This window comes from Modestobacter sp. VKM Ac-2982, assembly GCF_026967935.1.
In the GTDB taxonomy this organism is placed as follows: Bacteria; Actinomycetota; Actinomycetes; order Mycobacteriales; family Geodermatophilaceae; genus Modestobacter.
This window is the reverse complement of record NZ_JAPVBL010000005.1, coordinates 196,994-312,336: the sequence shown is the minus strand read 5'-3', so window position 1 is coordinate 312,336 and position 115,343 is coordinate 196,994. Positions and strand designations below refer to the sequence as shown.

Sequence of the window (115,343 nt, the reverse complement as noted above, 5' to 3'; positions counted from 1 at the left end):
GGCCTGCTCGAGCACGTAGCCGGCGACCTCCAGGTCGTTGTCGACGGCCGCGGCGATCGAGTCGCCCTGGCTGGAGACGACGTCGTACACGCCGTCGGCGGTCTGTTCGATGCTGTGCTGGACCATCTCGCGGACGTCGGCCTTGGCGTCGTCGGCGAACTCGCCGCTCTGCCAGGCACTCACCCCCAGCATGGCCGCCGCGGTCACGGTGACGCTGGCCACAGCCAGTGCCACCACCTTCGTCCTGATGCCCCTGCGCACGTGTGCTCCCTGGCCCGCTTCCCCGGGCGGGAGAGATCCCCGCCTCGAACGGGGTCATCGGCAGCCGAGTGGATCTTCGGTACCGGCCGGCGTCCGGGTGCGTCCCACCTACCGGACAGGAGTTCTCGAAGGGGGCGCGGCGCGCCGTACGCTCAGGGGGTGAGTCTCCCTGAACCCGCCGAGCTCCTGCCGGACCTGGACCGGTGGCGGGGACTGCCCGCCGCCCAGCAGCCGGAGTGGCCCGACCGGGCCGCCGTCGACGCCGTGCTGTCGACCCTGTCGAGCGTGCCGCCCATCGTGGCGCCGGCCGAGGTCGACACCCTGCGCCAGCAGCTGGCCGACGTCGCCCAGGGCAAGGCGTTCCTGCTGCAGGGCGGCGACTGCGCCGAGACCTTCGACCTGAACACCGAGCCGCACCTGCAGGCGACCACCCGCACGCTGCTGCAGATGGCCGTCGTCCTCACCTACGGGGCGAGCGTGCCGGTGGTCAAGGTGGGCCGGGTTGCCGGGCAGTACGCCAAGCCGCGCTCGTCCAACACCGACGCGCTCGGGCTGCCGTCCTACCGCGGCGACATGGTGAACTCGCTGAACCCGGTGCTGGCGGAGCGGATCCCCGACCCGAACCGGCTGGTGCGCGCGTACGCCAACTCGGCCGCGGCGATGAACATGATCCGCGCCTACGCCCGGGGCGGGCTGGCCGACCTGCACGCCGTGCACGACTGGAACAAGGACTTCGTCGCCAGCTCGCCGGCCGGTGTCCGCTACGAGGTCATCGCCCAGGAGATCGACCGGGCGCTGGCCTTCATGAAGGCCTGCGGCATCGACGATGCGGCGTTGCGCGGGGTGGAGCTGTACAGCAGCCACGAGGCGCTGATCCTGGACTACGAGCGCGCGCTGACCCGGATGTACGAGGGCCGCCCGTACGCGCTGAGCGCGCACTTCGTCTGGGTGGGGGAGCGCACCCGGCAGATGGACGGCGCGCACATCGAGTTCGTCTCCAAGCTGGCCAACCCGATCGGGGTGAAGATCGGCCCGGGCACCACGCCGGAGCAGGCCACCGAGCTGGTCGAGCGGCTGGACCCCGACGGCGTCCCCGGCCGGCTCACGCTGATCAGCCGGATGGGCAACGGCAAGATCCGCGACGTCCTGCCCGGGATCGTGGAGAAGGTCACCGCCAGCGGCCACCAGGTGGTGTGGCAGTGCGACCCGATGCACGGGAACACGCACGAGTCGCCCAGCGGGTACAAGACCCGGCACTTCGACCGGGTGGTCGACGAGGTGCTGGGCTTCTTCGACGTGCACCGCGGGCTGGGCACCTGGCCCGGCGGCATCCACGTCGAGCTCACCGGTGAGGACGTCACCGAGTGCCTGGGCGGCGCCATGGAGATCAGCGACGCGGACCTGAACAGCCGGTACGAGACGGCCTGCGACCCGCGACTGAACACCGGGCAGTCGCTGGAACTGGCGTTCCTGGTCACCGAGATGCTGCGCAGCTGATGTACGGCATCGACACCGACGGCCCGGCCACCCGCGGGGACGTCGTGGACCTGCGCTCGGACACGCTCACCCGGCCGACCCCGGCGATGCGCCGGGCGATGGCCGAGGCGGAGGTGGGCGACGACGTCTACCGCGAGGACCCGACGGTCAACGCGCTGGAGGCGCGGGTCGCCGAGCTGTTCGGTCACGAGGCCGCGCTGTTCGTGCCGTCCGGGACGATGGGCAACCAGATCGGCCTGCGGCTGGTCTGCGAGCCCGGCCAGGAGGTGCTCGGGGACGCCGACGCACACGTCCTCACCTACGAGATGGGTGCCGCGGCGGCGCTGTTCGGGCTCTCGTCCCGCACCGTCGTCTCCGAGGGGGGCCGGCTGTCGGCCGACCAGCTGATCGCCCAGGTGCGCCCACACGGCGACTGGCACCTCACCGCGACGGCCGCGATCGCCGTGGAGAACACCCACAACCGCGGCGGCGGGCTGGTGCAGCCCCTCGCCGAGCTGGAGCGGCTGTTCGCCTGGTCCCGCACCGCCGGGGTCAACGTGCACCTGGACGGCGCCCGGGTCTTCAACGCGGCCGTGGCCTCCGGCGTCCCGCTGGCCACCTACGGGCGGCTGGCCGACACCGCGTCGGTGTGCCTGTCCAAGGGCCTGGGTGCCCCGGTCGGGTCGGTGCTGGTCGCCAGCGCCGAGCGCATCGCCGCGGCCCGGCTGTGGCGCAAGCGGCTCGGTGGCGGCATGCGCCAGGTCGGGGTGCTCGCCGCGGCTGCCTCCTACGCGCTGGACCACCACCTCGACCGGTTGGCCACCGACCACGAGCACGCCCGCCTGCTCGCCGAGCGCCTCGGCGTCGACCCGGCGACGGTGGAGACGAACATGGTGGTCGTCGACGACGTCCCGGCCCCGGCCGTGGCCGAGGCGGCCAAGGCCCAGGGGGTGCTGGTCGGTCAGGTCAGCGCCCGGCGGGTCCGGCTGGTGACCCACCTGGACGTCGACCGGGACGGCGTGGAGCGGGCGGCCAAGGTGCTCACCCAGGTGATCGGCGACCTCGCCGGCTGAGTCGGCGACGAGGTCAGCCGCGCCTCCGTCGGCGCTCCTGGCGGCGGAGGAGCTCGCGGCGCAGCGCGCTGGTGCACCACCACCCGGAGAGGCCGGTCGAGGCCGGGTTCACCGCCCGGCGCAGCCGTCGCCCGGCTCGGGACATCGCACACCTCTCCGGGTCGCGGCCCCACCGGCCGCCGGGCCGATGATGCCGCGGCCGGACCCGCCCGACACCCGGGGAGCACTCGCGCAAAGGTGATCACCGCTGTCACAGTGGTCCCCTCGTCCGCGCCCGCGGTCGAGTCCGCGTCGCCGTCGACTCGAAGAGGTCCCCCGTGCCAGAAGTCGAACCCGCCCTGGGCACCGCACCGCTGTTGCTGATCGCCGTGGGTGCCGTTGCCGTGCTGCTCGTCCTGATCATGAAGTTCAAGGTGCACGCCTTCGTGGCGTTGGTCCTGGTCAGCCTGCTGACCGCGCTGGCGACCGGCATCCCCATCGGGGACGTCATCGACACGCTGCTGGCCGGGTTCGGCTCGACCCTGGCGGCGGTCGCGCTGCTGGTCGGGCTGGGCGCGATGATCGGCAAGCTGCTCGAGGTCACCGGTGGTGCCACCGTGCTGGCGGACTCGCTGATCAACCGGTTCGGTGAGAAGCGCGCGCCGCTGGCGCTGGGCGTCGCCTCGCTGCTCTTCGGTTTCCCGATCTTCTTCGACGCCGGCTTCGTCGTCTTCCTGCCGATCATCTTCAGCGTCGCCCGCAGGTTCGGTGGGTCGGTGCTGCTCTACGCGCTGCCCTCGGCGGGTGCCTTCGCGGTCATGCACGCCTTCGTCCCGCCGCACCCGGGCCCGGTCGGCGCCGGCGACATCCTCGGCGCCGACATCGGGCTCCTGGTCGTCGTCGGCCTGGTCATCGGCCTGCCCACCTGGTTCATCTCCTGCTACCTGTTCAGCCGGTGGATCGGCGGGCGGGTCATGGTCCCGATCCCGTCCACCCTGGCCGGTCGCAAGTCCGAGGCCGACGACCCCCGGGTCGACACCGACGTCGACGACGCGGCCGGCCCGGACGGTGGCGCCACGGGCGGCACGGGCGGCGGCGCCACCGGCGGCACGGGCGGCGGCGCCACCGTGGCCGCCGGGACGGCGACGGAGACGGCCACCCGGACCGCGCCGCCGAAGTTCAGCACCGTGCTGGCCCTGCTGCTCCTCCCGCTGGTGCTGATCCTGCTCAACACCGGCTTCAACACCCTGGCCACGGCCGGGGCGGTCGACGGCGAGGCCGGCTGGCTGGACTGGGTGACCCTGCTCGGCCAGACGCCGGTGGCGCTGCTGATCACGCTGCTGGTCGCCGCCACGGTGCTCAGCCGCGAACGGTTCTCCCGCGCGGAGACCGAGGACCTGCTCAACTCCTCGATCGGTCCGGTCGCGGCGATCATCCTGATCACCGGTGCCGGCGGCATGTTCGGTGGAGTGCTCCGCGCCAGCGGCATCGGCACCGCGCTGGCCGACAGCCTGGAGACGATCGGCCTGCCGGTGATCGTCGCGGCCTTCGTCATCGCGACCTGCCTGCGGGTCGCCCAGGGCTCGGCGACGGTGGCGCTGCTGACCACCGCCGCGCTGATCGCCCCGGCGGTCGCGGAGAACGACCTGTCCCGGCTGGACACCGCGCTGGTGGTCATCGCGATCGCCTGTGGCGCCACCGTGCTCTCGCACGTCAACGACTCCGGGTTCTGGCTGGTCGGCCGGTTCCTGGAGATGGACGTGAAGACGACCCTGCGCACCTGGACGGTGATGGAGACGCTGATCGGGGTGGTCGGCTTCGCCATCGCCTGGGCGCTGAGCCTGGTCGTCTAGCGCCCGATCGTGGCCGGCCGGGTCGCCCGTGCGAGCGGGCGACCCGGCCGACCGCAGGTCACCAGGTGCTGGACAACAGGTCGTTGTCCTCGGTGCGCGTCGTCGCCACCCGGTCCTTGGTGGTCGCCGCGGCGATCGCGCCGGCCACCGTGGCCGGGGAGGCGGCGGGGTCGCCCTGCAGGTAGAGCGCCGCGACGCCGGCCACGTGCGGGGTGGCCATCGACGTCCCGCTGATCGTGGTGGTGGCCGTGTTCGAGGTGTGCCACGCGCTGGTGATGCCCACGCCCGGTGCGAAGAGGTCGACACAGGCGCCGTAGTTGCTGAACGAGGCCGGTGCGTCGGAACGGTCGGTGGCGCCGACGGTGAGAGCGGCGTCCACCCGGGACGGCGAGCCGGCGCAGGCGTCCTGCGGGACCCCGGCGGCATCACCGTTCCCGGCCGCGACGGCGTAGCTGACCCCGTCGGCGATGGACCGCTCCACGGCCTGGTCCAGCGCGCTGCTGGCGCCGCCGCCCAGGCTCATGTTGGCCACTGCCGGGGCGCCCGCCCGGTGGTGGGCGGTGACCCAGTCGATCCCGGCGATGACGCCGGCGGTGGTGCCGCTGCCGGCGCAGTCCAGGACCCGGACGGCGACCAGCCGAACTCCCTTGGCCACCCCGTACTGCGAGCCGCCGACGGTGCCTGCGACGTGCGTGCCGTGCCCGTTGCAGTCGTCGGCCCGCCCGCCGTCCACCGCGTCGTAGCCGGAGACCGCACGGCCACCGAGATCGCGGTGGCCGAGCCGGATGCCGGTGTCGATGACGTAGGCGGTGACGCCCGCGCCGGTGGCGTCCCAGCTGTAGGACCCGCTGAGCGGCAGGTCCCGCTGGTCGGTGCGGTCCAGGCCCCAGGTGGCGTTGGACTGGGTGGCCTGGAGCTGCACCGGGGCGTCCCGCTCGACGGCGGCGACCCCGGGGAGCGTGGCGAGCCGGGCGGCGACCTCGGGGCGCAGCGTGACCGCGAAGCCCTCCAGCGCCGCGGTGTAGACGTGCTCGACGTGGCCGCCCAGCCGGGAGGTGGCCAGGGCGGCGACGGAGGTCGGCACCGAACCCGGGGTGAGGCTGACGATGTAGGTGGCCGCATCGCCCGGGGTGGCAGCGGCGGTCCCGGTGGTGAGGCCGACGCCGGTGAGGCTGAGGGCGGCCACGGCGGTGGTGGCCAGGGTCCTGCGGATGTGCACGGCGGTTCTCCTCGGTCCAGGTCATCGCAATCAGCTGCGACTCCGACACGGAGAGTGAAACCGCTGGGTCGTACCAGCGGAAGGTGCCCGGCCGTGGAATCGGTTCCGTCCGGCGTTTCCTGCCACTCGGCGAGTCGCGGCAGAGGCGGGTCAGCCGGGGACGAGGGCGCCGTCGCGCAGGGCGCAGAGCAGCGCGATGTCCTTGGCGTGGCCGTCGTCTGCGCTGGGCGTCTCCACGACCACGGGCACCCCGGCCATCGCCGGGTGGGTGAGCAGCTCGGCGAACGGTGCGGCACCGATCGAGCCGGCCCCGATGGTGGTGTGCCGGTCGCGGGTGGAGCCGCAGCCGTCGAGGGAGTCGTTGGCGTGCACGAGCCCCAGCCGGCCCGGCCCGACGCTGGCCTCCAGCGCGTCCAGGGTGGCCGCCATCCCGCCCGGGGTGGCCAGGTCGTGCCCGGCGGCCCAGGCGTGACAGGTGTCGAAGCAGACGCCGACGGACGGGTGGTGGTCCAGAGCGGCCAGGTAGGGGCCCAGGTCCCCGACGGTGGCCGCCAGAGACCTGCCCCCGCCAGCGGTCGGCTCGATCAGCAGGCGGGGTGCGCCCTCTCCGAGCTCGTCGAGCACCGGCAGCAGCCGCTCGTGCAGCTGGGCCAGCGCCGCCTCGTAGCGGTCGGCGTCGACCGCCGAACCGGCGTGCACCACGACCCCGGCGCACCCGAGCTGGGCACCCCGGGCCAGGTTGTGCCGGATGGTGGCGACCGACTGCTCGACGGTGGCCTCGTTCGGCGACCCGACGTTCACCAGGAACGGCGTGTGGATGAACGACGGGACCCCGCGCTCGGTGCACCCGGCGGTGAAGGCGGCGTCCTGGGCCGGGTCGCCGGCACTGGGTCGCCACCCACGAGGGTTGCCGACGAACACCTGGACGGCGCGGGCGCCCACGGCGTCGGTGTAGGCCAGCCCGCCCTTGGCCAGGCCGCCCTTGATCTGGATGTGTGCCCCGATGGCGGGCAGCACGGCGGGAGCTGAGGTCACGGGGTACAGGTCACCCGAACGTCACCAGGATGGTGACCGACGAGCCCAGATCGACGACCTCGCCGGCCCCGGGGGTCTGCCGCAGCACCTGGTTGCCGAAGAACTGGGTGACCTCGGCCTCCAGGCCGGCCTCCTCGAGGGTGGCGATCGCCTCCTCGCGGCTCTTGCCGGTGACGTCGGGGACGGCCACCTGGGGCAGGCCCTCGGACACCGTGATCGTGACCGGGCTGCCGTAGGGCTGCGCGCCCGCACCGGGCCCGGGGCTGACCGCCATGACCGCGCCGGTGGCGACGTCGGCGCTGCGACCGGTGGCCCGCTCGACGGTGAAGCCGAGCTGCTCCAGGTTGCTCTCGGCGGCGTCCGGGCTCTGGCCGACGACGTTGGGCACCGCGACCGGCGCACGGCCGGAGGAGACCACGACGGTGACGGTGTCCCCGCGCTTGAGCTCCGTCCCCGGCACGGGGTCGAAGCGGATCACGTCGCCCTCGCCCACCTCGTCGCTGTAGTCCTCCTCGGTGCTGAAGGCCAGGTCGGGGAACTGGGTCTGCAGCTGGGCGAGGACGGCGTCGGCGGGCTGGCCGGCCAGCGCCGGGTCGACCGCGAACCGCTCCGGTCCCTTGGAGACGACGAGCTCCACGTCCGAGCCGCGGATCGCCTCGCCCGCGGCGGGCTCGGCGGTGATCACCGCACCGGGCGGGACGGTCTCGCTGAACTGCTCCTCGGTCAGCACCGGGTCCAGGCCGGCCTCCTGCAGCAGGCCGACCGCGGTGTCCTGGTCCTTGTTGAGCAGGTCGGGGACCTCCGTCCAGCGCCCCACGCCCAGCCACCAGCCGATCGCGCCGATGGTCACCGCGAGCAGCAGCACCACCGCGATGCCCAGCTGGGCACGGCGACGGCGGATGTGCGGGGGCACCCCGGGGCGGACGACGGGCGGGCGCGGGCCGATGCCGGGGCGCGCGCTGCCCACGGCGGTGGTCGGGCCGGGGCCCATGCCCGGCAGCACCGTGGTGCCCCGGCCGCGGTCCACCGGGCCGCCGATGACCTCGGTGTGCGGGTCGCCGGCCCGCCCGCCCGGTGCGCTGGGCTGCCGGGGGCGGGGTGCGGTCGGGCGGTTGGTCGGGCGGAGCGTGGCCGGGTTGTCGGCCGGCAGGCCGGTGGGCACCGGGACGCGGGCCAGGCCCAGGTCGGCGCGCAGGTCGGTCAGCTCGGCCAGGAAGGCGCCGGCGTCCAGCGGCCGGGCGGCCGGGTCGCGCCGGGTGGTCCGGGTGACCAGCTCGTCGACCTGCCACGGCACCGTCGGCACCTCGCCCGAGGGCACCGGCACGTCGTGGTGCACGTGCTGGTAGGCGACCGCCAGCGGGGTGTCGCCGGCGTAGGGCGGATGGCCGGTGAGCAGCTCGTAGAGCATCACCCCGGCGGCGTAGACGTCGCTGCGGGCGTCGCTGCGGCCGCGTTCGAGCTGCTCGGGGGAGAGGTAGGCGACCGTGCCGATGAGCACGCCGCCGGTGTGGCTGGTCTGCCCGGTGCCGGCCACCGCGCGGGCGAGGCCGAAGTCGGCGACCTTGACCTGGCCGTCGGTGGAGATGAGCACGTTCTCCGGCTTGACGTCGCGGTGCGCGATCCCGGCCCGGTGGGCCGCAGTCAGCCCGGACAGCACCGGCTCCAGGACGGCGAACGCCTCGCCCACGGTGAGCCGGCCGCGCGCCTGCAGCAGGTCGCGCAGCGTGCGGCCGCGGACCAGCTCCATGACCAGGTACACCAGCCCCTGGTCACTGCCCTGGTCGCTGACGGAGACCACGTTGACGTGGCTGAGCATCGCGGTGGCCCGGGCCTCCCGGGTGAACCGGTCGACGAAGGCGGGGTCGTGCGCCAGGTGCTCGGCCATCACCTTGACCGCCACGGTGCGGTGCAGGCGGAGGTCGGTCGCGGCGTAGACGGTGGACATGCCGCCACGCGCCAGACGCTCCTCGAGGCGGTAACGCCCCTCGAGGACGAGGCCGACCACGGGGTCGGTCACGACGGTCTCCACGCCGGCGAGTCTAAGAGCGGATCGGGGTGCGTGGCCCGAACGACGCGAGCTGCCAGGTCACGGTCTGGACTCCAGGGACCTGGAGTGACCAGGTGGACGCGTGGGGTCGCCCGAGGTGGTCGCTCCGGGGCGCCGGTGGCCAGTGGGGCGGCTGTGCCCGGACGGCGCGCCGACCCGCTGTTCAGCGGCCGGGCCACGGCCGGGTGACGGTGTCGCGCGGCACCGCGCGCACGTCGTCGACTCCACACAGGGCCATGGTGTGGGCCAGCTCCTCGCTCAGCCCGCTGAGCACCCGGGCCACGCCGTCGGCGCCCCCGGTGGCCAGCCCCCACACCGTGGGCCGGCCGAGGAAGACCGCCCGGGCGCCCAGCGCCAGGGCGGTGAGGACGTCGGACCCGGTGCGGATCCCCCCGTCGACGTAGACCTCGGCCTCGTCCGCGACCGCCTCGACCACCTCCGGCAGCGCCTCGGCGCTGGCGACCGCCGGGTCGGCCTGCCGCCCGCCGTGCGTGGAGACCCACACCGCCGCGGCCCCGGCGGCCACGCAGCGGGCCGCGTCGTCTCCGCGCAGCACCCCCTTGACCACCACCGGGAGCCCGGAGACGTCGGCGAACCGGCCGATGTCGGCGAAGGTCCAGGTCGGCGTCTCGGCGGCCGCCAGTGGCGGCTGGGTCCCGGTCACGGGCGGGTGGTTGGCCAGCCGGAGGCCGGCGGGCAGCGCGAAGTCGTGCCGCAGGTCGCGGTGCCGGCGGCCGAGCACCGGCAGGTCGACGGTGAGGACGAGCGCGCCGTAGCCCGCCTGCCCGGCGCGGCGGGCCAGGTCGTCGGTGTGGGCGGGGGAGTGCAGCCGGTACAGCTGGAACCAGCGCGGCCCGGCCGGGCGGGCCGCGGCGACCTCCTCCAGCGAGGTCGTCGCGCTGGTCGACACGGTCATCAGCGCACCGGTCGTGGCCGCGCCGCGGGCGGTGGCCAGCTCGCCGTCCGGGTGCGCCATCGCCTGGTAGGCCCACGGGGCGACCCCGATCGGGGTGGCCACCTCCGCGCCCAGCAGCGTGGTGCCCAGCTGCGCGCTCGCGACCCCGCGCAGCACCCGGGGGCGCAGCCGCCACGCCCGCCAGGCGGCCGGCGCCTCGGCCAGGGTGGTCTCGGCGCCGGCGCCGCCGGCGTAGTAGTCGGCGACGTCGGCCGGCAACAGCTCCCTGGCCCGCTCGGCGAGCGCGTCGAGGTCGAGGTACGGCGGCTCGCGGCCGGGATCGTCCGGGGTGGCCGGGGCATCGCTGCCCCGCTGGGGCTGGCTGAGCCGGGGACCGTTCGCCGGGGCTGCACTGTGCGCCATAGGCTGGCAGCCTATGGACACGTACACCCCCGCGGAGGTCGCCGAGCAGCTCGGCGTCTCGACGAACAAGGTCCGTCAGCTGATCGCCGAGCGGAAGCTCATGGCCGTGCCCGGCAGCGGCAACAGCAAGATCCCGGTGGACTTCGTGCAGGACGGGGTCATCCTCAAGCACCTGCCCGGCCTGCTCACGGTGCTCTACGACGGCCGCTTCACCGACGAGGAGGCCTTCGAGTGGCTGTTCCGCGAGGACGACTCGCTGCCGGGCACCCCGGTGCAGGCCCTGCGGGACGACCGGCACACCGAGGTCACCCGCCGGGCCCAGGCCCTGGCGCTGTAGCCACCCGCTGACGGGGCACCTGACCTACCTCGCGTTGTTCGGCCTCGCCCTGGTGCTGCTCACCCTCGCCAGCTGGGCGGCGGTCAACCGGCGGGCGAACACGGCCAGACGGCGCGGCTTGGACACCCGCACCCGGCGGTCCAGCACCCGGTGGTCGGCGCGCTCGATCTCGGTGAGGATCCCGCCGTAGAGGGCGGTGGCCGCGCGCACGCAGTCCCGGGACTCGCGGGCCAGCATCGGCGTGCCCGGTGCCGCGTCGTCGTAGCGGCGCCGGGTGACCGCGACCATCTCCCGCATCAGCTCGGCGAAGCCGGGGGAGTGCCGCTTGGCGGCCAGCTGCTCCCGGGTGACCCCGTGCTCGGCCATCAGGTCCGCCGGCAGGTACACCCGGCCGCGGTCGACGTCCTCGGCGACGTCGCGCAGGAAGTTGGTCAGCTGGAACGCCTCGCCCAGCGCGATCGCGTGCGGTGCGGCCTCCTCCCGGGCGACCCCGGGGGCGGTGCCCAGCACCGGGAGCACCTGCAGGCCGATGACCGACGCCGAGCCCCACATGTACCGGTCCAGGGCGGCCAGGTCGGCGTAGCCGCTGACGTCGAGGTCGCTGGTCATCGCGGCCAGGAAGTCGACCAGGTGCTCGATCGGGATGTCGTAGCGGCGGTAGGTGTGCACCAGCGCCAGCCGCACCGGGTCGTCGGACCAGCCGGCTTCGACCTCCTCCAGCGCCGCCTTCGACCAGGCCAGCAACTCGCTCTCGGGGTCCCGGCCGGGCAGGTCGGCGCCGACGTCGACGATGTCGTCGGCCACCCGGGCGGCGGCGTACAGCGCGTGAATCGCGGCCCGGCGGTCCGGGGTGAGCAGACGGGTGGCCAGGAAGTAGGACTTGCCGTGCTCGGCGGCGATCCCGCGGCACACGGCATAGGCGGCGTCCAGCTGGGCCTGTTGCTGTACCCGGGTGGGAGGCGGTGCGGTGGTCATCCCTGCGCCCCCGTGATCCGCTCGGCGGCCAGCCGGCCGCTGATCACCACCATCGGCACCCCGACGCCGGGCTGGACCGACGAACCGGCCAGGACGACGTTCTCCGGCCCGCTGCGGGGCAGCGTGGACGGGCGGAACGGCCCGGTCTGCCCGAAGGTGTGCGCCAGCGCGAACGGGGTGCCCGCGGCCATGCCCTGGGCGGCCCAGTCGACCGGGGTGAGCAGCTCCTCGACCTCGATCGACCCGCCGATCCCGGTCCAGCCACGTGCCTCGAGGGTGGCCAGCAGCTCCTCGCGGTAGCGGGGGGCCAGTGCCGGCCAGTCCAGGTCCGGGTTGCCGCCGCTGCGCCGGTCCAGGTTCGGGGTCGGGGCGACGACGCTGAGCACCTGGCCACCCTCGGGGGCGAGCGAGCGGTCGGTCACCGACGGCATGCTGATCAGCAGGCTCGGGTCGCTCATCGGGCGGCCGTCGCGGGTCAGCTCGGCGAAGACCTGCTCCCAGGCCGCGCCGAAGCTGATCGTGTGGTGCGCCTGGCCGGGCAGCTCGGCGCGCACGCCCAGGTGCAGCGCCACGCAGGACGGCGAGTAGACCGGGCGTCGCGGCCCGCGCAGCCCGGGCACCAGCCGGTGCGGGGCGTCGGCGGTGACCACGACGGCGTCGGCGGGCAGCAGGTCCCCGCCCTCGAGCGCCACCCCGGTGACCCGGCCGCCGGCCAGCTCCAGCTCGGCCACCTCCGTGCCGTAGCGGAACTGCACCCCGGCGTCCGCGGCGGCGGCGGCCATCGCCCGGGGGACGGCGCCGATCCCGCCCTGCGGGTGCCAGACCCCGGCCCCGATGTCCAGCTGGGCGATGACCGCGTAGGCGGCGATCGCCCGGAACGGGGAGACCCCGGCGTAGAGCGCCTGGAAGCTGAACAGCCGGCGCAGCCGGTCGTCGGTGAACGCCGCCTCGACGTGCTTGGACAGCCGGCGGAACCCACCGCGGCGGACCAGGGACAGCAGCTCGGGGCCCAGCAGGTCCAGCGGGGAGTCCAGGTTGCGGTCGATGAACGTGCGCAGCTGCAGCTCGTAGAGCTCGGCGAGGTCGTCGAGGTAGTGGAGCAGGGCCGCGGCCTCACCGGCGCCGCACAGCCGCTCGACCTCGGCGGCGAAGGCGGTCCGGTCGGCGTGCACGTCCAGGTGCGACCCGTCGGCGAACTGGGCCCGGTAGGTGGTGTCCAGCGCGGTGAGGGTCAGCCGGTCGGACATCGTCTCGCCGACCGCGGCGAAGGCGTCGGCGACCAGCTCGGGGGCGGTGAACACCGAGGGACCGGTGTCCAGGGCGTACCCGGAGCGCTCGACCCGGCCGGCCCGCCCCCCGGGGCCGGGGCAGCGGTCGACGACGGTGACCTCCCGTCCGGCGCCGCGCAGCCGCAGCGCCGCGGAGAGGCCGGCCAGGCCGGCCCCGATCACGACGATCCGGTCGGTGCGCCCGGGGACGGTGCGCAGGGTCCTGCTCACGCGGTGCGGATGGTGGCGGCCACGGCGAGGGCGTCCAGCGCGGCGCGCGCCTCGTCCCTGATGGGTGCCGCGGCGATCGCCGCGCGGGCCACGGCGGTCCGGTCGGCGATCCGCTCCTCCACCCGGCTGCGGGCGCCGGTCTCCTCGAGCAGGGTGCGCAGCGCGGCCAGCTGCTCCGGGCCGGCGTCCGGGTCGCCGAGCGCCCGGGTCAACAGCCGCCGGCCGGCCTCGCCGGCCCGCTCCTCGGCCAGCGCGATCAGCAGCGTCTGCTTGCCCTCGCGCAGGTCGTCGTCCACGGACTTGCCGGTGACGGCGGGGTCGCCGAAGACGCCCAGCACGTCGTCGCGGAGCTGGAATGCCTCGCCCAGCGGCAGGCCGATGGCGGTGTAGGCCTCGCTGACGTCGGGGCCGGCCCCGGCGATCGCGGCGCCGAGCTGCAGCGGCCGCTGCACCGTGTAACCGGCGCTCTTGTACCGGGCCACGGTCAGGGCGCCCCCGGGCCCGGGCAGCCCACCGGCGGCGCGCAGCAGGTCCAGGTACTGCCCGGCGGTGACCTCGGTGCGCATGGTGTCCCAGACCCCCCGGGCCCGGGACAGCGCGGCCGCGGAGATGCCCGACCGGCGCAGCAGCTCGTCGGACCAGACCAGGGCCAGGTCACCGACGAGGATCGCGGCCCCGACCCCGAAACCGGTGGCGTCGCCGTGCAGACCGGCGTCGACGTGCCGGGTCGCGAAGCCGATGTGGGTGGCCGGGCGGGCGCGGCGGGTCAGGGCGCCGTCCATCACGTCGTCGTGGACCAGCGCACTGGCGTGTACGAACTCCACCGCGGCGACGGCGCGCAGCACGTCGGCGTCGGCTTCGGCGACGCCGGCCGCACCGGCCGCGGCCCCGCGCCAGCCCCAGTAGGCGAACAGCGGCCGCAGCCGCTTCCCGCCCTCGGCCAGGGCACAGACCTCGTCGACGACCGGGACGAGGGAGTCGTCCATCGCAGCCAGGGTCTGCCGCTGCTCGGCCAGGAACCCGGCCAGCGCGGCGGCGACCGCCGCGCGGACCCGCTCCTCGTCGGCGGCCCCCGGCTGGACCGGGACCCGGACGGGCGGCTGGCGGCGTTGGGTCCCGGCGGTCACCGGGCCAGTATCGCCCGCCGTGATCGGACGCTGCCCGTTCACCCTTGCTGGTGCGGCCGTCATCTCCACTGGGTCTCCTCCTCCGCCCGGCCCCGCCGGTCCGCCGTGTCGCGGGCCGTCCGTGGGCCGTCCGGGGTTGCTTCTGCCGCGACCCCGCCGGTGGATGCACCCGGCCGGGTCGCCACCTGCAGCGGTCGGTGCGTGGCCGGCGGCCCGCGCGCCCGTAGGCTCGCCTGCCATGACCGGCACCGTGCGCGAGCTGCTCCAGACCGAGCGGCCCACCTGGTCCTTCGAGTTCTTCCCCCCGCGCGACGCGGCGGCGGAGACGCAGCTGTGGACGGCGCTGCGCCAGCTGGAGCAGCTGCGGCCCTCGTTCGTGTCGGTGACCTACGGCGCGGGCGGGTCGACCCGCGAGGGCACCGTGTCGGTGACCGAGCGCATCGCCACCGACACCACGATGCTCCCGATGGCCCACCTGACCGCGGTCGACCACAGCGTCGCCGAGCTCCGGCACGTGGTGAGCCGGCTCGCGGCTGCGGGGGTGCGGAACCTGCTCGCGTTGCGCGGTGACCCGCCGGGCGCGGACCCGCAGGGGGAGTGGGTGGCCCACCCGCAGGGCCTGCGGTACGCCGCCGAGCTGGTCGAGCTGATCAAGGGCATCGGCGACTTCTCCGTCGGCGTGGCCGCCTTCCCCGAGCGGCACCCCCGCTCGGCGGACTTCGACACCGACACCGACATGTTCGTCGCGAAGTGCCGGGCCGGAGCCGACTTCGCCATCACCCAGATGTTCTTCCGGGTCGAGGACTACCTCCGGCTGCGGGACCGGGTCGCGGCCCGTGGCTGCGACGTGCCGGTCCTCGCCGGGGTGATGCCGGTGACCAACGCCCGGCAGATCACCAGGATCGTGCAGCTGTCCGGGCAGGCGTTCCCGGCGGACCTGGCCGAGCGGTTCGCCGCGCTGGACGGCGACCGCCCCGAGGACAAGCGCGCGGTGCGGGCGCTCGGTGTCGAGGTGGCCACCCAGATGTGCCGGCAGCTGCTGGACGAGGGCGTCCCCGGCATCCACTTCATCACCATGAACCGGTCGACGGCGACGCGGGAGGTCTACACCAACCTGGCCGGCGCGGACCTGGTCAGCTGAGCAGCTCCTCGGCCTCCAGCGCGGCCCGCCGCAGCCCCTGCCGTTCGGCCGCGTAGCCACCGGCGACCCCGACGACCGGGAACTGGGCCAGCGCCCGGTGCCGGAGCTTCCCCTTCGGCCGGGCGTCCAGGGCGTCGTCGATCCGGCTGAGCAGCCGGGCGGCCCGCCACAGGCTGCGCGCGACGCCCCGCGCCCCGGAGCGGTCCTCGCCCAGCGCCTCGTCGACGTAGACCCCGCGGCTGCGGTCCAGCAGCGGCTGGACCCGGTCGGCGGGCAGGTCGCGGTCCAGCAGCACCCGGGCCAGCAGCGACACCCGGTCCGCGGGGCGGTCGAGGCCGTGTTCCCCGGCCACCCCGAGGACGACGAGGGCCTGCACCGCCGAGCCGACCGTGTTCTGCAACGGCAGCAGGTCGGCCAGCTTGCCGGCGAAGCGCGGCGCGGCCGAGACGCCGGCGGCCACCCGGCTGACCTGGTCGGCCCACCAGGCGGCCCGCTCGGCCGGGGACAGCCGCGGAGGGCGCCCCAGCCGCTGGGCGAGCGGGTTCAGCCCACGGTCGACACGGCGGAGGACGTCGACGACGACGGCGTCACTGATCGGGGCGGCCATGATCGCGACCCTAGGTGGCCACCGGCCGGACGGCGGGTCGGGCACTCACGGGCACGCACCGCGGGGGGCGACCTGCCCCGGCCGAGCGGGCCGGGGCATCGTCGGCCCGGCCCGGCGTCCTCACCAGGTGAAGCGGCTGATGCCGGTACGCAGGTGGGCGGCCATCCGGGCGAGGTCGTCCACGGCGAGCCGGGTCTGGCCGAGCGCCTCGGTCGTCGACCGGGCGGCGGCGGAGACGCCGGTGGTGTTCCCGGCGATCTCGGTGGTCCCGCCGGCGGCCTCCTGGACCGACCGCGACATCTCGTTCGTCGTCGCGGTCTGCTCCTCCACCGCGCTGGCGATGGTGAGCTGGAAGTCGTTGATCGACGTGATCACCTGGCTGATCCGGCCGATCGCGGCCACCGCCCCCGCGGTGTCGCCCTGGATCGTCGCCACCCGCCGGGCGATGTCCTCGGTGGCGCGGGCGGTCTCCTGGGCGAGCTCCTTGACCTCGGTGGCCACCACGGCGAAGCCGGCGCCCGCTGCACCGGCCCGGGCGGCCTCGATGGTGGCGTTGAGGGCGAGCAGGTTGGTCTGCTCGGCGATCGAGGTGATGGTCGTGACCACCGCGCCGATCTCCTGGCTGGAGGCACCCAGCGCCTCGATCGTCCCGGTGGTGGTCTGCGCCTCGGCCACGGCGGCCGCAGCCATCCGGGCTGCCGCACTGGCGTTGTGGCTGATCTCCCGGATGGAGGCGCCCATCTGCTCGGCGCCGGCCGCGACGGTGGCGACGTTGCGTGACACCTCCTCCGCCGCAGTGGAGACGGCGCCGGACTGGGCGGCGGTCTCCTCGGCGGCGGCCGAGATCTGCGCCGCGGAGGCGCTGAGCTCCTCCGAGGAGGCGGCGACCGCGTCGGCCGACCCGGCCACGGACCCCATCACGGTCCGCAGCTGGGCGAGAGCGCCGTCCAGGGCGGCCGCCGTCTGGCCCACCTCGTCGCGGGAGGAGACGTCCGCCGTGCGGGTGAGGTCGCCGGCGGCGAGGGCCTGCGCGGTCGCCTGCACCCGGCGCAGGCCGCGGGTGATCGCCCGGGCGACGAGGACCCCGCCGGTGAGCGCGGCGAGCGACCCGAGGACGACGACGACCGCCAGGAGGGTCCGGGTGTGCTCGTACTCCTCGGTCGCGGACGCCGCGGTGGCGGCGGCGTTGACGGCACGCTGCTCGGCCAGCTCGTCGATGTGGCCGATGATCTCCGTGGCGATCGGGGTGATCGTCGCCTCCCGGGCTGCCGACCAGCCGGCGAGGTCGCCACGGTCGGCCAGTGCGTCGAGTCCGACCATCGCCTGCTGGTAGTCGGTGATCCCGTCCAGCACGCTCTCGATCAGGGCGCGGCCCTCCGTCGACGGGTTGGTGTCCAGGTACCGGTCGGCGGCGGCGGCGAGCTCGGCGTAGGCGTCCTGCCGGGCCTGCAGGTAGCCCGCCCGGTCGGCTGCGGTGGTCGCCACCGCGTAGTTCGTGCCGGCCAGGCGGATCGCGAAGAAGTCCGAGCGCACCTCCTCGACCTGGGCGGTGCCCACGAGCTCCTTGCCGTACATGGACGTCGTCGCGTCGGCGGTGACCCCCAGGCTGCGCAGGCCGAGGAGGCCGACGAGCACCGCGACGAGCACCGCTGTGCCCACTGCGGTGACGATCTTGGCGGTGATGCCCCAGCGGCGGGACGGGACGGGGGTGGTGGGCACGAGAGCCTCCGAGGCTGCGGGGTCGAGAGCGGCGCCGTCCTGGCGCCTTGCACTCGGTAATGACCGCAGCACTGTCGGTATTGCCCATTCTCGTCGTTCTTCACCCAATGTGGGTGCACGGCGCAACTAACACACCGCGGGGCGCCTCGCCGGGACCGGTCAGCTCTGGCGGAGCCGGCTGCAGTCAGCCGCGGCCAGCTCCACCGGGGGCCCGGCGGCCAGCTGGGCGAGCACGATCGCCTGGACCAGCGCGTCGGCGGGCAGCTGGCCGTGCGACACCTCGGCGTCGGCACACACCGACTGCACCGGCAGGTTCAGCGCGCCGTCCAGCTCGGCCGACGCCGGCGGCGTGACGGTCTCGTCCTGCGTCGTCCACACCGAGACCCAGCTGGGCCCGGCCGGCGTCTCGTCGCCGGCGTTCAACTCGGCGAGCAGCGGACTGTCGGTGGTCAGCTGCTGGCAGGCGTCCGGGCACTCCGCGGCCAGGAACCGGGCGGCCAGGTCGGCGATGGCGGTGCCATGGTGCGGGGAGCCCAGGGTGAGCACCCGCCGGGCCTGCTCCGCTCCGCGGTCGGCCGCCCACAGCCGGGCGATGACCCCACCGGCGGAGTAGCCGATGACGTCCACGCTGTCGGCACCGGTGCGCTCGAGCGCCGCGTCGGCTGCGGTGCCCAGCACCGCCGCGGAGGCGGCCAGGTCACCGGTGCCGTCGCCCGGCACCGGGACGACGGTGGCGTCCCGTCCGCCGGCGGTGAGCCGATCGGCGAGCGGCTGCAGCGAGCCGACCGACCCGCCGTACCCGGGCACCAGCAGCACCGGGCCCGGGGTGGTCTCCTCGACCGCGGCCGGCCCGGCTCCGCCGTCCGGGCCGATCAGCCGGGGGACGGTCAGGGCTGCGACGGCCACCACCGCGACCAGCGCGAGCAGCGCGGACGCGAGACGACGACGGGCGGGGGAGAGGCCGGCGAGCACCAGCCCACTGTCCCTGTCCACGGCACCGGGCCGCCCGGTTCGTGGTGGACTGCACACCGTGCTGAGCCGCGACGAGTACCTGGTGGCCTGGTCACGCTGGCACGGGGGCACCGACCCGGCCGAGAGCCGGCTGGTGCGCGGCTGGTTGTCCCTGGCCTACACCCTCGCGGTCCCGCTGGCCCGGCTCTCCCCGCTGGCCGCCACCGCGCTGGGGCTGCTGGTCGCGGTGGCCGCGATCGCCCCGGCCGCCGCGGGCGGGGCCTGGCTGATCGCGGCCGGCGTGCTCATCGGGCTGTCCGGGCTGCTGGACTCCCTGGACGGCGCCCTGGCCATCGCGGGCGGGCGCGCCTCCCGGCGTGGGTTCGTGCTGGACTCCGCCGTCGACCGGCTGACCGAGGCCGGCTACGCCGTGGCCTTCTGGGTCGCCGGCGCCCCGGGCTGGCTGGCCGCCGCCTTCGGTGCGCTCTGCTGGTTGCCGGACTACCTGCGCGCCCGCGCCGGGCAGGCCGGGGTGCACGAGACCGGCGCCGTCTCGGTGTGGGAGCGGCCCAGCCGAGTGGCGATGTCGGCGCTCGGACTGGGCGGCGCGGGGGTCGTCTCGCTGCTGGACGTGCAGCTCGAGCTGGGGGGTGCCGACGCGGTCGTGCTCGCCGTCGGCTGCGCGGCGGCGGTCGGCTGCCTGCTGGGCGTCATCGGGACGGCGCAGCTCGGCGTCCAGCTGCGCCGGGCGCTCGCGGACTGACCCCAGCGGGGGCCACCGCGGGCGGGGCGGGGCTGCGGCTCCTACGCTGTCCCCGCCCCGGCGTCGGTGTTCCCGGCCGGGTTCCGCTGGCCCGATGGTGGCCGCCGTCCCCGGAGAGAGTCGCCCTCATGCCCGTCGTCGTGACCGGTTCCATCGCCACCGACCACCTGATGACCTTCCCCGGCAGGTTCACCGACCAGTTCGTCGAGGGCAAGATGGAGAACGTCTCGCTCTCCTTCCTGGTCGATGACCTGGTGCAGCACCGCGGCGGTGCCGGGGCGAACATGGCCTACGGGCTCGGGCTGCTGGGGCAGGGGCCGGTGCTGGTCGGCGCGGTGGGCAACGACTTCGCCGACTACGACGCCTGGCTGAGCCGGCACGGCGTGGACACCGGCAGCGTGCGCTGGTCGGAGCTCAAGCACACCGCCCGCTTCGTCTGCACCACCGACGCGGCGAACAACCAGATCGCGTCCTTCTACTCCGGCGCGATGTCCGAGGCGGCGCTGATCGAGCTGGCCCCGGTGGCCACACGCGTCGGTGACCTCGACCTGGTGATCATCGGGCCGAACGACCCGACGGCGATGGTGCAGCACACGCAGGAGTGCCGGCAGCGGGGCTACCCGTTCCTCGCCGACCCCTCGCAGCAGCTGGCCTGGGCCGACGGGGAGATGATCCGTGAGCTCGTCGACGGCGCCGACCTCCTGTTCACCAACGAGTACGAGCACGCCCTGCTGCTGCAGAAGACCGGCTGGGACGACGCCGAGGTCCTCGCCCGGGTGGGCACCTGGGTCACCACCCAGGCCGCCAAGGGCGTGCGGGTCGAGCAGGCCGGGGAGGCGACGATCGAGGTGATCGCCGTCCCGGAGACCAAGCCGGTGGAGCCGACCGGCGGTGGGGACGCGCTGCGTGCCGGGTTCGTGGCCGCCCGCCAGTGGGGGCTCGGCATCGAGCGCGCCACCCAGGTCGGGTCCGCGGTCGCCACCGCCGCGGTCGAGGTGATCGGCACGCAGGAGTACACGCTGCCGCGCGCGCCGTTCCTGGAGCGGTTCGCCGAGGCATTCGGCGCCGACGCCGCCGACGAGGTCGCCCCGCACCTGCCGGCCTGAGGGAAGGCCCCGCTGCCTCAGGCACAGGAAGCTCTTCCCCCGGTTCTCGGTCGGCAAGTGGGTGGACAGCTTCCTGTGCCTCAGCCGCCGCGGAGGCGGTCGCCGATGGCCGGGTCCTCGGTCCAGCTGCGGTAGGGGATCCGGCGGATCTCCTTGACCTCGCCGATCGTCGACCACTCGTTGCCGCCGAGCCGGGCCAACGGCTGCAGCTGCTCGATCCGCGGCCGGCCGTCCCGGACGACGCTGTCCCACGCCGAGACGTGCACCACCCGGCCGAACACCACCGTGCTGTCGCCCAGCCGCAGCGTCGCGTGCAGGACGCACTCCAGGGTCACCGGCGACTGGGCGACCCGCATCGTGGCGACCCGGTCGCTGGCCTCCAGGGTGACCCCGGTGTGCTCGGCCTCGCTCTGGTCCGGCGGGAAGTCGGTCGCGGTGGCGTTGACCTGCTCGAACAGCGCCTCCGGGGTGAGGCTGATGGTGAACTCGCCGCTGTCCTCGACGTTGCGCAGCGAGTCCTTGCGGCCCACCGAGGTGAACTGGACGACCGGCGGGTCGACGCAGGCCACCGTGTAGAAGGAGTGCGGCGCCAGGTTGTGCACGCCCCCCGCCGAGCGGCTGCACACCCAGGCGATCGGCCGGGGCACCACCACGGAGTTCAGCACCCGGTAGAAGGCCCCGGTCTCCATCTCCGCCGGGTCGAAGGAGACGCGCGGCGGGCTGCTCTGCTCGGTCACCGGCCCATCGTCGCCGACCGGGTCGCCGGGCTCAGCTCCGGGCCTGCCCGTCCGGCGGGTGCTCGGCGCGCCAGGTGTCGAAGGCGCCGAGGAAGGACTCGGCCATCCGCTGCTCGGTGACCAGCAGGTCGCGGTCCCGGTCGTCGACCATCCGGTCGCTCAGCGCCATGGTGTTGAACCGGATGGCGCGGAAGTAGGGGATGAAGGAGCTGGGCTTGAACGCACGCTTCGAGGGGTGGGGCTGCACCCCCTCGGGCGTCCAGGGGGCGGGCTCGGGGAGCGCGGGGAGCCCGAGGCCCTCGAGCGCGGTGAGCACCGGCTCGTCGTCGGTGCGGTCGGTGAAGTCCCGGGACAGTTCCCGGAAGACCTCGCGGCCGTCCGGGGCCACGGCGACGACGACCGGCCGGAAGATCGACGCCTCGGTGTCCCAGGCGTCCAGCGGCTGGGCGAGCCGGGTGCCGTCGGGGTCGCTGGCCCACCGGAAGGGCAGGTGCCAGGTGTGGTCCATGGCGAGCTGGACCTCGGGCGGGTCGACCGAGGCGAGCACCACCTCGGCGCCGGCGGCGGTGATGCGGGGCAGGGACTGGGCCAGACGGACCGCCTGGGCGCAGCAGTAGGGCTACCAGTCGCCGCGCAGGCCGACGAAGAGGAGGGCGGCGCGCGCGTCGGTGCGCAGGTCGAGGAGGTCGCTGTTCGTCATCTGCCCAGGATGGGTCCCCGGGGCTCGGCCCGCTGGTCGACGGCGGCGACCGGCAGGGTGCGCCCGCGCCACCGGAGCGAGCCCCGCCGGTGTCCGGCCACCGAGCGGGCGACCAGCACGTCGAGCAGCGCGATCGACACGGGGTGGGCCAGCGAGTCCGGCCAGGCCCGGCCACCCGTGCGGGACGCGACCACGGCCCGGTTCACCACTCCGGCGGCGTAGCCGACCAGCCCGGCGCGGGAGCCGGTCAGGGCGGCCAGCGGCGGCAGCAGCCAGACGGCGCTGAGCCCGGCGGCCACCCCGACGGCGGCCGCCGGCCGCCCGCCGACCGCCGACCACAGCGACTTGGTGTAGCCGTCGCGGACCCCCGGCCAGCCGTCGTACATCCGGCAGGTGGCCAGCGTCGAACCGTCGACGACGACGCCGCGGCCCCCGGCGGCCTTGACCGCGCGCAGCAACGCGACGTCCTCGATCACCTCACCGCGGACGGCGGCGTGCCCGCCGGCCCGGTCGTAGGCCGCGCGGCGGACCACCAGGAACTGGCCGTTGGCCGCCGCCAGCGACGGTCGTGGTGACCGCTCGGCCAGGCGCAGCGGCAACAGCGTGGCCCACAGCCACTGCTGCAGCGGCTGGACCAGCCGCTCGGCGGCGCTGCCGGTGAGCTGGCGTGGCCAGGGGGAGACCAGGTCGAGCGCTGCGTCGTCGAGCAGGGCGACCGCCGAGGCGAGCGCGTCGGGCATCAGCCGGACGTCGGCGTCCAGGAAGACCAGCACGTCGTCGGCCTGCTGGCGGCCAGCGGCCGCACCCTGGGCGCAGGCGTTCGGCTTGCCCAGCCAGCCGGGCCCGGGTGGCGTCGCGGGCAGCAGGGTGACCCGGTCGTCGCCGACCGCCGTGACCCGTTCGGCGGTGCCGTCGGTGGAGCCGTCGTCGACGACCACGACGTGCAGGTGCGGCACTCCGCGCTGGTCGAGCACGGCGGCCAGGCAGCCGGCGATCTGGTGGGCCTCGTCGCGCGCCGGGACGACCACGGTCACCCGGCGGGGGACCGGCCGTGGCACGGCCGGCGGCCGGCGGAGGAGTCGGCTGTTCCACGCGGCGTGGACCGCGGCCGCCACCGAGAGCCCGGCGCACACCCGCAGCAGCCTGCGCCAGGCAGCGGTCATCGCCGTCGCCGCCGCTCCTGGACGGCCAGGGCGGCGAGCACCGGCAGCGCCAGGACGACGCCCCAGGCCGCGGACCCCGGCAGCCCGAGCCAGCCGGCGTGCGCCAGCGCCCCGCCCAGCACCATCCAGCCCAGGGTCAGCAGCGGAGCGGTGTCCCCGATCCGGGGCGGCCGGCTGGTGCGCTCGACAAGGAGGTCGAGCAGAGTCATCAGCACCAGGCCGGCCAGCAGCCACCCGGCGAGGTTGCTGAGCGGGACGGTGGAGATGCCCGGCAGGCCCGGCTCGGGGTGAGCCCAGCGCCAGTAGCCGGCCTGCACCAGCTGCGGGTCGAGCACCACGTCCCAGGCGGCGAAGACGTAGGCCGCCACCGCCACCCGGGCGGCCCGGCGTCGGGGGGCGCGCACCCGCGAGGTCAGCCGGGCGGCGAGCACCCAGCTCGGCCACGCCATCATCAGCCAGGCCAGCGGCACCAGGAAGGGCACCCCGAGCAGCGTCGGGCCCAGCGTGTCGCTGTAGACGTACTCGCCGTACGGGAACCCGGTGCTCAGCCCCAGGGCCTCGAACAGCACCGCGACGACGCCCACCACGACGAACACCGCGGCGCCGGTGCGGGCGCCGCGGCTGACCGTGGCGTGGCTGACCGACACCGCCGAACCCAGCAGCACGATCGCCCAGCTGACCGCGTCGCGGGCCGCGCCGCTGCTGAGCGGGTAGGCGATCGCGGTGCCCAGCAGCGCGACGGTGATCGTGAGGGGCAGCCAGGGCAGTGGGGCCGGTCCGGTGCCCGGCCGGCGGGTGAGGAGCGTGCCGGTCACCCCGCCGCCCCCCGCCGCAGCCGGCGTCCGGCCCAGCCCGTCACCCCGGCTCGCCACCGGGCCGCGGGCCGGCGGTCGGCGAGCACCACCCGGGCGGCGGTGCGGCCGGAGTTGCCGGAGACCCCGCCCCCGGGGTGCGTGGAGGCGCCGGTCAGGTAGAGCCCGCCGAGCCCCGGCACCCGGTGCCCGGACAGCGCCGGGGTCGGCCGGAAGCCGAACATGCTGGCCAGGCTCATCTCCACGTGCATGACGTTGCCACGCAGCAGGGACAGTTCCTGCTCCAGCTTCAGCGGGGTCTGTACGTACAGCCGCTGTACCGAGTCGGCGAAGCCGGGTGCGTACCGGTCGACCGCGGCGATCAGCTGCTGGGCGGCCCGGTCGGCGATCTCCTCCCAGTCCGACCCGTCGGCGAGCTCGTAGGGGTACCACTGGCCCCAGACGGTGACCACGTGCTGGCCGGCCGGGGCGAGGGTCGGGTCGCTCGCGGAGAAGGACATGGCCAGCGGCACCGGCTCGCGGGGGAGCTCGCCGGCCAGCCAGTCGCCGTGCGCCCGGGCCAGCTGGGCCCGGTCGGTGCAGAGCAGCTGCAGCCCCTGCAGCGCCTCCTCGCCCGCGCCGGGGTAGCTCGGCAGGGCGTCGGTCTGCGCGCGCAGCACCAGGCCGAAGCCGTTGCCCAGCGGCGGGTCAGCCTCGGCCAGCGCGGGCGGGGCGTCGTCGCCGGCCAGCGCCTTGGTGGCCAGCACGTGGCAGGCGGCGATGACCACCGGTGCGGAGATCCGCCGTCCGGAGACCGTCTGCACCCCGGTGACCCGCCGGTCGTCGGGCGGCCCGTCGACGAGCAGGCGGGCCGCGCCGTCCCCGAGGGTGACCCGGCCGCCGTCACTGGCCAGCCGCGCCGCCAGCGCCTGGGTGAGCCCGCCCGACCCGCCTACCGGGTGGCCGGGCGGGACGTCGTGCAGCAGTGCGACCCAGCCGACCATCGCGGCCGTGCCGGGCTCGGACATGGGCGGGCCGGACTGGGCGCCGAACCAGGCCAGGGCCGCCTTGAGCCGCTCGCTGGTGAACCAGCGGTCGAGCAGGGCGTCCCCGGAGCCGAGGAAGTCGGTCGCGATCTCCCCGCCCGGGGTGCGGGGCTGGCCGCGCCGGGGGGCGCCGACCGGCCACAGGTGCCGGACCAGCCGGGTCATCGCCGGCCGGTCGCCGAAGGCCTTGACGACGGCGGCGCTGCGCGGGCCCCAGACCTCGACGAACCGGCGGTAGGCCGCGGCGTCGGCGTCCCCGCAGGCGGCGGCGATGGAGGCGCAGGTGGCGTCGAGGTCGACGGAGAAGACCAGCGGCCGCCCGTCGGGGCCGGGGTCGCCGGGCGCCGGTGCCGGTGCGAAGCCCCAGGGGTCGCAGTCGACGTAGCGCAGGCCGAAGCGGTCGAGCTCCAGCTCCTCGACCACCCCGCTGTGCCGGATGATCACGTGCGCGCTGGACCCGCGGTCGACCCGGACGCCGGGCCAGCGCTCCACGGTGGAGACGGCGCCGCCGAGGACCTCGTCGGACTCCACCACCTCCACGCGCAGCCCGGCCCGGGCGAGGTGGCAGGCGGCGACCAGGCCGTTGTGCCCGGAGCCGATGACGACGACGTCGGCGGTGCTGTCGACGGTGATCAGCCCTTTCCGGTGGGGACGGGCAGGGGCAGCCGCGCGCCCAGGATCGCGAAGGGGCGGGCGTCGCCGGGGAAGTGGTAGCCGCGGGCCAGGTCGACGAACCCGTCGGCGTGGTAGAGCCGGAAGGCCTTGGTGTCGGTGTCCGGGGTGCTCAGCAGGGCGGCCGGGTGGGGGAGGTCGGCCAGCAGCGCGTGCAGCAGCTGGCGGCCCAGGCCCTGGCTCTGCCGGTCGGGGTGCACGTGCAGCTCGCACACCTCGAACGCGCCGGGCAGCCACTGCTTCGCCGTCCGCCGGTCCAGGGCGTTGCGGACCTGGTCGTGCCACCACTGCCCGGGGGCGACGACGTAGCCGTAGCCGAAGCCGACCAGCCGTTCGCCGACCGTGCCGTCGTCCTGCCGGACCTCGGCGAAGGCGCCGACGGCGCGGAAGCCCTCCCGCTCGGTGTGCTGGACGGCGTAGCCGTAGCGCCCGGCGACGACGGAGTCGCCGTAGCCCATCGCCGCCCCGTAGATCGCCAGTGCCTCGTGCAGGTGTTCGCGCATCCAGCCGGCGGGCAGCTCGGTGACCCGGGCCGCGGGTGTGGTGCCGGTCATCGGGTGGTCTCCTCGTCGGCGGCGGCCGGAGACGGCCCCGGGCCGACCTCCGCGGGGGTGCCGCCGGTGAGCTGCAGCAGCTCGTCGTAGCTGGTGGGGAAGACGGTGTGCGGGTGCCCGGCGGCCGCCCACACCCGAGGGTGCCGGGCGAGCTCCACGTCGACCAGCGTGCCGATCGGCTCCGGGTGCCCGACCGGCGCCACCCCGCCGATCGCCTGGCCGGTGTGCCGGCGGACGAACTCGGGGGTGGCCCGGGTGATCCGCGGGACGCCGAGCAGGTCGGCGACGAGCGCCTCGTCGACCCGGTGCGCGCCGCTGGTGAGCACGAGCAGCGGGACGTCGCCGGCGTCGAACACCAGGCTGTTGGCGATCGCACCGACCTCGACGCCGAGCTGGGCGGCTGCGGCGGCGGCCGTGCGGGCGCTGGCGGGCAGTACGCGCACCCCACCGGCGACGCCGGAGGCGCGCAGCAACTGCTCGACCTCGGCGACCCGTGGGTGCGGGGTCTCCGCAGCGGTCATGCCCGCGATCCTCCCACCGGTCCCGGGACCGCGCGCCACCCGGCACCTGGGCCGACGCCGACGGTCGGCGGGGCGTCGTCTGGGGAATGCCGGCCGACCTCCAGCTGGGGTCGAGGGTTGCCCGGGCCGCTGGGTGCAGTCGCTGTAACGACACGGACGTCGACACGCCCGTCCGGCTTGACCGCTCCGGCCCGCTCCGGTCTACTCATCGGTGTTCGAACACCTGTTCGAACACCGGCGACCCGTTCGCCGGCCCGGGCCGTCACGTCCTCCGATGTGCGCTTCCCCGCCGGGCCGGGGGGCGGGCGGCCGGTGGGGGGCGAAGAGTTGCGGAGTCTGTCATGAGCCGAGTGCTCGCCGGGGCCGGTGGCCGAGCCGGTGAAGAGGTGCAGGTCGAGCAGGGGCCGTCGGGGCCGGCCGAGTTCTGGCGAGGGCAGACCCGGTACGTGGTGGGGGAGCTGCTCGACTCGTGGGTGGAGACCGACCCGTGGTGGCAGGCCGACGCCGCCGGGCGGGGTGGGGCGTCGGCCGAGCTGGTCGCCACCCGGCAGGTCTGGCGGGTCGAGGCGGTCCGCGCAGGCCGGTCCCGGATGAGCTTCGCCGGGGTCTTCGACCTGTCCTGGGAGCCGACGGGCAACCAGTGGCTGCTCGTCCGGGTGCACGACTGATGGGCGCCGCCCGGGCCCTCCCGGCCGCCGACGACGGGCAGCTCCCGTTGCTACCGCCGCTGCCCGCGGCCGCCGCCCAGCTGCTCGGTCAGGCCCATCGCGGGCTGGCCGAGGCCGCCGCCAGCCCCGACGCGGCCTGGCGGTACGCGACCGCACACCTGGCCGCCCTGCGCGCCGCGGCGGCCGTGCTGGCCGCCCGCACCCAGCCCGAGGCCGGGCGGCGCCGGCCGCGCAGCGCCTGGGTGCTGATCGGTCAGGTCGCCCCCGAGCTGTCGGAGTGGGCGGCGTTCTTCGCCGCCGGGGCGGCCAAGCGCGCCGCCGCCGAGGCGGGGCTCTCGCACGCGGTCACCGCACGGGAGGCCGACGACCTGGTCCGGGACGTCGGCACGTTCCTCGGCGTCGTGGAGGCCACGATCAGCCGCCCGGTGCCACCGGCGCCCGCACGTCTGCGCGCGGTCGACCCCGGCTCGCGCCGGCGCGGCCCGGGTCGCCCCGGCTCCGGCTCCACCTCGTGAGCGACCCCTTCGTCCACCTGCACGTCGCGTCGGGGTACTCGATGCGGCACGGCGCCAACCACCCGGCCGACCTGGTCGCCCGGGCGGCCGAGCACGGCATGGGCGCCCTGGCCCTGACCGACCGCGACGGGCTGTACGGCGCGGTCAAGTTCGCGCTGGCCTGCCGGTCGGCGGGCATCCGGCCGCTGTTCGGCGTCGACCTCGCGGTCGACCCCGTCGCCGGCGGCGAGCCGGCTGACCAGACCCCCGGGCGGATCACCGCTGCGGCCCGGCACCGGGCCGCCCACCCCGTCGGCCGCCGCGTCCCGGCGCGCGGTGGGGCCAGCGTGGACTCCCGGCTGCCCCGGGCCACCTTCCTCGCCCGCGACGGCGCCGGCTGGCGGTCGCTGTGCCGGCTGACCAGCGCCACCCACCTCGGCGGCACCCGCGGTGAACCGGTCAGCTCGCTGACGCTGGCCGGTGCGCACTCGACCGGGCTGCTGGCGGTGCTGGGGCCGGCGTCCTCGGTCGGCCGTGCGCTGGCCGCCGGCCGGGCCGACCTGGCCCGGGCCCGGCTGGACACCTGGCGTGCGGTCTTCGGGCCGGGCCAGCTGGTGCTCGAGGTCGTGCACCACCGCGGCCAGGGCGACCGGTCTCGTGCCCAGGCGATGCTGCGGCTGGCCGCCGAGGCCCGGGTGCCGGCGGTGCTGACCAACGCGGTCCGCTACGTCGACGCCCTCGACGCCCCGACCGCCGACGTGCTGGACGCCGCCCGCCGGCTGGTGCCGCTGGGCCAGCGGCACGTCGACCGGCGCACCGCCGAGGGGCACCTGAAGTCGGGCAAGGAGATGGCGCTGCTCGCCGAGGAGCTGGCCGGGCCGGACCGGGACGCGGCGCTGCAGCTGCTGGAGACCACCGCCCGGGTCGCCGAGCAGTGCGCGGTCGACGTCCGGGCCGACCTCGGCATCGGCACGGTGCGCTACCCCGAGCTCGACGTGGTCACCACCGCTGCCGAGCGGGGGATGGGCCCGTCGGCGGTGCTGCGGGCCCGCTGCGAGGCCGGGTTCGGCCGGCGCGGCATGACGCCGTCGGCCGTGGTGCGCGAGCGGCTGGAGGAGGAGCTGGCGGTCATCGACTCCCTCGGCTACCCCTCCTACTTCCTGACCGTCGCCGACGTGGTGGCCCTGATCAAGGAGCTCCGGGTCCGCGCAGCGGCCCGCGGCTCGGGCGCCGGCAGCCTGGTCACCTACCTGCTGGGCATCTCCGACGTCGACCCGATCCGGTACGGCCTGCTGATGGAGCGATTCCTCTCCCCGCTGCGGCACCAGCTGCCCGACATCGACATCGACGTGGAGTCGGCCCGCCGGATGGAGGTCTACGACGCGGTGATCGAGCGCTTCGGCGCCTCCCGGGTCAGCTGCATCTCGATGATGGACACCTACCGGGTGCGGCACGCGGTCCGCGACGTCGGCGCCGCCCTCGGGCTCCCCCCGGCGGAGGTCGACGCGGTGGCCAAGGCGTTCCCGCACATCCGGGCCAACCAGGTGCACGCGGCGCTGCGCGACCTCCCGGAGCTGCGGGCCAGCCGGCTGGGGTCGCGGCGAACCGGGGGCAGCGGCGATCTCGACCTGCTCTTCGACCTGGTCTCCCGGCTCGACGGGCTGCCCCGGCACATCGCGCTGCACCCGTGCGGGGTGCTGCTCTCCGACGCCACCCTGCTCGACCGCACGCCGGTGGAGAGCAGTTACCTGGGCTACCCGATGAGCCAGTTCGACAAGGACGACGTCGAGGAGCTGGGGCTGCTCAAGCTGGACCTGCTGGGCATCCGGATGCAGTCGGCGATCGCGCACGCGATGGACGAGGTGGCCCGGGTGGACGGGGAGCAGGTCGAGATCGACGCTGTCCCGCGCGACGACCCGACCACCTTCGAGCTGATCCGCAGCACCCGCACCCTGGGCATGTTCCAGATCGAGTCACCGGGTCAGCGGGAGCTGGTCGGCAAGTTCGGTCCGCAGACCTTCGAGGACCTCATCGTCGACATCTCGCTGTTCCGCCCGGGGCCGGTGAAGAGCGACATGGTCACCCCGTTCCTGATGGCCCGGAACGGCTGGCGCGACCCGATCTACCCGCACCCGGCGCTGGTCCCGGCGCTGGAGGAGACCGCCGGGGTGGTGGTCTTCCACGAGCAGGTGCTGCAGATCGTGTCGGTGATGACCGGCTGCGACCTGGCCGAGGCCGACGAGGTGCGCCGCGCGCTGGGGGAGAAGGACGCCCATCCGGAGGTGAAGGCCTGGTTCGCGCCGCGCGCGCTGGCGGAGGGCTTCGACGTCGCGGTGGTCGAGCAGGTCTGGGAGGTGCTGGTGGCCTTCGGCTCGTTCGGCTTCTGCAAGGCCCACGCCGCGGCGTTCGCGCTGCCGACCTACCAGTCGGCCTGGCTGAAGACCCACCACACCGCGGCCTTCCTGTCCGGGGTGCTCACCCACGACCCGGGGATGTACCCCAAGCGGCTGATCCTCGACGACGCCCGCAACTTCGGGGTGCAGGTGCTCGGCCTGGACGTCAACGCCTCGGCCGGCACCTACCGGGTCGAACGGGTCGGCGGCAGCACGGACGACGGACCGGCCGACCAGCCGCGCCCCCGCCCGGCCTGGATGCCGGCGTCGATGCCCGACCCGGGGCGCTACGGCATCCGGCTGTCGCTGGCCGACGTCAAGGGGATCAACGACGAGGAGGTCGCCCGGATCCAGGCCGGGCAGCCCTACCGGTCGCTGACCGACTTCTGGAACCGGGCGAAGGTGTCCCGGCCGGTGGTGGAGCGGCTGGTGCTGGCCGGTGGGTTCGACTCCGTCTACGGGTTCGGGATGCGCGACAGCGAGGGCGGCCGGCCGGCGCGGCGGCGGGAGCAGCTGACCCGCCGTGACCTGTTGCTGCAGATCGGGGAGCTGGACCGCTGGAGCCGCAGCGGGGCCCGGGCGAGCAGCACCGGCCAGCTGGGCCTGGACCTGTTCGGCGCCGAGGCCGGCGAGGCCGAACCCGGGCTGTTCGACCCGGAGGACGACGAGGAGGAGCCCGGGCGACCGGAGTTCGTCGCCTCCGGGCTGCCGGAGTTCACCGACGCCGAGCGGGTCCGTGCCGAGCTGGAGGTGCTGGGGCTGGACGCCAGCCGGCACGTCGTCGAGTTCTACCGGCCGTTCCTGGCTGCCCTCGGTGCGGTGCCGGCCGAGGAGCTGCTGCAGTGCCGCAGTGGGGCGGAGGTGCTGGTGGCCGGGGTGAAGGTGGCCACCCAGACCCCGCCGATCCGGTCCGGCCGCCGGGTGGTGTTCGTGACCCTGGACGACGGCACCGGCTGCGCGGATGCGACGTTCTTCGAGGACGTGCAGGGGCCCTACGCCGCCACGGTCTTCCACTCCTGGCTGCTGGTGGTCCGCGGGGTGATGCGGCGCACCGGGCCGCGTGGTGTCTCGATGCGGGCCACCGGGGCCTGGGAGCTGCCCGCGCTGCACGAGGCCTGGGAGACCGGCGGGCTCGCGGCGGTCGCCGAGCTGATGGCCGCGCCGGGGGAGTACACCGAGCAGGCGATCGCCGGGGCCGCAGCGTCCCGGGCGTCCCGGCCGGTGGTGGTGCGGCCGGTGCTGGTGCACCCGACCGGGTTCCGGATGTCGCCCTACGCCGACATCAAGCCGGCCGGCGAGGACGCCGCGACCGCCGCCCGCCGCGCGGCCGCAGCACCGCCGCGCAAGCTCTGGCACTCCAGCCCCGGCAGCTCGGGCCACTGAGCGGGGCCATGGTCGGACTCGCCGGCGTGCAACGCCGTGGTCCCCGGCTGTTCGCCCGATGGACCTCGGGGCGGCGCGTGGCGGCTGCCCGGCCGGGTAGCACAGTCCCACGTCGGGTGCAGTGCCCGGCAGGCTCCACCGTCGAGAGGCAGTCCCATGCCCGAGGTCCCGCAGCCAGTCACCGACAACACCATCAAGGTCCGCCAGTTGAGCCACTACCAGTTCAGCTGGACGGCCGGGGAGCCGGGGAAGCCCGGCACGTACACGTTGCAGCTCGTGCTCGACCAGGGCGCCTGGGAAGAGGTCCTCACCCTCGACCCGGACGACGCGGACAACCTCCAGGACCTGCTGACCAACACCGAGACGGTCCACTACGACGTCGAACGGCGCGTGCTCCTCTTCGGGGTCACCGAGACCGGCAGCTGACCTCCGAGAGGGCTCCACCCGCAGTCCAGCCGGTGGGAGCCCCCGGAACCGTTCTGCTCAGGCGCACGGCCCGGGAGGGGGCACCGCCGCGAGGTTCGTGGCGGCGCCGGTCCGGGCCGGGTGGGCTCGGCGGTCCGCGATTAGGCTCCGCTGGGTGACGACCCCTCCGGCCACCGCCGCGCAGGCCCCGGCCCGCACCGCGGCGATCTGGGCCGCGCTCGACCCGCTGGTCGCGGCCGGCTCCCCGTTGCAGGTCCTCGACCTCGGCGGCGGCAGCGGGATGTTCGCCGTCCCGCTGGCCGCCCTCGGCCACCAGGTCACCGTCGTCGACCCCAGCGCCGACGCGCTGGCCACGCTCCACCGCCGGGCCGCCACCGTCGGCGCGGGCGACCGGGTCCGTGGCGTCCAGGGCGACGGCGACCGGATGCTCACCGCCCTCCCGTCCGGTGACCTCTTCGACCTGGTGCTGTGCCACTTCGTCCTCGAGGTCGTCGACGAGCCGGCCAGCACCCTCCACCAACTCGCCAGTGCACTCCGCCCCGGTGGGCAGCTCTCCCTCGCCGTGGCGAACCGGGCCGGCGCCGTCCTCGCGCGGGCGATCAGCGGGCACCCGGTCGAGGCCGTCGCCCTCCTGGCCGACCGCGACCCGGCCCCCGGCCGCGGCGGCCACGTCCACCGGCGGTTCGACCCGGCCGAGCTGCTCGCGCTGCTCGCCGGCGCCGGGTTGGAGCCGGGGGAGTGGCACGGCGTCGCCGTCGTCGCCGACCTGCTGGGCGCCTCCTCCGGGGCCGACCCGAATGCGCTGCGTGCGCTGGAGCTGGCGCTGTCCGGCACCTCGCCCTACCGGGACGTCGCCACCGGCCTGCACGTCCTCGCCACCCGCCCGGCCGCCGGCTGACCCGGCCGCCGGCCGAGCCGATGAGCCTGCCCGACGGGTTCGGCGTCCCGCCCTACGGGAGCGCCACCCTCGCCGACGTGCTGCCCAGCGCGGCCAGCGCCCTCGGCGTCCCGGTGCACCGCGGCGACCTGCCCGTCGACCCGCTCGACCTGACCGCCGCCGTGGCCGGCGCCCGCCGGGTCGCCGTCCTGCTGGTCGACGGTCTGGGTGCCGAGCTGGTCGCCGCCCACCGCGGCCAGGCGCCGGTGCTCAACGCGCTCGGCACCCCGGTCGGCACGCTGTCCGCACCGTGTCCGAGCACCACCCCGGTCAGCCTCGTCACCCTGGGCACCGGCCTGCCGCCGGGCAGCCACGGGGTGCTCGGCTTCGTCACCGCGGTGCCCGGCGAGGAGCGCACCCTCAACCACGTCCACTGGGACGACGACCCCGACCCGCTGCGGTGGCAGGCCCAGCCGACCGTCTTCGAGCAGGCCGCGGCCGACGGCGTCTCGTGCACCGTCGTCGCCCCGCATGCCTTCGCCGCCTCCGGCCTCACCCGCGCCGCCTACCGCGGGGCCGACTACGCCAGCGCGTTCAGCCCCGGCGACCTGGTCGCCGGGATGCACGCCGCACTGCGCACCGGCGAGCGCAGCCTGGTCTACGGCTACACCGCCGACCTCGACCTGACCGGGCACGTCCGCGGCGTCGACTCGGCCGCCTGGCGCGCCCAGTTGGGCATCGTCGACCGGCTGGTGGAGCAGCTGGCCGAGGGGCTGCCCGAGGACGCGGTGCTGCTGGTGACCGCCGACCACGGCATGGTCGACGTCCCCGAGACCACCCGGCTCGACGTCGGCGCCGAACCCGGGCTCACCGAGGGCGTGCGGCTGCTCGCCGGCGAACCCCGCGCCCGGTACGTGCACGCCGAACCCGGGGCCGCCGACGACGTGCTCGCCGCCTGGCGCGCGGTGCTCGGCTCCCGGGCCTGGGTGGTCAGCCGGGCCGAGGCGGTCGACAGCGGGGTGTTCGGGCCGGTCGACCCGGCGCTGGCCGACCGGATCGGTGACGTCGTCGCGCTGGCCCGGGGCAGCTGGGCGATCACCGACGTCCAGCGGGACCCGTTTGGGTCGATGCTGGCCGCCTACCACGGCTCCCTCACCCCGGCGGAGCTGGCGATCCCGCTGCTGGCCGCCCGCGGTCGCGCGCTGCGCTGAGCGTCCGGCGCTGAGCGCCCGGCCGGGCGCTCAGCCCTGGGTCGGTGCCGCCGCCAGTCGCAGGGACAGCGGGTGCCAGGTGCGCCAGTGGCCTGGCTGCGGGGCGGCGCAGGTCAGCCGGTGCGACTCCGCCGACAGCCTGCTCTCCACGGTGACCACGACGTCGCCGTCCGGGCCGGCCAGGGTCACCTCGAACCGCTCGATGCCGGGCGCCGGCGACGGCAGCCCGGTCACCCGACGCGGCGGCAGGTCGCCCACCCCGAGCAGGCCGAGCTCCCCACGGGCGTGGTGCTGCGCCGCCTGGGCGGCTGGGGTCAGGCCGGCCCGCCCGCGCAGGAACGGGAGCGCGACCTGGCCGGCGGCGTGGGCGGCGAGCAGCGCCTGACCGCCCTCGGGCACCTGCCCGTAGACGAGCCCCCAGGGCAGGACGACGACGTTCGCGGCGAACCGGTCACCGCCCAGGTGGCTGGTCTCCCAGACGTCGGCGGCCGCCCCGGCGGCGGGCAGCGCCCGGGCCAGCGGCCGGCCGCGGACGGCGCAGCAGACGTCGTGCGCGCCGTGCGTGCAGACCAGGTAGGTCGGCACCTGCGTCGGCTCGCCGATCGAGCCGTCCCAGGGCAGCTGGAGCAGCTCGGCGTCATCGGTCCGGGTCGACCACCGGATGTTCTCCCGGCCCGGGGTGGTGTCGGCGACGGCCCAGCGGCGACCGGCGTCCGACAGCCGCTCGCCGGGCCGGCGCACCAGCTGGATCCGCATGCCCAGCTCGCGGGCCCGGGCCGCCAGCCGGGAGGCGACCCGCCGGTCGAACCGGGACTCCAGCAGGGCGTCCCGCCCCCACGGGCCGGGCTGCTCGACCAGCAGCCAGCGCCGGGCCGGGGGCGCGGTGGCGACCGGGGAGTCGCCGCGGAGGAGCGCCTGCACCGAGCAGCGGGCCGGGTCCAGCCGCCCGGCCGGGGTGGAGCGGCGCGCCGGGGCGGGCTGGAGGGGGCCGATCGGCTCAGGCCCCACCGGTGTCGCCACGACCCCCATCGTGCCCGGCCGTGGCGGCCGGTGCCCCGGGGGTGGCGTCCGGAACGACCGCGATCGCCTCGGTGACCAGCCGGCGGGCCAGCGTGAGCTGGTCTGCCGCGTCCAGTCCGGGCAGGTCACCGACCTTCAGCTCGCCCGTGGCGAGCAGTGCGGCCAGGGCCGGGTGCGTGCTGGCCGGCAGGTCGTGGGTGCGGCGACCGGCGACCAGGGCCACCCGGTCGCCGTCCGGGTCGCGCAGCTGCAGGCGCAGCAACGGCCGCACCCGCAGCACGGTGCCGGCCGCCAGCGCCGCGATCGCGCTGGACTGGGCCAGCGGTGACACCGGGGCCGGCCGCACCTGCGACCAGGTGCGGGCCCGCAGCGCGTCGGCCACGGCCGCCGGGTCGACCTCACCGAGCCAGCGCTGCAGGCCCGACAGCACCGCGGCGACGTCCTCGGCGGTGGCCGAGGGGTCGGCCAGGTCGACGCCGAGGGGGAGGGAGCCGCGCAGCGCCGGGTCCTCCGCGGCCAGGGTGCGCACCTGGTCCAGGGCGGACTCCACGGCGCCCCAGCGGGTCACCGAGTGCACGCCGACGGTCAGGTGGGCGCTGATCTCGCCGAGCGCGACCGCCGAGTGGAGGTAGCCGCGGGGCAGGTACAGGGCATCGCCGGGACGCAGCACCGCGTCGATCACCGGCGGGCGCTGCGCAGCGGCGGCGACCTCGTCGGCGCGGTCGGTCCAGGGGTGGGTGCGCAGCGGGTCGGGGATCACCGGCTCGTGGATCGTCCAGTGCTTCTCGCCGGCGACCTGCAGCACGAAGACGTCGTGCACGTCGTAGTGCGGGGAGAACCCGCGCGAGGACGGCGGGGTGATGTACGCGTTGACCTGCGTCGGGTGCCCGAGGTCGGCGGCGAGCTGGCCGGCGAACTCGATCAGCGGCGGCCACAGCCGGTGCAGGCCCTGCAGCACGACGGTGCTGCCGTCGGCGAACAGCCGCAGCACCGCGTCGGAGGAGACCTGGTCGGCCACCTCGGCGCCCGCGCCCTGGGGGCTGGTGAAGCGCTTGGGGTCGACGACGGCGCCGTCCTTGGCGATGCGCAGGAACGGCGTGCGCAGGCCGCGGGTGCTCAGCAGCTCGTCGACGGCGGCCAGGTCGAGCAGGTCGGTGAAGGTGCCCCCGAGCTCGGCGGCGGTGGAGAGCAGGGGCCGGCGGGACCAGTGCTCGGTGGCGAACACCTCCGGCTGGACCCGGATGCACCGGCGCAACGCGGGGCGGGCGGTGCCCTGGGCCCACGGGCGGGCGCCGCCCTCCTCAGCGGAGGACGACGCCCGGTCCTGCAGTTCTGGGTCGAGCACGGTCAGGCCGAGCCGTCCGCGCCGCCGTCGTGCTGCCCGGGCGTGCCGCCGCCGGCACCGGAGTCGGCCGGACCCTCGGCGCCGCCGTCGGCACCGCCATCGGCGCCACCGTCGGCACCGCCGTCCGCGCCACCGTCGGCACCGCCGTCCGCGCCACCGTCCGCACCGCCGTCGGCACCGCCGTCCGCGCCACCGTCGTGCTGACCCGGCGTGCCCTCGGCACCACCGTCGGCCGGTCCTTCCGTGCTGGTCATGTCGTCGTCGTCGAGCGCCATGGCTCCTCCGATCGTCGAGGTCGTGGCCACCGGTCGGCGACCACCTGGCCCAGTTCTACCGCGATGATCGACTCCCCACACCTCCCGCCCGTCCACAGTCCGGTCGCGCACGACCGGATGCGGCACAGGCCGGTGCGACGAGCGGTTCGACGTCGGCCACCCCGTCGGATCGACTGCCCGACCACGTGGGTCCCCGGGAGTCGGGCCGAACCCGGCGCCGTTTCATGACGATTCGGTCACGGTCCCGGCCGTGTCGTGGACAGCCGAGCCCGGCCGGGAACCCCAGGACCTGCCAGACACGACGACGCACGAGAGAGGACAGGTCATGACGGAGAGTCGTACACGCACCGACGTCACCGCCCAGGGCAGCAACGTGGCACGGGAGGTGACGCCGGAGTCGACCGTCGGTGCGACCCGCGAGGTGCGGGCCGAGCCGGTGGTCCACGAGGTGGAACGGCGTGAGGAGCCGACCCAGGTGTCGGTGGCCCCGCCGCGGCGTGACCGGGTCCGCTGGGGACCGGTGTGGGCGGGCCTGCTCGTGGCCATCTCCTCGTTCGTCCTGTTCAACCTGATCACCTTCGCCCTCGGCTGGTGGGACCTCGAGGGTGCCGCCGGCTCCAACGCCGACTGGATCAGCACGGCGATCCTGTGGGGCGCCTTCTTCCTCGGTGGGCTGACCGCGGCGGCCTCGGCGGTCTGGCGCGGGGTGAGCGACGGCATCCTGCACGGCATACTCGTGTGGGCGCTGGGCATGGCGACGTTCCTCGTGCTCAGCCTGCTCGGCGGCGGTGCGGCCCTCGGTGCCGTCGGTGACGCCATCGGCCAGCTCGGTCTGCTGCAGCAGAACGCCAACGCGCCCGCGGCGCAGCTCGGCCCGGTCGTGGAGAACGCCCAGTCGGTGGCCAGCTGGGCCGTCCTGGTGATGGGCGTGGCGATCATCCTGTCCGCGCTCGGCGGTGTCCTCGGGGCCAAGATGTGGCCGTCCAAGAAGGACACCGAGCACGACCGGGTGACCACCACCCGCTGACCTGTCGCGACAGGCCCGGGGACCGACCACGGTCCCCGGGCCTGACCCGCTATCGTCCCCGTGGGTCGAACACGTGTTCGACCCACGGGGACGATGGGGGGTGCGGTGACCAGGGACCGGGCTGCCGGCTGCACGCTGCTGCACGTCGACATGGACGCCTTCTTCGCCAGTGTCGAGGTGCGCCGGCACCCCGAGCTGGCCGGCACGCCGGTCATCGTCGGCGGGGTCGGCAACCGCGGGGTCGTCACCTCGGCCACCTACGAGGCCCGCCGGTACGGGGTGCACAGCGCCATGCCGACCTCCCGGGCACTGCGCCTGTGCCCGACGGCCACCGTGCTCCCCGGCGACCTCGACCTCTACGCCGAGGTGTCCCGGTCGGTGATGGCGCTGTTCCGCTCCATCACGCCGCTGGTCGAGCCGCTGAGCCTGGACGAGGCGTTCCTCGACGTCTCCGGCAGCGGCCGCCGGCTGGGCGACCCGGTGGCGATCGGGGAGTACATCCGGGCCCGGGTGCACGACGAGCAGGGGATCACCTGCTCGGTCGGGGTGGCCGGCAGCAAGTTCGTGGCCAAGCTGGCCTCCACCCGGGCCAAGCCCGACGGGCTGCTGGTGGTGCCGCCGGCCGAGGTCATGGAGTTCCTCCACCCGCTGCCGGTGAGCGCCCTGTGGGGCGTCGGCCCGAAGACCGAGGAGGTCCTGCTCCGGCTGGGCCTGCGCACGGTCGGGGACCTGGCCCACGTGCCGGCGCGCACCCTGCAGCGCGCGGTGGGCCAGGCGGCCGGCAGCCACCTGCACGAGCTCGCCTGGGGGCGCGACCCCCGGCGGGTGGTGCCCGACGAGCCCGACCGGTCCACCGGTGCCGAGGAGACCTTCGGCACCGACGTCGACGACCCGCAGGTGGTCCACCGGGAGCTGTTGCACCTGGCCGAGCGGACGGCGGGGCGGCTGCGCTCGACCGGTCACCTGGCGCGCACGGTGACCCTGAAGGTCCGCTTCGCCGACTTCACCACGATCACCCGCTCCCGCACGCTGAAGGTCCCCACCGACGTGGGTCAGGAGCTGTACGACACGGCCCGCACGCTCTTCGACGCCCTGGGGCTGGACCGGGCCCGCATCCGGCTGGTCGGGGTGCGGGCCGAGGGGCTGGTGGAGGCGGAGGCGACCGCACGACAGCTCGAGCTGGGGGCTCGCGAGCACGGCCGCCGGGACGCCGAGCTCGCCGCCGACCGGGCCGCCCGGCGCTTCGGGGCCGGCGCCGTCCGGCCGGCCACCCTGCTCGGCCGCCGGCAGGTCCCGGGCACCGGTCCGGTTGCGCGCGGCCCATCATCGGGAACGCCCCGCTGACCTGGCCTTCTGCGCGGCGGAGCCGCCGCGGGGTGGCAACACGGTCCGCACAGGGTGTGTCGGCGGCGACTCGCCTTTCGCACGCCGCAATCGGCTCGTATCCTCGGTGTCACCGCGGGCGGACTGCCGCCGGTGGTTTCTTGCACTTGTACCTGGAGGTCGACGTGCCGCTCTCCGAGCACGAGCAGCGTCTGCTGGAGCAGATCGAGCGCGCCCTCGTCGATGACGATCCGAAGTTCGCCTCGACGGTCCGCACCGGTGACCGGCGGCAGAAGGCCCGCCGCAAGCTGCAGCTGGGCGCCGTCCTGGTGGTCGTCGGCCTGGCCGTCGTGGTCGGCGGGGTGGCCCTGCCCAACGTCGTCGTCGGCGTGCTGGGCTTCCTGGTGGCCTTCGGTGGTGCCGTCCTCGGGGTCCTGAACTACAAGGCCGCGACCGGTGAGGTGCCGGCCGGCTCCGCGCCGGGGCCCGCCGGGCGACCGGCAGCCGGCGGCCGCGGTGGCAGCAGCAGCGCGAAGTCACGCCGCCAGCCGCTGAAGAACCGGCTCGAGGAGCGTTTCCGCCGCCGCTACGACCAGTAGCGCCTGTCGGCCCACCCGCTGAGCCAGCAGCCGCCGTCCCCGCCGGGGACGGCGGCTGCTGGCCTCTCCGGCCGGCTCAGACCTCGGGCGTCGCCGTCGTGTCGAACAGCGCGCTGACCGACTCCCCGTCGTGGATCCGCTGCACGGCCTGGGCGAGCGCGGGGGCCACCGACAGCACGGTCAGCTTCTCCGAGACCCCGGCCGGCACCGGCACGGTGTTCGTGCACACGATCTCCACGACGTCGGCCTGGGCGCCGATCCGCTCCAGCGCACCCGCGGCGAACAGGCCGTGCGTGCAGGCCACCCGGATCGACCGGGCGCCGTCGTCCCGCAGCCGGTCGATGAGCTCCAGCACCGTGCTGCCCTTGGCGATCTCGTCGTCCAGCACGATCACGTCACGCCCGGCGACGTCCCCGATCACGGCGCTGATGCTGACCCGGTCGTCGGCGTACCGCTGCTTGGCACCCGCGGCGACCGGCACCCCGAGCCGCCGGGCGAAGGCCGCGGCCTCCTTGGCGTTGCCCAGGTCGGGGGAGACGACGGTGGTGCGGGAGAGGTCCAGCGCGCGGAAGTGGTCGGCCAGCTCGCGCAGGGCGTGCAGGTGGTCGACCGGCACGCTGAAGAAGCCGTGCACCTGCGGGGAGTGCAGCGTCATGGCCAGCACCCGGCTGGCTCCGGCCGCCACCATGAGGTCGGCGATCAGCCGACCGCCGATGGAGATCCGGGGGGCGTCCTTCTTGTCCGACCGCGCGTAGGCGTAGTGCGGCATCACCACGGTGATCCGGGCGGCAGACGCGCCGCGGGCCGCATCGATCATCAGCAGCAGCTCGACCAGGTTCTCCTGCACCGGGGTGACCAGCGGCTGCACCAGGAAGACGTCGCGCTCCCGGCAGTTGGCCTGCAGCTGCACCTCGAGGCAGTCGTTGGCGAAGCGGGTCACCCGGACGGGCTGCAGCGGCACGCCCAGCTGGGCGCACATCTCCGCGGCGAGCTCGGGGTGGGCACTGCCGGCGAAGACGGCGATCTCGCGCAAGGGGCACTCCGCAGCTGGGGGGCAGCCGGTGGCGACGCCACCGACACCGACAACCGTAGCCAGCCCGGCCCGGTGGTCAGGCCGGGCGGGGTCGGCGGGGTGCCCGGGCGGCGGCCCACCGGGCGGCCGTCGCCAGCGTGGAGGCCGGCCACAGCGCCGCCCGGACCCGCTCCCCGCGGGAGGAGGACCGGAGCAGCGCCCGGCGCACCGTCGCCAGTGCCTCGGTCAGCGCCGGGTCCGGGCCCGGCCGGGCCGCCGGCGGGCCGTACACCGAACGCTCCTGGGCACGTGCCAGCGTCTGCACCGCGGCGACCGCGGCCGAGTCGGTGGCGACGAGCCGTGGGGCCAGCTGCTCGGCCAGCTGGCGTGCCGTCGAGCTCCTGGGCAGTTCGACGGCCAGGTCGACGGTGGTCGCCAGCAGCTCCTCCCACAGGGCACCCGGCTGCCCGTCGGCCAGCCGGACGGCGCGCTGCCGGCGGCGGAGGAGGAACGGCAGCGCGCCCAGGGCGAGGACGACCAGGGTGCCCGCTGCCCCCAGCAGCCACGGCCTGAGCTGCTCCTGTGGTGCGGCCTGGGGCGCCAGCGGCGGCACGTACTGGTCGTCGCGGTCCAGCTCGGCAGCCGGCGGCGCCGGCAGCGGGGCCGCGCCGCCCGGCGTGAACGGGTCCGGGGTGCTGGTGTCGGCCTCGTCCGTGCGCGGTGCCCAGGGGAGCGCCACGGCCCGGTCGGCGGCGATCGGTGTCGGGTCGAAGGGGATCCAGCCCAGGCCGGCGAACCAGACCTCGACCCAGGCGTGTGCGTCGTCGGTGGTGACCACCCGGTCGCCGTCCTCGCCGACCTGGCCGGGTGTGTAGCCCAGCACCACCCGGGCCGGGACCCCGGCCGCCCGGACGAGAACCGCCATGGCGCCGGCGTACTGCTCGCAGTAGCCCCGCTTCAGCCGGAGGAAGTCGGCCAGGTCGTCGCCGGTGGTGCCCGGGCCGGTGGACAGGCTGTAGGTGAAGCCGTTGGCCGGGTCGGTGAAGAGGCCGAGCACGGCCCGGACCCGCTCGTAGGGCGACTGCGCCGGGTCGGTCAGCTGGTCGGACAGGGCGACGACGCTCGGGTCGAGCTCCGGCAGCGCCGTGTAGCGCTCCACCATCGGGTCGCCCGGGTCCTGGGGTGCGGCAGCCAGCTCCGCTGCGCTCGGTTGCGGCTGCTGGGAGGTGGACCGGTAGGAGAGGCCGCCGGTGGTCTCGTCCCGGCCGAAGACCGTCCGGGCGGCCGGGTCGAAGCGCCAGTCCTCGTCCTCCGAGCCGAGCACCTGCACCGACAGCGGGGAGTCGAACAGCGGGAGGAAGCGGTCGTCGTGTGCGAGCACCGTGACCCGGGCGGTCACCTCGCGGCGGGACTGCCCGTCGAGGAGCGGTGCCAGGGGACCGTCGGCCGCGATCGACGACTGCCCGTCGAGGTTGCTCATCCGCCAGCCGCCGTCGCCGCTGTACTCGTCCAGCGACACCGAGCGCAGGTACCCCGGGTCGGCCACCGAGGCGTCGACGGCCAGCAGGTCGATCGGTTCGGGGAGGCTCAGCTGGCCGGCCATCTCCGCCACCGGGTCCAGGGACGTCCCCACGCCGTTGCCGGTGCCCGCCCCGCCCCACCCCGCCGCGAGCGAGCCCTCGGCCAGGGTCGGCACGAACGCCGGCAGCAGCAGCCCGGCGACCAGGGCGACCAGGGCGGTGCGCAGGGCCGGCAGGGTGCCGGTGCCCATCGGCGACCCGCTGCCACCCCGGCCGTTCCCGACCAGCCGTGCCCGCTGGTCGGCCCACAGCAGCACGGCGAACCCGGCGGCCGGTGCGGCGAAGGAGACCAGCGCCACCTCCCCGGTCACGGTGCTCACCGGGACGCAGTAGAGGACCAGCAGCCCGAGCCCGCCCAGGGCCGGCTGGCGGGCGGGGACGGCGAGCAGGTCGACGGCCAGCGCGATCAGGGCGACGAAGACGGTGGTCAGCGCCACCAGCCCGGTGAGCGGCAACGCCGGCGTCGCCTGTTCCCGGATCTCCGCGGTGCCGTCACCGAGCAGGCCGGCCAGGTCGGTCAGGCTGCCCAGGGTCGGCAGCATGCCCGCCCAGGCGCGGTCGGGCGTGAAGACGACGGTGAGCACGACGAGCACCAGGGCCACCTGGCCCAGCGGCACCGCCAGCCGGGCCGGGCCGGACCACCACGGGCCGTCGTCCTCGGCGGGGTCGACCAGCCGGTCCAGCAGCGCCCGCAGCGCCACCCCGCCCAGGCCGACGGCGGCCACCACCATCGTCACCGGCAGCAGCCACGTGCGGGCGGCGAAGACGGGGTCCAGCGCCAGTGCACCCAGCAGGACGGCGACCGCGACGGCGATCCCGGTGCCCGGCCCGCCGCGGGTGGCCCGGGGCAGCTCGTCGGCCTGGCCGCTCACGCCGGCACCGGTCCCGCGGCGCCGGCCCGGCTGCCCACCTGGCTCCACAGCTGCGCCACCGTCCGGTCCGGGCCGACGGTGACCACCTGCCAGCCGGCCGCGCGGAGCAGGTCGCCGGCCTGCTGCTGCCGGGTGTCCACCTCGACCCGCGCGGCGGGGCCGAGCGTGCGCCGGCCCCGGGTGGCCCCGGCGTCCAGCCAGCCGGCGGTGTCCACCAGCACCGCGACGTCCCGGCCCGGGCCGGACCGGGCGCGGACCAGCGCCGCGACGTCCTCGGGCCCGACGAGGCCGAACAGGCAGATCGCCGGTCCGTCGGCCCCCGACCGGCGCAGCGCCTCCATGCCCAGCTGCAGGCCGGGCTGCGGTGCCCCGCCCAGGACGGCGAGCCGCTCGAGCAGCTCGTCCGGGCCCAGCTGTCCCCGGCCGAGCGCCGGGGTGAGCTCCCCGCCGTCGGTCACGACCCGCAGCGCGGCCCCCCGGCGCAGCAGGTGGGTGCCGATGCTGGCCGCGGCCTCCACCACCCACTCCAGGGTGTCCTGCGGCGGGGCAGGGTCACCCGCTGGGCCCTCGACCCGACCCCCGAGCAGGTGGGCGGTCGACCGGGTGTCGACGAACACGGTCGCCGCGGCCCGCCACGGCCGTTCCTCCAGCCGGACCATCAGCTCCCCGGTGCGCGCGGTGGCCCGCCAGTGGACCAGCCGCAGGTCGTCGCCGTGGCGGTACTCCCGGGTGCTGACGTCGTCCTCGCCGTGCACGGCGATCGCGCGGCGGGCGCCCTCACCGCCGTCCCCTCCGGCGCCGGTCAACGCGCCGCCACCGAGGAGCGGCACGACCCGGGGCAGGACCAGCAGCCCGGCGGTGTCGCTGCCGGTCGCCGTGCGCAGCACCAGGCCGAAGGGGTCGACGAGCCGCAGGCTCAGCGGCCCCAGGGTGTACCGGCCGCGCCGGGAACCGTGCAGCCGGTAGCGGAGCGGGGCGGTGCCGCCGCTGGCGAGCCGCTCCACGACGAAGCGCGGCTGCGGACCCAGGTCGGCGGGCAGGTGCTCGGTGAGCAACCACAGCCCGCCGGCCCGCCGGTCGGCGTTGGAGACCTCCACCAGCACCTCGGCGGACCCGCCGCGCGGCAAGCGGGCCGGGGTGACGGTGCGCCGGGTGGCGACCCGGAAGCGCTGGCGGGCGATCCCGACGGCCGACACCACCGGCAGGGCGAGCACGAACAGGGCCAGCTGGACCAGGGCCCGCTCGCCGAGCAGGGCACCGAGTGCCACCAGGGTCAGCCCGGCGGCGACCAGGCAGCGGCCGCGCAGCGTGAGGGAGGACGCCGCGTCGGCGATCCGGGTGCGCGCCATGGGGGACCGTCCGTCTCTGGGGTGGGCCGGGGTCAGCGGCCGCCGTGGACGGGCACGGTGGCGAGCAGGTCGGTGACCACCCGCTGGGCGTCCCGTCGCGCCAGCGCCGCGTCCGGGGTCAGCAGCAGCCGGTGGGCCAGCACCGGGACCGCCATGGCCTGCACGTCGTCGGGGAGCACGTGGTCCCGGCCGGCCAGCGCCGCGGTGGCGCGGGCGGCGCGGAGCAGCTGCAGCCCCGCGCGGGGGGAGGCGCCCAGCCGCAGGTCGGGGGAGCGGCGGGTGGCCTCGACCAGCGAGACGACGTACTGGCGCAGCGGCTCGGCGACGTGCAGCCGGCCCACCGCGGCCACCAGGGCCCGCACGCGCGCGGCGTCGACCACCGGGGCGAACGCGGTGAGCGGGTCGACGGTGGCACGCCCGCCGAGCATCGCCAGCTCGGCCTCGCGGTCCGGGTAGCCCATCGAGACCCGGGCGGTGAACCGGTCCCGCTGCGCCTCGGGGAGGGGGTAGGTGCCCTCCATCTCCAGCGGGTTCTGCGTGGCCACCACCATGAACGGCCGGGCCAGCTCGTAGGTGACCCCGTCGACGGTGACCTGCCGCTCCTCCATGCACTCCAGCAGGGCCGACTGCGTCTTGGGCGAGGCCCGGTTGATCTCGTCGGCCACGACCACGTTGGCGAAGACGGCGCCGGGCTTGAACTCGAAGGCCCGGGACTCCTGGTCGTAGACGGCCACCCCGGTGACGTCGCTGGGCAGCAGGTCGGGGGTGAACTGGATCCGGCGCACCGTGCCGTCGATGGTGCGGGCCAGCGCCTTGGCCAGCGTGGTCTTCCCGACCCCGGGGACGTCCTCGATCAGCAGGTGCCCCTCGGCCAGCAGCACGACCAGCGCCAGCCGGACGACGTCGGGCTTGCCCTGCACCACCCGGCCGATCGCCTCGGCGAGCTGCGCCCCCTCGGCCGCCACGTCGGCGTCGGCGTCGGTCTCCGGCTGCGTCGCTGCGGCGTCCTGGCCGGTGCCGTGCCGGGGAGCGGAGCGCAGCTCCGTCACCCCCCGGTCCGACCGCAGCTCTGCCGTGCCCTCGGTCACCCCGCTCACGGTACGTGCTGCTCAGCGGCGCGCACGGTCGATCCCGTTCCGCGGCCCGGAGGTGGTCGGTGGGGGCCGGTGGAGGGAAGGGGACGACACGGCGTGGAGTGGTGTCCAGTGGGGGCCAGTGGGTTACTGTGTCGCGCAATGGGGAGGCAGGGGCCACGGATGGTGCCCGGCACGACCACAGGAGGACTGATGCAGGGGGTGATCCGGTGTTCGTCGGCAGCTACCCCCTGCGGCTCGACGAGAAGGGCCGGCTCGCCCTCCCGGTCCGCTACCGCGAGCTGGTGGCCGACGGCATGGTGATCAAGAAGGGCCAGGAGCGCTGCGTCTACGGCCTGACCATGACCCGGGTCGCCGAGCAGAGCGCCGCGCTGAAGTCCATGGCGCCGGCCGACACCAACGCCGCCCGCATGCACGCCCGGATGAGCTTCGGCTCGATGGTCGAGGTCGAGGCGGACAAGACCGGCCGGATCACCATCCCGGCGAGCCTGCGGGAGTACGCCGGCCTGGACCGCGACGTCGTCGTCGTCGGCGTGGACACCCGCTTCGAGATCTGGGACTCCGGCACCTGGGACGCCTACGTGGCAGAGCAGGAGGCCGTCTTCGCCGCCATGGAGAGCGAGGGGATGCCGACCCTGTCCTGAGTCGACCCCCCACCCGACCCCACGGAACGACCCCACCGCAGGACCGCGCCACCCCGCACGAGCCGACTTCCCCCCGGCTCGACCGGGTCCGGACAGCGAGCCGACTTCCCCCCGGCTCGACGTCCACCGCACCGACCGCCCAGCTGCCCCAGCCCGGCTCCACCTGGTACCGCTTCCCCGGCGCCAGGCGAGCCAGGCGGGGCAGCGGGCCGGGGCAGGGCCCGCTCCCCGCCCCACCCGCGCTCCACTGCGCACCACCCACCCCACTGCGCCCCACCTGCACGCCCCCCGTCCTGTCCGCCCCTGCGCAGCGAGAGGAGCCGTCGATGAGCAGCCCCGAGGCCTCCGGGCCCGCGCTGCACGTCCCCGTCCTCCTCGACCGGGTGACCGAGCTGCTCGACCCCGCGCTGCAGGCGCCGGGCGCCGTCCTGGTCGACTGCACGCTGGGGCTGGCCGGCCACTCCCTGGCCCTGCTCGCGGCCCACCCCGGGCTCCGGCTGATCGGCCTGGACCGCGACCCCGACGCCCGCGCCGAGGCCGCCGCCCGGATCGCCGCGGCCGGTCACACGGAGCGCACCACGCTGGTGCCCGCCGTCTTCGACGAGCTGCCCGACGTGCTGGCCGACCTGGGGGTCGAGGAGGTGCAGGGCATCCTGTTCGACCTCGGCGTCTCCTCCCTGCAGCTGGACCGCCCCACCCGCGGCTTCAGCTACTCCACCGACGCACCGCTGGACATGCGGATGGACCCCACCGGGCCCCGCACCGCCGCCGACGTGGTCAACACCTACTCCCGGGGCGAGCTCACCCGGGTGCTGAAGGTCTACGGCGAGGAGCGCTTCGCCGGCCGGATCGCCTCCGCCATCGAGCGGGAGCGCGCCCGGGAGCCGTTCACCGGTACCGCCCGGCTGGCCGAGCTCGTGCGCTCGGCGATCCCCGCGGCCACCCGCCGCACCGGGGGACACCCGGCCAAGCGGACCTTCCAGGCCCTCCGGATCGAGGTCAACGACGAACTCGGGGTGCTCTCCCGGGCCCTGCCCGCCGCCATCGACGCCCTTGCGATCGGTGGCCGACTGGTCGTGATCAGCTTCCACTCCCTCGAGGACCGCATCGTGAAGCAGACGCTCGCCGCAGAAGCCGTCGACCGCACCCCGCCCGGCATGCCGGTCCCGATGCCCGAGCACGCACCGGTGCTGAAGCTGGTCACCCGGGGCGGCGAGGCACCCGGCGAGGCCGAGCTCGCCGTCAACCCGCGGTCGGCCTCGGCCCGGGTGCGGGCCGCCGAGCGCGTCCGGCGGGCGGCATGAGCCAGCCGGCGCGGTCCGTCCCCCGGACCAGTGCACCGACCCCCCGCACCGGCCAGTCCCGCAGTCAGTCCCAGGGCGCCACCGCCCGCACCGGTGCGACCCGGGCGGGCACCGGCCGCACGGGCACGGCCCGGACGACGACCGCACGGACCACGACGGCCCGGACGCCGGCCGCACGGACGACGACGGCACGCACCACGACGGCCCGCACCACGACTGCCCGCACCACGACGGCCCGGACCACCGGCCGGGCGACCACCGGCCCGGTGCACGTGCCCCGGGTCGCCCCGCCCCGGCGCAGCGGACCGGTCCCGAGCGGCCCGCAGCTGCGGCTGGTGCCGACCCCGGCGCGGGCCCCCCGCGGCAGCCGGCGGGCGGTGCTGCGCGGTCGCCGGGCGCCCTTCGTCGCCGTGCTCGTCGCCCTGCTGGTCGGGACGACGCTGGGCCTCCTGCTGCTCAACACCGCGATCGCCGTGGACTCCCTGCGCGCCACCGAGCAGCGGGTCGCGATGGCCGAGCAGGCCAAGGAGGTCACTCGACTGGAGCAGCAGGTGATCGCTGCCGACACTGCAGCCGAACTGGCCCGCGCCGCAGCCGCGGTCGGGCTGGTCCGGCCGGGGGACGCAGCCCACCTGGTGCTGCAGCCCGACGGCAGCTCCGTGCTGCTGGGCAGCGCGACCCCGGCGACGGCACCGGTCGAGCCGGGGGCCGCCGACCCGGCGGCCGACGGGGCCACCGCGCCACAGCCCGCCCCCGCCGACGCCCCCGCCGAGCCCGCCCCCGCCGACGCCGCGGCCCCCGAACCCGGGGCCACCGACAACGCGCCCACCGAGAACGCGCCCACCGACCCCGTGTCGCCGACCCCCGGGAACTGATCCGTGCCCCCTGCAGGTCCTCTCCCGCCGCATCGTCCGGCCGGGGGCCGCCGCACCCCGCCGCGGCCCACCGGGCCGGCCGGGCGCGGTGCGCCGCGCGGGCGTCGCGAGCCCGGGGCGCGGCGCCTCCAGCCACTCGGCCTGACGCAGCGCGACCAGCGCAACCGCTGGGGGCTGGCGTTCCTGATCACCCTGCTGGTGGTGGTGGTCGGCAAGCTCGTGGTGCTCCAGGGGGTCGACGGGGCCGCCTACGCGCAGGCGGCCGAGAACGACCGGATGCGCACATACCCGATCGAGGCCGTGCGGGGGGAGATCGTCGACCGCAACGGCAAGGTGCTCGCCTACTCCGTGGACGCCAAGCGGGTCACGGCCGACCCGACGCTGGTCTCCGACCCCACCCGGACGGCGCTGGCGTTGACCACGCTGCTCGGCATCCCGGTCGACGAGCTGGTCGAGAAGCTCTCCCGGGAGGGGCGCTACGTCGTCCTGGCGGACGAGGTGAGCACCGACGTCACCGACCAGATCCGGGAGCTGCCGGCCTCCACCCAGGCCGGCCTGGTCTTCCAGGACGACCCCGTGCGGCTCTACCCGGCGGGCGCGGTCGGCGGCCAGCTGGTCGGCTTCGTCGGCAAGGAGGGCGACGGCCTTGCCGGGATCGAGCAGACCTTCGAGGAGCACCTGGCCGGGGTCGACGGCGAGGAGCGGATCGAGGTGGACGGCGTCGGCAACCCGATCCCCTCGGGCATCGACGACACCCAGCCGGCGACCGACGGCAGCACCGTGCAGCTGACGCTGGACCAGGACCTGCAGTTCGTCGTGCAGCAGACGCTGGACGCGGCCTGCGCCGACGAGGCGACGGCCACGGCGTCAGCCGTGGTCCAGGACGTGCAGACCGGCGAGGTGGTGGCGATGGCCTCCTGCCCCGGCTACGACCCGGGCAGCTACAACACCACCGACCCGGCGCTGCTGGGCAACCCGGTCCTCTCCGAGGTGTACGAGCCGGGCTCGGTGATGAAGGCGGTCACCCTGGCCGCCGCCATCGAGGAGGGCAAGGCCACCAAGGACACGGTGCTCAACGTGGACGGGCACATCCAGGCCGGCGACGTCGTGGTCACCGACGCCCACGACCACGAGCCGATCGACTTCACCGTCACCGGGATCCTCGCCAAGTCCAGCAACGTCGGGTCGATCATGCTGGCCCGGGAGATCGGGGACAGCACGCTCGAGCAGTACCTGCAGGACTTCGGCTTCGGCTCGACCACCGGCATCGAGCTCCCCGGCGAGAGCGCCGGCATCCTGGAGGACGCGGCGGACTGGACCGCCAGCCGCGCGGCCAACGTGCCGATCGGCCAGGGCGTCTCGGTGACCACCCTGCAGATGGCGTCGGCGTACCAGGCCCTCGCCAACGACGGCGTGCGAATCGCCCCGCGGGTGGTGTCCTCGCTCACCGCCGAGGACGGCACGGCCACCGAGGTGCCACGGCCGGAGGGCGTGCGGGTGGTCAGCGAGTCCACCGCGGACCAGCTGACCTACATGCTCGAGGCGGTGGTCGGCCCCGGGGGCACCGCACCGCTGGGCGAGATCGACGGCTTCCGGGTCGCCGGCAAGACCGGCACCGCCCAGCGGGCCAACCCCGAGACGGGCGGCTACGCCGGCGGCGGCTACTTCACCACCTTCGTCGGCTACGCCCCGGCCGACGACCCGCAGTACGTGGTGGCCGTCGACCTCGAGCGGCCCACCAGCGACGCCGAGGGCGGCCAGGTGGCAGCCCCGGTCTTCGCGGACGTCATGCGGTACGCACTGATCTCCGGGGGCGTCGTCCCCTCCGGCGCGCCCCGCCCGGACTTCACCCTCACCGTCCCCTGAACCCCGTCGGCGCAGGGAGCCGGCCACCCGCCGGTGCGACACGGAGCCGCCAGGTGATCGGGTCGCGCTCCTCCGCGCCGGTAGATTGGACCGTCGTGACCCCGACTGCGCCCGGGGCGGCGTCCCGGCCGGCCGGGAACCGCCCGCTCTCCCTCGGTGATCTCGCCGACCTCGTCGGCGCCCCGGTGACCGGTCCGACCACCGTGGCCGTCACCGGTGTCACCCACGCCTCCGGCGACGTCCGCCCCGGTGACCTGTACGCCGCGCTGCCCGGCGCCCGCACCCACGGCGCCCGCTACACCGCCGACGCGGCCGCGCGCGGTGCCCGCGCGGTGCTGACCGACCCGGCGGGGGAGGAGCCGGCCCGGGCCACCGGGCTGCCGGTCTGCGTGGTGGAGGACCCGCGCTCCGTGCTCGGCGCGGTCGCCTCCCGGGTCTACGGGCTCCCCAGCGAGCAGCTCAGCGTGCTGGGCATCACCGGCACCAACGGCAAGACGACGACGAGCTACCTGGTCGAGGCCGGCCTGGCCGCCGCCGGATGGGCCAGCGGCCTGATCGGCACGGTGCAGACCCGCATCCGCGGCCGGGACGCCGACGGGACGCCGGTGACCACCGAGCTGCCCAGCGTCCGCACCACGCCGGAGGCGGCCGACGTGCACGCCCTGCTCGGCACGATGGTCGACTCCGGCGTCCGCGCGGTGGTCATGGAGGTCTCCAGCCACGCGCTGGTGCAGGGCCGGGTCGGTGGGGTGCGCTTCGCCGCGGCCGGGTTCACCAACCTCTCCCGCGACCACCTGGACTTCCACGGCGACCCGGAGAGCTACTTCCAGGCCAAGGCGCTGCTGTTCGACGGGCGGGCCGCCGTCGAGGTGGTCGACGTCGACGACCCCGCCGGGCGGCGGCTGGTCCGCCCGGGCACGGTCACCGTCTCCGGCTGCGGTGCCCCGGGTGCGGACTGGTCGGCCACCGACGTGGCCGCCGTCCCCACCGGTGGGTCGACCTTCACGCTGCACGGCCCCGGTGGGCGCAGCTGGCCCGCGCAGCTGCGGTTGCCCGGCAGCTTCAACGTGGCGAACGCGGTGCTCGCCGTGGCGCTGCTGGACGCCGTCGGCGTGCCGCCGGAGACGGCGCTGCCCGGGATCGCGCTGACCGTCGTCCCCGGGCGGATGGAGCCGGTGGACGCCGGTCAGCCCTTCGTGGCCGTCGTCGACTACGCGCACACCCCCGACGCGGTGCAGACCGCGCTGGCCGCACTGCGCCCGGCGACCCCGGGGCGGCTGATCACCGTGCTGGGCTGCGGCGGTGACCGCGACCCGGGGAAGCGGCCGGGGATGGGCGCCGCCGCGGCGGCCGGCAGCGACGTGCTGGTGGTCACCGACGACAACCCGCGGTCGGAGGACCCGGCGGCCATCCGCGCGGCGATGCGCGCCGGTGCCGGCGACGTCCCGGCCGACCAGCGCGCCGAGCTGCTGGAGATCGGCGACCGGCGGGCCGCCCTGGCGGCCGCCGTCGGGCTCGCGCGACCGGGTGACACGCTGCTCGTGGCCGGCAAGGGCCACGAGACGGGTCAGGAGGTGGGCGGTCAGGTGCTGCCCTTCGACGACCGCGTGGTGCTGCACGAGCTGCTGGCCGCCATCGAGGTGGGTACGTGATCGAGCTCGCGAGGTCACGCATGAGCGCAGCATCGTCGAGCACGCGGCCGACGAGCGCCAGCGAGGTGGACTCGTGACCGAGCTTGCGAGGTCACGCATGAGCGCAGCATCGTCGAGCACGCGGCCGACGAGCGCCAGCGAGGAGGACGCGTGATCGCCCTGACGCTGGCCGAGGTGGCCGCGGCCGTCGACGGCGATCTCGTCGGTGATGGCTCCGCCACGGTGACCGGCGCCGTGCTGGTCGACTCCCGTGCGGTGGCCCCCGGCGACCTCTTCGTCGCCCTCCCCGGGGAACGGGTGGACGGCGCCGACTTCCTCCCCGCCGCCGCCGCGGCGGGCGCGGCCGGGGCACTGACCGCCCGCGCCGACCCCGCCCTGCCCTGTGTCGTGGTCGCTGACCCGGTGGCGGCCCTGGGCCGGCTGGCCGCGGCGGTGCACGGCCGGCTGGTGGCGGCGGGGCTGGTGACCGTCGGCGTCACCGGGTCCTCCGGCAAGACCTCGACCAAGGACCTGCTCGGCCAGGTGCTGGCCGCTGCGGGCCCGACCGTCAGCCCGCAGGGCTCGTTCAACAACGACATCGGCCTGCCGCTGACCGTGCTCTCCGCCGACGCGGACACCCGCTTCCTGGTGCTGGAGATGGGCTCCCGCGGCCCCGGCCACATCGCCCGGCTGTGCGGGATCGCCCGGCCGGCCATCGGCGTCGTGCTCAACGTCGGCTCCGCCCACCTCGGCGAGTTCGGCAGCGCCGAGGTGATCGCCACCAGCAAGGGCGAGCTGGTGGCGGCCCTGCCGGCCAGCGGCACGGCGGTGCTCAACGCCGACGACGCCCGGGTGGCCGGCATGGCCCCGCGCACGCAGGCCGCGGTGCTGACCACCGGGCTGGCCGAGCACGCCGACGTGCGGGCCACCGACGTCGAGCTCGACGACGCCGCCCGCGCCCGGTTCACCCTCCGCGCCCGCGGGGAGCAGCACCCGGTCGCCCTGCAGGTCGTCGGCGTGCACCAGGTCGCCAACGCACTGTCCGCCGCCGGCGCGGCGCTGGCCGCCGGGATGGCGCCCGCCGCGGTCGCGCAGGCTCTGTCGGCCGCCGCGCCGCGCAGCCGCTGGCGGATGGAGGTCACCACCCGCGCCGACGGCGTGACCGTCGTCAACGACGCCTACAACGCCAACCCCGAGTCGATGCGGGCCGCGCTGGCCGCGCTCCGCCGGCTGCGGGGCCGCCGCCGGATCGCCGTGCTCGGTGCGATGGGGGAGCTCGGCCCCACCGCCGGGGCCGCGCACGAGGAGCTGGGCCGGGACGCCGTGCGCGCCGGGGTCGACCTCGTCGTCTCCGTCGGGCCCGACGCGGCCGGTGTGCACGCGGGTGCCCGTGCGGAACTGGACGCCCGTGGTCGCGCAGGCGACCGCGGGGGAGAGCAGGAGGAGTCCGTGCACCTGCCGGACCGGGCAGCAGCCCGGCGGTTGCTGAGTGAGGTGGTCGGGCCCGGGGACGTCGTCCTGGTCAAGGCCTCGCGCAGCTACGGCCTCGAGGAGCTCGCCGCCGACCTGATCGCCGACGGCGGCCCGGAGGTGACCGCGTGAGGTCGGTCCTCGTCGCCGCCGCCGTCGGGCTGATCGTCTCGATCCTGCTGACCCCGTTGGCGATCAAGGCCTTCCGGAAGCACGGCTTCGGCCAGGAGATCCGGGACGACGGCCCGGAGAGCCACCTGTCGAAGAAGGGCACGCCCACGATGGGCGGCACCGTGATGGTGCTGGCCACGGTGGTCGGCTACCTGGTGGCGCACCTGTTCGTGATCAACCAGGAGGGTCGTGGCGTCACCGCCACCGGGCTGCTGCTGCTGTTCCTGTTGATCGGCCTGGGCACCGTCGGGTTCCTCGACGACTACCTCAAGATCCGGTACCGGCGCAGCCTCGGCCTGAACAAGACCGCCAAGCTGGTCGGCCAGCTGGTCATCGGGGTCACCTTCGCCGTGCTCGCGCTGATGGCCGACGGCGAGGACGGGACCGCGGTGGCCACCACGACGGTCTCCTTCGTCCGGGACATCCCCCCGCTCGCCCTGCCGACGGTCGCGTTCGTCGCGCTGGCCTACCTCTTCATCGCCGGCTTCTCCAACGCGGTCAACCTCACCGACGGCCTCGACGGGCTGGCCGCCGGCGCCTCGGCGATGGTGTTCGGCTCCTACGTGGTCATCTCGTTCTGGCAGTTCGGGAACGACTGCGCCGGCGGCCTCGTCGACGGCTGCTACACCGTCCGCGACCCGCTCGACGTCACCCTGGTGGCCGCCGCGGCGATGGGCAGCTGCCTGGGCTTCCTGTGGTGGAACACCTCACCGGCCCGGATCTTCATGGGCGACACCGGTTCGCTGGCCCTCGGCGGGCTGATGGCCGGGCTGGCCATCGTCACCCGCACCGAGCTGCTGCTCGTCGTCCTCGGCGGGCTGTTCGTGGCGGTCACCCTGTCGGTGGTGATCCAGGTCGGCTTCTTCCGGGCCACCCGCCGCCGGGTCTTCCGGATGGCCCCGCTGCACCACCACTTCGAGCTCGCCGGCTGGGCCGAGAACACGGTGATCGTCCGGTTCTGGCTGGTCACCGGGATGGCGGTCGCCTTCGGGCTCGGGCTGTTCTACGCCGACTGGCTCTCCGTCACGGGGCTGTAGAGGTGACCCACGCGAACGGGACGGCGGACCGACCGCTGGGCACCGTGCTGGTCGCCGGGCTGGGCGTCTCCGGCGCGGCGGCGGCCCGGGTGCTGCTGGCGCGCGGGGACGACGTCTGGCTCACCGACGCCACCGAGCCCGCCGTGCTGCCCGAGCTGGTCGAGGCGGGGGCCCGCTGGCTCGGGGCGCTCAGCGAGCCGCCGGAGGGCATCGACCTGGTCGTCACCTCCCCGGGCTGGCGGCCGGACTCCCCGCTGCTGCGGACCGCTGCCGCCCGCGGCGTGGAGGTCATCGGCGAACCGGAGCTGGCCTGGCGGCTGCGGACAGCGGCGCCGGGTGCGGAGCCCGCCCCCTGGTTCGCGGTCACCGGCACCAACGGGAAGACGACGACGGTCACGATGCTCGAGGCGATCCTGCTGGCCGGCGGGCGGCGGGCGGTCGCCGCGGGCAACGTCGGCCGGCCGCTCGTCGAGGTGGTCACCGCCCGCGACGCCGACGGCGCACCCGCCCACGACGCGATCGCCGTGGAGCTCTCCAGCTTCCAGCTGCACTGGTCCTCCTCGATCGCCCCCGCCGCCGCCTGCGTGCTCAACGTCGCCGACGACCACGTCGACTGGCACGGCTCCTTCGACGCCTACCGGGACGCCAAGGCCCGCCTGCTCCGGTTGGCGCCGGTCGCGGTCGCCGACGCCGGTGACCCGGTCGCGTCCGCGCTCGTCGCGGCCCACCGGCACCCGGTCACCGTGACCCTCGGCGAGCCCGTCCGCGGCCAGCTCGGCGTCCGGTCCGGTGCCCTCGTCGACCGCGCGTTCAGCCCGGACCCGGCCGGTGAGGTGCTCGCCGAGCTCGAGGCCCTGCAGGTGCGGGGGCCGCACAACACGGTGAACGCGCTGGCCGCCGCGGCGCTGGCCCGGGTCGCCGGCGTCGACGCGGCCGCGGTCGGCCGCGGCCTGGCCGGCTTCCGCGGCGGCGCTCACCGCAACGTGCTGGTCGGCAGCGTCGACGGCATCGACTTCGTCGACGACAGCAAGGCCACGAACCCGCACGCGGCCGGGGCCTCGCTGGCCGCCTACCCGCGGGTGGTGTGGATCGCCGGGGGCCTGCTCAAGGGCGCCGACGTCGAGCCGCTGGTCGCCGCGGTCGCCCCGCGGCTGGCCGGGGTGGTGCTGCTGGGCCGAGATCGGGAGGTGCTGGCCCGGTCGCTGGCGCGACACGCCCCGTCGGTCCCACGCACGGTGGTCCCCAGCGGCGACGATGGCGCTGTGACGGATGGGGACAGCGTGATGCGCGAGGTGGTCGCGGCCGCCGTCCGGCTGGCCCGCCCCGGGGACACCGTGCTGCTCGCCCCGGCGGCCGCCTCGATGGACGTGTTCACCGACTACGCGCACCGCGGCCGGGCCTTCGCCGACGCGGTCCGCGCGCTGGGGTGACCGGCCGGTGACGGCGACCACCGGGCAGCGCTCGTCCCGCCGTCCCCGCCGCGAGGAGCAGCAGCCCACGGCAGCCCGGGCCGGGGGGCCGCGCTTCCGCGCCCCGGCCTGGGTCGACGGCCCGATGACCAGCTCGCACCTGGTGCTGGGGGCGGCCGGCATGCTGCTGGCGATCGGCCTGGTGATGGTCTTCTCCGCCTCCTCGATCGAGGCCGCCAAGGCCGGCCAGCCGGCCTGGCTCCCCGGCGTCCGGCAGATCGCCTTCGCCGCCATCGGGCTGCTCGCCATGCTCGCCGCGATGCACCTGCCGGTCGGCCGCATCCGCCAGTTCTCCGGCTGGGCACTGCTCGGCGTCGCCGGGCTGCTGCTGCTGGTCCTGGTGCCGGGCATCGGGCTGAAGCTGAACGGCTCCCGGGCCTGGTTCGACCTGGGCTTCACCAACTTCCAGCCCTCCGAGCTGGGCAAGCTGGTCTTCGCGCTCTGGGGCGCCCACGTCATCGCCCTGCGGGAGAAGTACCTGACCGTCCAGTCGCTGCTCGTCCCGGTGCTGCCGGTGTTCGGCGTGCTGTCGCTGCTGCTGCTGCTCGAGCCCGACATGGGGGCCGTGGTCAGCCTGGGGCTGGTGCTGGCCGGGCTGATGTGGGCCGGTGGGCTGTCCCGCCGCTACATCGCCGGTGCCGTGGCGCTCGCCGTCGTGGCCGTCGTCCTGATGGTGACGTTCGCGAGCTACCGGATGGCTCGGATCACCTCGTTCCTGGACCCCTTCGCCGATCCGGAGAACGGCGGCTACCAGGCGATCCGCGGGCTGTACGCGCTGGCCACCGGCGGGGTCTGGGGCGTCGGGCTGGGCAACAGCGCGATGAAGTGGAACATCCTGCCGCACGCGGAGTCCGACTACATCTTCGCGATCATCGGCGAGGAGCTGGGCTTCCTGGGCTGCCTGGTGGTGGTGACCCTCTACGGGATCCTGGCCTGGGCCGGGTTCCGGATCGCCCACCGGTCCGCCGACCGCTTCGTCCAGCTGTCCAGCGTCGCCATCACGGTGTGGCTGGTCGGGCAGGCCGTGATCAACATGGGCTACGTCGTGGGCCTGCTGCCGGTCACCGGCGTGACGCTGCCGCTGATCTCCGCCGGCGGCACCTCGCTGGTCCTCACCCTCTTCGTCATCGGGCTGCTGGTCCGCTTCGCCCGGGCCGAGCCGGCCGCGATCGCCTTCCAGCGGAGCCAGCGGCGCGGCCGGCTGGCCCGGCTGCTGGCCCCGGTCCCCTCGGCGGCCGTCGACCCGGTGCCCTCGCGCCGACGCCGCGAGGGCCGGTCCACCGCCCGCCCCGGTCCGCCGCCCCCGGCCCCTCGGCGTGGCAACGGCCGGACGGTCGCCCGGGTGACCGGGCACCCGACGTCGTCCCCGGTGGGCCGGGGGCGTGGGGCCGGGGGGCCGGCGCCCGCCCCGGACGCGCGCCGCGGGGACCCGGAACGGCAGACTGTCGACCGCCGGCAGAACCCCGGTGACCGCCCGACCGTCCGCAGCCGGCCCTCGTCCGCGGCGGGGCCTGCCCTGCGTGAGGGGCTCCGCGACCGTCCCCGGTCCGGGGAGCCGCCCGCTGCCCAGGGCCGGCCCGTCCCGCGGTCCCGCCCCCCGAGAACAGAACGGCCAGGACGCCCGCAGTGACCTCCCCCCAGCTCGACCCCGGCGAGAACGGCCCGGCCGTGCCCTCCTCCGGCCCCACCCCGGTGCACGTCGTGCTCGCCGGTGGGGGCACCGGCGGCCACATCGAGCCGATGCTCGCCCTCGCCGACGCCCTCACCCGCCGCACCGGCGCCGCCGGCGGTGCCCCTCGGGTCACCTGCCTGGGCACCGCCCGGGGGATGGAGACCCGGCTCGTGCCGGCCCGGGGGTACGACCTGCGGCTCATCCCGCCGGTCCCGCTGCCGCGCAAGCCCACGCCGGACCTGCTGCGCGTCCCGGGCCGGGTCCGCCGGGCCGTCGCCGAGACCCGGGCGCTGCTCACCGAGCTCGACGCCGACGTCGTCGTCGGCTTCGGCGGGTACGTGGCCCTGCCGGCCTACCTGGCCGCCCGCCGGGCCGGGCGGGGGCGGGCCGGCGTGCCGATCGTGGTGCACGAGCAGAACGCGCTACCCGGGCTGGCCAACCGGATCGGCGCCCGGCTCGCCGCCCGCGTCGCGGTCACCGTCCCGGGCACGCCGCTGCACCGCGCCGAGCACGTCGGGATGCCGCTGCGGACGGCGATCAGCGGGCTGGACCGGGCCGCCCGGCGGGCCGAGGCGCGGGCCGAGTTCGGGCTGGACCCCGACCGCCCGACCCTGCTCGTCTTCGGCGGATCGCAGGGCGCCGCGTCACTGAACCGGGCCGCGGTCGGCGCGGCCGACGCGCTGACGGCCGCCGGGGTGCAGGTGCTGCACGCCCGGGGGCCGAAGAACACCGACGTCTCGGTGCCCGCCCGGCCGGCCGGGGGTGCGCCCTACGTCGTCGTGGACTACCTGGAGCGGATGGACCTCGCCTACGCCGCGGCGGACCTGGCGCTGTGCCGCTCCGGTGCGGTGACCGTCGCCGAGCTCTCCGCGGTCGGCCTGCCGGCCGTGTTCGTCCCGCTGCCGATCGGCAACGGGGAGCAGCGGCTCAACGCGCTGCCCGTGGTCGAGGCCGGTGGTGGGCTGCTGCTCGCCGACGCGGACCTGTCGCCGGCCTGGATCCGGAGCGAGCTCGTGCCGCTGCTCACCGACCCGGCCGCGCTGTCGGCGCTGGCCGCCGCCGCGGCCGCCGCCGGCACCCCGGACGCCGACGAGCGGCTGGCCGACCTCGTGCTGCAGGTCGCTGCCGAGGGGGTGCGGAACCGATGAGCGCCGCCGACGTCGCCGCCTGGCGGGGGCCGATCCCGTCGCTGGCCGAGCTGGGGCCGGTGCACTTCATCGGCATCGGCGGGGCCGGGATGAGCGGCATCGCCCGGATCATGCTGGCCCGCGGGGTGCCGGTGTCCGGCAGCGACCGGCGGGACTCCCCGGCGCTGCGCGCGCTGGACGCGCTCGGTGCCCGGATCGAGGTCGGTCACGCTGCCGAGCACCTGGGCGAGGCGGCGACCGTGGTGGTCTCCACCGCGATCCGCGACGAGAACGCCGAGCTGGTGGCCGCCCGGGAGCGCGGGCTGCGGGTGCTGCCGCGGGCGGTGGCGCTGGCCGCGGTGATGGCCGGACGGCGCAGCGTCGCGGTGGCGGGCACCCACGGGAAGACCTCGACGACCTCGATGCTCACGGTCGCCGTCCAGGCCTGTGGGGTCGACCCCTCCTTCGCGATCGGCGGCACGCTCAACGAGTCCGGCTCCAACGCCCACGCCGGCCAGGGCGACGTCTTCCTCGCCGAGGCCGACGAGAGCGACCGGTCCTTCCTGCTGCTGGCCCCGCGCGGGGGCATCGTCACCAACGTCGAGGCCGACCACCTGGACAACTACGGCGACCTGGCCGCGGTGGAGGCGGCGTTCGACACGTTCGTCCGCACCGTGCCCGCCGAGGGCTTCCTGGTGCTCTGCGCCGACGACCCGGGTGCCGCCCGGCTGGCCGGCGTGGGGGCCACCGCCCGGGTGCGCACCTACGGCCAGTCGGCCGGGGCGGACCTCCGCCTGGTCGACCTGCAGGTCGGCCCGGACGGCACCCGGTACACCGCCGTCCTCGACGGTCAGGAGCTCGGCGCGGTGCACATCCGGCTGCCCGGCGTGCACATGGCGCTCAACAGCGCCGCGGCGCTGCTGGCCGGCCTGGAGCTGGGCCTGCCCGCCGCCGGGTTGGTCACCGGGCTGGCACGGTTCGGCGGCGTGCACCGTCGCTTCGAGCTCAAGGGCACCGTCGCCGGGGTCCGGGTGTACGACGACTACGCCCACCACCCCACCGAGGTGGCCGCCCAGCTGCGCGCCGCCCGCGCAGTGGTGGGGGAGGGGCGCCTGCTGGTGCTCTTCCAGCCGCACCTCTACAGCCGGACGGCGCAGTTCGCCGCCGGCTTCGGTGCGGCGCTGGGCCTGGCCGACGAGGTCGTGGTGATGGAGGTCTACGGCGCCCGGGAGGACCCGGTCCCCGGGGTCACCGGTGCGCTGGTGGCCGACGCGGTGCCCCTGCCCGCGGGGCGGGTCGCCTTCGAGCCCTCGTGGTCGGCGGCCGCCGGCGCGATGGCCGACCGGGCGCGCCCGGGCGACCTCGTGGTGACCATGGGCGCCGGCGACGTGTCGATGGTCGGGCCCGAGGTGCTGGTGGCGCTGGCGCCACCGCCGGAGCCGACGGACACGGTGGAGGACGGGCCGGAGCCACCACGGTGAGCCGCACGGGGTCGACGACCCGCGACCGGTCCCGCAGACCGCGGCGCGGCGCCGCCCCGGCGGGAGCTGCCGCACCGGTCACCTCGCTGGGCTCCCGGCGCGGCCGGTCCCGCCGCACGCGCAGTCCGCGCCGCCGGCTGGTCGTGGTGGCGGTCGGGCTGGCCCTCGTGGTGGCGCTCGGGGCGTGGGTTTTGCTGGCCAGCCCGTTGCTCGCGGTGCGCACCGTGCGGGTCGACGGTGCCGTCGCGCTGTCCGACGCCCAGGTCGTCTCCGTCGCCGGGATCGAGGAGGGCACCCCGCTGGTGCGGGTGGACACCGGGGCGGCGGCCGGGCGGGTGGCCCAGCTCCCGCAGGTCGCCTCGGTGGAGGTGACCCGCGGCTGGCCGGGGACGGTCGTGGTCACGCTGGCCGAGCGCATCCCGGTCGCCGTCGTGGACCAGGCGGGCACCCGGCAGCTGCTCGACGCCGGAGGCGTGGTGTTCGACACCATCACCGGCGACGCCCCGAGCGGGGTGGTCCCGCTCGACGTGCGCGACCCCGGCCCGGACGACGCGGCGACCACCGCCGCGCTGGGCGCGCTGACCGCGCTGCCGGACGCCGTGCGCAGCCAGGTGACCCAGGTGTCCGCGCGCACCGCCGACGACGTGACGCTGACCCTGACCGACGGTCGGTCCGTGCGCTGGGGGAGCGCGGAACGGACCGACCGCAAGGCCGAGGTGCTGGACGCGCTGCTGGACCAGATCGAGCAGGGCACCCTCGACCCGGCCGGCACCCTCGACGTCAGCACCCCTGACGCGGTCGTCCTGCGCTGAACCCCGGAGCGGGTCGGGCTCCCGACACGCCCGGCCAGAAAAAGGTCCGCGAGTCGTCCGTCTCCGCGTGCCGAACCGGGCCGGAGATGTCTGCAGTCGAACTGAAGACGCTGACCAGGCGGGTCGTCACCTCTCGTGAGCGGCAAGTGACGGATGGGTCGGCAGATCCTCGTGGGAATCCACCGGATGGACACGCCGAACCGAGGAGGGTGCTTGCTGCCTCGGATGGGCACACCTAACTTCGTCCTCACAACGACTCAGTTGACATAACTATAAGGCTTAACCTAAGGATGAGGGTCCAGTTGGGGAGCGCGGCATGACACCTCCGCACAACTACCTAGCGGTCATCAAGGTCGTCGGCATCGGCGGCGGCGGGGTGAACGCGGTCAACCGCATGATCGAGGTCGGCCTCAAGGGGGTCGAGTTCATCGCGATCAACACCGATGCGCAGGCGCTGCTGATGAGCGACGCCGACGTCAAGCTCGACGTCGGCCGTGAGCTCACTCGCGGCCTGGGCGCCGGTGCGCAGCCCGACGTCGGCCGGCAGGCCGCCGAGGACCACCGCGAGGAGATCGAAGAGGTGCTCAAGGGCGCCGACATGGTCTTCGTGACGGCCGGCGAGGGTGGCGGCACGGGCACCGGCGGTGCGCCCGTCGTCGCCTCCATCTCGCGCAAGCTCGGCGCCCTGACGATCGGCGTGGTCACCCGCCCGTTCTCCTTCGAGGGGAAGCGGCGAGCGGTCCAGGCCGAGACGGGCATCGAGGAGCTGCGCAACGAGTGCGACACGCTCATCGTGATCCCGAACGACCGGCTGCTGCAGCTGGGCGACCGGAACGTCAGCGTGATGGACGCCTTCCGCACCGCCGACCAGGTGCTGCTCTCCGGTGTGCAGGGCATCACCGACCTGATCACCACGCCCGGCCTGATCAACCTGGACTTCGCCGACGTCAAGTCGGTCATGTCCGGGGCAGGCTCGGCGCTGATGGGCATCGGCAGCGCCCGCGGGGACAACCGCGCCCTGCTGGCAGCTGAACAGGCGATCGCCTCGCCGCTGCTGGAGGCCTCGATGGAGGGCGCCCACGGCGTCCTGCTGTCGATCTCCGGTGGGTCGGACCTGGGCCTGTTCGAGATCAACGAGGCTGCCTCGCTGGTCTCCGACGCCGCACACCCGGACGCCAACATCATCTTCGGCGCCGTCATCGACGACGCCCTCGGTGACGAGGTGCGGGTCACCGTGATCGCGGCCGGGTTCGACGGTGGCAAGCCCGGCACCCGCAAGGACGCCGGCAGCACGCCGCTGGCGACGTCGGCACCCACCGCGCCGGCAGCACCGGCCGCGCCGGCCGCACCGCCGGCGGCCCGTCCGTCGGCGCCGGTGCAGACCGGGGAGCGGCCGGCCGCTGCGGCTCCGGCCGCTCCGCCGCAGGCGCCGGCCGCCCCGGCGGCCTCCTCCCCGTCGGCGCCGCGACCGGGTCAGCCCGGCAGCGCGCCGCAGGGCGGTGGGATCACCGTGCCGCCGCTGCCGCCGATCGCCGGCCAGGGTGGCGGCCAGGGTGGCACCACCCGTCGTCCGCTGGCCTCGGACGACTTCGAGGAGGAGCTCGACATCCCCGAGTTCCTCCGCAGCCAGTGACGCCCGTTCAGCTGTGAGTGCAGGACCGGCCGCTCCGTCGGCGGTGCGACCCCGCCGGGTCGTCACCGACCGGCGGGGCGGCCGTTCTGTCGCGCCGTACGACTCCTTCAACCTGGGGGTGCACGTCGGCGACGACCCGGACGCCGTCGGGGCCAACCGGGGGCGGCTGGCCGGCGAGCTCGGCGTGCCCTCCGACCGGCTGCTCTGGATGACCCAGGTGCACGGCACCGGCGTCGCGATCGTCGAGGACGCCGACGAGAACCCGGTCGCCGACGTCGACGCACTCGTCACCGCCACCCCCGGCCTGGTGCTCTGCGTGCTGGTCGCCGACTGCGTGCCGGTGCTGCTGGCCGACCCCGTCGCCGGGGTGGTCGCCGCCGTGCACGCCGGCCGCGAGGGAGTGCGGGCCGGCGTCGTCCCGGCCACCCTGGCGGCGATGACCCGGCTGGGCTCGCGGCCGGGCGACGTGGAGGCGCTGCTCGGCCCGGCCGTCTGCGGGCTGGACTACGAGGTGCCCTCGCAGATGCAGGCCGACGTCGCCCGGGTCGCCCCGGCCAGCGCGGTCCGCACCCGGCGCGGCACGCCGGGGCTCGACCTGCGGGCGGGGATCGCCGAGGTCCTCCGCCGCGCCGGGGTCGGGCAGGTCGTGCACGACCCGCGCTGCACCGTCGAGGACCCCCGGCTGTTCAGCCACCGCCGCGACGGCGTGACCGGTCGCCAGGCCGGCGTCGTCTGGCTCGGCTCCTGACCGACCCCGCCCCGGGGCTCGCTCGCAGTGAGCCCCGGGGCGGGTCCGGGCGGCTCACCCGCCGGGGGACCGACGCGGTCGCTGCGGGGAGGATGAGGGCATGTCGCCCCTCGCCGAGAACAGGTCGCCCCTCGCCGAGAACCTGCGAGCCGTCCGCGCTCGGATCGACGACGCCGCCCGGGCAGCCGGACGGGACCCGGCCGAGGTGCGGCTGCTGGCGGTGAGCAAGACCTGGTCGGCCGACGACGTCCGGGCCCTCGCGGCGCTCGGGCAGCGGCACTTCGCCGAGAACCGGGTGCAGGAGCTGGTCGGCAAGGCGACGGCCCTGGCCGAGGACCCCGCCGTGCCCGAGCTGCACTGGCACCTGGTCGGGCAGCTGCAGCGGAACAAGGTGGCCCCGGTGGCCCGGCTCGGTGCCACGGTGCACTCGGTGGACCGTGCCTCGCTGGTGACGGCGCTGGCCCGCGCCGCCGAGCGCGAGCAGCGGGTCCTGGACGTCTACGTCCAGGTCCACCTGGGCGGCCCGGAGGGCGAGCTCGGCAGCCGGGGTGGGGTCGCGCCGACCGACGTCCCCGGCCTCGCGGACGCGGTCGCCGGCGCGCCGGAGCTGCGGCTGCGCGGACTGATGGCGGTGGCCCCCCGGGGCGAGGAGCCCGCCCCGGCGTTCGAGCGGCTGGCCGAACTGGCCGCTCGGCTGCGCGCCGATCATCCTGGTGCCACGGAGACATCGGCAGGCATGAGCGGCGACCTGGAGGCTGCTGTGACAGCTGGGGCCACTGTGGTGCGTGTCGGTACCGCGTTGTTCGGGACGCGCCCCCTAGCCTCCGGTGCAGAGCAGTGACACTGGGCTGGGGCGCGGGGGAGTGACGTGGCACGCCTGCGCCCTCCCGAGTCCCACCCGAACCACCTGAACCACCCAGGCACCTGAGTGCAGCGCGGGGCGCCCAGCGCCGACGAGACCAGAGGGAGACGTCCGATGGCGGGAGCGATGCGGAGGATGGGGGTCTACCTCGGCCTCGTCGAGGACGACGACACCCGTGGCGGGTACGACCGCTACGCCGCACGGCAGAGCGACTACGACCCCGACGACCGGGGCTACGACCGCGGCTACGACCGGTACGCCGCCGATGACGCCGACCCCGTGGCGGAGGAGTCCCGGTACGGCTACGGCAGCGGCTACGGCGGTGGCTACGACACCGAGTACGCCGGCGTGCGCCCGGTCGACGAGCCGGTCGAGGAACGCGCCCCCGAGCCCGAGGTCTCCCTGGGCCGGCGGCCGGCCACGCCGCGGACGATCGGCCTGGCGGGCGCGCCGTCGAGCGGCAGCACCGCCGCACGACTGGCCGGCAGCGGGCTGTCCGCCGCCGGGAGCGCCGGAGCCGGTTCGTCGGGCCGCAGCCGGATCAGCTCCGGCGGTTCCGGGGCCGCGGCCGGCCTGGCCATGAGCGAGCCCGTGGCCCCCGCGCCCGAGCCCGTCCCGGCCCCCGCGCCGGTGCCGTCGCCGACTCCGCAGGGCTACCGGATCACCACGGTGCACCCGGCCTCCTACAACGAGGCCCGCACCATCGGCGAGCGCTTCCGGGACGGCATGCCGGTGATCATGAACCTGACCGACATGGAGCACGCCGACGCGAAGCGGCTCGTCGACTTCGCCATCGGTCTGACGTTCGGCCTGCACGGTAGTATCGAGCGAGTCACGGCCAAGGTCTTCCTGCTCAGTCCGCAGGACGTCGACGTGACGGCTGAGGACAAGGCCCGCATCCGTGAGGGCGGGTTCTTCAGCCAGTCCTGACCCCGTGCACCCTGCGCCCCGGCGTGAGGTGCTCCCGAACGAGCGAGGACCGTGGCTCTCCTTCTGCAGATCGTCTCGTCGATCCTGCTCGTCTTCCTGATCCTCCTGTTCGCCCGGTTCGTCGTGGACTGGGTGATGGTGCTCGCCCGCAGCTGGCGCCCCCAGGGTCTGGTCGCGGCGGGGCTCGAGGTCGTCTACGCAGCGACCGACCCGCCGCTCAAGGCGGTGCGCAAGGTCATCCCGCCGCTCAACCTCGGGTCCATCCGCCTCGATCTGGGGTTTATGGTGCTGCTGATCGGCGTGATCCTCCTGCGCAGCATCCTGAGCAGCCTGGCCTACTCGATCGCATGATCCGTCGTACCGTGCCCGAGCGGGGTGCGGACCCGAACCGGTTCGCCGCCGATCTGGATCCGTCCCCGTTCCTCCCGCCCGACCTGAGGTGAGCCGCATGCCACTGACTCCCGCCGACGTGCACAACGTCGTCTTCAAGAAGCCGCCGATCGGCAAGCGCGGCTACGACGAGGACGAGGTGGACGCCTTCCTCGACGTGGTCGAGGCCGAGCTGGCCCGGCTCATCGAGGAGAACAACGACCTGCGCGGCTCCGGTGGCACCGGGTCCGGGGTGCGGGAGGAGCGGCCCGAGTCCGCGCCGATGACCGTCACGGCCCCGCCGCCCCCGCCGGCCCAGACGGCGGCGGCACAGGTGCGCGAGGACGACGCGATCCGCGCCTCCCGGATGCTGGCGCTGGCCACCGAGACGGCCGAGCGGCACGTCAACGAGGCCAAGGCCCAGGCCGACCAGATGGTGGGCACCGCCAAGAGCAGCAGCGACCGGATGATGTCCGAGGCGCGGGCCAAGAGCGAGCAGATGGTCGGTGAGGCCAAGAGCCGCGCCGACAGCATGCTCGGTGACGCCCGCACCCGCGCGGACACGATGGAGCGCGAGGCCCGCGCCAAGGCCACCGCCCTCGCCCAGGACGCCGAGCGCAAGCACGTGGAGGCGATGGGCTCCCTGGAGGAGAAGCGGGCGAGCCTCGAGCGCAAGGTCGACGAGCTGCGCACCTTCGAGCGGGAGTACCGCACTCGGCTGCGCTCCTACCTGGAGTCGCACCTGCGCGACCTGGACAGCCGTGGTTCGGCCGAGCCGGCGTCCAACAGCCGGCAGAGCCAGCACGTCAGCGCCTGACACAGCACGCACCGCAGCACAGAGCCCCGCCGGACCAGGTCCGGCGGGGCTCTGTGCTGCTGGGGTCTGTGCTGTTGGGGGTCTGGGCCGGCTGCTGAGCCCTCGGGGCTGACCCGGCCGGACGGGCCCGGGCCCCCGGTGCTCACCGGGGGCCCGTCCGACGTCAGCGCGCCGGGGTGATCCAGACCCGGGCGCCTGCGGGGCCCTCGAGCCCGTCGCCGGAGCCGGCCTCCTGGGCGTGCACGGCGGTGGCCAGCACCTCCGCGGCCAGCGGGGCGGCGTGCTCGGTGAGCGCCTGGGCCACGGCCCCCTCGCCGGTCCACCAGACCTCGATCCGGTCGCTGACCGCCAGCCCGCTGGACTTGCGGGCGTCCTGCACCAGCCGCACGACCTCGCGCACCAGCCCGGCCCGCTCCAGCTCCGGGGTGAGGGTCAGGTCGAGCGCGACGGTGAGCCCACCGGCCGAGGCGACCGTCCAGCCCTCGCGCGGCGTCTCGGTGATCACCAGGTCGCCCTCGACCAGCGGCACCGGCGCACCGTCGACCGGCACGGTCGCCGTCCCGGCCCGGTAGGCGGCGACGAGCTCGACCGCGTCGGCGGCGGCGACCGCGGCGGCGACCGCCTGCACCTGCTTGCCCATCCGGCGCCCCACCGCACGGAAGTCCACCTTCACCGAGACGTCGACCAGCGAGCCGTCGACCGCGGCGAGCTCGGTCAGCTCCGCGACGTTCAGCTCCTCGGCCACCTCGGCGACCAGCTCCCGCGGCAGCTGCGCCCACCCCGGCGCGGCCACGAGCGCCCGGGCCAGTGGCTGGCGGGTGCGGGCCTTGCCCGCGGTGCGGGCGGACCGGCCGAGCTCGACCAGGCGCCGGACCAGGGCGACCTGGTCGACCAGCGCGTCGTCCCGGGCGTCGGTGTCGACGGCCGGCCAGGTGGCCAGGTGCACCGAGTCGACCGCCTCCACCTGCCCGGGCACGACGACACCGCGCCACACCCGCTCGGTCACGAACGGGGTGAACGGCGCCATCAGGCGGGTCAGCGTGTCGAGCACCTCGTGCAGGGTGCCCAGCGCCGCCGGGTCGCCGTCCCAGAAGCGCCGCCGGCTGCGCCGCACGTACCAGTTGGACAGGTCGTCGACGAACTCGGCGATCAGCCGCCCGGCGGTCTGGGTGTCGAACTCCTCCAGCGCGTCGGTGACGCCGGCGGTCACCGACGCCAGCTCCGCGAGCGCCCAGCGGTCCAGCAGCGGCCGCTCGACGCGCGGGGGAGCCGGGGTGACGGCCGGGTCCCAGCCGTTGGTCTCGGCGTAGAGGGTGAAGAAGCTGGCGGTGTTCCAGTAGGTCAGCAGGACCTTGCGGACCACCTCGGACAGCGTCTCGTGGCCGACCCGGCGGGCCGACCAGGGCGATCCGCCGGCCAGCATGAACCAGCGGACGGCGTCGGCGCCGTGCCGGTCCATCAGCGGCATCGGCTCGAGGATGTTGCCCAGGTGCTTGCTCATCTTCCGGCCGTCCTCGGCCAGGATGTGCCCCAGGCAGAGCACGTTCTCGTAGGAGCTCTGCTCGAACACCAGCGTGCCGACCGCCATGAGCGTGTAGAACCACCCGCGCGTCTGGTCGATCGCCTCGGCGATGAACTGTGCCGGGTAGGCAGCCTCGAACTCCGCCTTGTTGCGGTGCGGCGCACCCCACTGGGCGAACGGCATCGACCCGGAGTCGTACCAGGCGTCGATGACCTGCCGGACCCGGCGGTAGGTGCCCTCCTCACCCGGCACGGTGAAGGTCACCTCGTCGATGAACGGCCGGTGCGGGTCCAGGTCGGACAGGTCACGGCCGGTGCGCTCGGACAGCTCGGCGAGCGAGCCGATGACCACCATCCGGCTCGGGTCGGCGTCGTTGCGCCAGATCGGCAGCGGCGTGCCCCAGTACCGGTCGCGGGACAGCGCCCAGTCGACGTTGTTGTTCAGCCAGTCGCCGTAGCGGCCCCACTGGATGTTCTCCGGGTGCCAGTTCGTCCGCTCGTTCTGCGCCAGCAGCTGGTCCTTGACCTGGCTGGTGCGGATGTACCAGGAGGGCTGCGCGTAGTACATCAGCGGCGTGTGGCAGCGCCAGCAGTGCGGGTAGCTGTGCTCGTACCGCAGCTCGCGGTACAGCACGCCCCGGTCCTGCAGGTCCTGCACCAGGGCCGGGTCGGCGGCCTTGAAGAAGTGCCCGCCGACCAGCGGCACGTCGGCGAGGAAGTGGCCGGTCGAGTCGATCGGGTTGACCACCGGCAGGCCGTAGGACCGGCAGACGGTGAAGTCGTCGGCGCCGAAGGCGGGGGACTGGTGCACCAGTCCGGTGCCGTCCTCGGTGGTGACGTACTCGGCCAGGACGACGAAGTGCGCGTCACCGTCGGGGAAGTCGACCAGCTCGAACGGCCGCTGGTAGTGCACCCGCTCCCAGTCCCGGCCGGTGGTGCGGGCCAGCACCTTCGCGTTCTCGCCGAGCACGGCGGTCAGCAGCGGCTCGGCGACGACGAACGTCCCGTCGTCGGTGCGGGCCACCACGTAGGTGACGTCGGGGTGCACGGCGACCGCGGTGTTCGACGGCAGCGTCCACGGCGTCGTCGTCCAGATCAGCAGGTCCGCCTCGCCGGCCCAGTCGCCGCTGGTCACCGGCAGCCGGACGTAGACCGAGGGGTCGGTGAGCGTCTCGTAGCCCTGGGCGACCTCGTGGTCGCTCAGGCCGGTCCCGCAGCGGGGGCAGTACGGGGCGACTCGGTGGTCCTCCACGAGCAGGCCCTTGTCGAACACCTGCTGCAGCGACCACCAGACGCTCTCGATGTAGCTGGCGTCCATGGTCCGGTAGGCCGTCGACATGTCGACCCAGTAGCCCATCCGGCTGGTCAGCTCGGCGAACGCGCCGACGTGCCGCTCCACCGACTCCCGGCAGCGGGCGTTGAACTCGGCGATCCCGTACCGCTCGATGTCGGGCTTGCCGGCGAAGCCGAGCTCCTGCTCCACGGCGATCTCCACCGGCAGCCCGTGGCAGTCCCAGCCGGCGCGACGGGGGACGTGGTAGCCCTGCATCGTCTTGAACCGGGGGAAGACGTCCTTGAACGCCCGCGCCTCGATGTGGTGGGTGCCGGGGCGGCCGTTGGCCGTCGGCGGGCCCTCGTAGAAGACCCACTGCGGCCGGTCGGCAGAGCCTTCCAGCGATCGGGCGAAGACCTTGTCGGCCTCCCACTGCTCAAGGACCTCGTGTTCGAGGGCCGGCAGGTCGACCTGCGGGGGAAGGGCCTGGAACGGCCCGGAGGGAGCACTCACGCAGCCCATCATCCCCGACCCCGCCAGCACCTCCGCGCAGCCGCCGGTCCACTGCCTCCATCGGCCGGGGACACCGGTACGGGAGACTGCCCCCATGGGGGCTCGCCGATGAACACGACGGTCACCATCGCGCTGGCCGTCGGCGCCCTCGTCGTCCTGCTCGCCGCGGTCGCGCTGCGGCTGGCCGACCGGATCGGGCTCCCGTCCCTGCTGCTCTACCTGGCGTTCGGGGTGGCACTGGGGGAGAGCGGCCTCGGCATCGAGTTCTCCGACGTCGGCCTCACCCAGACCCTCGGCGTCGCCGCGCTCGTGGTGATCCTGGCCGAGGGTGGCCTGACCACCCGCTGGTCCGACGTCCGCCGGGCGGTGGGCCCGGGCATCGCGCTGGCCACGGTCGGCGTGGTGGTGAGCATCGCCGTCGTCTCCTCGATCGCCGTCTGGCTGCTCGACTTCGACTGGCTGTTCGCGCTGCTGCTGGGCGCGGTGGTCACCTCGACCGATGCGGCCGCCGTCTTCTCCACCCTGCGCCGGATCCCGCTGCCCCGGCGGATGGTCGCCGCGCTGGAGCTGGAGTCCGGGCTGAACGACGCCCCGGTCATCCTGCTCGTCCTGGTGCTCAGCGAGCAGCTCACCGGCGGGGCCGCCTCGGTCTGGTACCTGGTCCTGGCCGAGGTGCTCGGTGAGCTGGCCGGCGGGACGGCGATCGGCGTCGGCATCGGCTTCGGCGGCGCCTGGCTGCTCCGGCGCGCCGCGCTGCCGCTGGTCGGCTTCTACCCGCTGGCCACCGTGGCCCTGTGCGTGCTCGCCTTCGCCTCCGCCGACCTGGTGCACACCTCCGGCTTCGTCGCCGTCTACCTGTGCGGCCTGGTGCTCGGCAACGCCGCGCTCCCGCACCGGGCCGGCACCATCGGCTTCGCGGAGGGGCTGGCCAGCCTCGCCCAGATCGGCCTGTTCGTGCTGCTCGGGCTGCTGGTCTCCCCGTCCCGGCTGCCCGACGCCCTGCTGCCGGCGCTGCTCGTGGGCGGTGCGCTGCTGCTGGTCGCCCGCCCGTTGTCGGTGCTGCTGAGCGTCGTCTGGTTCCGGATCCCGATCGCCCAGCAGCTGTTCATCTCCTGGGCCGGGCTGCGCGGCGCCGTGCCCATCGTGCTCGCGACGTTCCCGATCGCCGCCCAGGTCCCCGGTGCGACCCGGGTGTTCGACACGGTGTTCGTGCTCGTCGTCGTCTTCACCGTGGTGCAGGGTTGGTCGCTGCCGGCCGTCGCCCGGCTGCTGCGGCTGGCCACCCCCGTCACCCCGCAGGACATCGACGTCGAGTCCGCCCCGCTGGACGAGCTCGGCGCGGAGCTGATGCAGCTTCGTGTGCCGGAGACGTCGCGGCTGCACGGCGTCTACCTGCCCGAGCTCCGGCTGCCCGAGGACGCCGCGGTGGTCCTCGTCGTCCGGGACGGCAAGCCGTTCGTCCCCGACCGGTCGACCCGGCTGATGCACGGCGACCAGGCGCTGCTGGTGTCGGCGCGCGGCTCCCGCCAGGAGGCCGAGCGGCGGCTGCGCGCGGTCAGCCGGGCCGGCCGGCTCGCCACCTGGCGCGGCGAGAGCGGCCAGCCCAGCGAGACCGATTAGACGGCGACCCTCCGGGCCGCACCGCGGCCAGGAGCCGTACCCCGGTCACGGTGAGCCGCTGGGAGCCCTGGCGTCGGGGAGCCTCCGGCCCCCGCGACGTCAGGCCTCAGCGGCCCTCCGGGCCGCACGGACCCGCTTCGGCTTGCGGTCGAGCGCCCCGGTCGGGAGCCCTCCGGGCTCCGCGACCGGGGCGCTCAGCCCTGGAGTTCGAGGGTCTTGGTGGTGTCGGCGCGGACCTGGGCCATCAGGGCCGGCTCCTGGGACAGCTTGTGGCCGTAGGAGGGGATGGCCTCCTGCAGCAGCGGGCGCCAGGTGTCCATCCGCTCCGGGAAGCAGCGCTCCAGCAGCGTCAGCATCGCCGAGGTGGCCGTGGAGGCCCCGGGGGAGGCGCCCAGCAGGCCGGCGATCGAGCCCTCGGCCCCCACGATCAGCTCGGTGCCGAACTGCAGCACCCCGCGGCCGGTCGTCGGGTCCTGCTTGATGACCTGGACGCGCTGGCCGGCGGTGATCAGCTCCCAGTCGTCCTGCTCGGCGCTCGGCACGAACTCCTCGAGCGCGCGGAACCGGGCGCTGGTCGACTGCAGGACCTGGCCGATCAGGTACTTCGTCAGCGGGATGTTGGCGATTCCGGCGCCGAGCATGGAGCCCAGGTTGCCGCTGCGCACCGACTTCGGCAGGTCCCACATCGACCCGGCCTTGAGGAACTTCGGGGAGAAGCCGGCGTAGGGCCCGAACAGCAGGGCCTGCTCGCCGTCGATCAGCCGCAGGTCCAGGTGCGGCACGGACATCGGCGGCGCGCCGACCTTCGCCTGGCCGTAGACCTTGGCCTGGTGCCGGCCGACCAGCTCCGGGGAGCGGGTGCGCAGGAACTGGCCGCTGACCGGGAACCCGCCGAAGCCGCGGATCTCCGGGATGTCGGAGCTCTGCAGCAGCGGGAGCGCGCCGCCACCGGCCCCGACGAAGAGGAAGCGGGTGCGCACGGTGCGGCTGCGGCCAGAACCGGAGCGGACGGTGACCGCCCAGCGCCCGTCGGACTCCTGTCGCACCTTGCGGACCCGGGTGGAGGTGTGGAGCTCGACGCCGCGGCTGACCGCGGCGTCCAGCAGCAGCCGGGTCAGCGCCCCGAAGTTGACGTCGGTGCCGGCCAGCGACCGGGTCGCGGCGGCGACCTCCCCGGCGGGGCGGCCGGCCATCATCAGCGGCACCCACGAGGTGAGCACGTCCCGGTCCTCGGCGTACTCCATCTCCGCGAACAGCGGCTCGGCGACCAGGGCTTCGAACCGGGTGCGCATGTACCGACGCCCGGCCTCGCCGGTCACGAAGCTCACGTGCGGCACGGAGGTGATGAACTGCTTGGGGGAGTCGGTCAGCCCGGACCGCACCAGGTGCGACCAGAACTGCCGGGACACCTGGAACTGCTCGTTGATGCCGACGGCCTTGGTGGTGTCGACGTGACCGTCGGGTGCCGCGGGGGTGTAGTTCAGCTCGCACAGGGCCGAGTGGCCGGTGCCCGCGTTGTTCCACGCGTCGGAGCTCTCGCCGGCGACCTGGTCGGCGGACTCGAAGACCGCGACGGTCCAGTCCGGCGCCACGACGCCCAGCAGCGCGGAGAGCGTCGCGCTCATGATGCCGCCGCCGACGAGGACTACGTCGGGGTTCGAGGAACCATCCGTGGTCAAGATCTGCCTCCGTGACTGAGTGCGTACCGGCCCATCGTCGTCCGCGTCGGCGGACGACACGTCCCGAACCCGGGAGTCCCCCCGATCTGAGGGGGAGAGATGCATCACAAGGTCGCCTCCTGCGAGGGTCCTCCGCGTCATCTCCGCCCGCAGCGCGGGTGGCGGACGACGGGTCCGGCCGCCTCCGCAGCTGACGGTCCCTGATCGTGCACCGGGGCCCGCCCGCCCCGGGACGGGGGCTCCGGGAGTCTGCCGAACGAGCGGCAGCCGGCCGCTATCGTCGTGGCCGACGTGGTCACCGGGGCCGCCAACGGGGAGGACGGCGATGTCCGAGCAGCCCGATCCCTCGACCGGTTCCTCGGCCGCTGCGGCCGGTCCGCGCGGCCGTTCCCGGGCCCGGCTGCTGCTGGGCCTGGCCGCCGCCGTCCTGGCCCTGGACCTGGCCACGAAGCTGGTCGTCGTCGCCACGCTGTCCGACCGGGAACCGCTGCGACTGCTCGGCGGGGCGCTGTACCTCACCGAGGCCCGCAACACCGGTGCGGCCTTCTCCTTCGCCGAGGGCGCCACGGTGGTGTTCAGCCTGATCGCGCTGGCCGTGGTCGTGGTGATCATCCGCAGCGCGCGGCGGATGTACTCGACCGGGTGGGCGGTGACGCTCGGCCTCGTCCTCGGTGGCGCCCTGGGCAACCTGATCGACCGGGTGTTCCGCGCCCCGGGGTTCCTGGAGGGCGGCGTCGTCGACTTCATCTCGGTGTTCGACCCCTACGGCCGGGTGTTCCCGATCTTCAACGTCGCCGACTCGGCGATCGTCTGCGGCGGCGTGCTCGGCGCGATCCTGGCCTTCCGCGGCATCGAGTTCGACGGCAGCCGCAGCAGTGACCGGCCGGACGCCGCCACCGACTGACCGCGGGACGGCCCGGCGACGGCCGGGCGCGGAGCCCCACCCGTCACAATGGTGCGGTGATCAGCAGTCCCGGCCCGGCGTCCTCCGGCGGGCGACCCGGTGAACACCGGTCGCTGCCCGTGCCCGACGGGCTCGAGGGCCAGCGGGTCGACCAGGCGCTGGTGCGGCTGTTCGGCGTCTCCCGTGCCGTGGCCGCCGAGCTGGCCGACGGCGGTGCCGTCGTCGTCGACGGCCGTGCCCGGGGCAAGGGCGACCGGCTGACCGCCGGCAGCTGGCTGGAGGTCGAACTGCCGCCGCCGCCGGGTGAGCCGGCTGCGCCGGTGCCGGTCTCCGGACTGACGGTGGTGCACGACGACGACGACGTCGTGGTCATCGACAAGCCGGTCGGGGTGGCCGCGCACGGCAGCCCCGGCTGGACCGGGCCCACGGTCACCGGGGGACTGGCCGCGGCCGGCTACCGGATCTCCACCAGCGGCGCGGCCGAGCGGCAGGGCATCGTGCACCGCCTGGACGCCGCGACCACCGGGCTCATGGTCGTCGCGAAGAGCGAGCGGGCGTACACCCTGCTCAAGGCGGCGTTCAAGGAGCGCACCGTCGACAAGGGCTACCAGGCCCTGGTCCAAGGGCACCCCGACCCGTCCAAGGGCACCATCGACGCACCGATCGACCGGCACCCCAAGCACGACTGGCGGTTCGCGGTGGTGACCGGCGGCCGCCCGTCGGTCACCCACTACGAGGTGGTCGAGGCCTTCCCGGCGGCCAGCCTCGTCGACGTCCACCTGGAGACCGGGCGCACCCACCAGATCCGGGTGCACTTCTCCGCCCTGCGCCACCCGTGCGTCGGGGACATGACCTACGGGGCCGACCCGACGCTGGCCGCCCGGCTCGGGGTGGAGCGGCAGTGGCTGCACGCGGTGCGGCTCGGGTTCGCGCATCCCGCCGACGGGCGCTGGGTCGAGTTCACCAGCGACCACCCGGCCGACCTGGCCGGTGCCCTGGCTGTCCTGCGCGCCGAGAACTGAGGCGCTCGCCTCGTGTCCGGAGCCCCCGACCTCCCCGCTGCCCTCGCCGACTTCGGCGCTGCGCAGCTGGCGGCGGTGATCATCGCCGTCTACCTGGTCGTGGGGGAGCCGTTCGTCGGGTACGTGCTGCACCGGCGATTCGAGGGGCGGCTGCGCACCGACCCGGCGGCGCGTCGGTCCTTCTACCGCCGGCTGCTGGTGCTCGAGTGGGGTCTGGCGGCGGTCACCGTCGTGGTCTGGCTCGCCGCCACCGGGGTGAGCGCGGCCGAGGTGGGGCTGCGTTGGCCGACCGGCTGGCCCGGGCCGGCGACCTGGCTGGCCATCGTGGTCCTCCTGGCGCTGGTCCTGCTGACCACCCGGGCGCTGCGCAGCGGTGCGGTCGCCGGGCCGCCGCCGGAGTCGCTGCGCCGCACCCGTCCCGGCGAGGCCCGGCACGCCGAGCCCCCCGGCCACTCGACACTCGCGCTGCTGCCGCGCAGCCGGTCCGAGCGCCGGCTGTTCGCCCTGGTCGGGGTGACGGCGGGGGTGTGCGAGGAGTGGCTGTACCGCGGCTTCTTCCTCGCCGTGGTGGCGGCGCTGGCCCCCGGACTGCCTGCGCTGGTGCTGGTCCTGGTCGCCGCGCTGGCGTTCGGGCTGGCGCACGCCTACCAGGGTCCGGCCGGGGTGCTGACCACCGGCGTCCTCGGGGGTGTGCTGGCCGGGGTCTACCTGGACACCGGCTCGCTCCTGCTGCCGGTGCTGCTGCACGCCGCGATCGACCTGCGGTTCCTGTTCGTGCCGGCCTCCGCGCTGCCGGCCGCCGTCCGGTGAGGCGCCGAGACGGGCGTGACGGAGTGGTCCGGATCGCCGAGACACGTTCTGTCGGACCCTCGGCGTAGGACTCCGGAGGTGCGAGGATCGGTGGACCGACACCCCCGCACGGCAGCACCCCTGAACGGCCTTCCCCGCCGGTCACCCCAGAACGACCCGCCGCCCCTGTCCACCGCTGGTGGCCAGGCGGTGAGCACGACCCGTGAGGAGCACCACGCACCGTGAGCACCCCGTCCGCAGAGAACTTCGTGCACCTGCACGTGCACACCGAGTACTCGATGCTCGACGGGGCGGCCAAGCTCGGTGAGGTCACCAAGGCCGCGGCCGACGAGGGCATGCCGGCGCTGGCGATGACCGACCACGGCAACGTCTTCGGCGCCTACGACTTCTACAAGACCGCCAAGGCCGCCGGCGTGAAGCCGATCATCGGCATGGAGGGCTACTACACGCCCGGCTCCCGGTTCGACCGCGCCCCGTTCGACTTCGGCGACAAGCTGATCGACGAGGAGGGTGACGGCGGGAACAACCGCGGCAAGGCCGCCTACACGCACATGACCCTGCTGGCCCGCACGACGGAGGGCATGCACAACCTCTTCCGGATCTCCTCGCTGGCCAGCCTGGAGGGGCAGTACCGCAAGCCGCGCTTCGACCGCGACCTGCTGGAGCGGTACGGCAAGGGCCTGATCGCCACCACCGGGTGCCCGTCCGGCGAGGTCAACATGTGGCTGCGGGCCGGCAAGGTGGACAAGGCCCGGCAGGCGGCGGCGGACTTCCAGGACATCTTCGGCAAGGACAACTTCTACGCCGAGATCATGGACCACGGGCTGTCCATCGAGAAGAAGACCAAGCCGGCCCTGCTGGAGATCGCCAAGGAGCTCGGCATCCCGCTGCTGGGCACCAACGACCTGCACTACACCCACCGTGAGGACGCCCAGGCGCACGACGCCCTGCTGTGCATCCAGACCGGCTCCCGGCTGAACGAGCCCAACCGCTTCAAGTTCAACGGCGACGGCTACTACCTGAAGTCCGCCGCAGAGATGCGCGCGCTGTTCCGCGAGCACCCCGAGGCCTGCGACAACACCCTGCTGATCGCCGAGCAGTGCGAGGTGCAGTTCACCGAGGGCGCCGACCTGATGCCCCGGTTCCCGCTGCCCGACGGTGAGGACGAGACCTCCTGGTTCATCAAGGAGGTCGAGGCCGGGCTGCACAAGCGCTACCCGGCCGGCATCCCCGACCACGTCCGCAAGCAGGCCGACTACGAGGTCGGGATCATCACCCAGATGGGCTTTCCGGGGTACTTCCTCGTGGTCGCCGACTTCATCAACTGGGCCAAGGACAACGGCATCCGGGTCGGCCCGGGCCGCGGCTCGGCCGCCGGCTCGATGGCCGCCTTCGCGATGGGCATCACCGACCTCGACCCGCTGCAGCACGGGCTGATCTTCGAGCGGTTCCTCAACCCCGAGCGCGTCTCCATGCCCGACGTCGACATCGACTTCGACGACCGCCGCCGGGGCGAGGTGATCCGCTACGTCTCGGAGAAGTACGGCGAGGAGCGGGTCAGCCAGATCGTCACCTACGGCACGATCAAGGCCAAGGCCGCGATCAAGGACGCCGCCCGGGTGCTCGACCGGCCGTACTCGGTGGGCGACGAGCTGACCAAGCTGATGCCCCCCGGCGTCATGGGCAAGGACATCCCGCTGTCGGGCATCTTCGACCCCAAGCACGAGCGCTACAAGGAGGCCGGGGAGTTCCGGGCCCGCTACGAGTCCGACCCGGGCGCGGCCGAGGTCGTCGACCAGGCCCGCAAGCTCGAGGGGCTGAAGCGGCAGTGGGGCGTGCACGCCGCCGGGGTCATCATCGGCCGCTACCCGCTGATCGACAGCGTGCCGATCATGCGCCGCGAGGCCGACGGCGCGGTGATCACGCAGTTCGACTACCCGACCTGCGAGACCCTCGGCCTGCTGAAGATGGACTTCCTGGGCCTGCGCAACCTGACCGTGATCGACGACGCGCTGCGCAACATCGTCATCAACGGCAAGGACCCGGTCGACCTCGACGAGATCAGCAAGGACCTCACCGACAAGAAGACCTACGAGCTGCTCGGTCGCGGTGACACCCTCGGGGTCTTCCAGTTCGACGGTGGCCCGATGCGGTCGCTGCTGCGGCTGATGCGCCCGGACAACTTCGAGGACATCTCCGCCGTCGGCGCGCTCTACCGGCCCGGCCCGATGGGTGCGAACTCGCACACCAACTACGCGCTGCGCAAGAACGGTCAGCAGGAGATCACCCCGATCCACCCGGAGCTGGCCGAGCCGCTGGAGGAGATCCTCGGCCAGACCTACGGCCTCATCGTGTACCAGGAGCAGGTCATGGCGATCGCGCAGAAGGTCGCCGGGTACTCCCTCGGCAAGGCCGACCTGCTGCGCCGCGCGATGGGCAAGAAGAAGAAGTCGGTCCTGGACGCCGAGTACGTCGGCTTCGAGGCCGGGATGAAGGCCAACGGCTACTCCGCCGCGGCGGTCAAGACCCTCTGGGACATCCTGGTCCCGTTCGCCGACTACGCGTTCAACAAGGCGCACTCGGCCGCCTACGGCCTGGTCTCCTACTGGACCGCCTACCTCAAGGCCAACTACCCGGCCGAGTACATGGCGGGGCTGCTCACCAGCGTCGGCGACGACAAGGACCGCCGGCCGGTGTACCTGGCCGAGTGCCGCCGGATGGGCATCAAGGTGCTCCCGCCGGACGTCAACGAGTCCTCCTGGGACTTCACCGCCGTCGGCACCGACATCCGCTTCGGCATGGCGTCGGTGCGCAACGTCGGGCACAACGTCGTCGACTCGATCGTGCGGGCGCGCGAGGAGAAGGGCGCGTTCAAGGACTTCGCCGACTTCATGCGGAAGATCGACACGGTGGCCTGCAACAAGAAGGTCATCGAGTCCCTGGCCAAGGCCGGCGCCTTCGACTCGATGGGCCACTCCCGGCAGGGCATCGCCGCGATCCACGCCAACGCCGTGGACCAGGCGATGGGGGTCAAGCGCAAGGAGGCCGAGGGGCAGTTCGACCTGTTCGGCAGCTTCGGGGAGACCGCCGAGGACCCGTTCGGCTCGTCGCTGGACATCGCCATCCCCACCGCCGACTGGTCGAAGTCGGAGAAGCTGGTGTTCGAGCGGGACATGCTCGGCCTCTACGTCTCCGACCACCCGCTGCACGGGGTGGAGCACGTGCTCACCTCGCACGCCGACACCGCGCTGGCCGAGATCATCGCCGGCGGCGTGGAGGACGGCGCCAACGTCACGATCGCCGGCATCCTGACCGCCGTCGGGCCACGCACCAACAAGCAGGGCGCGCCGTGGGCGATCGCCACGATCGAGGACCTCGAGGCCGGGCTGGAGGTGCTGTTCTTCCCCAAGACCTGGGCGCAGGTCCAGGACAAGGTGGTCCGCGACCAGATCGTGGTGGTCAAGGGGCGGATCAGCCGTCGGGACGACACGCCCTCGCTGTTCGCCTCCGAGGTGTACGTCCCCGAGGTCACCGACGGGCCCCGCGGGCCGGTGCTGGTCTCCATGCCGGCGGCCCGCTGCACGCCGCCGGTGGTGGAGCGGCTCCGTGAGGTGCTCGGCAGCCACCCGGGCACCACCGAGGTCCAGCTCAAGCTGCTCAACGGCGGCCGCGAGACGGTGCTGCGCCTCGACCAGGGGCTGCGGGTCCAGCCCAGCACCGCGCTGATGGGCGACATCAAGGCGCTCCTGGGCCCCACCAGCGTCGCCCTCCTGTGACGGCGGCCCCCGCTGCCTCCCGCCCGCCCGCACCCAGCGGCGGAGCCTCGGAGGGGGCCGGGGGTCAGCCTGAGTCGAGGCACACAGCCGGGCCAGCGACACTGGACCGGTGACCGATCCCCGTACCGCCGGGCCGGCGCCGGGTGCACCGGCCGGTCCCGGCGCTCCGCCGGCGTCCCGGCCCGCGACGCCGCCACCGGGCTGGGTGCCCCAGCAGCCGGCGACCCGGGCCGGGTGGGTGACCGGCCTGCATGGCAGCCCCGAGGACGTGCGGGCCGGGCTGATCACCGTGCTGGCCCTCACGGTCGCCGGCCTGGGGGCCGGTGCGCTGTGGGCCTGGCTGGCCCCGCGGGCCGACTACCGGGTCACCGAGACCCAGGTCGTGCCGGTGGTCGGGGTGCCGAGCGCCGAGGTCCTCTTCGCCGACGACGGGGTGTACGTCCTGGTGCTGGCCGGGCTGGGGGTGGTGGCCGGTGTCCTGGTGTGGCTGATGCGTCGCCGCCGCGGTGTGCCTGCGCTGATCGGCCTGGCCGGCGGGATGGTCGGTGCCGGGGTCGTCGCCTGGCAGGTGGGAGAGCTGCTGGGGGCGGGGCCCACCGAGGGCGAGCTCGCCGAGGTGGGGCGGACGATCACCACCGGCGTGGACCTGGCCGCGACCGCGGCGCTGGCCATCGGGCCCTTCGCCGCCGTGCTCACCTACCTGGTGGCCACGGCGCTCACCCCCGACGACGACCTCGGCCGCCCCGACGACACCCCGCGAGCCGAGCAGCAACGGCCGCCCCGCCTCCCGCTCCCGCCGGTGCCCCCGGCAACCACCCGCCGACCGTAGCGGAAGGACCCCGTCCTCCTCACCCCTCGCGAGCTCGGGGTGAGCCTCTGGACGGGGCCGACGAGCAGGGGTCCTTCGATCAGTTCGGGGTCATCGGGGTGGCGAACTGGCGCAGCGGCACCGGCACCGCGCCGAGGGTCCGCAGCAGGGTCAGCTCCCGGCGCAGCATCCGGGACTCCATGGCCAGCCGGCGGCGGGTCGCGGACTCGGCCAGCAGCGCCTGCCGGTCCTCGTTGGTCAGCAGGGCCACCGAGGCCACCAGGTAGGACAGGCCGCGGGCGTCGTCGCTGACCTCGCGCAGCAGGGCCGCGGTGTCGGCGATCCCGGCCGGGGCGGCATCGTCCTCGGGCACCAGGTCCTCCGACGTCAGTGCCTCCAGCACCTCGTCCGGCAACCCGTCGCCGCCGCCCTGGCGGACGGCGACGTCGGCCACGTAGCGGGCGAAGAGGTCGCGGACGTTCCCGGCCAGCAGCTCCAGCGACCCGCGGGCCACCTCGGTCACGACCTCGTCGGCCCCGTGTCCGGGCGTGACGTCCACGCCGACCAGCCCCTCGGCGTCCCCGGCGGCCTCCTCGGCCGCCTCCTCCTCGTGCAGCCACTCGACGACCGCCCGCAGGTACGTCGGCGCCGCGCCGGCCTCGCCGCCGTGCTCGGCCACCTCGGCCGGCGCGAGGACGTCGAGCAGCCGGAACCGCTCACCACCGACGGTCACCACCTGGTACCCGCCGTCGGACTGTGGGGCGACCACCCGGAGCACCGCGGTGCAGCCGACGTCGAAGAGCGCCTCGGCGGGCGCGACGCGCTCCACCTCCCAGCCCTGGCGGATCGCCACCACGCCGAACCGGCGCGGGGCGCCCTCGGGGAGGGCGGAGAGGTCGGCGACGAGCTGGCGGTACCGGGGCTCGAAGATGTTCAGCGGCAGGACGACACCGGGGAACAGTGGGGTCTCCAAGGGGAACAGCGGGATGACCTCGCGGTCTCCGGTTCCCTCCTCCTCGCGCACGCCGGGAGCCTACGGGCAGCGGGGCCGGTGCACCCGCCGTCTACCGTGGGGTGTTCTCCCGTTCTACCCGGAGGTGCTCCGTGCTGTCCCGCATCGACCTGCGTGGTCCTGCTCTGCCCGGGCCGCGTGAGCTCGCCCAGCTGCTGCCGCGTGCCGGCGTCGACATCGACTCGGTGCTCGACGTCGTCCGGCCGATCTGCGAGGACGTGCGACTGCGCGGCGCCGCAGCGGTCCGGGAGGTCACCGCGCGGCTGGACGGCGTGGACGTCCCGGACATGGCCGTGCCGCAGGCCGCGCTGGACGAGGCGCTGGCCATCGTCGACCCGGCGGTGCGCGCCGCGCTGGAGGAGTCGATCCGCCGGGTGCGGATCGTGCACTCCGACCAGCGCCGCACCGACGTCACCACCGACGTGGTGCGCGGCGGGACCGTCACCGAGCGCTGGGTGCCGGTGCGCCGGGTCGGTCTCTACGTGCCCGGTGGGCTGGCCCCGCTGCTGAGCTCGGTGGTCATGAACGTCGTCCCGGCGCAGCTGGCCGGGGTGACCTCGATCGCGGTGGCCAGCCCGCCGCAGCGGGACAACGGAGGCCTGCCCGACCCCGGGGTGCTGGCGGCCTGCGCGCTGCTGGGCGTCACCGAGGTGTACGCGGTGGGCGGGGCCCAGGCGATCGCCGTCTTCGGCTACGGCGCCGGCTCCTGCGCACCGGTCGACCTGGTCACCGGGCCGGGCAACGTCTACACCACCGCGGCCAAGCGACTGCTGCGCGGCCTCATCGGCATCGACTCCGAGGCCGGCCCGACCGAGGTCGCCGTCCTGGCCGACGACACCGCCGACCCGGTGCACGTCGCCGCCGACCTGATCAGCCAGGCCGAGCACGACCCGCTGGCCGGTGCGGTGCTGGTCACCACCAGCGAGGAGCTCGCCGACGCCGTCGGTGAGCTGCTGCCCGGACAGGTGGCGGCCACCAAGCACAGCGACCGGATCACCACCGCGCTCGGGGGCACCCAGTCGGGCATCGTGCTGGTCGACGACCTGGACGCCGGGCTGGCCGTGGTCGACGCCTACGCCGCCGAGCACCTGGAGATCCAGACCCGCGATGCCCGCGAGGTGGCGATGCGGGTGCGCAACGCCGGCGCCGTCTTCGTCGGCCCGTGGGCCCCGGTCTCCCTCGGTGACTACGCGGCCGGCTCCAACCACGTGCTGCCCACCGGCGGCTGCGCCCGGCACTCCAGCGGGCTCAGCGTCCAGACGTTCCTCCGCGGCATCCACGTGGTCGAGTACGACGAGCAGGCCCTCGCCGAGGTCGCCGGGCACATCGACGCCCTGGCAGGAGCCGAGGACCTGCCGGCGCACGCTGCCGCGGTGCGGGCCCGGCAGCAGTCGCCGTCCCGGTCGTGACCGCGATGGAGGCGCTCCCGCTGCGGCCGGAGCTGCGTGGCCGGTCGCCGTACGGCGCGCCGCAGCCACCGGCCGAGCACCGGCTCAACACCAACGAGAACCCGCACCCGCTGCCCCCGGCGCTGCTGGCCGACCTCCAGGTGGCCCTGGCCGAGGCGGCCACCGGCCTCAACCGCTACCCCGACCGGGACGCCACGGCGTTGCGGGCCGACCTGGCCGCCTACCTGACCGGGACCAGCGGCGAGCAGGTCGACCCGGCGCAGGTGTGGGCGGCCAACGGCTCCAACGAGGTGCTGCAGCAGGTGCTGCAGACCTTCGGCGGCGCCGGCCGGACGGCGCTGGGCTTCACCCCGTCCTACTCGATGCACCCGATCCTCAGCGCGGGCACCGGCACCGCCTGGGTCGACGGTCACCGCCGCGCCGACTTCACCATCGACCCGGCGGCCGCCGCCGCCCAGGTGCGCGAGGTGCGGCCGGACGTCGTCTTCGTGACCAGCCCGAACAACCCGACCGGCACCGCGGTGGAGCTGGACACCATCGCCGCGCTCTACGAGGTCACCGACGGCGTCCTGGTCGTGGACGAGGCCTACACGGAGTTCGCCCGCACCGGCACGGTCTCGGCGCTCTCGCGGCTGCCCGGGCGCCCACGGCTGATCGTCAGCCGCACGATGAGCAAGGCGTTCGGCATGGCGGGGCTGCGGCTGGGCTACCTGGCCGCCGACCCGACCGTGGTCGACGCCCTGCAGCTCGTCCGGCTGCCCTACCACCTCAGCTCGCTGACCCAGGCCGCGGCGCGGGCCGCGCTGGCGCACACCGAGCAGCTGCTGGCCACGGTCGACCTGGTCAAGGCCGAGCGGGACCGGATCGTCGCCGCGCTGCCGGGCATGGGGCTGACCAGCGTGCCCAGCGACGCCAACTTCGTGCTGTTCGGGCACTTCACCGACTCCGCCGCGGCCTGGCAGGCGCTGCTGGACCGGGGGGTGCTCGTGCGCGACGTCGGCCTGCCCGGCTGGCTGCGGGTCACCGCCGGCACCACCGAGGAGACCGACGCGTTCCTCACCGCGCTGGGTGAGGTCGCACCGGCGCACCGCAGCTCTCTGGGAGGATCGACGGCATGAACCGCACTGCACGCGTCGAGCGCACGACCAACGAGACCAAGCTCGTGGTCGAGCTCGACCTCGACGGGACGGGTGTGGCCGACGTCGCCACCGGGGTCGGCTTCTACGACCACATGCTCACCGCGCTGTCCAAGCACAGCGGGATCGACCTGACCGTGCACGCCGACGGCGACCTGCACATCGACGCCCACCACACGGTCGAGGACGTCGCCATCGCACTGGGCCAGGCGTTCGCCGAGGCGCTGGGCGACAAGCGCGGCATCACCCGCTACGGCGATGCCACCATCCCGATGGACGAGGTGCTGGTGCAGGCCGCCGTCGACCTCTCCGGCCGGCCGTACTTCGTGCACGCCGAGCCCGCGGACATGACGCCGATGATCGGGCCCGACTACCCGACCAGCCTCACCAAGCACGTGCTGGAGTCCTTCGCGTTCAACGCGCGGATCAGCCTGCACGTGCGGGTGCTCTACGCCGGCCGGGACGCCCACCACATCGTCGAGGGTCAGTTCAAGGCCCTGGCCCGCGCGCTGCGCACCGCCGTCGCCCTCGACCCGCGGGTGACCGACGTACCCTCGACCAAGGGCGCTCTGTGAGCTCGTGAACTTCGGCGTCGCCCTGATGGTCGTCGGCGGGTTCCTGCTCGGCGGCGCGTACAGCATCTTCAGGGCCGACTCCGACACCGACGGGCGCACCGGGGTGCAGGTGGCGTTCGCCGTCATCCTGCTGGTGGCCGCCCTGCTGGCGACGGCGGCGGGCGTCCTCCGCCTCGTCTGAGCGAGGACCCCGCTGCCCCCACGGCTCGCCGCGGGCCCCTGCAGAGGGGCCGTTCCAGCACGTCACCGTCCACCACGGGAATGCCGGTGGGCCGCGAACGGCTGGTGGGTAGCGTGGCAGCTGTGAAGAAGGTCGTCGTCCTCGACTACGGGTCGGGCAACCTGCGTTCGGCCGAGCGGGCCCTGACCCGGGTCGGCGCCGACGTCACCGTGTCCGCCGACCCGGAGACCGCGCTGGAGGCCGACGGCCTCGTCGTCCCCGGGGTGGGCGCCTACGCCGCCTGCATGGACGGGCTGCGCGCCGTGGACGGGCCCAAGGTCATCGGCCGCCGGCTGGCCGGCGGACGTCCGGTGCTCGGCATCTGTGTCGGCATGCAGATCCTGTTCGAGCGCGGCGTCGAGCACGGCCAGGACACCGAGGGCTGTGGGGAGTGGCCCGGCGTCGTCGAGGAGCTGCACGCGCCGGTGCTGCCGCACATGGGCTGGAACACCGTCTCCTCCCCGGAGGGCTCGACGCTGTTCGCCGGCCTCGAGGGGCAGCGCTTCTACTTCGTGCACTCCTACGGGGTGCGGGAGTTCCCGCTGGCCGAGCCCGGCGTCACCGGCCGGCTGACCCCGCCGGCGGTCACCTGGGCCGAGCACGGCGACCGGTTCGTCGCCGGGGTGGAGAACGGGCCGCTGTCGGCGACCCAGTTTCACCCGGAGAAGAGCGGCGACGCCGGCGCCCAGCTGCTCACCAACTGGCTCGACAGCATCTGACCCCGGTCCTGCGGGGAGCGGCCTCGCTGCCGGTCAGCTGCGCAGGTAGCTCGCGCCGTTGACGTCGATGATCGTGCCGGTGGAGAAGCGGGCTCCCGGCGAGGCCAGCCACAGCACCGCCGAGGCGACCTCCTCCGGGTGGGCGACCCGGCCGTAGGGGGACTGCGCCCGGACGGCGTCCCCGCCGGGACCGTCGAGCACCTCGCGGGCCATCTCGGTCTGCACGAACCCCGGCGCCACGGTGCCCACCGAGATGCCGTGCGGGGCCAGCGCCAGGGCCATCGACTGGCCGAAGGCGTTCAGCCCGGCCTTGGACGCGCCGTACGCGGGGTTGGCCGGCTCACCGCGGAAGGCGCCCCGGCTGGAGACGTTGACCACCGCGCCGCCACCCGCGGCGATCAGGTGCGGCAGCGCGCGGAACGTCGCGTTGGCCGGGCCGACCAGGTTGACCGCCAGGGTGTGCTGCCAGGCCGCCTGCCACTCGTCGTACCCGGTCTCCAGCGGCGGGTGGGCGGTGAAGACGCCGGCGTTGTTGACCAGCACGTGCAGCCCGCCCAGCGCCGCGGCGGCCTCGTCGACCATCCGCCCGACGGCGTCGGGGTCGGTGAGGTCGGCCTGCACCAGCACGTGGCCGGTGCCGGGCAGCTCGGCCAGCACCTGCTCGGCGCGCTCACGGGAGCCGCCCCAGTGCACCGCGACCCGGTCGCCCTGGCCGGCGAACGCCAGGGCGATCGCACGGCCGATGCCGCGGGAGGCGCCGGTCACCAGGACGGCGCGGGAACTCGGGGTCTGCGTGGCCACGCAGGGAGTCAACCAGTCACCAGCTGCCCCGGTGCACGACCTCGTCCAGGCCCCGCCGGCCGCGCTTGAGCGACGGGGACCGCTTGTCCTCGGTGCCGGGCCAGCCCACCGAGACGCAGCCGATCGGGGTGTAGGCGGCCGGTACCCCGAAGGCCGCACGGAACGCGTCGACGCGCTCGGCCGGGACCCCGAAGAAGCAGGCGCCCAGCCCCTCGTCGACCGCGGTGAGCAGCATCAGCAGCGAGGCCATGCCGGTGTCGACGTCCCAGTAGGGCACCGGCCAGCGGGCCTCGTCACGGTCGGTCCAGCCCTTGTCGGACTCCGCGTAGCGCTCCAGGTAGGCGGCCTTGTGCGACAGCGGCACCACCAGCAGCGGTGCCCGGCGCATCCGGGTCAGCCAGCCGTCGGGCGCACCCGGGCCGGTGGTCGCCGTCCAGAATCGGTCGCGCTCCGCCGGCGTCTCCAGCACCAGGAACGCCCAGCCCTGGCTGAACCCGGCCGAGGGCGCCCGGATCGCGTGCTCGAGCAGCCGGTCCCGCACCTCCGGCGGCACCGGCCGGTCGGGGTCGTAGTCCCGCACCATCCGGCGGCGGCGGACGACGTCAGCGAACTCCACGGCACGACTCCATGCCGAGCACCCTGCCGCACACCCCCGACAGGTTGTCGGTGCCGCGGTCGGGTAGGAGCGCACCGCGGCCGCCGGGGACCTCCCGGCCGTCGCCACCGACGACCGAGGGGCAGCGATGACGACGAGCGGACGGGGGGCGCCGACCGGCGGCCTCGTGCAGAGCCTCCAGGGGAACGCGGCCTCGCTGGTGCGCCTGGAGCTCGATCGGGTGCGACAGGAGCTCACCGACAGCGCGCGCCGGGCCGGCCGTGCCTCGGCGCTGCTGGGCGGGGCCGGGCTGCTCGGCATGGTCACCGTGGGGACCTCGGTCGCCCTGGTGCTGCGGTCCCTGGACACCGTGCTGCCCCGCCCGGCCTCGGCCGCGCTGCTGAGCGGCGTCTGCGGAGCCGGCGCCGGGGCGCTCGCCGCGCTGGGCGTCGCCGAGCTGCGCCGGGCCAAGCCGTTCGTGTCGCAGGAGACGGTGCAGAGCCTCGAGGACGACGTGCGGGCAGCACGGCCCGGGGCGTCCGGGGGCACCGCGCCGCCGGCCGGCTGATCCGCCCGCCCCCGGCCGCTGGGTGGGCCGGATCCGGCTGTCGGCGGGCTTCCCTAGGCTGTGCCCGTGTCGAAGCTCCAGCTGCTCCCCGCCGTCGACGTCGCCGACGGCCTCGCCGTCCGCCTGGTCCAGGGGGAGGCCGGCAGCGAGACCTCCTACGGCGACCCGCTCGAGGCGGCGATGGCCTGGCAGCGCGACGGTGCCGAGTGGGTCCACCTGGTCGACCTGGACGCCGCCTTCGGGCGTGGCTCCAACCGGGAGCTGCTGGCCCGCGTGGTCGGCGAGCTCGACGTCGACGTCGAGCTCTCCGGTGGCATCCGGGACGACGAGTCCCTGGCGTCCGCGCTGGCCACCGGCTGCCGCCGGGTGAACCTGGGCACCGCCGCGCTGGAGTCCCCGGAGTGGTGCGCGCGGGCGATCGCCGAGCACGGCGACCGGGTCGCCGTCGGCCTGGACGTCCGCGGCACCCGGCTGGCCGCCCGCGGCTGGACCAAGGAGGGCGGGGAGCTGTACGAGACCCTCGCCCGGCTGGACGCCGAGGGGTGTGCCCGCTACGTCGTCACCGACATCACCAAGGACGGCACGCTGCGCGGCCCGAACCTCGAGCTGCTCCGCGAGGTCTGCGCGGCCACCTCGCGCCCGGTCGTCGCCTCCGGTGGGGTCAGCTCGCTGGCGGACATCCGCGCGCTGGCGGCCCTGACCGAGGTCGGCGTCGAGGGCGCGATCGTCGGCAAGGCCCTCTACGCCGGCCAGTTCACCCTGCCCGAGGCCCTGGCGCTGACGCAGGAGCTGGGGTGAGCGCTCGACGGCTGGGCTCCGGCGCCCCCTGGGAGGACGCGGTCGGTTACAGCCGGGTCGTCGCCCACGGCGACAGCGCCTGGGTGAGCGGGACGACGGCGACGGTCGACGGCGTCGTCGCGCACCCCGGTGACGCAGGCGCCCAGACCCGGGTGGCGCTCACCGGCGTGCAGCGCGCCCTGGAGCAGGCCGGTTTCGGCCTGGGCGACGTCGTCCGCACCCGGGTGTACGTCACCGACATCAGCCGCTGGGAGGAGGTCGGGCGGGTGCACGGGGAGTTCTTCCGCGACGTCCGGCCGGCCACCGCGATGGTGCAGGTGGCCGCCCTGATCGACCCGGCGATGCTGGTGGAGATCGAGGCAGACGCAGTCCGGGGTGCGGCGTGAGCCTGGCCGTGCGGGTGATCCCGTGCCTGGACGTCGACGCCGGCCGGGTGGTCAAGGGCGTCAACTTCGTCGACCTGGTCGACGCCGGCGACCCGGTGGAGATGGCCCGGGTCTACGACGCAGAGGGCGCCGACGAGCTGACGTTCCTGGACATCACTGCCAGCTCCGGTGACCGGGAGACGACCTACGACGTCGTCCGGCGCACGGCGGAGAGCGTCTTCATCCCGCTCACCGTCGGCGGCGGGGTGCGCAGCGTCGCCGACGTCGACCGGCTGCTGCGCAACGGCGCGGACAAGATCGCGGTGAACACCGCGGCGGTGACCCGGCCGGAGCTGATCGCCGAGATCGCGGACCGGTTCGGCAACCAGGTGCTCGTGCTGTCGCTGGACGCGCGCCGGGTGCGGGACGGCGTGCAGACCGACTCCGGCTTCGAGGTCACCACCCACGGTGGCCGGCGCGGCACCGGCCGGGACGCCGTCGAGTGGGTGGTGCAGGCCGCCCGGCTGGGGGTCGGTGAGGTTTTGCTGAACTCGATGGACGCCGACGGCACGCGCACCGGCTTCGACACCGACCTGATCGCCGCGGTGCGGCGCGAGGTCACCGTGCCGCTGATCGCCAGCGGGGGAGCGGGCGCGGTCGACCACTTCCCACCGGCGGTGGCGGCCGGCGCCGACGCGGTCCTGGCGGCCAGCGTCTTCCACTTCGGGCAGCTGCGGGTCGGCGACGTCAAGCAGGGGCTGGCGGCCGCCGGTGTGCAGGTCCGGCAGGAGACCGACCACCCACTGCGCTGACCGGCGGCCCCAGGGTCAGTCGACGGTGAGGTCCACGCAGGCGACCTCGCGGCGGCCGCTCACCCAGAGCAGCACCTCCAGCGGGGCACCGGTCACCGTGGTCGTCGGTTCTCCGTCGCGCAGCCGACGCTCGCTGCCCGCCGAGCCGTCGGGCACGTCGCTGCGCTGCACCAGCAGGCCGGCCGTCGGCCGCGGTGCGGCCCCGCCGCGGGCCAGCAACGGCACGCTCTTCCAGAGCTGGTCCTGCACCTGACGCGGCAGGTCGCGCGGCGCCCAGCCGGGCTGGGCCCGCCGGACGTCCTCGTGGTGGATGACCATCTCCGCGGTGTTGAGCAGCCGGTCCAGCACCGGCCAGGAGGTGGGCACCCAGGCCGGCGGCCCCGACCGGACGTCGGCGACCAGCCGGGCGAAGTCCTGCCGCTCCCGGGCCCGGCCGTGCACCCGGTCGGTCCACCGCGTGAACGGCCCACCCAGCACGAACCCGGGCATGGCGTCGGGGCGGCGGTCGCGCACGACGAGGTGGGCGGCCATGTCCTGGGTGGCCCAGCCCTCGCAGCAGGTGGGCTGGTCGGGCCCCAGCTGCTCCAGCAGGTCGGCCAGCGCGGCCCGCTCCGACTGCGACACGGGCACGGCGGAGGTCGGCACCAGCCGAGGCTATATCCGTTCCGCCACCCGCGGCCCGCCGGCGAGACCAGCCCGCGACCCGCACCTGGCCCCCGCGGCGTCCCGGCCACCGCCCGACCCGTCGTGGACTCCCGCCGATTCCGTTAGGGGGACTAAGGAGTGCGCGTAGGCTGGCGCCACCGACCGTTCGATCCCTGGAGGACCCCTGTGCCGCGCCGCAGAGACGCCGTCGTCCGGCGCGGGCTCCGTCACGTGCGCCGCGCCGTGCGCGAGCAACCGGGCATCTTCGCGCTGGCGTTCCTGGGCAGCAGCCTCTACGGCGGGATGACGGTCGCCAGCGCCTACGTCATCGGTGGGATCACCACCCGGGTGCTGCTGCCGGCCTTCGACGAGGGGGCCACCACCACCGCCGCGCTGACGGTGGCCGCCCTGGCGATCCTCGTCGTCGCCGTCCTGAAGATCGTCGGCATCATCGGCCGGCGGCTGTTCGCCGGGATGATGGCCTACCGGCTGCAGGCCGACTACCGCCGCCGGGTGACCGGTCAGTACCTCCGGTTGCCGCTGTCCTGGCACCAGCGGCACCCCACCGGGCAGCTGCTGTCCAACGCCAACTCCGACGTCGAGTCGGCCTGGTTCTTCGTCCAGCCGCTGCCCTTCGCCTGTGGCGCGCTGGTCATGGTCGCCATCACCAGCGTCGCGCTGGTGCTCACCGACCCGCTGCTCGCCGTGGTCGGGCTGGTCGTCTTCCCGTTGGTGTTCGTGATGAACGCCGTCTACAGCCAGGTCATGTCACCCCGGATGGCCCGGGCCCAGCAGCTGCGCGGTGAGGTGAGCGCGGTCGCCCACGAGAGCTTCGACGCGGCACTGGTCGTCAAGACGCTGGGCCGCGAGGCCAGTGAGACCAGCCGCTTCGCGGTCAAGGCCGACGAGCTGCGGGACGGGCTGATCGCGGTCGGCCGGGTCCGTGGCCTGTTCGACCCGATGATGGAGGCGCTGCCGAGCCTGGGCACTCTGGCGGTCCTGCTGATCGGTGCCCAGCGGGTCGCCGCCGGTGCCGCCGATGCCGGCGACCTGGTCTCCATCGCGTACCTGTTCATCCAGCTGGCGCTGCCGATCCGGGCCATCGGCTGGGTGCTGGCCGACCTGCCCCGGGCGATGGCCGGGTTCGACCGGGTGACCCCCGTGCTCGAGGCCACCGGGGAGATCCCACACGGGCCAGACGCGGCGCCCGCCGGCGACCAGGGCGCCGTGCTCGAACTGCAGGACGTCGACTTCCGGTACGCCGGCACCGCCCGCCCGACCCTGGACGGCGTCACCTTCGACGTCGCCGCCGGACGCACGCTCGCCGTCGTCGGCCCGACCGGCTCCGGCAAGTCCACCCTCGCCGGGCTGCTGGTGCGCCTGACCGACCCGGACTCCGGGGCGGTGCTGCTCGACGGGGTCGACCTGCGCACCCTCCGCGAGGGCCAGGTCAGCGACCAGGTGGCCTTCGTCGCCCAGACGACCTTCCTCTTCGACGACACCGTCCGTGACAACGTGACCCTGGGTGGGCCGTACTCCGACGAGCAGGTCCACGAGGCCCTGCGGATCGCCGCCGCCGACGACTTCGTCGCCCGGCTCCCCGACGGCCTGGACACCCGGGTCGGGGAGCGCGGCGCCAGCCTCTCCGGCGGGCAGCGGCAGCGGCTGGCGCTGGCCCGCGCCGTCGTCCGCCGTCCCCGGCTGCTGGTGATGGACGACGCGACCAGTGCGGTCGACCCGTCGGTGGAGGCCCGCATCCTGGACGCGCTGCGCGCGACCGACCGGCCGGCCACCGTCGTCGTGGTCGCCTACCGGCAGGCCACCATCGCGCTGGCCGACGAGGTGCTCTGGCTGGAGGCCGGCCGGCTGGTCGCCCGCGGCACGCACGCCGAGCTGCTCGCCCGGGTGCCCGGCTATGCCCGGCTGGTGCACGCCTACCAGCCCCCCGAACCCGGCCCCGTCGAGCGCGAGCCCGCGGGGGTGCCGGCGTGAGCGACCAGCCGGTGCTGGCCACCGACCGCCGGTCGGAGACCGCCACCGCGACCCTGCGCCGCGGCCTGCGGATGATGCCGGAGTTCCGCCAGGGGCTGCCCGCCACCTTCGCCCTGGCCCTGGTCGCCACCGCCGGCCGGGTGGTCGTCCCGATCGCCGTGCAGCAGACCATCGACCGGGGGCTGCGCGCGCCCGGTGGCCCGGACATCGAGCTGGTCCGCGACCTGGTCGCGATCTGCGCGGTCGTCGTGCTGATCACCAGCTTCGCCGTCTACCGGATGAACGTCCGGCTGTTCCGCACCACCGAGACGGCGCTGGCCGGTCTCCGGGTCCGGGCGTTCCGGCACGTGCACGACCTGTCGGTGCTGCACCAGCAGGGCCAGCGGCGGGGGTCGCTGGTCTCGCGGGTGACCAGCGACGTCGACCAGCTGTCGGTGTTCATGCAGTGGGGCGGGGTGCTCGGGCTGGTCAGCCTCGGCCAGCTCGTGGTGGCCACCGTCGTCATGGCGGTCTACTCCTGGCAGCTGACGCTGCTAGTGCTGATCTGTTTCATCCCGCTGGCCGTGGCGATCAAGTTCTTCGCCCGCCGCCTCGCCGAGGTCTACGGAGTGGTGCGGGAACGGGTCGGTGACGTGCTGGCCGCGGTGGGGGAGTCCGTCGTCGGTGCGCCGACGGTGCGGGCCTACGGCGTCCGCGCCCGCACGGCGGCCCGGCTCGACGGTGCCATCGACCGGCACTACCGCGCCTCGGTGCACGCGCAGAAGGTGACCGCCGGCGTCTACGTCAGCGGGGAGTTCGTCGCCGCCGTCGCCAACGCGGCGGTCGTCGTGGTCGGCGTGCTGCTCGGCATCGCCGGGGACATCAGCGCCGGCACCCTGGTCGCCTTCCTCTTCCTGGTCACGCTGTTCGTCGCGCCGGTGCAGACCGCCAGCGAGGTGCTCAACGAGGCACAGAACGCCGTCGCCGGGTTCCGCCGGGTCCTCGACGTGCTGGACACCGAGCCCGACGTCCAGGACCCCACCGACGGCCGGCCGCTGCCGGACGGGCCGCTGGACGTGCGCTTCGACGCCGTCTCCTTCGCCTACGGCGCGGGGGCCGCCAAGGCCCTGGACGGCGTCGACCTGACCATCGCCGCCCGGACCCGCATCGCGATCGTCGGGGAGACCGGGTCGGGCAAGACGACGTTCGCCAAGCTCGTCACTCGGCTGATGGACCCCACCGGAGGCCGGGTGCTGGTCGGTGGCGTGCCGCTGGACGAGGTGGCCTTCGCCTCGCTGCGCGAACGGGTCGTGATGGTGCCCCAGGACGGGTTCCTGTTCGACGCCTCGGTGGCCGACAACGTGCGCTACGGCCGGCCGGACCTGACCGACGCGGAGATCGTCGGCGCCTTCGACGAGCTCGGCCTGCGGGACTGGCTGGACGGCCTGCCCGACGGCGTCGGCACGCCGGTGGGCCAGCGCGGGGAGTCCCTGTCGGCGGGGGAGCGGCAGCTGGTCGCGGTGGCCCGCGCCTACGTGGCCGACCCCGACCTGCTGGTGCTCGACGAGGCGACCAGCGCGGTCGACCCGGCCACCGAGATGCGGCTGACCCGTGCGCTGGACGCGCTCACCGACGGGCGCACCACGCTGACCATCGCGCACCGGCTGTCCACCGCCGAGCGGGCCGACGAGATCCTGGTCGTCGACGCCGGCCGGGTGGTCCAGCGCGGCACCCACGCCCAGCTCGTGGACGCCGACGGGCCCTATGCGCGGCTGCACGCCTCCTGGCGGCGCAGCTCCGGCCGGCAGCCCGAACCCGCCGCCTGACCCGGCGCCGGGGGCAAGAGGGGCGGGTGGGGCGCCGACCCCGCCCGTCCGGCCGGCGGGCGGACCCGGACGGCGGCCGAGCCCCTACCGTGCGCCCGTGCACCCCGCTCCGGTCCGCCGCCGTCCGCCGCTGCCCGCCCTGGTCGCTGTGCTGGGAGCGGTGCTCACCGCCCTGCTGAGCGCCTTCTTCAGCGTCATCGCCCTGGCCTTCTCCAACGGTCAGTACGGCGACGGCGGCTGGCTGGTGATCGCCACGCCCGTGCTGCTCGCGGCCTGGCTGCTGACCGGCGCGCTGCTGCTGCTGATCGGCCGCTCCTGGCTGGCGCTGCTCGTGCCGGCCACCGTGGTGTTCGCCCTGGTCGTCTGGGGGACCGTCGCGGCCGGGCTCGGCTCGGACACCGACGGCTTCGTCGTCCTGCTCTGGGTGCTGCCGGCCGGCACCGCGGTGCTCGCCGGGCTCCCCGGCGTCCGCCGCTGGGTCACCGTCCGGCGGGGCGCCCGGTCGTCCACAGATCGCGGCTGACCGCCCCGTGCGCCGGCGGGCGCCCCTGGCGTCCTGAGGGTGCTCGAGACGGACGACCACGCCCCGACGACCGCGCTCCTCGCCGGCCTGGCGGGTGGGGTGAGCGCGGTCCCCCTCCTGTTCACGGCGCTGATCACCTACAGCTGCCCACCGGACCTCGACCCGGTCGAGCGGTGGTCCTGGCCGGTGCTGCTCGCGCTCGCGGTCGGGCACCTGGTCGGTGCCGCGCGGCTGACCCGGCGGCGGGCCACCGGCTGCTGGTGCGGGTCGCGGTGGCCACCCTGGTCGGCTGCCCGCTGCTGGTGGTGGTGAGCTCGGCAGGGGAGCTGGTGCCGGTGGGGGAGACGGTCGCCGCGCTGGCCGTCGTGCTGGCCGGTCCGCTGCCGGCCGTGCTGCTCGGGTCGTCGTCCGGTGCCCGGCGCTGGGCCGACCGGCCCGCCGGGGTCCCTCCCCGCTGACCACGCCGGCCGACCCGGGCGGGCGGTGCGCCCGACCCGCCTGGACGACTCGCACACGCCGGACCGCCCGGCCGGTGCCCCGGGCCAGCTAGCGTCCCCGGGGTGGGCAACGACGCTGACGTGATCGTGGTGGGAGCGGGGCTGGCCGGGCTGGTCGCCACCGCCGAGCTGGCCGACGCCGGGAAGCGGGTGCTGCTGCTGGACCAGGAACCGGCCGCCTCCCTCGGCGGGCAGGCGCACTGGTCCTTCGGCGGCCTGTTCCTCGTCGACAGCCCCGAGCAGCGAAGGCTGCGGGTGAAGGACTCCCTGGAGCTGGCCCGGCAGGACTGGCTGGGCACCGCGGGCTTCGACCGCGACGAGGACCACTGGCCCCGCCAGTGGGCCGAGGCCTACCTGCAGTTCGCCGCGGGGGAGAAGCGCGCCTGGCTGCGCGAGCAGGGCGTCCGGTTCTTCCCGGTCGTCGGCTGGGCCGAGCGCGGCGGGTACACCGCCACCGGGCACGGCAACTCCGTCCCCCGGTTCCACATCACCTGGGGCACCGGGCCCGGTGTGCTCGCCCCGTTCCTGCGCCGGGTCGCCGACGCCGCTGCCCGCGGGGTGGTCGAGGTCCGGCACCGGCACCGGGTCGACGGCCTGGTGGTCACCGGCGGCGCGGTCACCGGCGTGCGCGGCGCGGTCCTGGAGCCCAGTGACGTCGCGCGCGGCGTGGCCAGCTCCCGCACCGAGGTCGGCGAGTTCGAGTACGCGGCGCAGGCCGTCGTCGTCACCTCCGGCGGCATCGGCGGCAACCACGAGCTGGTGCGCAAGAACTGGCCGGCGCGGCTGGGCCCGGTGCCCAAGCGGCTGCTCTCCGGCGTCCCGGCGCACGTCGACGGCCGGATGCTGGAGATCGCCCAGGGTGCCGGCGGCCGGGTGGTCAACCCCGACCGGATGTGGCACTACACCGAGGGCGTCGCCAACTGGGACCCGATCTGGGCGCGGCACGGCATCCGGATCCTCCCCGGCCCCTCCTCGCTCTGGCTGGACGCGACCGGCTCCCGGCTGCCGGTGCCGCTGTTCCCCGGGTTCGACACCCTCGGCACGCTCGCGCACATCGGCACCACCGGGTACGAGCACACCTGGTTCCTGCTCACCCGGAAGATCGTGGAGAAGGAGTTCACCCTCTCCGGCTCCGAGCAGAACCCCGACCTGACGGGCAAGGACCTCAAGCTGCTGCTCACCCGGGTGCGCTCGGGTGCGGCGGCACCGGTGCAGGCGTTCCTGGACAAGGGCGAGGACTTCGTCGTCGAGCGCACCCTGCCCGAGCTGGTGGCCGGGATGAACCGGCTCACCGGCGACTCCCCGCACGTCGACCTGGCCACCGTGGAGCGCGAGGTCGTCGCCCGCGACCGGGAGATCGCCAACAACTTCACCAAGGACCTCCAGGTGACCGCGATGCGCCAGGCCCGCACGTTCCTCGGCGACAAGCTGATCCGGGTGGCTGCCCCGCACCGGCTGCTGGACCCCGATGCGGGGCCGCTGATCGCCGTCCGGCTCAACGTGCTCACCCGCAAGTCCCTCGGCGGGCTGGAGACCGACCTGTCGGGTCGGGTGCTGCGGGCCGGCGGCGAGCCGTTCCCCGGCCTGTACGCGGCCGGGGAGGTCGCCGGCTTCGGTGGCGGGGGCATGCACGGCTACCGCTCGCTGGAGGGCACCTTCCTCGGCGGCTGCCTGTTCTCCGGCCGGGTGGCCGGGCGGGCGCTGGCGGCGGCGCTGTGACCGCACCCGACTGGGACGCCGTGCCCTACACCGGCCCGCCGTCCTACCGGACCCCGCCGCCGCAGCCGGGGCACGGGCACCCGTCCCAGCCGGGACCGCCGCCGGGGTGGGGCCCGCCGCAGGAGTGGGCGGCTCCGCAGGGCTGGCCGCCGCCGCCGGGCTGGGGCCCGGCGGGCTGGGGTCCGCAGGCATGGGGGCCGCCGCCGTGGGGTCCGCCGGGAGCCTGGGGCGGGCCGCGGCGTCCGGCCCGGCCGGGCGCGGTGGTCGCTGCTGCGGTGCTGGCGTTCGTCTCCGCGGTGCTGGTGGTCCTCGGCACGATCTACGGCTTGGCGTTCAGCGCGCTGGTCAGCCTGGCCCGGGGGCCCTCGGCCGGCGTCGGCAGCTGGACGGCGCTGGCCCAGCTGGCCCTGGTGGCGCTGCTGGTCGTCGGGGGGCTGCGGCAGCTGAACGGCGACCGGCGGTGGCTGCTGGCTGCGGGCGCCGTCCAGGTCGCGCTCTGCCTGTACTGGGTGTTCGTGCTCGACGACCTCTCCTCGCGGACCGTCGGCGACGTCCTCGGCTTCGTGCCGCTGCTCTACCTCGCCCTGGCGGGGACGGCGGTCGGCCTCACCTTCCTGCCCGACGCCCGGGCGTGGGCCCGGCGGGCAGACCCGCCGGCACCAGCTCCGGGCCCGGAGCAGACGCCCGCAGGGGTGCACTGGCCCGACGCCTGACCGGCCGGTCCGCGCTCGCCTGACCGGCCGGTCAGCCAGGGCCTGACCGGCTGCGACGCACCGGGTGGGACGATCCCTGCATGTCCGCCCATGCCCCCGACACCGCCCTGGACCCCGCCGTGGCCGCGCTGCTCAGCCGCGACCCCGCCGGCCTCGTCGCCGCCGTCGTGCAGCAGCACGACACCGGTGAGGTGCTGATGGTCGCCTGGATGGACGACGAGGCGCTGCACCGCACGCTCACCACCGGACGGGCCACCTACTGGTCCCGGAGCCGGGGCGAGTACTGGGTCAAGGGCGAGACCTCCGGGCACCGGCAGTGGGTGCGCGACGTGCGGCTGGACTGCGACGGCGACGCCCTGCTGCTGCTGGTCGACCAGGAGGGCCCGGCCTGCCACACCGGCGAGCGCAGCTGCTTCCACCGCCCGCTGCCGGCCACGCCCGGAGCACCGGCATGAGCCTGCAGCTGGGGCGCACCAGCCCGACCCGCGCCGAGTTCGCCCACCTGGACGCCCCCGTCGTCCCGGTCACCCGCCGGTTGCTGGCCGACAGCGAGACCGCGGTGGGCATCTACCGCAAGCTGGCCGGCAACCGCCCGGGCACCGTGCTCCTGGAGTCCGCCGAGCAGGGCAAGCAGTGGTCCCGGTACAGCTTCGTCGGCGTCCGCAGCGCCGGGGTGCTGACCGAGGCCGACGGGAGGACGGCCTGGCTCGGGGACCCGCTGCCCGGGCTCACCGACGACCTGCCGGCCGACCCGCTGGCCGCCGTCCGGACCCTGGCCCGCCGGCTCCGCTCGCCGCGCACCCCCGGCCTGCCGCCGCTGACCGGCGGGCTGGTCGGCTACCTGGGCTACGACGTCGTCCGGCGGCTCGAGCGGCTGCCGCAGACCGCGGTCGACGACCTGGGCATGCCCGAGCTCGCGCTGATGCTCGTCACCGACCTGGCGGTGCTGGACCACACCGACGGCACCGTGCTCCTCATCGCGAACGTGCTGGGCGGCGCGCCGGGCGGCTACGACGACGCGGTCGGACGGCTGGACGCGATGGCCGCGGACCTGGCCGAGGCGGCACCCCCGGGCGTGGCGATGGTCGAGACCGCCGACGCACCGCCGGTGACCAGCAACATGGGGCCGGGGGAGTACGAGGCCGGCGTCGAGCGGGTGCGCGAGCACGTCCGCGCCGGCGACGTCTTCCAGACCGTGCTGGCCCAGCGCTTCGAGCTGGCCACCGCCGTCGACGCCCTCGACCTCTACCGGGTGCTGCGGGCCACCAACCCCTCGCCGTACATGTACCTGCTGCGCTTCGCCGGCCGGCAGTCGCCGTTCGACGTGGTCGGCTCCTCCCCGGAGGCGCTGGTCACCGTGACCGGGAGCAGGGCCGTGGTGCACCCGCCGGCCGGCACCCGTCCCCGCGGCTCGACCCCGGAGGACGACGTCCGGCTCACCGAGGAGCTGCTGGCGGACCCCAAGGAGCGGGCCGAGCACGTCATGCTCGTCGACCTGGCCCGCAACGACCTGGGCCGGGTGTGCGAGCCGGGCACCGTCGAGGTGGCCGACTTCATGCGGGTGGAGCGGTACAGCCACGTCATGCACCTGGTCTCGACCGTCGCCGGTCAAGTGACCGCCGACCGGGACGCGCTGGACGTGTTCGACGCGACCTTCCCGGCCGGCACCGTCTCCGGCGCGCCCAAGCCGCGGGCGATGGAGGTCATCGAGTCCCTGGAGCCGACCCGCCGGGCGCTCTACGCCGGCACGGTCGGCTACGTCGACGCCAGCGGTGACATGGACATGGCGATCGCCATCCGCACCGCGGTGCTGCACGACGGGCGGGCGTACGTGCAGGCGGGCGCCGGCGTCGTGGCCGACAGCGACCCGGCCACCGAGGAGGCCGAGACCCGGCACAAGGCCCGTGCCGTGCTGTCGGCGATCGCCACCGCGGAGGGGTTGCGGGAGCTGCCGTGAGCCACCCCGCGCCCTCGGCGCCGGCTCCGGCCACCGGCCGGGGACGGCGGGAGCTCACCGTCGCGGTCCTGCTGTGCGCGCTGTCCGGGGGGCTGGCGCTGTCGGCGTCGGGGGAGCCGTGGGCCGACGTCACGATCGTGCGTGAACCGCCGCTGCCACCGACGGCGGAGGTGCTGACCGGCAGCCAGGCCGCCCCGCTGGTCGCCGCCTGCGGGTTGCTGCTGCTCGCCGCCGCGCTCGCGGTCATCGCCGTCCGCGGGGCCGGCCGCGTCGTGGTCGGCCTGCTCGTCGCGGCGTCCGGGGGGGTGCTCGGCTGGTCCGGCCTGCGGGCGGTCACCGGCTCGCTGGACCTCGGCGGTGCCGGCGTCACGTCGGGGATCGGGCTGGGGCAGGCCGAGGTGACCGTCGATCCCGTGACCACCTGGCCGGCGGTGGCCCTCGTCGCCGGCGTCCTCGGCGTGCTGGCCGGGGCCCTGGTGGTGCTCCGCGGCCGGGAGTGGCCGGGCATGGGGCGTCGCTACGAGCGCACCGGACAGCCGGCGGAGACGGCACCGGCGCCGGCCCGCCCGACCCGTCCCGCCCGTCCGGAGACCGACGAGGACCGGCACCAGGCGGCCTGGAAGGCGCTGGACCGGGGAGACGACCCGACAGTCTGAACAGGGACCAGCCCGGTGCGGTCCACCGGCCCCCCGGGACGGAACCGGACCCGACCCGTCTCTAGAGTGATCCGCGCGGTCCGAGTGGTGGGGGCCGGTCCGGTGCCACATCCTGAGAGGTCCGAGGAGGGGTCATGAGCGTCCTCGACGAGATCGTCGCCGGCGTCCGCGAGGACGTCGCCGCCCGTCAGGCCACCACCCCGCTGACCGAGGTGCAGGCCGCGGCCCGCGACGCCCGGCCCGCCCTGGACGCCCTGGCCGCGCTGCGCGCGCCGGGCGTCGGAGTGATCGCCGAGGTCAAGCGGCGCAGCCCGAGCAAGGGCGACCTCGCCGCGATCGCCGACCCGGCCGCGCTCGCCGCGCAGTACGCCGCCGGCGGCGCCCGGGCGATCAGCGTGCTCACCGAGGGGCGCCGGTTCGGCGGGTCGCACGCCGACCTGGCCGCCGTCCGCGCCGCCGTCGAGGTCCCGGTGCTGAACAAGGACTTCGTGGTCAGCAGCTACCAGGTGCACGAGGCCCGGGCGCACGGGGCGGACCTCGTGCTGCTCATCGTGGCCGCGCTCGACCAGCCGGTGCTGATCGGCCTGCTCGAGCGGATCGAGTCCCTGGGCATGACCGCCCTGGTCGAGGTGCACAGCGAGGGCGAGGCCGACCGTGCCCTCGCCGCGGGCGCGTCGGTGATCGGCGTCAACGCCCGCGACCTGACCACCCTGTCGGTCGACCGCTCCACCTTCGAGCGGATCGCCCCGGGGTTGCCCAGCGAGGTCGTCAAGATCGCCGAGTCCGGGGTGCGTGGCCCGCACGACCTGATCAGCTACGCCGGCGCAGGTGCCGACGCGGTGCTGGTCGGCGAGGGCCTGGTCACCGCGGGCGACCCGCGGCAGGCGGTCGCCGACCTGGTCACCGCCGGCTCCCACCCGGCGACCCCGCGCACCGCCCGTTAGTCAGGCCCCCGTCCCGAGGCTCGCCCGAGCCTGCGAGGGACGAGGAGGACGGGGTCCTTCTTCTGCCCCCCACCGCTCGCAAGCTCGCGGCGGGCCCCTGCAGGAGGGCCGAGGACGAGCAGGTCCTTACGCTGGAGGGCATGACCCTCTCCGCGCCCGCCCCGGCCCCTGACGTCCCCGACGCCACGGCGTCGGCGCAGTGGCCGGACGCCACGGGGCACTTCGGCGTCTTCGGGGGCCGGTTCGTCCCGGAGGCCCTGATCGCCGCGCTCGACGAGCTGACCGCGGCCTACGAGGCGATGCGGGTCGACCCTGCCTTCCTCGACGAGTTCGCCGCCCTGCAGCGTGACTACACCGGCCGGCCCAGTCCGATCACCGAGGTGCCGAAGTTCGCCCAGCACTGCGGCGGGGCCCGGGTGCTGCTCAAGCGCGAGGACCTCAACCACACCGGCTCGCACAAGATCAACAACGTGCTGGGTCAGGCGCTGCTCACCAAGCGGATCGGCAAGACCCGGGTCATCGCCGAGACCGGCGCCGGCCAGCACGGGGTCGCCACCGCCACCGCCGCGGCCCTGATGGGGCTGTCCTGCACCGTCTACATGGGCGAGGAGGACACCCGCCGCCAGGCGCTCAACGTCGCCCGGATGCGGCTGTTGGGTGCCGAGGTGATCCCGGTGACCACCGGGTCGCGCACGCTGAAGGACGCGATCAACGAGGCGTTCCGCGACTGGGTGACCAACGTGGAGACCACCAACTACGTCTTCGGCACCGTCGCAGGCCCGCACCCGTTCCCGATGATGGTCCGGGACTTCCAGCGGGTCATCGGCGACGAGGCGCGGGCCCAGCTGCTCGAGCGTGAGCAGCGGCTGCCCGACGTCGTCCTGGCCTGTGTCGGTGGCGGGTCCAACGCCATCGGGATCTTCACCGCCTTCGTGCCCGACGAGGCCGTCCGGCTGGTCGGCCTCGAGGCCGGTGGGGACGGCGTGGACACCGGCCGGCACGCGGCCACCATCACCGGCGGCGACCCCGGGGTGCTGCACGGCGCGCGCTCCTACCTGCTGCAGGACGACAACGGGCAGACCGTCGAGTCGCACTCCATCTCCGCCGGCCTGGACTACCCCGGGGTCGGCCCCGAGCACGCCTTCCTGCACGACATCGGGCGGGCCGAGTACCGGCCGGTCACCGACGCCGAGGCGATGGAGGCGTTCGCGCTGCTGTGCCGCACCGAGGGGATCATCCCGGCGATCGAGTCGGCGCACGCGCTGGCCGGGGCGATGGTCGTCGGTCGTGAGCTGGTGGCGCAGGGGACTGGTGGGCGGGGGGATGAGCCTCCGCTGCTGCTGGTGAACCTCTCCGGCCGCGGGGACAAGGACGTCGAGACCGCCAGTGCCTGGTTCGACCTGGCGGACCGGACGGCGCCCACCGACTCCGACGAGCGGGCGGTCGAGGCCGGCCGGGGCGCCGAGCCCGGGCCCGGCATGGACACCGACCAGCGCACCACCGAGGGCGCGGTCAGCAACGACCGGGCCGTCGCCGGGCAGGACGCGGGGGAGCAGGCATGAGCAGCGCCCTCGCCGACGTGATCGGCGCCGCCCGCGCCGAGGGACGAGCAGCGCTCATCGCCTACCTCCCGGTCGGCTACCCCGACGTCGACACCTCGATCGCGGCCATGGTCGCGGCGGTGGAGGGCGGCGCCGACGTCGTCGAGATCGGGGTCCCGTACTCCGACCCGGGGATGGACGGGCCGGTCATCCAGGAGGCCGTGGACGTCGCCGTCCGGGCCGGGGTCGGCATGGCGGAGGTGCTGCGCGCCGTCACGGCGGTCGCCGACGCCGGTGCGGTGCCGGTGGTGATGAGCTACTGGAACCCGATCGAGCGCTACGGGGTCGACCGGTTCGCCGACGACCTGGCGGCCGCCGGTGGCGCCGGCGCCATCACCCCCGACCTCATCCCCGACGAGGCCGGCGCCTGGCTGGCCGCCAGCGACCGGGTGGGCCTGGACCGGGTCTTCCTGGTCGCGCCGTCGTCCACCGACGCGCGGCTGGCCGCCACCGTCGCCGCCTGCCGCGGTTTCGTCTACGCGGCCTCCACGATGGGCGTCACCGGCAGCCGGGCCACCGTCGGGGACGCCGCGGAGCGCCTGGTCGCCCGCACCCGCGCCGCCGCCGGCGAGCCGCCGGTCTGCGTCGGCCTGGGGGTCTCCACCGGCGACCAGGCGGCCGAGGTCGCCGGGTTCGCCGACGGCGTGATCGTCGGGTCGGCGTACGTGCGGCGGCTGCTCGACGGACACGGCCCCGACGGCGTGCGTTCGCTGTCCGTCGAGCTCGCCGAGGGCGTCCGGCGTGCGAAGGTGCAGGCATGACCGTGCTGGCGGACGCCACCGTCCTCGCCGCGATCCCCAGCCCCACCCAGGGGGTCTGGGAGATCGGGCCGTTCCCGCTTCGCGCCTACGCGCTGTGCATCATCGCCGGGATCGTGCTGGCCTGCTGGCTGGGGGAACGCCGCTGGGTGGCCCGCGGTGGCGCCCCCGGCGACGTGCTGGACATCGCCGTCTGGGCGGTGCCCTTCGGCATCGTCGGCGGCCGGATCTACCACGTGATCACCACCCCGCAGCCCTACTTCGGTGCGGACGGCGACCCGCTCCGGGCCTTCGCCATCTGGGAGGGCGGCCTCGGCATCTGGGGCGCGATCGCGCTGGGCGGGGTCGGCGCGTGGATCGGCTGCCGGCGGCGGGGGATCCCGCTGCCGGCCTGGGCCGACGCCATCGCCCCGGGCATCGTGCTCGCCCAGGCCGTGGGGCGACTGGGCAACTGGTTCAACAACGAGCTCTACGGCAGCGCCACCGACCTGCCGTGGGCGTTGACGATCTACCGCTGGAACGCCTCGGCCGGACAGGCGCTCACCGGCTCCGACGGTGAGCCCGTGGTGCTGGGCACCTTCCACCCCACGTTCCTGTACGAGCTGCTGTGGAACCTGGGCGTTGCCGCGCTGGTGATCTGGGCCGACCGCCGCTTCCAGCTCTCCCACGGGCGGGCCTTCGCGCTGTACGTGGCCGCCTACTGCGCCGGCCGGGTCTGGATCGAGATGCTCCGCATCGACACCGCCGAGCAGTTCCTCGGGCTCCGGCTGAACGTGTTCACCTCGGTCGTGGTCGGCCTGCTGGCCGTCGCGTACCTGATCGTCAACCGCGGCCGGCCGCGCGAGGTGATCACCCGCGGGGCGGAGAAGGCCGGCGAGGACGCCCCGGCCGAGGCGTCCTCACCCACGGCGGACGGCACGGCCCCCGGCGCGACGACTCCGGGCGTGACGACTCCGGGCGTGACGACTCCGGGCGCGACGGCCGCCAGGCGGACGGCGACAGGCGGCACGGTCGCGGGGGAGACGGTCACCGACCGGGTGGACGAGGACCGGGCCGGTGCGCGCACCGACGAGGGCGGTCCACCAGGGAAGGGCTGACCCCGACACGGCGCGTCGGGGCGCCATCCGCGCAGCTGGAGGAGATGTTCCCGACACCTGGTCGACATGTCGCTCAGGTGTCCCCGCTGTGTACGCTCGACCACGGCCGACCAGTGATCCTGGGCCGGTCGGCGACGTCGGACCGGGCCAGCGCTGCCCCGTGCACGACCATCCCGCGGCCACCCGCCCCCGCGGGTGTGCGGGGTCCGTGATGCCGGCTCGACGTACCGAGTCCGCCGGCCTCTGCTGCCCCACTCGTCGGACCCTCCCCGGTCCTCCGTGCACCACCCACCCGCTCTGACCACCCGGCGGGGTCTGCGACCCCCCGCACCAGCGCCACCCGCCGACCGGACCCCGGCCGGAGGGCGGCGCCGCGGCCAGCCGACGACGGGAGTGACATGTCTGACCTCGCCGCCCCCTCCGCGGGATCGCCGTCCCCGGCCGCATCCGTGCCGGCCGTGCCGTTCTCCGCACTGCCGGCCGCCTTCGGGCTCTACGACCCGGCCAACGAGCGCGACGCCTGCGGCGTCGCCTTCGTCGCCGATGCCCGGGGGCGTCGCTCCCGGAAGATCGTCGCCGCCGGTCTCACCGCACTGCACAACCTCGACCACCGTGGCGCCGCGGGGTCCGAGCCCAACTCCGGTGACGGGGCGGGGATCCTGACCCAGGTCCCGGACGGGCTGCTGCGGGAGAGCGTCGAGTTCGACCTGCCGCCGCTGGGCGAGTACGCGGTCGGCATCGCCTTCCTGCCCGCCGATGAGACCGAGCGGGCCTCCGTCGTGGACGCCGTCGCCGGGCTCGCCGCCGAGGAGGGGCTGACCGTCCTGGGCTGGCGTGAGCTGCCGGTCGACCCGGACGGCGCCGACCTCGGGCCCACCGCCCGGCGGGTCATGCCGCACTTCGCCCAGCTGTTCGTCGCCGAGACCATCGGTGCCCGCGCCGACTCCCGTGCCTTCGGCGGCACCGCCGCCCCGCACGGGGTGACCCGGCTGGAGCGTCGCGCTTTCGTGCTGCGCAAGCGGGTCGAGCGCGCCGCTCGGGACGCCGGCACCAGCTGCTACGTCGCCTCGCTGTCCTCCCGGACGATCACCTACAAGGGCATGCTGACCACCGACCAGCTGCCGGCGTTCTTCCCCGACCTGCAGGACGAGCGGTACGAGTCGGCGATCGCGCTGGTGCACAGCCGGTTCTCCACCAACACCTTCCCCAGCTGGCCGCTGGCCCACCCGTTCCGGTTCATCGCCCACAACGGCGAGATCAACACCATCAAGGGCAACCGGAACCGGATGCGGGCCCGCGAGGCGAAGCTGGAGACCGGGCTGTTCGACGGCCCGGCCGGCCCGGCCAGCGAGCTCGGGCTGGAGCGGATCTTCCCGGTCACCGCCAGCGACTTCAGCGACTCGGCGACCTTCGACGAGGTGCTCGAGCTGCTGCACCTGTCCGGCCGGTCACTGCCGCACGCGGTGCTGATGATGATCCCGGAGGCGTGGGAGAACCACGACGAGATGGACGCGGCCCGCCGAGCCTTCTACCGGTTCCACTCCTCGATCATGGAGCCCTGGGACGGGCCGGCCTGCGTGGCGTTCACCGACGGCAGCCTCATCGGCGCCGTCCTGGACCGCAACGGCCTGCGCCCGGGCCGCTGGTGGCGCACCAAGGACGACCTGGTCGTGCTGGCCAGCGAGGCAGGCGTGCTCGACATCCCGGCCGCCGACGTGGTCGCCAAGGGCCGGCTCCAGCCGGGCCGGATGTTCCTCGTGGACACCGCCGCCGGGCGGATCGTCTCCGACGAGGAGGTCAAGGGCTCCCTGGCCGGCGCCGAGCCCTACGACGACTGGCTCCACGCCGGTCAGGTGCACCTGCCCCAGCTGCCCGAGCGGCGTCGTTCCCGGCCCAGCCACGAGTCCGTCGTCCGTCGGCAGCAGCTCTTCGGCTACACCGAGGAGGAGCTGCGCATCCTGGTGCAGCCGATGGCCGCCAGCGGTGCAGAGTCGATCGGCTCGATGGGCACCGACACCCCGATCGCGTCGCTGTCGGATCGCTCGCGGCAGCTGTACGACTACTTCACCCAGCTGTTCGCCCAGGTCACCAACCCGCCGCTGGACGCCATTCGCGAGGAGCTCGTCACCAGCCTCGGGCGCACCTTCGGCCCCGAGCAGAACCTGCTCGACGCCACCCCGGCCTCCTGCCGGCAGCTGTTCCTGCCCTACCCGGTCATCGACAACGACGAGCTGGCCAAGATCCTGCACATCGACGACGACGGCGACCTGCCCGGTTTCGCCGCCGTGCGGATCACCGGCCACTTCGACGTCGCCGGCGGCGGGGCGGCCCTGGCCCAGGCGGTCCAGGACCTGCGCACCAAGGTCAGCAAGGCGATCGCGGCCGGCGCCCGGGTCATCGTGCTGTCCGACCGGGACTGCGACGAGAAGCGGGCACCCATCCCGTCGCTGCTGATGACCGCCGCCGTCCACCACCACCTGGTGCGCGAGCGCACCCGGATGCAGGTCGGCCTGGTCGTGGAGTCCGGCGACTGCCGCGAGGTCCACCACGTCGCGCTGCTGCTGGGCTACGGCGCGGCCGCGGTCAACCCCTACCTGGCGTTCGAGAGCGTCGAGGACCTCATCCGCACCGGCACGCTCACCGGCGTCCAGCCCGCCCAGGCCGTCCGCAACGTGGTCAAGGCCATGGGCAAGGGCGTGCTGAAGGTGATGAGCAAGATGGGCATCAGCACCGTCGGCTCCTACACGATGGCGCAGATCTTCGAGACGGTCGGCCTGTCCAAGGCCGTCGTCGACGAGTACTTCACCGGGACGTCGGCCACCCTCGACGGTGTCGGGCTCGACGTGCTCGCCGAAGAGGTCGTGATGCGGCACCGCCGCGCCTACCCGAGCAACCCCACGGAGACGGCCCACCGGCGGCTGGAGACCGGCGGGGAGTACCAGTGGCGCCGCGAGGGGGAGGTGCACCTCTTCAACCCCGAGACGGTGTTCCTGCTCCAGCACGCCACCCGGTCCCGGCAGTACGACGTCTTCCAGCGCTACACCGACACCGTCGACGGTCTCTCGGCCGAGGCGGCGACGCTGCGCGGCCTGTTCTCCCTCAGGACCGGGGCCCGGCCCGCCGTCCCGCTGGAGGAGGTCGAACCGGTCAGCGAGATCGTCAAGCGGTTCCAGACCGGCGCGATGAGCTACGGCTCCATCTCCGCCGAGGCGCACGAGACGCTGGCGATCGCGATGAACCGGCTGGGCGGCAAGTCCAACACCGGTGAGGGCGGCGAGGACCCGGACCGGTTCACCGCCGACCCCAACGGCGACCTGCGCCGCAGCTCGATCAAGCAGGTCGCCAGCGGCCGGTTCGGCGTCACCAGCGAGTACCTGGTCAACGCCGACGACATCCAGATCAAGATGGCCCAGGGCGCCAAGCCCGGTGAGGGCGGTCAGCTGCCGGGGAGCAAGGTCTACCCGTGGGTGGCCCGCACCCGGCACTCCACGCCCGGCGTCGGCCTGATCAGCCCGCCGCCGCACCACGACATCTACTCGATCGAGGACCTCAAGCAGCTCATCCACGACCTCAAGAACGCGAACAACGAGGCGCGGGTGCACGTCAAGCTGGTCGCGGAGTCCGGGATCGGCACCGTGGCGGCGGGGGTCAGCAAGGCCAAGGCCGACGTCGTCCTGGTCTCCGGCTTCGACGGCGGGACCGGTGCGGCGCCGCTGACCTCGCTCAAGCACGCCGGCATCCCGTGGGAGATCGGCCTCGCCGAGACCCAGCAGACGCTGCTGGCCAACGGGCTGCGCGACCGGATCGTGGTGCAGGTCGACGGCCAGATGAAGACCGGCCGGGACGTCATCGTCGCGGCGCTGCTGGGCGCCGAGGAGTTCGGCTTCGCCACCGCACCGCTGGTGGTCGAGGGCTGCGTGATGATGCGGGTCTGCCACCTCGACACCTGCCCGGTCGGCATCGCCACCCAGAACCCGGAGCTGCGCAAGCGGTTCACCGGCAAGCCCGAGTTCGTGGTGACCTACTTCGAGTTCCTGGCGGAGCAGGTGCGCGGGTACCTCGCCGAGCTGGGCTTCCGCTCCATCGACGAGGCCGTCGGCCACGCCGAGCTGCTCGACGTCGCGCCGGCGATCGACCACTGGAAGGCCTCCGGGCTGGACCTGCGGCCGATCCTGGCCGTGCCGGAGCTGCCCGAGGGCACGCCGCGGCACAAGGTCCGCGACCAGGACCACGGGCTGGACGTCGCCCTGGACCAGACACTGATCCAGCTGTGCGAGGGCGCCCTGCTCGACGCCCGCCCGGTGCACCTCGAGCTGCCGGTTCGCAACGTCAACCGCACCGTCGGCACGATGCTGGGCTCGATGGTCACCCGCCGCTTCGGTGGGGAGGGTCTGCCCGACGGCACCATCGACCTGACCTTCACCGGGTCGGCCGGGCAGTCCTTCGGCGCGTTCCTGCCCCGCGGGATCACCATGACCCTGGTCGGCGACGCCAACGACTACGTCGGCAAGGGCCTGTCCGGCGGCCGGATCATCGTCCGCCCGGCGCCGGAGGCGAGCTTCCCCGCCGAGGACAACGTCATCGCCGGCAACGTGATCGGCTACGGCGCCACCTCCGGCGAGGTCTTCCTCCGCGGCCGGGTGGGGGAGCGGTTCTGCGTCCGCAACTCCGGCGCGCTGGCCGTCGTCGAGGGCGTCGGTGACCACGCGCTGGAGTACATGACCGGCGGCACCGCGGTGATCCTCGGGCCGACCGGGCGCAACATCGCCGCCGGCATGTCCGGTGGGATCGGGTACGTGCTCGACCTCGCCCGGCACCGGGTCAACACCGAGATGGTGGACGTCGAGGCGCTGGACGGGCAGGGCTCGGCCTGGCTGCGCGACGTCCTCGAGCGCTACTGCGTGGCGACCGACTCGGCGGTCGCGACCAGCCTGCTGGCCGACTGGGGCCGCTGGGCGGGCCGATTCAGCGTGATCATGCCGCGTGACTACCGGCGTGCCATGGAGGCCCGACGGGCCGCCGAGGCCGCCGGCTACGACGTGGACCGAGCCGTGATGGAGGCAGCTCGTGGTTGACAGCACCGGGTTCCTGAGGTTCGACCGTGAGCTGCCGCCCCGGCGGCCGGTGGACCTCCGCCTGCTGGACTGGAAGGAGGTGTACCTGACCCGCGACACGGGTGAGGACGCCGTCTTCCCGGTGCAGGCCGTCCGGGAGCAGGCGGCGCGCTGCATGGACTGCGGCATCCCGTTCTGCCACCACGGCTGCCCGCTGGGCAACCTGATCCCGGAGTGGAACGACCTCGCCCGCCGGGACGACTGGCAGGAGGCGATCGAGCGGCTGCACGCGACGAACAACTTCCCCGAGTTCACCGGGAAGCTCTGCCCCGCGCCGTGCGAGTCGGCCTGCGTGCTCAACCTGGAGAACGCGCCGGTCACGATCAAGCAGATCGAGTGGGAGATCATCGACCAGGCCTTCGTCAACGGCTGGGTCACCCCGCAGCCGCCGGCGGAGCTGACCGGCAAGAAGGTCGCCGTCATCGGGTCCGGGCCGGCCGGCCTGGCCGCCGCCCAGCAGCTCACCCGCGCCGGGCACCAGGTGACCGTCTACGAGCGGGACGACCGGATCGGCGGGCTCATCCGCTACGGCATCCCTGAGTTCAAGATGGAGAAGCGCCACCTGGACCGGCGGCTGGACCAGATGCGCGCCGAGGGCACCCGGTTCGTCACCGACGTCACCGTCGGCGGCAGCGCGGGCAGCCTGAGCACCGAGCAGCTGCGGGCCGAGCACGACGCCGTCGTGCTGGCGATCGGCACCCCGGTGGCGCGGGACCTGCCGCTGCCGGGCCGGGAGCTCGACGGCGTGCACTTCGCCATGGAGTACCTGCCGCACGGCAACCGCGAGGCGCTCGGCGAGCTCGACGACCCGCCGCTGTCGGCCAAGGGCAAGAACGTGGTCATCATCGGCGGCGGCGACACCGGCGCGGACTGCCTGGGCACCGCGCACCGCCAGGGCGCGGCGAGCGTGGCTCAGCTGGACTACAAGCCGGCGCCGGCGGGCACCCGGCCGGAGGACAACCCCTGGCCGACCTACGAGATGGTCCTGCGGGTCTCCCCGGCGCACGAGGAGGGCGGTGAGCGGTTGTTCGCCGTCAACACCGAGGCCTTCCTCGGCGACGAGCAGGGCCGGGTCCGGGCGATCGAGGTCGTCGAGGTCGAGGTCGTCGACGGCAAGCGCCAGCCCAAGCCCGGGAGCACCCGGGAGCTGCCGGCCGACCTGGTGCTGCTGGCACTGGGCTACACCGGGCCGGAGACCACCGGGCTGGTCGAGGAGCTGGGCTGCGGCGTGGACGAGCGGGGCCGGGTGGCGCGCGACGCCGAGTACATGTCCAGCGTCCCCGGGGTGTTCGTGGCCGGGGACATGGGCCGCGGGCAGTCGCTGATCGTCTGGGCCATCGCCGAGGGGCGCGCCGCGGCCGCCGCCGTCGACACCTGGCTGACCGGCGACTCGATGCTGCCCCGTCCGGTCACCCCGCACGCCGTCCCGCTGCGCTGATCCGCTGGTCGCCACGGGGATGAGACGTCCCTGACGACTGCTGCCCCTCGGGGGGACACGACGGACCCGGTCCGCCGTGCCCGCCCGAGGGGCGACTAGTTTTGCCTCATGTCTCGTCGCGCGAAGATCGTCTGCACCCTGGGCCCGGCGACCGGTTCCCTGGACCAGATCACCGCCCTCGTCGAGGCGGGGATGGACGTCGCCCGCCTCAACTTCAGCCACGGGAAGCACGCCGACCACGAGACGGCCTACCGGCACGTGCGGGAGGCCTCCGACAAGGTGGGCCGCGCCGTCGCCATCCTGGCCGACCTGCAGGGCCCGAAGATCCGGCTCGGCACCTTCGCCGACGGGCCGGTCGTCTGGGCCTCCGGCAGCCGGGTGTGCGTGACCGTCGAGGACGTCCCGGGCACCGCCGAGCGGGTCTCCACGACCTACAAGGACCTCGCCAACGACGTGCGGGTCGGTGACCGTCTGCTGATCGACGACGGCAAGCTCGCCCTCACCGTGGTCGAGGTCGACGGCCCCGACGTGTGGTGCCTGGTGCTCGAGGGTGGCCCCGTCTCCAACAACAAGGGCCTGTCCCTGCCCGGCGTCGCCGTCAGCGTCCCGGCCCTGTCGGAGAAGGACGCCGAGGACCTGCGCTTCGCGCTCTCCCTGGGCGTCGACTTCATCGCGCTGTCGTTCGTGCGGCACGCGAAGGACGTCGAGCTGGTGCGCGAGATCATGCGCCAGGAGGACGTCGAGGTGCCGGTGATCGCCAAGCTGGAGAAGCCGGAGGCGGTCGAGAACCTCGAGGCGATCGTCGAGGCGTTCGACGGCGTCATGGTGGCCCGCGGCGACCTGGGCGTGGAGCTGCCGCTGGAGCAGGTCCCGCTGGTGCAGAAGCGTGCGGTGCAGGTGGCCCGGGAGCGGAACAAGCCGGTCATCGTCGCCACCCAGATGCTCGAGTCGATGATCAGCGCCTCCCGGCCCACCCGGGCCGAGGCCTCCGACGTCGCCAACGCCGTCCTGGACGGCGCGGACGCGGTGATGCTGTCGGGGGAGACCTCGGTGGGCAAGTACCCCGTCGTCGCGGTCAAGACGATGGAGCGGATCATCGACGCGGTCGAGTCCGACGCCGTGCGGGTGCCCGAGCTGCTGGTGCCGCCGCGGCAGCGCTCCGGGGCGATCGTGCGGGCCGCCAAGGACATCGGTGAGGCCCTCGACGTCGCAGCCCTGGCCGCCTTCACGCTGACCGGGAAGACCGCCCAGCTGCTCGCGGCGCTGCACACCCGGTTGCCGATCCTCGCCTTCACCACCGACCCGGCGGTCCGCAGCCGGCTGGCGCTGTCCTGGGGCGTGGAGACCTTCCTCGTCCCGGAGGTGACCCACACCGACGACATGGTCGGCCAGGTCGACTTCTCGCTGCTGTCCATCGGCCGGCTCAAGGAGGGCGACAAGGTCGTCATCGTGGCCGGCAGCCCGCCGAACACCGCCGGCTCCACGAACCTGGTGCGGGTGCACGAGGTGGGGACCGAGGCGTGACGGCCGGGGTCGCGCAGCCGGGGGAGACCCCGGCTGCGGAGCTGATGCTCGTCCTGGACCTGGAGGAGCGGGGTCCGGACGTCTACGTCGGCCAGACCCCCAGCACGCCGTTGCAGCGGATCTTCGGCGGACAGGTCGCCGCGCAGGCCCTGACCGCCGCGAACGCGACGGTCGGGCCGGGGCGGGTGGTGCACTCGCTGCACTCGTACTTCCTGCGCCCCGGGGACCCGCACGAGGAGATCCGCTACGAGGTCGACCGCATCCGCGAGGGTCGCTCGTTCAGCACCCGACGGGTGGTGGCCCGGCAGACCCGCAAGGGGGAGGACGTCGCGATCTTCGCGCTGACCGCGGACTTCACCGCGGGGGAGCGCGCCGTGGTCGAGCACTCCCTGCCGATGCCCGACGTGCCCGGGCCCGACGGCCTGCCCGGTCTCGCCGAGGTGACCGCAGCGCACCCCGACCAGGGCGCTGCGTCCGCGGCGATCGGGCGGGCGGTCGAGCAGCGGTACCTCGCCGACCCGTTCGACCCGCAGCCCCGGCTGCCCCCGGACACCGCCTTCCGGGTGTGGTTCCGGGTGGCCGGCCGGCTCCCCGACGACGACCACGTGCACGCGGCCGCGCTGACCTTCGTCAGCGACCTGACGCTGCTGTCGGCCGGGCTGGCCCGCAACGGTGGCGGCTGGAGCGGGTCGATCGTGGGCGCCAGCCTCGACCACGCCGTCTGGTTCCACCGGCCGGTGCGGGCCGACGAGTGGTTCCTCTACGAGACCGACAGCCCCGCGGCCGCCAGTGGGCGCGCACTGTGCTTCGGCCAGATCTGGGCCGCCGACGGCACGCACGTGGCCACCGTGGCCCAGGAGGGCCTGATCCGCTCCCTGGGCTGAGGCCGCAGCTCCGGCCGCCCGGGCGTGCACTGAGCGGGGTGGCCGCGTCCCGGCCACCCCGCTGAGCGCACGTCGCCGCCGGGTCAGCGGGTCGGGTGCTCCGGGTCCGCGGCGTGCAGGTCGGTCTGTGCCTCCGCCTGGGTGGCCGTCTCGTCACCCGCGGCCGGGGTCTCCACGGTGGCGGTCCCGGCGTCCGGGGTCCCCGCTGTCTCGATCTCGGCGGTCTCCGCGGTCGGGGTGTCGGCGTCCGGGATGCCGGGCGTGCCCGCTGCCGCCGGCTCGGTGCCCGGCTCGATCTCCGAGGCCGCCGCGTCTGCTCCGGCAGCGGGGTCCGCCTGCTCGGCTGCGGCCTGCTCGGCCGCTGCCTGCTCGGCCGCGACCGCCTGCTCAGCGGCGGCCGCTGCTGCGGCGGCCTGCTCCGCGGCGGCCTGGCGCTCGGCCTGCTCGCGGGCCCGCTGCTCGGCCTGCTGCTCGGCGAAGTCGTTGGCCAGCCAGTCGTGGCCCTCGCGCAGCAACGTCCACAGCCGCTCCACGTGCGCCCGGGTGGTCGCCGGGGCGCCGATCGCCACCCGCAGCACCGCCCGGCCGGCCACGGTGGTGTGCGTCAGGAAGACCTCGCCGCCGTCGTTGAGCCGGTCCAGCAGGGTCATGGTGGCGACGTCGGCGTCCACGCCGCGCGCCCAGCGCGGCTGCAGGCAGACCAGCGACAGCGGGTGGGGGGCGACGACGTCGAACCGGTCGTCGGCCTGCGCCCAGCCGGCCAGCTCCTGGGCGAGCGCGACGTGGCCGCGGACGTGCTCCCGCAGCCCTTCGGCGCCGTACCAGCGGACCACGAACCACAGCTTGAGGGCCCGGAAGCGGCGGCCCAGCTCGATCTGCCAGTCGCGGTAGTCGACGACCGTGCCGGTGTCGGTGGCCGCGTTGCGCAGGTACTCGGGGAGGATCGACAGGGCACCGGTGAGCGCAGCCCGGTCGGCGACCCAGAAGAGCGTCGCGTCGAAGCCGGTCAGCAGCCACTTGTGCGCGTCGGTGGTGTAGCTGTCGGCCCACTCGACGCCGTCCTGCAGCGGACGGAGCTCCGGGGCCACGGCGGCGACCCCCGCGTAGGCGGCGTCGACGTGCAGCCACACCCCGAAGCGCTGGCAGATCGGGCCGATCTCGGCCAGCGGGTCGATCGCGGTGGTCGACGTCGTCCCGACCGTCGCGCAGACGAGCACCGGGACGAACCCGCGGGCGACGTCCCGCTCCAGCCGCTGCTGGAGCGCCCGGGGGCTCATCGCCAGCGCGGAGTCGACCTCGACCACGCGGATCGAGTCGGTGCCCAGCCCGGCGATCCGGGCTGCCTTCTCCATCGAGCTGTGCGTCTCGGCGGAGACGTAGACGGTGAACTCCTCCGGACGGACCCCCTGCCGCAGCGTCGCGCCCTTGCTCACCCGGTGCAGCGCGGCCAGCAGGGCGACCAGGTTGGCCCCGGAGCTGGAGTCCTGCACCACGCCGCCGCCGGTGCCGGTGGAGCGGAAGGACCCCGGCAGGCCGAGCAGGTCGGCGAACCAGTCCATGACGTGCTGCTCGAGCTCGGTGGCGGCCGGGCTGGTCACCCAGGACATGCCCTGGACGCCGAGGCCCGCGGAGAGCAGGTCACCGAGGACGGACGGGCCGGAGGTGTTGGCCGGGAAGTAGCCGAAGAAGCCCGGGTGCTGCCAGTGCGTCACCCCGGGCAGCACGATCCGCTCCAGGTCGGCCAGGACGGCGGAGACCGGCTCGCCCTGCTCGGGGGCCGTCGCGGGCAGCATGGCCCGGACGTCGCCGGGGGAGACCCGCGACCGGACCGGGTGAGCGGCGATCCCCGTCCAGTAGTCGGCGATCCAGTCGACGACCTCGTGGCCGTGCTGGCGGAACTCCTCGGGGGTCATGTGGCCGGTCACGGGGCCAACATAGGCGGCGCTACGAGATCCGTTTCGTGCTGGTCCTTCGGTGCCCCCGGTGCGACTCGAACGCACACTG

100 protein-coding genes and 1 pseudogene (1 of these 101 cut by a window edge) are annotated in these 115,343 nt (G+C 74.9%); 67 read left to right on the top strand and 34 right to left on the bottom strand.

The genetic code is table 11. From position 1 onward, the window contains the following. Positions 1–234 carry the 5' end (the start) of a methyl-accepting chemotaxis protein gene (locus O2W20_RS18885; RefSeq protein WP_269171639.1) on the bottom strand. 1,857 nt of this gene lie to the left of the window's left edge, so the window shows 234 of its 2,091 coding nt (coding positions 1–234); the start codon lies at positions 232–234; its stop codon lies beyond the left edge, outside the window. A gap of 186 nt (positions 235–420) precedes the next feature. On the opposite strand from O2W20_RS18885, the gene O2W20_RS18880 reads away from it, so the two are divergent. Then, positions 421–1,758 (top strand): class II 3-deoxy-7-phosphoheptulonate synthase, encoded by a 1,338-nt coding sequence (locus O2W20_RS18880; RefSeq protein WP_269157014.1) that lies wholly within the window; start codon positions 421–423, stop codon positions 1,756–1,758. Beyond that, entirely contained in the window at positions 1,758–2,810 is a 1,053-nt protein-coding gene (locus O2W20_RS18875; RefSeq protein WP_269171640.1) for a threonine aldolase family protein, read from the top strand. The genes O2W20_RS18880 and O2W20_RS18875 overlap by 1 nt, the downstream gene beginning before the upstream one ends. A gap of 13 nt (positions 2,811–2,823) precedes the next feature. On the opposite strand, the gene O2W20_RS18870 is transcribed toward O2W20_RS18875, so the two are convergent. Continuing rightward, complete coding sequence (locus O2W20_RS18870; RefSeq protein WP_269171641.1) at positions 2,824–2,955, bottom strand: hypothetical protein; 132 nt, start codon at positions 2,953–2,955, stop codon at positions 2,824–2,826. Between the two features lie 172 nt (positions 2,956–3,127). On the opposite strand from O2W20_RS18870, the gene O2W20_RS18865 reads away from it, so the two are divergent. Continuing rightward, on the top strand, positions 3,128–4,642 hold the full coding sequence (locus tag O2W20_RS18865) for a GntP family permease (protein ID WP_269171642.1): 1,515 nt from the start codon (positions 3,128–3,130) through the stop codon (positions 4,640–4,642). A 58-nt stretch (positions 4,643–4,700) separates the two neighbouring features. Here the strand turns inward: O2W20_RS18865 and O2W20_RS18860 are convergent, their stop codons facing one another. The 4 genes from O2W20_RS18860 to O2W20_RS18845 form a co-directional block, all read right to left on the bottom strand. Then, on the bottom strand, positions 4,701–5,861 hold the full coding sequence (locus O2W20_RS18860) for a S8 family peptidase (protein WP_269171643.1): 1,161 nt from the start codon (positions 5,859–5,861) through the stop codon (positions 4,701–4,703). Positions 5,862–6,011: 150 nt separating this feature from the next. Continuing rightward, complete coding sequence (locus O2W20_RS18855) at positions 6,012–6,896, bottom strand: deoxyribonuclease IV (RefSeq protein ID WP_269171644.1); 885 nt, start codon at positions 6,894–6,896, stop codon at positions 6,012–6,014. 10 nt (positions 6,897–6,906) lie between these two features. Next, positions 6,907–8,925: a Stk1 family PASTA domain-containing Ser/Thr kinase gene (locus O2W20_RS18850; RefSeq protein ID WP_269171645.1), complete on the bottom strand. Its 2,019-nt coding sequence runs from the start codon at positions 8,923–8,925 to the stop codon at positions 6,907–6,909. 181 nt (positions 8,926–9,106) lie between these two features. Next, the gene (locus O2W20_RS18845; protein WP_269171646.1) at positions 9,107–10,261 is read right to left on the bottom strand and encodes an alpha-hydroxy acid oxidase; all 1,155 of its coding nucleotides are present in this window, start codon (positions 10,259–10,261) and stop codon (positions 9,107–9,109) included. Between the two features lie 13 nt (positions 10,262–10,274). Between O2W20_RS18845 and O2W20_RS18840 the strand changes: the two genes are divergently transcribed. Continuing rightward, positions 10,275–10,598 carry an Rv2175c family DNA-binding protein gene (locus O2W20_RS18840; RefSeq protein ID WP_269157007.1) on the top strand — a complete coding sequence of 108 codons (324 nt, stop codon included), beginning with the start codon at positions 10,275–10,277 and terminating at the stop codon, positions 10,596–10,598. A gap of 24 nt (positions 10,599–10,622) precedes the next feature. Here O2W20_RS18840 and O2W20_RS18835 read toward each other — a convergent pair whose 3' ends face one another. Genes O2W20_RS18835 through O2W20_RS18825 form a run of 3 tightly spaced genes read right to left on the bottom strand, consistent with a single transcriptional unit; the run spans position 10,623 to position 14,199 of the window. Beyond that, on the bottom strand, positions 10,623–11,573 hold the full coding sequence (locus O2W20_RS18835; RefSeq protein ID WP_269171647.1) for a phytoene/squalene synthase family protein: 951 nt from the start codon (positions 11,571–11,573) through the stop codon (positions 10,623–10,625). Beyond that, on the bottom strand, positions 11,570–13,072 hold the full coding sequence (gene crtI / locus O2W20_RS18830) for a phytoene desaturase family protein (RefSeq protein ID WP_269171648.1): 1,503 nt from the start codon (positions 13,070–13,072) through the stop codon (positions 11,570–11,572). The genes O2W20_RS18835 and crtI overlap by 4 nt, the downstream gene beginning before the upstream one ends. After that, positions 13,069–14,199 (bottom strand): polyprenyl synthetase family protein, encoded by a 1,131-nt coding sequence (locus tag O2W20_RS18825; RefSeq protein ID WP_269171649.1) that lies wholly within the window; start codon positions 14,197–14,199, stop codon positions 13,069–13,071. Before O2W20_RS18825 ends, crtI begins: the two co-directional genes overlap by 4 nt. Before the next feature lie 238 nt (positions 14,200–14,437). Here O2W20_RS18825 and metF point away from each other — a divergent pair, with 238 nt between their 5' ends. After that, positions 14,438–15,340, top strand: coding sequence for a methylenetetrahydrofolate reductase [NAD(P)H] (gene metF, locus O2W20_RS18820; RefSeq protein ID WP_269171650.1), 903 nt, complete (start codon positions 14,438–14,440; stop codon positions 15,338–15,340). Here the strand turns inward: metF and O2W20_RS18815 are convergent. The 3 genes from O2W20_RS18815 to O2W20_RS18805 form a co-directional block, all read right to left on the bottom strand. Beyond that, positions 15,333–15,947, bottom strand: a complete 615-nt coding sequence (locus O2W20_RS18815) for a hypothetical protein (RefSeq protein ID WP_269171651.1) — start codon at positions 15,945–15,947, stop codon at positions 15,333–15,335. The two genes, metF and O2W20_RS18815, sit on opposite strands and share 8 nt — an antisense overlap. Positions 15,948–16,067: 120 nt before the next feature. Further along, positions 16,068–17,666 carry a methyl-accepting chemotaxis protein gene (locus tag O2W20_RS18810; RefSeq protein WP_269171652.1) on the bottom strand — a complete coding sequence of 533 codons (1,599 nt, stop codon included), beginning with the start codon at positions 17,664–17,666 and terminating at the stop codon, positions 16,068–16,070. 159 nt (positions 17,667–17,825) lie between these two features. Further along, positions 17,826–18,659 carry a lipase family alpha/beta hydrolase gene (locus tag O2W20_RS18805; RefSeq protein WP_269171653.1) on the bottom strand — a complete coding sequence of 278 codons (834 nt, stop codon included), beginning with the start codon at positions 18,657–18,659 and terminating at the stop codon, positions 17,826–17,828. Between the two features lie 37 nt (positions 18,660–18,696). On the opposite strand from O2W20_RS18805, the gene O2W20_RS18800 reads away from it, so the two are divergent. Both O2W20_RS18800 and O2W20_RS18795 read left to right on the top strand, forming a co-directional pair. Continuing rightward, the gene (locus O2W20_RS18800; protein WP_269171654.1) at positions 18,697–19,380 is read left to right on the top strand and encodes a CDP-alcohol phosphatidyltransferase family protein; all 684 of its coding nucleotides are present in this window, start codon (positions 18,697–18,699) and stop codon (positions 19,378–19,380) included. 128 nt (positions 19,381–19,508) lie between these two features. Next, positions 19,509–20,486 carry a carbohydrate kinase family protein gene (locus O2W20_RS18795; protein ID WP_269171655.1) on the top strand — a complete coding sequence of 326 codons (978 nt, stop codon included), beginning with the start codon at positions 19,509–19,511 and terminating at the stop codon, positions 20,484–20,486. Between the two features lie 80 nt (positions 20,487–20,566). Here O2W20_RS18795 and O2W20_RS18790 read toward each other — a convergent pair whose 3' ends face one another. The 7 genes and pseudogenes from O2W20_RS18790 to O2W20_RS18760 all read right to left on the bottom strand — a co-directional run bounded on the left by O2W20_RS18790 (position 20,567) and on the right by O2W20_RS18760 (position 26,670). Then, positions 20,567–21,223: a flavin reductase family protein gene (locus O2W20_RS18790; RefSeq protein ID WP_269171656.1), complete on the bottom strand. Its 657-nt coding sequence runs from the start codon at positions 21,221–21,223 to the stop codon at positions 20,567–20,569. A gap of 31 nt (positions 21,224–21,254) precedes the next feature. Then, positions 21,255–21,830: pseudogene (locus O2W20_RS18785) on the bottom strand (peroxiredoxin family protein); the annotation flags it as partial. A gap of 89 nt (positions 21,831–21,919) precedes the next feature. Beyond that, positions 21,920–23,086 carry a glycosyltransferase gene (locus O2W20_RS18780; protein ID WP_269171657.1) on the bottom strand — a complete coding sequence of 389 codons (1,167 nt, stop codon included), beginning with the start codon at positions 23,084–23,086 and terminating at the stop codon, positions 21,920–21,922. After that, positions 23,083–23,901: a carotenoid biosynthesis protein gene (locus tag O2W20_RS18775; protein WP_269171658.1), complete on the bottom strand. Its 819-nt coding sequence runs from the start codon at positions 23,899–23,901 to the stop codon at positions 23,083–23,085. Before O2W20_RS18775 ends, O2W20_RS18780 begins: the two co-directional genes overlap by 4 nt. Continuing rightward, a complete protein-coding gene (locus O2W20_RS18770) occupies positions 23,898–25,523 on the bottom strand; it encodes a phytoene desaturase family protein (RefSeq protein ID WP_269185522.1) in 1,626 nt (541 codons plus the stop codon). Before O2W20_RS18770 ends, O2W20_RS18775 begins: the two co-directional genes overlap by 4 nt. A gap of 32 nt (positions 25,524–25,555) precedes the next feature. Continuing rightward, complete coding sequence (locus O2W20_RS18765; protein ID WP_269171659.1) at positions 25,556–26,149, bottom strand: GNAT family N-acetyltransferase; 594 nt, start codon at positions 26,147–26,149, stop codon at positions 25,556–25,558. After that, a complete protein-coding gene (locus O2W20_RS18760) occupies positions 26,146–26,670 on the bottom strand; it encodes a YbaK/EbsC family protein (RefSeq protein ID WP_269171660.1) in 525 nt (174 codons plus the stop codon). Before O2W20_RS18760 ends, O2W20_RS18765 begins: the two co-directional genes overlap by 4 nt. 341 nt (positions 26,671–27,011) lie before the next feature. Here O2W20_RS18760 and O2W20_RS22695 point away from each other — a divergent pair, with 341 nt between their 5' ends. The 6 genes from O2W20_RS22695 (at position 27,012) to O2W20_RS18730 (ending at position 34,122) form a co-directional block, all read left to right on the top strand. Then, entirely contained in the window at positions 27,012–27,338 is a 327-nt protein-coding gene (locus O2W20_RS22695; protein WP_331254125.1) for a DUF6504 family protein, read from the top strand. Then, positions 27,338–27,853: an SAV_6107 family HEPN domain-containing protein gene (locus O2W20_RS18750; RefSeq protein WP_269171662.1), complete on the top strand. Its 516-nt coding sequence runs from the start codon at positions 27,338–27,340 to the stop codon at positions 27,851–27,853. Before O2W20_RS22695 ends, O2W20_RS18750 begins: the two co-directional genes overlap by 1 nt. Then, positions 27,850–31,608 carry a DNA polymerase III subunit alpha gene (locus O2W20_RS18745; protein ID WP_269171663.1) on the top strand — a complete coding sequence of 1,253 codons (3,759 nt, stop codon included), beginning with the start codon at positions 27,850–27,852 and terminating at the stop codon, positions 31,606–31,608. Before O2W20_RS18750 ends, O2W20_RS18745 begins: the two co-directional genes overlap by 4 nt. Before the next feature lie 156 nt (positions 31,609–31,764). Beyond that, positions 31,765–32,034 (top strand): hypothetical protein, encoded by a 270-nt coding sequence (locus tag O2W20_RS18740; protein WP_164700432.1) that lies wholly within the window; start codon positions 31,765–31,767, stop codon positions 32,032–32,034. A 154-nt stretch (positions 32,035–32,188) separates the two neighbouring features. Then, positions 32,189–32,932, top strand: coding sequence for a class I SAM-dependent methyltransferase (locus O2W20_RS18735; protein WP_269171664.1), 744 nt, complete (start codon positions 32,189–32,191; stop codon positions 32,930–32,932). A gap of 20 nt (positions 32,933–32,952) precedes the next feature. Beyond that, positions 32,953–34,122: an alkaline phosphatase family protein gene (locus O2W20_RS18730; protein WP_269171665.1), complete on the top strand. Its 1,170-nt coding sequence runs from the start codon at positions 32,953–32,955 to the stop codon at positions 34,120–34,122. Between the two features lie 30 nt (positions 34,123–34,152). On the opposite strand, the gene O2W20_RS18725 is transcribed toward O2W20_RS18730, so the two are convergent. From O2W20_RS18725 to O2W20_RS18715, 3 genes are read right to left on the bottom strand one after another with little or no spacing between them, the layout of a single operon-like run. Next, positions 34,153–35,151, bottom strand: coding sequence for a sucrase ferredoxin (locus tag O2W20_RS18725; RefSeq protein WP_269171666.1), 999 nt, complete (start codon positions 35,149–35,151; stop codon positions 34,153–34,155). Continuing rightward, a complete protein-coding gene (locus tag O2W20_RS18720; protein WP_269171667.1) occupies positions 35,120–36,487 on the bottom strand; it encodes a cupin domain-containing protein in 1,368 nt (455 codons plus the stop codon). The genes O2W20_RS18725 and O2W20_RS18720 overlap by 32 nt, the downstream gene beginning before the upstream one ends. A 2-nt stretch (positions 36,488–36,489) precedes the next feature. Beyond that, positions 36,490–36,762 (bottom strand): BatC protein, encoded by a 273-nt coding sequence (locus O2W20_RS18715; protein WP_222193540.1) that lies wholly within the window; start codon positions 36,760–36,762, stop codon positions 36,490–36,492. Between the two features lie 325 nt (positions 36,763–37,087). Here O2W20_RS18715 and O2W20_RS18710 point away from each other — a divergent pair, with 325 nt between their 5' ends. From O2W20_RS18710 to O2W20_RS18700, 3 genes are all read left to right on the top strand, one after another. Next, positions 37,088–37,789: a permease gene (locus O2W20_RS18710; protein ID WP_269171668.1), complete on the top strand. Its 702-nt coding sequence runs from the start codon at positions 37,088–37,090 to the stop codon at positions 37,787–37,789. Between the two features lie 105 nt (positions 37,790–37,894). Next, entirely contained in the window at positions 37,895–39,133 is a 1,239-nt protein-coding gene (locus O2W20_RS18705) for a DNA polymerase IV (RefSeq protein ID WP_269171669.1), read from the top strand. 140 nt (positions 39,134–39,273) lie between these two features. After that, positions 39,274–39,711 carry a DUF3040 domain-containing protein gene (locus O2W20_RS18700; RefSeq protein ID WP_269171670.1) on the top strand — a complete coding sequence of 146 codons (438 nt, stop codon included), beginning with the start codon at positions 39,274–39,276 and terminating at the stop codon, positions 39,709–39,711. Positions 39,712–39,787: 76 nt separating this feature from the next. Here O2W20_RS18700 and O2W20_RS18695 read toward each other — a convergent pair whose 3' ends face one another. The 4 genes from O2W20_RS18695 to O2W20_RS18680 all read right to left on the bottom strand — a co-directional run bounded on the left by O2W20_RS18695 (position 39,788) and on the right by O2W20_RS18680 (position 45,612). Beyond that, positions 39,788–40,744 carry a ribose-phosphate diphosphokinase gene (locus O2W20_RS18695; protein WP_269171671.1) on the bottom strand — a complete coding sequence of 319 codons (957 nt, stop codon included), beginning with the start codon at positions 40,742–40,744 and terminating at the stop codon, positions 39,788–39,790. A 76-nt stretch (positions 40,745–40,820) separates the two neighbouring features. After that, positions 40,821–43,175, bottom strand: coding sequence for a transglutaminase family protein (locus O2W20_RS18690; protein WP_269171672.1), 2,355 nt, complete (start codon positions 43,173–43,175; stop codon positions 40,821–40,823). Then, entirely contained in the window at positions 43,172–44,524 is a 1,353-nt protein-coding gene (locus O2W20_RS18685) for a DUF58 domain-containing protein (protein ID WP_269171673.1), read from the bottom strand. The genes O2W20_RS18690 and O2W20_RS18685 overlap by 4 nt, the downstream gene beginning before the upstream one ends. Before the next feature lie 32 nt (positions 44,525–44,556). Then, complete coding sequence (locus tag O2W20_RS18680; protein WP_269171674.1) at positions 44,557–45,612, bottom strand: AAA family ATPase; 1,056 nt, start codon at positions 45,610–45,612, stop codon at positions 44,557–44,559. A gap of 215 nt (positions 45,613–45,827) precedes the next feature. Here O2W20_RS18680 and mraZ point away from each other — a divergent pair, with 215 nt between their 5' ends. Together mraZ and rsmH are read left to right on the top strand one after the other, a co-directional pair. Beyond that, entirely contained in the window at positions 45,828–46,262 is a 435-nt protein-coding gene (mraZ, locus tag O2W20_RS18675; protein ID WP_269171675.1) for a division/cell wall cluster transcriptional repressor MraZ, read from the top strand. 326 nt (positions 46,263–46,588) lie between these two features. After that, complete coding sequence (rsmH, locus tag O2W20_RS18670) at positions 46,589–47,566, top strand: 16S rRNA (cytosine(1402)-N(4))-methyltransferase RsmH (protein WP_269171676.1); 978 nt, start codon at positions 46,589–46,591, stop codon at positions 47,564–47,566. A 64-nt stretch (positions 47,567–47,630) separates the two neighbouring features. Here the strand turns inward: rsmH and O2W20_RS18665 are convergent, their stop codons facing one another. Continuing rightward, positions 47,631–47,825 (bottom strand): hypothetical protein, encoded by a 195-nt coding sequence (locus O2W20_RS18665; protein ID WP_269171677.1) that lies wholly within the window; start codon positions 47,823–47,825, stop codon positions 47,631–47,633. A gap of 7 nt (positions 47,826–47,832) precedes the next feature. Here O2W20_RS18665 and O2W20_RS18660 point away from each other — a divergent pair, with 7 nt between their 5' ends. From O2W20_RS18660 to wag31, 16 genes are all read left to right on the top strand, one after another. Then, positions 47,833–48,441 (top strand): hypothetical protein, encoded by a 609-nt coding sequence (locus O2W20_RS18660; RefSeq protein ID WP_269171678.1) that lies wholly within the window; start codon positions 47,833–47,835, stop codon positions 48,439–48,441. A gap of 3 nt (positions 48,442–48,444) precedes the next feature. Beyond that, positions 48,445–50,307, top strand: coding sequence for a peptidoglycan D,D-transpeptidase FtsI family protein (locus O2W20_RS18655; protein WP_269171679.1), 1,863 nt, complete (start codon positions 48,445–48,447; stop codon positions 50,305–50,307). Between the two features lie 95 nt (positions 50,308–50,402). Continuing rightward, positions 50,403–51,959, top strand: a complete 1,557-nt coding sequence (locus tag O2W20_RS18650; protein ID WP_269171680.1) for a UDP-N-acetylmuramoyl-L-alanyl-D-glutamate--2,6-diaminopimelate ligase — start codon at positions 50,403–50,405, stop codon at positions 51,957–51,959. Between the two features lie 150 nt (positions 51,960–52,109). Then, a complete protein-coding gene (locus tag O2W20_RS18645) occupies positions 52,110–53,540 on the top strand; it encodes a UDP-N-acetylmuramoyl-tripeptide--D-alanyl-D-alanine ligase (RefSeq protein ID WP_269171681.1) in 1,431 nt (476 codons plus the stop codon). Further along, the gene (gene mraY / locus O2W20_RS18640; protein ID WP_269171682.1) at positions 53,537–54,616 is read left to right on the top strand and encodes a phospho-N-acetylmuramoyl-pentapeptide-transferase; all 1,080 of its coding nucleotides are present in this window, start codon (positions 53,537–53,539) and stop codon (positions 54,614–54,616) included. Before O2W20_RS18645 ends, mraY begins: the two co-directional genes overlap by 4 nt. A 2-nt stretch (positions 54,617–54,618) precedes the next feature. Further along, positions 54,619–56,046 (top strand): UDP-N-acetylmuramoyl-L-alanine--D-glutamate ligase, encoded by a 1,428-nt coding sequence (murD, locus tag O2W20_RS18635; protein WP_269171683.1) that lies wholly within the window; start codon positions 54,619–54,621, stop codon positions 56,044–56,046. Positions 56,047–56,053: 7 nt separating this feature from the next. Continuing rightward, positions 56,054–57,715 (top strand): putative lipid II flippase FtsW, encoded by a 1,662-nt coding sequence (ftsW, locus tag O2W20_RS18630; protein ID WP_269171684.1) that lies wholly within the window; start codon positions 56,054–56,056, stop codon positions 57,713–57,715. Then, entirely contained in the window at positions 57,712–58,905 is a 1,194-nt protein-coding gene (murG, locus tag O2W20_RS18625; protein ID WP_269171685.1) for an undecaprenyldiphospho-muramoylpentapeptide beta-N-acetylglucosaminyltransferase, read from the top strand. Before ftsW ends, murG begins: the two co-directional genes overlap by 4 nt. After that, complete coding sequence (gene murC / locus O2W20_RS18620; protein ID WP_269171686.1) at positions 58,902–60,365, top strand: UDP-N-acetylmuramate--L-alanine ligase; 1,464 nt, start codon at positions 58,902–58,904, stop codon at positions 60,363–60,365. The genes murG and murC overlap by 4 nt, the downstream gene beginning before the upstream one ends. Continuing rightward, on the top strand, positions 60,362–61,177 hold the full coding sequence (locus O2W20_RS18615) for a cell division protein FtsQ/DivIB (RefSeq protein ID WP_269171687.1): 816 nt from the start codon (positions 60,362–60,364) through the stop codon (positions 61,175–61,177). The genes murC and O2W20_RS18615 overlap by 4 nt, the downstream gene beginning before the upstream one ends. 316 nt (positions 61,178–61,493) lie before the next feature. Continuing rightward, on the top strand, positions 61,494–62,810 hold the full coding sequence (ftsZ, locus tag O2W20_RS18610) for a cell division protein FtsZ (RefSeq protein ID WP_269171688.1): 1,317 nt from the start codon (positions 61,494–61,496) through the stop codon (positions 62,808–62,810). Between the two features lie 13 nt (positions 62,811–62,823). After that, positions 62,824–63,558, top strand: a complete 735-nt coding sequence (gene pgeF / locus O2W20_RS18605; protein ID WP_269171689.1) for a peptidoglycan editing factor PgeF — start codon at positions 62,824–62,826, stop codon at positions 63,556–63,558. Positions 63,559–63,658: 100 nt separating this feature from the next. Then, a complete protein-coding gene (locus tag O2W20_RS18600; protein ID WP_269171690.1) occupies positions 63,659–64,399 on the top strand; it encodes a YggS family pyridoxal phosphate-dependent enzyme in 741 nt (246 codons plus the stop codon). A 135-nt stretch (positions 64,400–64,534) separates the two neighbouring features. Beyond that, positions 64,535–65,350 carry a cell division protein SepF gene (locus O2W20_RS18595; RefSeq protein WP_269171691.1) on the top strand — a complete coding sequence of 272 codons (816 nt, stop codon included), beginning with the start codon at positions 64,535–64,537 and terminating at the stop codon, positions 65,348–65,350. 51 nt (positions 65,351–65,401) lie between these two features. Beyond that, positions 65,402–65,701: a YggT family protein gene (locus O2W20_RS18590; RefSeq protein ID WP_036340735.1), complete on the top strand. Its 300-nt coding sequence runs from the start codon at positions 65,402–65,404 to the stop codon at positions 65,699–65,701. A gap of 97 nt (positions 65,702–65,798) precedes the next feature. Next, positions 65,799–66,536, top strand: coding sequence for a DivIVA-like cell division protein Wag31 (wag31, locus tag O2W20_RS18585; RefSeq protein WP_269171692.1), 738 nt, complete (start codon positions 65,799–65,801; stop codon positions 66,534–66,536). 163 nt (positions 66,537–66,699) lie between these two features. On the opposite strand, the gene ileS is transcribed toward wag31, so the two are convergent. Continuing rightward, on the bottom strand, positions 66,700–69,843 hold the full coding sequence (gene ileS, locus O2W20_RS18580) for an isoleucine--tRNA ligase (protein ID WP_269171693.1): 3,144 nt from the start codon (positions 69,841–69,843) through the stop codon (positions 66,700–66,702). Positions 69,844–69,951: 108 nt separating this feature from the next. Between ileS and O2W20_RS18575 the strand changes: the two genes are divergently transcribed. Then, the gene (locus O2W20_RS18575; protein WP_269171694.1) at positions 69,952–71,463 is read left to right on the top strand and encodes a potassium/proton antiporter; all 1,512 of its coding nucleotides are present in this window, start codon (positions 69,952–69,954) and stop codon (positions 71,461–71,463) included. A 194-nt stretch (positions 71,464–71,657) separates the two neighbouring features. Here O2W20_RS18575 and mqo read toward each other — a convergent pair whose 3' ends face one another. Then, a complete protein-coding gene (gene mqo, locus O2W20_RS18570; RefSeq protein WP_269171695.1) occupies positions 71,658–73,142 on the bottom strand; it encodes a malate dehydrogenase (quinone) in 1,485 nt (494 codons plus the stop codon). 325 nt (positions 73,143–73,467) lie between these two features. On the opposite strand from mqo, the gene lspA reads away from it, so the two are divergent. The 5 genes from lspA to O2W20_RS18545 all read left to right on the top strand — a co-directional run bounded on the left by lspA (position 73,468) and on the right by O2W20_RS18545 (position 80,483). Continuing rightward, positions 73,468–74,046 carry a signal peptidase II gene (gene lspA, locus O2W20_RS18565; protein WP_269171696.1) on the top strand — a complete coding sequence of 193 codons (579 nt, stop codon included), beginning with the start codon at positions 73,468–73,470 and terminating at the stop codon, positions 74,044–74,046. A 56-nt stretch (positions 74,047–74,102) separates the two neighbouring features. Further along, positions 74,103–75,068 carry an RluA family pseudouridine synthase gene (locus tag O2W20_RS18560; protein WP_269171697.1) on the top strand — a complete coding sequence of 322 codons (966 nt, stop codon included), beginning with the start codon at positions 74,103–74,105 and terminating at the stop codon, positions 75,066–75,068. 12 nt (positions 75,069–75,080) lie between these two features. Further along, on the top strand, positions 75,081–75,878 hold the full coding sequence (locus O2W20_RS18555; RefSeq protein WP_269171698.1) for a CPBP family intramembrane glutamic endopeptidase: 798 nt from the start codon (positions 75,081–75,083) through the stop codon (positions 75,876–75,878). Between the two features lie 221 nt (positions 75,879–76,099). Continuing rightward, complete coding sequence (gene dnaE / locus O2W20_RS18550) at positions 76,100–79,654, top strand: DNA polymerase III subunit alpha (protein WP_269171699.1); 3,555 nt, start codon at positions 76,100–76,102, stop codon at positions 79,652–79,654. 109 nt (positions 79,655–79,763) lie between these two features. Next, entirely contained in the window at positions 79,764–80,483 is a 720-nt protein-coding gene (locus tag O2W20_RS18545) for a DUF2567 domain-containing protein (RefSeq protein WP_269171700.1), read from the top strand. Positions 80,484–80,562: 79 nt separating this feature from the next. Here O2W20_RS18545 and O2W20_RS18540 read toward each other — a convergent pair whose 3' ends face one another. Then, on the bottom strand, positions 80,563–81,486 hold the full coding sequence (locus tag O2W20_RS18540) for an LON peptidase substrate-binding domain-containing protein (protein WP_269171701.1): 924 nt from the start codon (positions 81,484–81,486) through the stop codon (positions 80,563–80,565). An 80-nt stretch (positions 81,487–81,566) separates the two neighbouring features. Between O2W20_RS18540 and hisD the strand changes: the two genes are divergently transcribed. The 5 genes from hisD to hisH all read left to right on the top strand — a co-directional run bounded on the left by hisD (position 81,567) and on the right by hisH (position 85,533). Then, a complete protein-coding gene (gene hisD, locus O2W20_RS18535; RefSeq protein WP_269171702.1) occupies positions 81,567–82,883 on the top strand; it encodes a histidinol dehydrogenase in 1,317 nt (438 codons plus the stop codon). Positions 82,884–82,888: 5 nt separating this feature from the next. Continuing rightward, positions 82,889–84,001: a histidinol-phosphate transaminase gene (locus O2W20_RS18530; protein WP_269171927.1), complete on the top strand. Its 1,113-nt coding sequence runs from the start codon at positions 82,889–82,891 to the stop codon at positions 83,999–84,001. Continuing rightward, positions 83,998–84,594 carry an imidazoleglycerol-phosphate dehydratase HisB gene (hisB, locus tag O2W20_RS18525; protein WP_269171703.1) on the top strand — a complete coding sequence of 199 codons (597 nt, stop codon included), beginning with the start codon at positions 83,998–84,000 and terminating at the stop codon, positions 84,592–84,594. Before O2W20_RS18530 ends, hisB begins: the two co-directional genes overlap by 4 nt. 4 nt (positions 84,595–84,598) lie before the next feature. Then, positions 84,599–84,775 (top strand): hypothetical protein, encoded by a 177-nt coding sequence (locus O2W20_RS18520; RefSeq protein ID WP_269171704.1) that lies wholly within the window; start codon positions 84,599–84,601, stop codon positions 84,773–84,775. Positions 84,776–84,888: 113 nt separating this feature from the next. After that, positions 84,889–85,533: an imidazole glycerol phosphate synthase subunit HisH gene (gene hisH / locus O2W20_RS18515; RefSeq protein WP_269171705.1), complete on the top strand. Its 645-nt coding sequence runs from the start codon at positions 84,889–84,891 to the stop codon at positions 85,531–85,533. Between the two features lie 33 nt (positions 85,534–85,566). Here the strand turns inward: hisH and O2W20_RS18510 are convergent, their stop codons facing one another. Continuing rightward, positions 85,567–86,334: an SDR family NAD(P)-dependent oxidoreductase gene (locus O2W20_RS18510; RefSeq protein WP_269171706.1), complete on the bottom strand. Its 768-nt coding sequence runs from the start codon at positions 86,332–86,334 to the stop codon at positions 85,567–85,569. 16 nt (positions 86,335–86,350) lie between these two features. Then, positions 86,351–86,950, bottom strand: a complete 600-nt coding sequence (locus O2W20_RS18505) for a nitroreductase family protein (protein ID WP_269171707.1) — start codon at positions 86,948–86,950, stop codon at positions 86,351–86,353. 127 nt (positions 86,951–87,077) lie between these two features. On the opposite strand from O2W20_RS18505, the gene O2W20_RS18500 reads away from it, so the two are divergent. The 4 genes from O2W20_RS18500 to hisF all read left to right on the top strand — a co-directional run bounded on the left by O2W20_RS18500 (position 87,078) and on the right by hisF (position 89,472). Further along, complete coding sequence (locus O2W20_RS18500) at positions 87,078–87,497, top strand: phage holin family protein (RefSeq protein ID WP_269171708.1); 420 nt, start codon at positions 87,078–87,080, stop codon at positions 87,495–87,497. A 66-nt stretch (positions 87,498–87,563) separates the two neighbouring features. Then, on the top strand, positions 87,564–88,295 hold the full coding sequence (priA, locus tag O2W20_RS18495) for a bifunctional 1-(5-phosphoribosyl)-5-((5-phosphoribosylamino)methylideneamino)imidazole-4-carboxamide isomerase/phosphoribosylanthranilate isomerase PriA (protein ID WP_269171709.1): 732 nt from the start codon (positions 87,564–87,566) through the stop codon (positions 88,293–88,295). Then, positions 88,292–88,681: a RidA family protein gene (locus O2W20_RS18490; protein WP_269171710.1), complete on the top strand. Its 390-nt coding sequence runs from the start codon at positions 88,292–88,294 to the stop codon at positions 88,679–88,681. The genes priA and O2W20_RS18490 overlap by 4 nt, the downstream gene beginning before the upstream one ends. Beyond that, on the top strand, positions 88,678–89,472 hold the full coding sequence (gene hisF / locus O2W20_RS18485; RefSeq protein ID WP_269156940.1) for an imidazole glycerol phosphate synthase subunit HisF: 795 nt from the start codon (positions 88,678–88,680) through the stop codon (positions 89,470–89,472). Before O2W20_RS18490 ends, hisF begins: the two co-directional genes overlap by 4 nt. A gap of 15 nt (positions 89,473–89,487) precedes the next feature. Here hisF and O2W20_RS18480 read toward each other — a convergent pair whose 3' ends face one another. Then, positions 89,488–90,117 (bottom strand): TIGR03085 family metal-binding protein, encoded by a 630-nt coding sequence (locus tag O2W20_RS18480; protein ID WP_269171711.1) that lies wholly within the window; start codon positions 90,115–90,117, stop codon positions 89,488–89,490. Positions 90,118–90,360: 243 nt separating this feature from the next. Between O2W20_RS18480 and O2W20_RS18475 the strand changes: the two genes are divergently transcribed. The 18 genes from O2W20_RS18475 to O2W20_RS18390 all read left to right on the top strand — a co-directional run bounded on the left by O2W20_RS18475 (position 90,361) and on the right by O2W20_RS18390 (position 113,339). Next, the gene (locus tag O2W20_RS18475; RefSeq protein WP_269171712.1) at positions 90,361–92,109 is read left to right on the top strand and encodes an ABC transporter ATP-binding protein; all 1,749 of its coding nucleotides are present in this window, start codon (positions 90,361–90,363) and stop codon (positions 92,107–92,109) included. Next, complete coding sequence (locus O2W20_RS18470; protein ID WP_269171713.1) at positions 92,106–93,914, top strand: ABC transporter ATP-binding protein; 1,809 nt, start codon at positions 92,106–92,108, stop codon at positions 93,912–93,914. The genes O2W20_RS18475 and O2W20_RS18470 overlap by 4 nt, the downstream gene beginning before the upstream one ends. Positions 93,915–94,011: 97 nt before the next feature. Next, a complete protein-coding gene (locus O2W20_RS18465; RefSeq protein ID WP_269171714.1) occupies positions 94,012–94,437 on the top strand; it encodes a hypothetical protein in 426 nt (141 codons plus the stop codon). A gap of 39 nt (positions 94,438–94,476) precedes the next feature. Then, a complete protein-coding gene (locus O2W20_RS18460; RefSeq protein WP_269171715.1) occupies positions 94,477–94,749 on the top strand; it encodes a hypothetical protein in 273 nt (90 codons plus the stop codon). After that, positions 94,710–94,895: a hypothetical protein gene (locus O2W20_RS18455; protein WP_269171716.1), complete on the top strand. Its 186-nt coding sequence runs from the start codon at positions 94,710–94,712 to the stop codon at positions 94,893–94,895. The genes O2W20_RS18460 and O2W20_RS18455 overlap by 40 nt, the downstream gene beginning before the upstream one ends. Before the next feature lie 102 nt (positions 94,896–94,997). Next, positions 94,998–96,653, top strand: coding sequence for an FAD-binding dehydrogenase (locus O2W20_RS18450; RefSeq protein ID WP_269171717.1), 1,656 nt, complete (start codon positions 94,998–95,000; stop codon positions 96,651–96,653). Then, positions 96,650–97,366, top strand: a complete 717-nt coding sequence (locus O2W20_RS18445) for a hypothetical protein (RefSeq protein WP_269171718.1) — start codon at positions 96,650–96,652, stop codon at positions 97,364–97,366. The genes O2W20_RS18450 and O2W20_RS18445 overlap by 4 nt, the downstream gene beginning before the upstream one ends. An 80-nt stretch (positions 97,367–97,446) precedes the next feature. Beyond that, complete coding sequence (gene hisI / locus O2W20_RS18440; RefSeq protein ID WP_269171719.1) at positions 97,447–97,821, top strand: phosphoribosyl-AMP cyclohydrolase; 375 nt, start codon at positions 97,447–97,449, stop codon at positions 97,819–97,821. Further along, positions 97,818–99,323, top strand: coding sequence for an anthranilate synthase component I (locus O2W20_RS18435; protein WP_269171720.1), 1,506 nt, complete (start codon positions 97,818–97,820; stop codon positions 99,321–99,323). The genes hisI and O2W20_RS18435 overlap by 4 nt, the downstream gene beginning before the upstream one ends. Continuing rightward, positions 99,320–99,979, top strand: coding sequence for a TIGR02234 family membrane protein (locus O2W20_RS18430; RefSeq protein ID WP_269171721.1), 660 nt, complete (start codon positions 99,320–99,322; stop codon positions 99,977–99,979). The genes O2W20_RS18435 and O2W20_RS18430 overlap by 4 nt, the downstream gene beginning before the upstream one ends. Before the next feature lie 134 nt (positions 99,980–100,113). Next, entirely contained in the window at positions 100,114–100,923 is an 810-nt protein-coding gene (trpC, locus tag O2W20_RS18425) for an indole-3-glycerol phosphate synthase TrpC (protein WP_269156929.1), read from the top strand. A gap of 140 nt (positions 100,924–101,063) precedes the next feature. Further along, complete coding sequence (gene trpB / locus O2W20_RS18420; protein WP_269171722.1) at positions 101,064–102,485, top strand: tryptophan synthase subunit beta; 1,422 nt, start codon at positions 101,064–101,066, stop codon at positions 102,483–102,485. Further along, complete coding sequence (gene trpA / locus O2W20_RS18415; protein WP_269171723.1) at positions 102,482–103,285, top strand: tryptophan synthase subunit alpha; 804 nt, start codon at positions 102,482–102,484, stop codon at positions 103,283–103,285. The genes trpB and trpA overlap by 4 nt, the downstream gene beginning before the upstream one ends. Then, on the top strand, positions 103,282–104,379 hold the full coding sequence (lgt, locus tag O2W20_RS18410; RefSeq protein WP_269171724.1) for a prolipoprotein diacylglyceryl transferase: 1,098 nt from the start codon (positions 103,282–103,284) through the stop codon (positions 104,377–104,379). Before trpA ends, lgt begins: the two co-directional genes overlap by 4 nt. 398 nt (positions 104,380–104,777) lie before the next feature. Then, positions 104,778–109,454 (top strand): glutamate synthase large subunit, encoded by a 4,677-nt coding sequence (gltB, locus tag O2W20_RS18405; RefSeq protein WP_269171725.1) that lies wholly within the window; start codon positions 104,778–104,780, stop codon positions 109,452–109,454. Further along, positions 109,447–110,931 (top strand): glutamate synthase subunit beta, encoded by a 1,485-nt coding sequence (locus O2W20_RS18400; protein WP_269171726.1) that lies wholly within the window; start codon positions 109,447–109,449, stop codon positions 110,929–110,931. Before gltB ends, O2W20_RS18400 begins: the two co-directional genes overlap by 8 nt. Before the next feature lie 108 nt (positions 110,932–111,039). Continuing rightward, on the top strand, positions 111,040–112,455 hold the full coding sequence (gene pyk, locus O2W20_RS18395) for a pyruvate kinase (RefSeq protein ID WP_269171727.1): 1,416 nt from the start codon (positions 111,040–111,042) through the stop codon (positions 112,453–112,455). After that, on the top strand, positions 112,452–113,339 hold the full coding sequence (locus O2W20_RS18390) for an acyl-CoA thioesterase (RefSeq protein ID WP_269171728.1): 888 nt from the start codon (positions 112,452–112,454) through the stop codon (positions 113,337–113,339). The genes pyk and O2W20_RS18390 overlap by 4 nt, the downstream gene beginning before the upstream one ends. Positions 113,340–113,422: 83 nt before the next feature. On the opposite strand, the gene O2W20_RS18385 is transcribed toward O2W20_RS18390, so the two are convergent. Next, the gene (locus tag O2W20_RS18385) at positions 113,423–115,264 is read right to left on the bottom strand and encodes a pyridoxal-dependent decarboxylase (RefSeq protein WP_269171729.1); all 1,842 of its coding nucleotides are present in this window, start codon (positions 115,262–115,264) and stop codon (positions 113,423–113,425) included. Positions 115,265–115,343: the final 79 nt, after the last annotated feature.

Bases quoted from the DNA above. Each gene is read 5' to 3' on its own strand.
- O2W20_RS18730 (WP_269171665.1), top strand. From the start codon at position 32,953: ATGAGCCTGCCCGACGGGTTCGGCGTCCCGCCCTACGGGAGCGCCACC.
- O2W20_RS18435 (WP_269171720.1), top strand. From the start codon at position 97,818: ATGAGCCTGCAGCTGGGGCGCACCAGCCCGACCCGCGCCGAGTTCGCC.
- O2W20_RS18795 (WP_269171655.1), top strand. From the start codon at position 19,509: ATGCCCGTCGTCGTGACCGGTTCCATCGCCACCGACCACCTGATGACC.
- lgt (WP_269171724.1), top strand. From the start codon at position 103,282: ATGACCGTGCTGGCGGACGCCACCGTCCTCGCCGCGATCCCCAGCCCC.
- O2W20_RS18600 (WP_269171690.1), top strand. From the start codon at position 63,659: ATGTCGCCCCTCGCCGAGAACAGGTCGCCCCTCGCCGAGAACCTGCGA.
- O2W20_RS18595 (WP_269171691.1), top strand. From the start codon at position 64,535: ATGGCGGGAGCGATGCGGAGGATGGGGGTCTACCTCGGCCTCGTCGAG.
- O2W20_RS18815 (WP_269171651.1), bottom strand. From the start codon at position 15,947: ATGGCCGCCCCGATCAGTGACGCCGTCGTCGTCGACGTCCTCCGCCGT.
- O2W20_RS18500 (WP_269171708.1), top strand. From the start codon at position 87,078: ATGACGACGAGCGGACGGGGGGCGCCGACCGGCGGCCTCGTGCAGAGC.
- O2W20_RS18780 (WP_269171657.1), bottom strand. From the start codon at position 23,086: ATGACCGCTGCCTGGCGCAGGCTGCTGCGGGTGTGCGCCGGGCTCTCG.
- O2W20_RS18845 (WP_269171646.1), bottom strand. From the start codon at position 10,261: ATGGCGCACAGTGCAGCCCCGGCGAACGGTCCCCGGCTCAGCCAGCCC.
- O2W20_RS18685 (WP_269171673.1), bottom strand. From the start codon at position 44,524: ATGGCGCGCACCCGGATCGCCGACGCGGCGTCCTCCCTCACGCTGCGC.
- rsmH (WP_269171676.1), top strand. From the start codon at position 46,589: ATGAGCAGCCCCGAGGCCTCCGGGCCCGCGCTGCACGTCCCCGTCCTC.
- O2W20_RS18710 (WP_269171668.1), top strand. From the start codon at position 37,088: ATGACGGAGAGTCGTACACGCACCGACGTCACCGCCCAGGGCAGCAAC.
- O2W20_RS18835 (WP_269171647.1), bottom strand. From the start codon at position 11,573: ATGACCACCGCACCGCCTCCCACCCGGGTACAGCAACAGGCCCAGCTG.
- gltB (WP_269171725.1), top strand. From the start codon at position 104,778: ATGTCTGACCTCGCCGCCCCCTCCGCGGGATCGCCGTCCCCGGCCGCA.
- O2W20_RS18760 (WP_269171660.1), bottom strand. From the start codon at position 26,670: ATGACCGCTGCGGAGACCCCGCACCCACGGGTCGCCGAGGTCGAGCAG.
- O2W20_RS18875 (WP_269171640.1), top strand. From the start codon at position 1,758: ATGTACGGCATCGACACCGACGGCCCGGCCACCCGCGGGGACGTCGTG.
- pyk (WP_269171727.1), top strand. From the start codon at position 111,040: ATGTCTCGTCGCGCGAAGATCGTCTGCACCCTGGGCCCGGCGACCGGT.
- O2W20_RS22695 (WP_331254125.1), top strand. From the start codon at position 27,012: ATGAGCCGAGTGCTCGCCGGGGCCGGTGGCCGAGCCGGTGAAGAGGTG.
- murC (WP_269171686.1), top strand. From the start codon at position 58,902: ATGAGCGCCGCCGACGTCGCCGCCTGGCGGGGGCCGATCCCGTCGCTG.
- O2W20_RS18715 (WP_222193540.1), bottom strand. From the start codon at position 36,762: ATGGCGCTCGACGACGACGACATGACCAGCACGGAAGGACCGGCCGAC.
- wag31 (WP_269171692.1), top strand. From the start codon at position 65,799: ATGCCACTGACTCCCGCCGACGTGCACAACGTCGTCTTCAAGAAGCCG.
- hisB (WP_269171703.1), top strand. From the start codon at position 83,998: ATGAACCGCACTGCACGCGTCGAGCGCACGACCAACGAGACCAAGCTC.
- O2W20_RS18725 (WP_269171666.1), bottom strand. From the start codon at position 35,151: ATGGGGGTCGTGGCGACACCGGTGGGGCCTGAGCCGATCGGCCCCCTC.
- O2W20_RS18530 (WP_269171927.1), top strand. From the start codon at position 82,889: ATGGAGGCGCTCCCGCTGCGGCCGGAGCTGCGTGGCCGGTCGCCGTAC.
- O2W20_RS18765 (WP_269171659.1), bottom strand. From the start codon at position 26,149: ATGACCGGCACCACACCCGCGGCCCGGGTCACCGAGCTGCCCGCCGGC.
- hisI (WP_269171719.1), top strand. From the start codon at position 97,447: ATGTCCGCCCATGCCCCCGACACCGCCCTGGACCCCGCCGTGGCCGCG.
- O2W20_RS18870 (WP_269171641.1), bottom strand. From the start codon at position 2,955: ATGTCCCGAGCCGGGCGACGGCTGCGCCGGGCGGTGAACCCGGCCTCG.
- trpA (WP_269171723.1), top strand. From the start codon at position 102,482: ATGAGCAGCGCCCTCGCCGACGTGATCGGCGCCGCCCGCGCCGAGGGA.
- O2W20_RS18750 (WP_269171662.1), top strand. From the start codon at position 27,338: ATGGGCGCCGCCCGGGCCCTCCCGGCCGCCGACGACGGGCAGCTCCCG.
- O2W20_RS18575 (WP_269171694.1), top strand. From the start codon at position 69,952: ATGAACACGACGGTCACCATCGCGCTGGCCGTCGGCGCCCTCGTCGTC.
- lspA (WP_269171696.1), top strand. From the start codon at position 73,468: ATGTCCGAGCAGCCCGATCCCTCGACCGGTTCCTCGGCCGCTGCGGCC.
- O2W20_RS18740 (WP_164700432.1), top strand. From the start codon at position 31,765: ATGCCCGAGGTCCCGCAGCCAGTCACCGACAACACCATCAAGGTCCGC.
- trpB (WP_269171722.1), top strand. From the start codon at position 101,064: ATGACCCTCTCCGCGCCCGCCCCGGCCCCTGACGTCCCCGACGCCACG.
- metF (WP_269171650.1), top strand. From the start codon at position 14,438: ATGACCGGCACCGTGCGCGAGCTGCTCCAGACCGAGCGGCCCACCTGG.
- ftsZ (WP_269171688.1), top strand. From the start codon at position 61,494: ATGACACCTCCGCACAACTACCTAGCGGTCATCAAGGTCGTCGGCATC.
- trpC (WP_269156929.1), top strand. From the start codon at position 100,114: ATGAGCGTCCTCGACGAGATCGTCGCCGGCGTCCGCGAGGACGTCGCC.
- O2W20_RS18840 (WP_269157007.1), top strand. From the start codon at position 10,275: ATGGACACGTACACCCCCGCGGAGGTCGCCGAGCAGCTCGGCGTCTCG.